The organism is Streptacidiphilus sp. PB12-B1b, assembly GCF_014084125.1.
Lineage (GTDB): Bacteria > Actinomycetota > Actinomycetes > Streptomycetales > Streptomycetaceae > Streptacidiphilus.
This window is the reverse complement of record NZ_CP048405.1, coordinates 510,693-626,035: the sequence shown is the minus strand read 5'-3', so window position 1 is coordinate 626,035 and position 115,343 is coordinate 510,693. Positions and strand designations below refer to the sequence as shown.

99 protein-coding genes and 8 pseudogenes (2 of these 107 cut by a window edge) are annotated in these 115,343 nt (G+C 69.5%); 68 read left to right on the top strand and 39 right to left on the bottom strand.

Going from position 1 to position 115,343, the window contains the following annotated elements; translation table 11 throughout:
- Window positions 1-281 carry the 3' portion of a hypothetical protein gene (locus tag GXW83_RS02945; RefSeq protein ID WP_225446715.1) on the top strand. It extends 193 nt beyond the left edge of the window, so 281 of the gene's 474 nt are visible here — the last part of the coding sequence; its start codon lies off the left edge, out of view; the stop codon is at window positions 279-281.
- Entirely contained in the window at window positions 278-631 is a 354-nt protein-coding gene (locus GXW83_RS02940; RefSeq protein ID WP_182441342.1) for a hypothetical protein, read from the top strand. The genes GXW83_RS02945 and GXW83_RS02940 overlap by 4 nt, the downstream gene beginning before the upstream one ends.
- Before the next feature lie 302 nt (window positions 632-933).
- On the opposite strand, the gene GXW83_RS02935 is transcribed toward GXW83_RS02940, so the two are convergent.
- Window positions 934-1,176 carry a hypothetical protein gene (locus tag GXW83_RS02935; RefSeq protein WP_182441340.1) on the bottom strand — a complete coding sequence of 81 codons (243 nt, stop codon included), beginning with the start codon at window positions 1,174-1,176 and terminating at the stop codon, window positions 934-936.
- Window positions 1,177-1,562: 386 nt separating this feature from the next.
- Here GXW83_RS02935 and GXW83_RS02930 point away from each other — a divergent pair, with 386 nt between their 5' ends.
- The 5 genes from GXW83_RS02930 (at window position 1,563) to GXW83_RS34765 (ending at window position 2,491) form a co-directional block, all read left to right on the top strand.
- The gene (locus tag GXW83_RS02930; protein WP_182441338.1) at window positions 1,563-1,700 is read left to right on the top strand and encodes a hypothetical protein; all 138 of its coding nucleotides are present in this window, start codon (window positions 1,563-1,565) and stop codon (window positions 1,698-1,700) included.
- 2 nt (window positions 1,701-1,702) lie between these two features.
- Window positions 1,703-1,831: a hypothetical protein gene (locus GXW83_RS34770; protein WP_255431283.1), complete on the top strand. Its 129-nt coding sequence runs from the start codon at window positions 1,703-1,705 to the stop codon at window positions 1,829-1,831.
- Between the two features lie 68 nt (window positions 1,832-1,899).
- A complete protein-coding gene (locus GXW83_RS02925) occupies window positions 1,900-2,226 on the top strand; it encodes a hypothetical protein (protein WP_182441337.1) in 327 nt (108 codons plus the stop codon).
- A complete protein-coding gene (locus GXW83_RS02920) occupies window positions 2,223-2,381 on the top strand; it encodes a hypothetical protein (protein WP_182441335.1) in 159 nt (52 codons plus the stop codon). The genes GXW83_RS02925 and GXW83_RS02920 overlap by 4 nt, the downstream gene beginning before the upstream one ends.
- Complete coding sequence (locus GXW83_RS34765; RefSeq protein ID WP_255431282.1) at window positions 2,369-2,491, top strand: hypothetical protein; 123 nt, start codon at window positions 2,369-2,371, stop codon at window positions 2,489-2,491. Before GXW83_RS02920 ends, GXW83_RS34765 begins: the two co-directional genes overlap by 13 nt.
- Before the next feature lie 25 nt (window positions 2,492-2,516).
- Here GXW83_RS34765 and GXW83_RS33750 read toward each other — a convergent pair whose 3' ends face one another.
- Window positions 2,517-3,278 carry an IS110 family transposase gene (locus GXW83_RS33750; RefSeq protein WP_255431281.1) on the bottom strand — a complete coding sequence of 254 codons (762 nt, stop codon included), beginning with the start codon at window positions 3,276-3,278 and terminating at the stop codon, window positions 2,517-2,519.
- A 112-nt stretch (window positions 3,279-3,390) separates the two neighbouring features.
- A pseudogene (locus GXW83_RS35250) lies at window positions 3,391-3,705 on the bottom strand (transposase); the annotation flags it as partial.
- A gap of 440 nt (window positions 3,706-4,145) precedes the next feature.
- On the opposite strand from GXW83_RS35250, the pseudogene GXW83_RS02910 reads away from it, so the two are divergent.
- Together GXW83_RS02910 and GXW83_RS02905 are read left to right on the top strand one after the other, a co-directional pair.
- A pseudogene (locus tag GXW83_RS02910) lies at window positions 4,146-5,653 on the top strand (ISL3 family transposase).
- Between the two features lie 35 nt (window positions 5,654-5,688).
- Entirely contained in the window at window positions 5,689-6,132 is a 444-nt protein-coding gene (locus GXW83_RS02905; RefSeq protein ID WP_370466543.1) for a tyrosine-type recombinase/integrase, read from the top strand.
- 106 nt (window positions 6,133-6,238) lie between these two features.
- Here GXW83_RS02905 and GXW83_RS02900 read toward each other — a convergent pair whose 3' ends face one another.
- The 5 genes from GXW83_RS02900 to GXW83_RS02880 all read right to left on the bottom strand — a co-directional run bounded on the left by GXW83_RS02900 (window position 6,239) and on the right by GXW83_RS02880 (window position 10,252).
- On the bottom strand, window positions 6,239-6,568 hold the full coding sequence (locus GXW83_RS02900) for a hypothetical protein (protein ID WP_182441334.1): 330 nt from the start codon (window positions 6,566-6,568) through the stop codon (window positions 6,239-6,241).
- Between the two features lie 677 nt (window positions 6,569-7,245).
- On the bottom strand, window positions 7,246-7,497 hold the full coding sequence (locus GXW83_RS02895; RefSeq protein WP_182441333.1) for a hypothetical protein: 252 nt from the start codon (window positions 7,495-7,497) through the stop codon (window positions 7,246-7,248).
- A complete protein-coding gene (locus tag GXW83_RS02890) occupies window positions 7,497-7,799 on the bottom strand; it encodes a hypothetical protein (RefSeq protein WP_370466542.1) in 303 nt (100 codons plus the stop codon). Before GXW83_RS02890 ends, GXW83_RS02895 begins: the two co-directional genes overlap by 1 nt.
- A 216-nt stretch (window positions 7,800-8,015) precedes the next feature.
- Window positions 8,016-9,269 (bottom strand): helix-turn-helix domain-containing protein, encoded by a 1,254-nt coding sequence (locus GXW83_RS02885; RefSeq protein WP_182441332.1) that lies wholly within the window; start codon window positions 9,267-9,269, stop codon window positions 8,016-8,018.
- A 596-nt stretch (window positions 9,270-9,865) separates the two neighbouring features.
- Entirely contained in the window at window positions 9,866-10,252 is a 387-nt protein-coding gene (locus tag GXW83_RS02880) for a winged helix-turn-helix domain-containing protein (protein ID WP_225446714.1), read from the bottom strand.
- A gap of 558 nt (window positions 10,253-10,810) precedes the next feature.
- Here GXW83_RS02880 and GXW83_RS35245 point away from each other — a divergent pair.
- The 4 genes and pseudogenes from GXW83_RS35245 to GXW83_RS02865 form a co-directional block, all read left to right on the top strand.
- Window positions 10,811-11,418: pseudogene (locus GXW83_RS35245) on the top strand (replication initiator); the annotation flags it as partial.
- Between the two features lie 83 nt (window positions 11,419-11,501).
- Complete coding sequence (locus GXW83_RS35240; RefSeq protein ID WP_370466541.1) at window positions 11,502-12,257, top strand: replication initiator; 756 nt, start codon at window positions 11,502-11,504, stop codon at window positions 12,255-12,257.
- Window positions 12,254-12,439, top strand: a complete 186-nt coding sequence (locus GXW83_RS02870; protein ID WP_182441330.1) for a helix-turn-helix domain-containing protein — start codon at window positions 12,254-12,256, stop codon at window positions 12,437-12,439. Before GXW83_RS35240 ends, GXW83_RS02870 begins: the two co-directional genes overlap by 4 nt.
- Window positions 12,439-13,758: a site-specific integrase gene (locus GXW83_RS02865; RefSeq protein ID WP_182441329.1), complete on the top strand. Its 1,320-nt coding sequence runs from the start codon at window positions 12,439-12,441 to the stop codon at window positions 13,756-13,758. Before GXW83_RS02870 ends, GXW83_RS02865 begins: the two co-directional genes overlap by 1 nt.
- A gap of 161 nt (window positions 13,759-13,919) precedes the next feature.
- On the opposite strand, the gene GXW83_RS02860 is transcribed toward GXW83_RS02865, so the two are convergent.
- Window positions 13,920-14,312, bottom strand: a complete 393-nt coding sequence (locus GXW83_RS02860) for a hypothetical protein (protein WP_182441327.1) — start codon at window positions 14,310-14,312, stop codon at window positions 13,920-13,922.
- A 13-nt stretch (window positions 14,313-14,325) separates the two neighbouring features.
- A complete protein-coding gene (locus GXW83_RS34760) occupies window positions 14,326-21,432 on the bottom strand; it encodes a polymorphic toxin-type HINT domain-containing protein (RefSeq protein WP_182441325.1) in 7,107 nt (2,368 codons plus the stop codon).
- 397 nt (window positions 21,433-21,829) lie between these two features.
- On the opposite strand from GXW83_RS34760, the gene GXW83_RS02850 reads away from it, so the two are divergent.
- The gene (locus GXW83_RS02850) at window positions 21,830-26,746 is read left to right on the top strand and encodes a hypothetical protein (protein ID WP_182441324.1); all 4,917 of its coding nucleotides are present in this window, start codon (window positions 21,830-21,832) and stop codon (window positions 26,744-26,746) included.
- A 434-nt stretch (window positions 26,747-27,180) separates the two neighbouring features.
- Here GXW83_RS02850 and GXW83_RS02845 read toward each other — a convergent pair whose 3' ends face one another.
- From GXW83_RS02845 to GXW83_RS02810, 8 genes are all read right to left on the bottom strand, one after another.
- Window positions 27,181-28,413, bottom strand: coding sequence for an IS256 family transposase (locus tag GXW83_RS02845; protein WP_182441323.1), 1,233 nt, complete (start codon window positions 28,411-28,413; stop codon window positions 27,181-27,183).
- A gap of 647 nt (window positions 28,414-29,060) precedes the next feature.
- A complete protein-coding gene (locus GXW83_RS02840; RefSeq protein WP_182441322.1) occupies window positions 29,061-31,469 on the bottom strand; it encodes a DEAD/DEAH box helicase in 2,409 nt (802 codons plus the stop codon).
- Window positions 31,470-31,495: 26 nt separating this feature from the next.
- Window positions 31,496-32,983, bottom strand: coding sequence for a site-specific DNA-methyltransferase (locus tag GXW83_RS02835; RefSeq protein ID WP_182441320.1), 1,488 nt, complete (start codon window positions 32,981-32,983; stop codon window positions 31,496-31,498).
- Window positions 32,984-33,361: 378 nt separating this feature from the next.
- Entirely contained in the window at window positions 33,362-34,567 is a 1,206-nt protein-coding gene (locus GXW83_RS02830; RefSeq protein ID WP_182441318.1) for a hypothetical protein, read from the bottom strand.
- Between the two features lie 9 nt (window positions 34,568-34,576).
- The gene (locus GXW83_RS02825) at window positions 34,577-35,251 is read right to left on the bottom strand and encodes a histidine phosphatase family protein (RefSeq protein WP_182441317.1); all 675 of its coding nucleotides are present in this window, start codon (window positions 35,249-35,251) and stop codon (window positions 34,577-34,579) included.
- 10 nt (window positions 35,252-35,261) lie between these two features.
- On the bottom strand, window positions 35,262-36,257 hold the full coding sequence (locus tag GXW83_RS02820) for a hypothetical protein (protein WP_182441316.1): 996 nt from the start codon (window positions 36,255-36,257) through the stop codon (window positions 35,262-35,264).
- A 34-nt stretch (window positions 36,258-36,291) separates the two neighbouring features.
- A complete protein-coding gene (locus tag GXW83_RS02815) occupies window positions 36,292-37,194 on the bottom strand; it encodes a phosphotransferase (RefSeq protein WP_182441314.1) in 903 nt (300 codons plus the stop codon).
- On the bottom strand, window positions 37,191-37,901 hold the full coding sequence (locus GXW83_RS02810) for an ATP-binding protein (RefSeq protein WP_182441313.1): 711 nt from the start codon (window positions 37,899-37,901) through the stop codon (window positions 37,191-37,193). The genes GXW83_RS02815 and GXW83_RS02810 overlap by 4 nt, the downstream gene beginning before the upstream one ends.
- Before the next feature lie 17 nt (window positions 37,902-37,918).
- Between GXW83_RS02810 and GXW83_RS02805 the strand changes: the two genes are divergently transcribed.
- The 4 genes from GXW83_RS02805 (at window position 37,919) to GXW83_RS02790 (ending at window position 40,666) form a co-directional block, all read left to right on the top strand.
- Window positions 37,919-38,065, top strand: coding sequence for a hypothetical protein (locus GXW83_RS02805; protein ID WP_182441312.1), 147 nt, complete (start codon window positions 37,919-37,921; stop codon window positions 38,063-38,065).
- Between the two features lie 364 nt (window positions 38,066-38,429).
- A complete protein-coding gene (locus GXW83_RS02800; RefSeq protein ID WP_182447030.1) occupies window positions 38,430-39,704 on the top strand; it encodes a helix-turn-helix transcriptional regulator in 1,275 nt (424 codons plus the stop codon).
- Window positions 39,701-40,252, top strand: a complete 552-nt coding sequence (locus GXW83_RS02795) for a flavoprotein (RefSeq protein WP_182441310.1) — start codon at window positions 39,701-39,703, stop codon at window positions 40,250-40,252. Before GXW83_RS02800 ends, GXW83_RS02795 begins: the two co-directional genes overlap by 4 nt.
- A gap of 3 nt (window positions 40,253-40,255) precedes the next feature.
- Entirely contained in the window at window positions 40,256-40,666 is a 411-nt protein-coding gene (locus GXW83_RS02790) for an NUDIX hydrolase (protein WP_182441309.1), read from the top strand.
- 69 nt (window positions 40,667-40,735) lie between these two features.
- On the opposite strand, the gene GXW83_RS02785 is transcribed toward GXW83_RS02790, so the two are convergent.
- From GXW83_RS02785 to GXW83_RS02765, 5 genes are all read right to left on the bottom strand, one after another.
- Window positions 40,736-42,460: a relaxase/mobilization nuclease domain-containing protein gene (locus GXW83_RS02785; RefSeq protein ID WP_182441307.1), complete on the bottom strand. Its 1,725-nt coding sequence runs from the start codon at window positions 42,458-42,460 to the stop codon at window positions 40,736-40,738.
- An 8-nt stretch (window positions 42,461-42,468) separates the two neighbouring features.
- Complete coding sequence (locus GXW83_RS02780; RefSeq protein WP_225446713.1) at window positions 42,469-43,203, bottom strand: MobC family plasmid mobilization relaxosome protein; 735 nt, start codon at window positions 43,201-43,203, stop codon at window positions 42,469-42,471.
- A 232-nt stretch (window positions 43,204-43,435) separates the two neighbouring features.
- Window positions 43,436-44,245 (bottom strand): DUF2637 domain-containing protein, encoded by an 810-nt coding sequence (locus GXW83_RS33730; protein ID WP_225446712.1) that lies wholly within the window; start codon window positions 44,243-44,245, stop codon window positions 43,436-43,438.
- A gap of 467 nt (window positions 44,246-44,712) precedes the next feature.
- Window positions 44,713-46,032 (bottom strand): DUF3631 domain-containing protein, encoded by a 1,320-nt coding sequence (locus GXW83_RS02770; RefSeq protein WP_182441305.1) that lies wholly within the window; start codon window positions 46,030-46,032, stop codon window positions 44,713-44,715.
- A gap of 303 nt (window positions 46,033-46,335) precedes the next feature.
- Window positions 46,336-46,563, bottom strand: coding sequence for a hypothetical protein (locus GXW83_RS02765; protein ID WP_182447026.1), 228 nt, complete (start codon window positions 46,561-46,563; stop codon window positions 46,336-46,338).
- Between the two features lie 125 nt (window positions 46,564-46,688).
- On the opposite strand from GXW83_RS02765, the gene GXW83_RS02760 reads away from it, so the two are divergent.
- The 5 genes from GXW83_RS02760 (at window position 46,689) to GXW83_RS02740 (ending at window position 52,610) form a co-directional block, all read left to right on the top strand.
- Window positions 46,689-47,357 (top strand): helix-turn-helix domain-containing protein, encoded by a 669-nt coding sequence (locus GXW83_RS02760; protein ID WP_182441303.1) that lies wholly within the window; start codon window positions 46,689-46,691, stop codon window positions 47,355-47,357.
- Window positions 47,354-48,952 carry a site-specific integrase gene (locus GXW83_RS02755; protein ID WP_182441301.1) on the top strand — a complete coding sequence of 533 codons (1,599 nt, stop codon included), beginning with the start codon at window positions 47,354-47,356 and terminating at the stop codon, window positions 48,950-48,952. Before GXW83_RS02760 ends, GXW83_RS02755 begins: the two co-directional genes overlap by 4 nt.
- A 953-nt stretch (window positions 48,953-49,905) precedes the next feature.
- Complete coding sequence (locus GXW83_RS02750; protein ID WP_225446711.1) at window positions 49,906-50,310, top strand: MarR family winged helix-turn-helix transcriptional regulator; 405 nt, start codon at window positions 49,906-49,908, stop codon at window positions 50,308-50,310.
- A complete protein-coding gene (locus GXW83_RS02745) occupies window positions 50,307-52,145 on the top strand; it encodes a chloride channel protein (RefSeq protein WP_370466540.1) in 1,839 nt (612 codons plus the stop codon). The genes GXW83_RS02750 and GXW83_RS02745 overlap by 4 nt, the downstream gene beginning before the upstream one ends.
- Window positions 52,146-52,220: 75 nt before the next feature.
- The gene (locus GXW83_RS02740; protein WP_182441298.1) at window positions 52,221-52,610 is read left to right on the top strand and encodes a nuclear transport factor 2 family protein; all 390 of its coding nucleotides are present in this window, start codon (window positions 52,221-52,223) and stop codon (window positions 52,608-52,610) included.
- A 24-nt stretch (window positions 52,611-52,634) separates the two neighbouring features.
- Here GXW83_RS02740 and GXW83_RS02735 read toward each other — a convergent pair whose 3' ends face one another.
- Window positions 52,635-53,009, bottom strand: a complete 375-nt coding sequence (locus GXW83_RS02735; protein WP_182441296.1) for a DUF488 domain-containing protein — start codon at window positions 53,007-53,009, stop codon at window positions 52,635-52,637.
- 207 nt (window positions 53,010-53,216) lie between these two features.
- Between GXW83_RS02735 and GXW83_RS02730 the strand changes: the two genes are divergently transcribed.
- Window positions 53,217-53,717 carry a cupin domain-containing protein gene (locus GXW83_RS02730; RefSeq protein WP_182441294.1) on the top strand — a complete coding sequence of 167 codons (501 nt, stop codon included), beginning with the start codon at window positions 53,217-53,219 and terminating at the stop codon, window positions 53,715-53,717.
- 51 nt (window positions 53,718-53,768) lie between these two features.
- Here the strand turns inward: GXW83_RS02730 and GXW83_RS02725 are convergent, their stop codons facing one another.
- Both GXW83_RS02725 and GXW83_RS02720 read right to left on the bottom strand, forming a co-directional pair.
- A complete protein-coding gene (locus tag GXW83_RS02725; RefSeq protein WP_182441292.1) occupies window positions 53,769-58,013 on the bottom strand; it encodes a bifunctional nitrate reductase/sulfite reductase flavoprotein subunit alpha in 4,245 nt (1,414 codons plus the stop codon).
- 154 nt (window positions 58,014-58,167) lie between these two features.
- Window positions 58,168-59,370: a uroporphyrinogen-III synthase gene (locus GXW83_RS02720; protein ID WP_182447022.1), complete on the bottom strand. Its 1,203-nt coding sequence runs from the start codon at window positions 59,368-59,370 to the stop codon at window positions 58,168-58,170.
- 323 nt (window positions 59,371-59,693) lie between these two features.
- Here GXW83_RS02720 and nirB point away from each other — a divergent pair, with 323 nt between their 5' ends.
- The 8 genes and pseudogenes from nirB (at window position 59,694) to GXW83_RS02680 (ending at window position 70,387) form a co-directional block, all read left to right on the top strand.
- On the top strand, window positions 59,694-62,249 hold the full coding sequence (gene nirB, locus GXW83_RS02715) for a nitrite reductase large subunit NirB (protein ID WP_370466854.1): 2,556 nt from the start codon (window positions 59,694-59,696) through the stop codon (window positions 62,247-62,249).
- A complete protein-coding gene (locus GXW83_RS02710; protein WP_182441289.1) occupies window positions 62,246-62,662 on the top strand; it encodes a nitrite reductase (NAD(P)H) small subunit in 417 nt (138 codons plus the stop codon). Before nirB ends, GXW83_RS02710 begins: the two co-directional genes overlap by 4 nt.
- Before the next feature lie 184 nt (window positions 62,663-62,846).
- On the top strand, window positions 62,847-64,226 hold the full coding sequence (locus tag GXW83_RS02705; protein WP_182441288.1) for a NarK/NasA family nitrate transporter: 1,380 nt from the start codon (window positions 62,847-62,849) through the stop codon (window positions 64,224-64,226).
- Window positions 64,227-64,269: 43 nt separating this feature from the next.
- Complete coding sequence (locus GXW83_RS02700) at window positions 64,270-64,974, top strand: sirohydrochlorin chelatase (RefSeq protein WP_182441286.1); 705 nt, start codon at window positions 64,270-64,272, stop codon at window positions 64,972-64,974.
- Between the two features lie 684 nt (window positions 64,975-65,658).
- Window positions 65,659-65,886, top strand: a pseudogene (locus tag GXW83_RS02695) (hypothetical protein); the annotation flags it as partial.
- Window positions 65,887-66,006: 120 nt separating this feature from the next.
- The gene (locus tag GXW83_RS02690; protein ID WP_182441282.1) at window positions 66,007-67,191 is read left to right on the top strand and encodes an integrase; all 1,185 of its coding nucleotides are present in this window, start codon (window positions 66,007-66,009) and stop codon (window positions 67,189-67,191) included.
- Window positions 67,188-69,803, top strand: coding sequence for a site-specific integrase (locus GXW83_RS02685; RefSeq protein WP_182441280.1), 2,616 nt, complete (start codon window positions 67,188-67,190; stop codon window positions 69,801-69,803). Before GXW83_RS02690 ends, GXW83_RS02685 begins: the two co-directional genes overlap by 4 nt.
- A complete protein-coding gene (locus GXW83_RS02680; RefSeq protein WP_225446710.1) occupies window positions 69,800-70,387 on the top strand; it encodes a DUF6262 family protein in 588 nt (195 codons plus the stop codon). The genes GXW83_RS02685 and GXW83_RS02680 overlap by 4 nt, the downstream gene beginning before the upstream one ends.
- Here the strand turns inward: GXW83_RS02680 and GXW83_RS35235 are convergent.
- Window positions 70,377-70,697 carry a DUF6188 family protein gene (locus GXW83_RS35235; RefSeq protein WP_225446709.1) on the bottom strand — a complete coding sequence of 107 codons (321 nt, stop codon included), beginning with the start codon at window positions 70,695-70,697 and terminating at the stop codon, window positions 70,377-70,379. The two genes, GXW83_RS02680 and GXW83_RS35235, sit on opposite strands and share 11 nt — an antisense overlap.
- A 10-nt stretch (window positions 70,698-70,707) precedes the next feature.
- On the opposite strand from GXW83_RS35235, the gene GXW83_RS02675 reads away from it, so the two are divergent.
- Window positions 70,708-71,688, top strand: a complete 981-nt coding sequence (locus GXW83_RS02675; RefSeq protein ID WP_225446708.1) for a DUF4839 domain-containing protein — start codon at window positions 70,708-70,710, stop codon at window positions 71,686-71,688.
- Here the strand turns inward: GXW83_RS02675 and GXW83_RS02670 are convergent, their stop codons facing one another.
- Both GXW83_RS02670 and GXW83_RS33720 read right to left on the bottom strand, forming a co-directional pair.
- Window positions 71,689-72,012 carry an ankyrin repeat domain-containing protein gene (locus GXW83_RS02670; RefSeq protein ID WP_182441275.1) on the bottom strand — a complete coding sequence of 108 codons (324 nt, stop codon included), beginning with the start codon at window positions 72,010-72,012 and terminating at the stop codon, window positions 71,689-71,691.
- Window positions 72,013-72,193: 181 nt separating this feature from the next.
- Window positions 72,194-72,343, bottom strand: a complete 150-nt coding sequence (locus GXW83_RS33720) for a hypothetical protein (RefSeq protein ID WP_225446707.1) — start codon at window positions 72,341-72,343, stop codon at window positions 72,194-72,196.
- Window positions 72,344-72,749: 406 nt separating this feature from the next.
- Here GXW83_RS33720 and GXW83_RS02660 point away from each other — a divergent pair.
- A pseudogene (locus GXW83_RS02660) lies at window positions 72,750-73,469 on the top strand (DUF5655 domain-containing protein); the annotation flags it as partial.
- Between the two features lie 96 nt (window positions 73,470-73,565).
- On the opposite strand, the gene GXW83_RS02655 reads toward GXW83_RS02660, so the two are convergent.
- Window positions 73,566-74,312: a site-specific DNA-methyltransferase gene (locus GXW83_RS02655; protein WP_182441269.1), complete on the bottom strand. Its 747-nt coding sequence runs from the start codon at window positions 74,310-74,312 to the stop codon at window positions 73,566-73,568.
- A 579-nt stretch (window positions 74,313-74,891) separates the two neighbouring features.
- Between GXW83_RS02655 and GXW83_RS02650 the strand changes: the two genes are divergently transcribed.
- The 29 genes and pseudogenes from GXW83_RS02650 (at window position 74,892) to GXW83_RS02510 (ending at window position 101,378) form a co-directional block, all read left to right on the top strand.
- Entirely contained in the window at window positions 74,892-76,052 is a 1,161-nt protein-coding gene (locus tag GXW83_RS02650) for a C40 family peptidase (protein WP_182441267.1), read from the top strand.
- 86 nt (window positions 76,053-76,138) lie between these two features.
- The gene (locus GXW83_RS02645) at window positions 76,139-76,447 is read left to right on the top strand and encodes a DUF6112 family protein (RefSeq protein ID WP_182441265.1); all 309 of its coding nucleotides are present in this window, start codon (window positions 76,139-76,141) and stop codon (window positions 76,445-76,447) included.
- Window positions 76,448-76,449: 2 nt separating this feature from the next.
- A complete protein-coding gene (locus tag GXW83_RS02640; RefSeq protein WP_182441263.1) occupies window positions 76,450-77,166 on the top strand; it encodes a hypothetical protein in 717 nt (238 codons plus the stop codon).
- A 31-nt stretch (window positions 77,167-77,197) separates the two neighbouring features.
- Complete coding sequence (locus tag GXW83_RS02635; RefSeq protein WP_182441261.1) at window positions 77,198-78,613, top strand: ATP-binding protein; 1,416 nt, start codon at window positions 77,198-77,200, stop codon at window positions 78,611-78,613.
- 152 nt (window positions 78,614-78,765) lie between these two features.
- Window positions 78,766-80,238: an SCO6880 family protein gene (locus GXW83_RS02630; protein ID WP_182441259.1), complete on the top strand. Its 1,473-nt coding sequence runs from the start codon at window positions 78,766-78,768 to the stop codon at window positions 80,236-80,238.
- A gap of 34 nt (window positions 80,239-80,272) precedes the next feature.
- On the top strand, window positions 80,273-80,725 hold the full coding sequence (locus GXW83_RS02625) for a DUF6238 family protein (protein ID WP_182441257.1): 453 nt from the start codon (window positions 80,273-80,275) through the stop codon (window positions 80,723-80,725).
- A gap of 56 nt (window positions 80,726-80,781) precedes the next feature.
- The gene (locus GXW83_RS02620; RefSeq protein WP_225447419.1) at window positions 80,782-82,323 is read left to right on the top strand and encodes an ATP-binding protein; all 1,542 of its coding nucleotides are present in this window, start codon (window positions 80,782-80,784) and stop codon (window positions 82,321-82,323) included.
- The gene (locus tag GXW83_RS02615) at window positions 82,320-82,961 is read left to right on the top strand and encodes a hypothetical protein (protein WP_182441256.1); all 642 of its coding nucleotides are present in this window, start codon (window positions 82,320-82,322) and stop codon (window positions 82,959-82,961) included. Before GXW83_RS02620 ends, GXW83_RS02615 begins: the two co-directional genes overlap by 4 nt.
- A 51-nt stretch (window positions 82,962-83,012) precedes the next feature.
- On the top strand, window positions 83,013-84,083 hold the full coding sequence (locus GXW83_RS02610; RefSeq protein WP_182441255.1) for a hypothetical protein: 1,071 nt from the start codon (window positions 83,013-83,015) through the stop codon (window positions 84,081-84,083).
- A gap of 86 nt (window positions 84,084-84,169) precedes the next feature.
- The gene (locus GXW83_RS02605) at window positions 84,170-85,279 is read left to right on the top strand and encodes a hypothetical protein (RefSeq protein WP_182441254.1); all 1,110 of its coding nucleotides are present in this window, start codon (window positions 84,170-84,172) and stop codon (window positions 85,277-85,279) included.
- A gap of 92 nt (window positions 85,280-85,371) precedes the next feature.
- Window positions 85,372-86,151, top strand: coding sequence for a hypothetical protein (locus GXW83_RS02600; RefSeq protein WP_182441253.1), 780 nt, complete (start codon window positions 85,372-85,374; stop codon window positions 86,149-86,151).
- A gap of 26 nt (window positions 86,152-86,177) precedes the next feature.
- On the top strand, window positions 86,178-86,675 hold the full coding sequence (locus tag GXW83_RS02595) for a hypothetical protein (RefSeq protein WP_182441252.1): 498 nt from the start codon (window positions 86,178-86,180) through the stop codon (window positions 86,673-86,675).
- A gap of 69 nt (window positions 86,676-86,744) precedes the next feature.
- The gene (locus tag GXW83_RS02590; RefSeq protein ID WP_182441251.1) at window positions 86,745-87,254 is read left to right on the top strand and encodes a hypothetical protein; all 510 of its coding nucleotides are present in this window, start codon (window positions 86,745-86,747) and stop codon (window positions 87,252-87,254) included.
- 117 nt (window positions 87,255-87,371) lie between these two features.
- On the top strand, window positions 87,372-89,564 hold the full coding sequence (locus GXW83_RS33715) for a hypothetical protein (RefSeq protein WP_225446706.1): 2,193 nt from the start codon (window positions 87,372-87,374) through the stop codon (window positions 89,562-89,564).
- A gap of 222 nt (window positions 89,565-89,786) precedes the next feature.
- Window positions 89,787-91,575 (top strand): annotated as a pseudogene (locus GXW83_RS02570) (type IV secretory system conjugative DNA transfer family protein).
- Entirely contained in the window at window positions 91,572-91,802 is a 231-nt protein-coding gene (locus GXW83_RS02565) for a hypothetical protein (protein WP_182441247.1), read from the top strand. The pseudogene GXW83_RS02570 and the gene GXW83_RS02565 overlap by 4 nt, the downstream one beginning before the upstream one ends.
- Complete coding sequence (locus GXW83_RS02560; protein WP_182441246.1) at window positions 91,799-93,076, top strand: DnaB-like helicase N-terminal domain-containing protein; 1,278 nt, start codon at window positions 91,799-91,801, stop codon at window positions 93,074-93,076. The genes GXW83_RS02565 and GXW83_RS02560 overlap by 4 nt, the downstream gene beginning before the upstream one ends.
- A pseudogene (locus GXW83_RS34755) lies at window positions 93,021-93,260 on the top strand (hypothetical protein); the annotation flags it as partial. The gene GXW83_RS02560 and the pseudogene GXW83_RS34755, both read left to right, overlap by 56 nt.
- A 115-nt stretch (window positions 93,261-93,375) precedes the next feature.
- Window positions 93,376-93,630: pseudogene (locus GXW83_RS34750) on the top strand (DNA cytosine methyltransferase); the annotation flags it as partial.
- 336 nt (window positions 93,631-93,966) lie between these two features.
- A complete protein-coding gene (locus tag GXW83_RS33705; protein WP_225447418.1) occupies window positions 93,967-94,263 on the top strand; it encodes a hypothetical protein in 297 nt (98 codons plus the stop codon).
- A 92-nt stretch (window positions 94,264-94,355) separates the two neighbouring features.
- Complete coding sequence (locus tag GXW83_RS02550; protein ID WP_182441245.1) at window positions 94,356-94,964, top strand: DUF4913 domain-containing protein; 609 nt, start codon at window positions 94,356-94,358, stop codon at window positions 94,962-94,964.
- Entirely contained in the window at window positions 94,961-95,722 is a 762-nt protein-coding gene (locus GXW83_RS02545) for a glycosyl hydrolase (RefSeq protein WP_182441244.1), read from the top strand. Before GXW83_RS02550 ends, GXW83_RS02545 begins: the two co-directional genes overlap by 4 nt.
- Entirely contained in the window at window positions 95,719-96,195 is a 477-nt protein-coding gene (locus GXW83_RS02540) for a hypothetical protein (RefSeq protein ID WP_182441241.1), read from the top strand. Before GXW83_RS02545 ends, GXW83_RS02540 begins: the two co-directional genes overlap by 4 nt.
- Complete coding sequence (locus GXW83_RS02535) at window positions 96,192-96,860, top strand: hypothetical protein (RefSeq protein ID WP_182441240.1); 669 nt, start codon at window positions 96,192-96,194, stop codon at window positions 96,858-96,860. Before GXW83_RS02540 ends, GXW83_RS02535 begins: the two co-directional genes overlap by 4 nt.
- The gene (locus GXW83_RS02530) at window positions 96,857-97,471 is read left to right on the top strand and encodes a large ATP-binding protein (RefSeq protein ID WP_182441239.1); all 615 of its coding nucleotides are present in this window, start codon (window positions 96,857-96,859) and stop codon (window positions 97,469-97,471) included. The genes GXW83_RS02535 and GXW83_RS02530 overlap by 4 nt, the downstream gene beginning before the upstream one ends.
- A 232-nt stretch (window positions 97,472-97,703) precedes the next feature.
- Window positions 97,704-98,246: a hypothetical protein gene (locus GXW83_RS02525; protein ID WP_182441238.1), complete on the top strand. Its 543-nt coding sequence runs from the start codon at window positions 97,704-97,706 to the stop codon at window positions 98,244-98,246.
- Between the two features lie 55 nt (window positions 98,247-98,301).
- On the top strand, window positions 98,302-99,141 hold the full coding sequence (locus tag GXW83_RS02520) for a helix-turn-helix domain-containing protein (protein ID WP_182441237.1): 840 nt from the start codon (window positions 98,302-98,304) through the stop codon (window positions 99,139-99,141).
- Between the two features lie 144 nt (window positions 99,142-99,285).
- The gene (locus GXW83_RS02515) at window positions 99,286-100,173 is read left to right on the top strand and encodes a DUF317 domain-containing protein (protein WP_182441236.1); all 888 of its coding nucleotides are present in this window, start codon (window positions 99,286-99,288) and stop codon (window positions 100,171-100,173) included.
- Window positions 100,174-100,628: 455 nt separating this feature from the next.
- Window positions 100,629-101,378 carry a DUF4118 domain-containing protein gene (locus tag GXW83_RS02510; RefSeq protein WP_182441234.1) on the top strand — a complete coding sequence of 250 codons (750 nt, stop codon included), beginning with the start codon at window positions 100,629-100,631 and terminating at the stop codon, window positions 101,376-101,378.
- Window positions 101,379-101,528: 150 nt separating this feature from the next.
- Here the strand turns inward: GXW83_RS02510 and GXW83_RS34745 are convergent, their stop codons facing one another.
- Entirely contained in the window at window positions 101,529-102,962 is a 1,434-nt protein-coding gene (locus GXW83_RS34745) for an amino acid permease (protein ID WP_182441231.1), read from the bottom strand.
- A 326-nt stretch (window positions 102,963-103,288) separates the two neighbouring features.
- Here GXW83_RS34745 and GXW83_RS02500 point away from each other — a divergent pair, with 326 nt between their 5' ends.
- Together GXW83_RS02500 and GXW83_RS02495 are read left to right on the top strand one after the other, a co-directional pair.
- On the top strand, window positions 103,289-103,759 hold the full coding sequence (locus tag GXW83_RS02500; protein WP_182441229.1) for an STAS domain-containing protein: 471 nt from the start codon (window positions 103,289-103,291) through the stop codon (window positions 103,757-103,759).
- Between the two features lie 86 nt (window positions 103,760-103,845).
- Complete coding sequence (locus GXW83_RS02495; RefSeq protein WP_182441228.1) at window positions 103,846-104,082, top strand: hypothetical protein; 237 nt, start codon at window positions 103,846-103,848, stop codon at window positions 104,080-104,082.
- A gap of 186 nt (window positions 104,083-104,268) precedes the next feature.
- On the opposite strand, the gene GXW83_RS02490 is transcribed toward GXW83_RS02495, so the two are convergent.
- From GXW83_RS02490 to GXW83_RS02480, 3 genes are all read right to left on the bottom strand, one after another.
- Window positions 104,269-104,436 (bottom strand): hypothetical protein, encoded by a 168-nt coding sequence (locus GXW83_RS02490; RefSeq protein ID WP_182441227.1) that lies wholly within the window; start codon window positions 104,434-104,436, stop codon window positions 104,269-104,271.
- A gap of 114 nt (window positions 104,437-104,550) precedes the next feature.
- A complete protein-coding gene (locus GXW83_RS02485) occupies window positions 104,551-106,107 on the bottom strand; it encodes a Na+/H+ antiporter (RefSeq protein ID WP_182441226.1) in 1,557 nt (518 codons plus the stop codon).
- 145 nt (window positions 106,108-106,252) lie between these two features.
- Window positions 106,253-106,522 (bottom strand): hypothetical protein, encoded by a 270-nt coding sequence (locus tag GXW83_RS02480; protein ID WP_182441225.1) that lies wholly within the window; start codon window positions 106,520-106,522, stop codon window positions 106,253-106,255.
- A 288-nt stretch (window positions 106,523-106,810) separates the two neighbouring features.
- Here GXW83_RS02480 and GXW83_RS02475 point away from each other — a divergent pair, with 288 nt between their 5' ends.
- Window positions 106,811-107,815 (top strand): hypothetical protein, encoded by a 1,005-nt coding sequence (locus GXW83_RS02475; protein ID WP_182441224.1) that lies wholly within the window; start codon window positions 106,811-106,813, stop codon window positions 107,813-107,815.
- Here the strand turns inward: GXW83_RS02475 and pucL are convergent.
- Together pucL and GXW83_RS02465 are read right to left on the bottom strand one after the other, a co-directional pair.
- Complete coding sequence (gene pucL / locus GXW83_RS02470) at window positions 107,749-108,657, bottom strand: factor-independent urate hydroxylase (RefSeq protein WP_182441223.1); 909 nt, start codon at window positions 108,655-108,657, stop codon at window positions 107,749-107,751. The two genes, GXW83_RS02475 and pucL, sit on opposite strands and share 67 nt — an antisense overlap.
- Window positions 108,658-109,025: 368 nt before the next feature.
- Window positions 109,026-109,343, bottom strand: coding sequence for a DUF3040 domain-containing protein (locus GXW83_RS02465; RefSeq protein WP_182441222.1), 318 nt, complete (start codon window positions 109,341-109,343; stop codon window positions 109,026-109,028).
- A 512-nt stretch (window positions 109,344-109,855) separates the two neighbouring features.
- Between GXW83_RS02465 and GXW83_RS02460 the strand changes: the two genes are divergently transcribed.
- Both GXW83_RS02460 and GXW83_RS02455 read left to right on the top strand, forming a co-directional pair.
- A complete protein-coding gene (locus GXW83_RS02460) occupies window positions 109,856-111,907 on the top strand; it encodes a chloride channel protein (protein ID WP_225446705.1) in 2,052 nt (683 codons plus the stop codon).
- Window positions 111,908-112,088: 181 nt separating this feature from the next.
- Window positions 112,089-112,829 (top strand): pyridoxal-dependent decarboxylase, encoded by a 741-nt coding sequence (locus GXW83_RS02455; protein ID WP_182441220.1) that lies wholly within the window; start codon window positions 112,089-112,091, stop codon window positions 112,827-112,829.
- 62 nt (window positions 112,830-112,891) lie between these two features.
- Here GXW83_RS02455 and GXW83_RS02450 read toward each other — a convergent pair whose 3' ends face one another.
- The 3 genes from GXW83_RS02450 to GXW83_RS02440 form a co-directional block, all read right to left on the bottom strand.
- Window positions 112,892-113,851 (bottom strand): cytochrome c oxidase assembly protein, encoded by a 960-nt coding sequence (locus GXW83_RS02450; protein WP_225446704.1) that lies wholly within the window; start codon window positions 113,849-113,851, stop codon window positions 112,892-112,894.
- Between the two features lie 119 nt (window positions 113,852-113,970).
- Window positions 113,971-115,200 carry an iron uptake transporter deferrochelatase/peroxidase subunit gene (efeB, locus tag GXW83_RS02445; protein WP_182441219.1) on the bottom strand — a complete coding sequence of 410 codons (1,230 nt, stop codon included), beginning with the start codon at window positions 115,198-115,200 and terminating at the stop codon, window positions 113,971-113,973.
- Between the two features lie 100 nt (window positions 115,201-115,300).
- Window positions 115,301-115,343, bottom strand: partial view of a copper chaperone PCu(A)C gene (locus GXW83_RS02440; RefSeq protein ID WP_225446703.1) — the final stretch only. 431 nt of this gene lie beyond the right edge of the window; the window shows 43 of its 474 coding nt (coding positions 432-474); its start codon lies beyond the right edge, outside the window — the gene reads right to left on this strand; the stop codon is at window positions 115,301-115,303.

Sequence of the window (115,343 nt, the reverse complement as noted above, 5' to 3'; positions counted from 1 at the left end):
TGGTCCGGACCGAGAACATCGGCGCCCTGCGCCAGGCGCTGCCCGAAGCCCTCCCCTGGAGCACCTTCCTGCCCGCAGAGGACATCGACACCCTGCTCGCCGAGCTGGTCGACACGGCGCGCGGCGCGGTGGCTCTGGACAACCTCTCACCGATCGCACTGCTGCTCGCCCAGTGGAGGCACAGCGCCGAGATCTATGCGGACCCCGCCTTGCACGCACTGCTCACCCGTGAACCCGAGGGCGACCTCGGTCCCGTCCCCGCGCCCGGGGCAGCGGAGTGAGCCCGAAGCGCGGAGACCGGGCCGCGCCACCCCCGACCGGCGACGAGTACGACCTCCGGTTCGCCAACACCGAGGCCGCCGACGGCTGGGAACACCTGAGCCGCCAGGCACCGGGCAACCTGCGCCGCGCCTTCGAGCGGATCCGCGCCACTCCCCGCGCCGCCGACATCCCCGACCGCCAGCACCGACTCAAGGGAAAACTCGGTACCACCACCTACAAGGGGCAAACCCTGGAACGCTGGCAGTACGAAGTCACTGGTGGAGGACGTATCTGGTACCTGCTCGATGATGCCAACCGCACCGCCTGGATCACCTACGCCGGCACCGGCCACCTCAAGGCCACGGACTGACGTGCTCACGGGCGACTGCCCGACAGTCCGGCAGTCCGGCCCAACCCGGCACGCACGGCCCGCCCCCGGGTCAGCCCCTCTTCCGTTGGATTGCCCGTTGGGATATCCAACGGGACAACTTGCTCTGCCAGGAGCCCGGTTCCGGTCAGCCCGTCGTGCTGGGCGGTTGTCGCTTCCGCTGCCCGACCGTCCCGTCGGCTCGGCTTCTGGCAGCGCCTGGTCCTGAGGAGTGAACGGCGGGCTTGTCGGCGACGGGAGCCAGTCCTGTCTGGCGGGGCCTGCGTTGGCCCTCGGGTGTCGGGTCAGTGGAAGTCGCCGGGTTCTGCGGTGGCGTAGTCGGTGGCGGTGCGGCGGTAGCAGTGGTGGCCGGTCTCTGCGGCGTGCTTGGCGATCAGGGCGGTGACGTCGTCGGCGCGGGTGCGCTCGCCGCTGGTCCACCAGCAGTGCTCCTCGACGGTGACGCAGACGGCTTCGCGGACCGGGGTCGCGGTCTGGTCGGTGCGGACGTGGTGGTCGCGGAACCGCATCCGCCTGCGCACGCTCATGCCGCCTGTCCGTGCTCGGCCCGGCGGTGACGGTCCTGCATGACGCGTACGTCGCTGAGGCGTGAGCGGTCTCCGCACAGCGAGGCGGCTCGGGCCTGCTCGCGGAGTCGGCCGCACTCCTGGCACACCGGGCCGGGGCGTTCCCGCCACTTTGCCGTCTGCTCGTCCAGCTCCCGCTCCTTCGCTCCCGCTCGACTCTCTTCACCCAGGGTCTCGTTGGCTGGAACCTTGCGGAGGAGCCAGCGTGTCTGCCCTGGTGTCTGCCAAGCTGGCCAGGTGCGGGAGACGGTCGGGGAGCTGGTGCGGCGGTTGCGTCTGGCGCGGGGGCGGCTGGCCGACGCGTTGGCCAGGCAGCTCCGGGGCGTATCCCGCCGACGCGCAACGACGTGTCCAGGTGGGAGATCGGCACGCGGTCCCCGCGCGAGTGGCTGCCCTTCCTCGCGCAGGTGTTGGAGGTCCCGCGCGAGCTGCTGGAGGCGGCCAAGGCCGTCCCACCGGCCGATCCCGCCCCGCGTGTGTGCTGACCGTGGACGACCCGCTGGCCCCGTTGGGTGCCAGGACCGGTCGGCGGATCGGATCGGGGCAGGTCGCCGACCTGGCCCGGCGGGTGCACGGCCTGCGACTGGCCGACGACGTGGTCTACGGAAAGACCTGATCGCCCCGGCCCTGCGGGAACTGCGGGCGGCGGTCACGCTCTACCGCGAGGGAACTCACACCGAGCGGGTGGGCCGTGAACTGCTAGGGCTGATTGGCGAGTTGGCGCAGATCGCCGGTTGGGTCGCCTCCAACGCGGGCGAGCATGCCGAGGCGGAGCGGATCTACCGGCTCGGTATCAGCGCCGCCCGCGCCGCCGGAGACGGCGTCCTGTCGGGCAACGTGGCGGGCTCGCTGGCCTACCACTGGAGCAACACCGGACGCCCCGCGACGCCGTCGACCTGGCTGCCACCGCCGTGGAGGAGGCCGGTCTCGGTGCTCCGGCGAAAGCCCGCGCGCTGTACCTGGACGTGGCCTGGGCGCACACCCGCGCCAGGCAGGACCGACCAGCAATGACCGCACTCGGGAAAGCCGACGAGGCCCTGGCCCAGGACTCGGTCGACACCGAGTCACCGTCGTACCTGTACTGGATGGACGCCGGGGAACTGCAGGTCATGGAGGCCCGCGTCTACACGAGCTGCACCGGCCGCTGCGCGCCGTGCCGCTCCTGACGGACGTCCTGGGGCGGTACGACGCCAGCCACGCGAGAGAGTTGGCGCTGTACCTGTCCTGGCTGGCCGTGGCCTACGCCGACGCGAACGAGCCCGAGGCGGGGGTCTGACACGAAATAGAAGTTCGGTTGCAGGTCAGCCCGCTGTGATTGGGTCGAAGCGAACGGTCAGCCCGAGGCTGTTGGCTTCCTTGATCATCCGACGTATGGCTCGTTTGGGGTCGCGTCTGGCGAAGTAGTCGGCGCCGAGGTCCCGGTATGCGGTGTGGTCGTGCAGGACGTGCCAGATCGCGATGGCGAGCTTGTGCATGACGGCGACCATGGCCCGTCGGCCGCCACGGCGCGCGGAGATGCGGCGGAAGAAGATAGCGAGGTAGGAGTCCTTGTTCCGCACCGCTGCCATGGCTGCGGTGCCGAGCAGGCGTTTGAGGTTGCTGTTGCCCGGGCGTGTGCGTCCGGACTTGTTGACCCCGGCGGACTCGTTCTGTCCCGGGCAGACGCCGATCCAGGATGCCAGGTGCTGGGCGGAGGCGAACCGGGTCATGTCGCCGCCGGTCTCGGCGATGATCTCGGCTGCGAGTCGACCGATTCCTGGGATGGTGTCGAGGTTGTCCAGGTCGGCCTGGTGCTCACCCAGCAGCGCTGCGATCCGACTGTCGAAGGCGGTGGCCACGCTGTTGAGTTGGTCGATCTCGTCGAGGTAATGGCGGACCATGAAGGCGTGGTGCGGTGTGAAGTCGCCGTCCAAGGCTTCGATCAGGGCCGGGATCTTGCTGCGGGCCTTGCCCCGGGCCAGGTCGGCCAGGCGCTCGCGGTCCCGTTCCCCGGCCACAAGGGCCTCGAGAATGGCGCGACCGGTGACGCTGACGGTGTTGCTGAGTACTGAGGAGAGCTTCATCCCGGTGTCCTCCAACTCCTTCTCCAGTCGCTGGGCTTCCCCAGCCGGCGGCTCTGACGACCTCGGTGCGGCGTCGGGTCAGGTCCCTGAGCTCGCGGATCTCCCGCTCGGGCACCAGGGAGCCCATGACCATCCCGGAGGCGCCGGCACGCGCTAGGAACGCGGCGTCGCTGGGATCGCTCTTACGCCCCTTGATCCCTTTGAGGTGCGCCGGGTTGACGAGCATCAGGTTCAGTTCCGGCTGCAGCATGTAGTACACCGAGCGCCAATAGTCCGAGGTCGCCTCCAGCACCACCACCTCGACCCGCGCCTCGGCCAGCCAGGCAAGGAGCCGCCGGATCTCGCCGCGGGTGGTGCCGAAGCGCTCAGTCTCCAGGCTCCAACTGCCCGGGCGGCTCGGGCTGGGAGTGCGGGTGCAAGCGAGCATGAAGCGCTTACCCAGGTCCAGCCCCGCTGAGCGCAGGTGGATGACCTCGTCCTTCACGTCCTGCCTGGCCATGACGCTCCCTCCCGTACTGCCGCAGACGCTGTGACGGGCGCCCCGGAGGGGTCGGGGAGATGGCGGAATCTGACACGCGTGCTCCGGGCGGTTCGACGACCGCCGTGGCAACAAACCGTGGTCCCCTGGTCGACCCCCATTGCCATCCTGTACGACGAGCTCGCTGGCATCGCAGACCCATCGGCTGACCGGGACGCCCCGACCCATTTTCCTGTCTCCGAGGTGACCAGCGCAGCGCTTTCCGGCGTCCCTGTACGGTCTTCGGGTCTTCCAAGATTTTCGTAGGCGTTGATCGTGCTTCTGTGCGCCGGTGATGGTGCTGCTTCTGGGCTGTCAGGGTGGTGGCGTGTGATGTTGCGATCGAGGACCTGTTGCCGCAGCTGGCCGCCGTGCTGGTCGAGGGCGTGGAGGTCGGTCTGGAGCTCGTGAGGGTCCAGGCTCGGACCAGGGATGACACAGTGGCCGTGTGTCCGGGGTGCGGACAGCCGTCGGACTGGGTGCGCTCGCGGTACGTGCGGCACGTCGCGGACCAGGCGGTAGGTGGCCGGACTATGGTGGTGGACCTGTCGGTACGACGGCTGTACTGCGAGAACTCGGCCTGTCCGAAGGGTACGTTCGCCGAACAGGTGCCTGGCCTGACACGCCGCTACCAGCGCCGCACACCGGCCCTGCAGAAGGTCGTCGACGCCGTTGCGACAGCACTGGCCGGCAAGGCCGGCGCCCGCCTGCTGGCCGTGCTGCACTGCATGCTCTCCTGGGCCACCGTCCTGAACTGCCTGCTACGGATCCCCCTGCCCGACCGGCCGACACCAGCGGTCGTGGGGATCGACGAGTTCGCGCTGCGCAGGGGCCACCGCTACGCGACGATCCTGATCGACGCCACCACCGGTGCGCGGGTGGACGTGCTGCCCGACCGGAAGACCGACACGGTGACCGCGTGGCTGCGCGAACACCCCGGGGTGCGAGTCGTGTGCCGGGACGGGGCTGGCACGTTCGCGCAGGCCACAACCGTAGCCGACCCCACGATCGTGCAGGTCGCGGACCGCTGGCACCTGTGGCACGGCTTCGCCGAGACCGTCTGGCAGGAGGTCCAGGCCCATAGCGCCTGCTGGGCCAAGGCCGGCCCCCCGATCGTCGAGGGAAGACGTGCGGCGACCACCCGCGAGCGCTGGCAGCAGGTCCACGCCCACCTGGACCAGGGTGTCGGCCTGCTCGAATGCGCCCGCCGCCTCAACCTCGGCCTAAACTCCGTGAAGCGATACGCCCGGCACAGCGAGCCCGAACGGCTGGTCCGGGCCCCGGCCTACCGGCCAGGCCTGGTAGATCCCTTCCGCGACCACCTGCGAAAACGCCGCAGCGAAGAGCCGTCCGTCCCGGTCACCCCCCTGCTCACCGAGATCCGGGAACTGGGCTACACCGGCAGCGCGAACCTCCTGGTCCGCTACATCAACCAGGGCCGCGCCGAGTCCGACCACGCCCACCTGTCCCCGCGCCGGGCAGCAGGACTCCTCCTCACCCACCCCGACCGGCTGCACGAGCAGCACCAGCCGCTGCGCGACCAGATCACCGCCGCCTGCCCCCAGATGACCGACCTCGCAACCCTGATCCGCACCTTCGCCCGCCTGCTGACCCACATCCGGACAACGCCGGACTGCTGACGGACTGGATCACCGCTGCCCAGACGGCGGACCTGCCCTTCCTGCGCTCCTACACCGCCGGCCTGGAACGCGAACGCCCGGCCGTCGAGGCCGCGATCACCCTGCCCTGGCACAACGGCCGTACCGAAGGCGTCAACCACAAGATCAAAATCATCAAACGGCAGATGTACGGCAGAGCCGGCTTCGCCCTCCTCCGCCACCGAGTCCTACTCAGCTGACACGATCAACGCCTACGAAAATCTTGGAAGACCCGTTGACTGGACAGGCCCAGTGGCTGCGCACCCTCGAACAGCACCGCCACCGGCAGGCGCAGGAACGCGAGGCGGTGGGGGCAGACTGGAAGGCGAGCGGGTACGTCTTCACCCGGCCCGACGGCTCGCCGATCGAGGCGGCCACCCTCACACGGCACTTCAACGCCCTGCTCCACCGGGCCGCCCTGCGCCGCATCCGCTTCCATGACCTCCGACACTCGGCGGCCACCCTCCTCCTGGAGCAGGGCGTCGAGCTGGTCGTGATCAAGGAGCTGTTGGGCCATGCCCACATCGGCGTGACCGCGACGGTGTACGCCCACGTCCGACTCCACCTACAACGCGACGCCATCGACCTCCTTGGCAACGCCCTACGCAACCCCACCCAGCCCACAGCCCGATCCGACGACGGCGACGAACCACCCGTTTGTGCAGCATCCGTCCGCTGACGTTGCCGTCAACTACTGCCGTCAAGAAGCCAGAAGCCCCGCCAGGCCAATAGCCGGCGGGGCTTTTGGCGTGAAGCCGAACGAATCAAGGTGCCTCTATAGGCAGCTATTCGGGAAGAGCTTCAATCAGGATTCTCAGCGACTCGGGAGCACCGTCCAAATAGGGAATGACTGAACGCCTCACCAATCTGCAGGCCACGACTAGCTCTACCGGATCAGCGTCCATATCGTGAATCTGCCCAAGGATTCCCAAGGGTGAAATCAGTGCAGATTCAAGGCTTTCCGAAAGAGAATCCAAGAAGATGGTATCTTCGGTAAAAACCAAGTCGATTAGCTCGCCGACCCGCATTCGCAGAATATCCGAATTAGTCTCGGCGGAAATCTCCTCCGCACCCACCCAATCTGGAAGCCATGATGGAAGCAGCGACGACGTCACTTGAGGCACTCCTCGACAAGGTTCAAGGTGGTGGACCAGCCGATGGCACGGTCCACCACCTTGAAGTCAGTTCATTGATTTATTCCAAGAATACCAAGCAGCGGCGAGCAGGCATTCGGACAAGGGTCGATGGGCGTCCCATGTGCGGTTCCCTGGGATTGTAGCCCGCGAACCCGCACCGCCCTCATGGTTCCGCCGCTGATGGCCTCCGGGCCTTCGGCTGCTTCCGCCTGAATTAGGCACATAACCTCCGCACAGCCGCCATGATGACCCGCTTGTTGCATTGTCTGCTCCAGGTCCCCACCAGGCTCAGGCGACAATCCATGACCGTTATAGCCGTAGTAAGTCTCCCCCGAAGGAGAGGCGTATTCAGCTGCTACATGCGGGCCTCGCTTCGTCGCGCCCGGACGCAGCGAATCTGCATAGTCCTGCAGTGGGTCGTTGCAGTTATGCACGAGCACTGGCGTGGTACCGGCAAGTACATAGTACGTGTGCCACGGCGCCCTGCTCTACCTGCTTCTTCGCAGGTCAGCGGCGTTTTGACGGTCCGTCTGGGTCTGTGGTTGTGCGCTGTTGTGCGTGGTTGTTGCCGTCACTACTGCCGTCAGAGGTATAGACCACTTGATCTCAACGACGTCCACTCGCTGCCCTCGGTGAGATGCTGGCGCTCGGGGACCTCACTTCCACTCTCCGGGCTCGGCGCGGAGGGTGGCGCGGGTGGTGCGCTCGTAGGTCGCGTGGCCGGTCTGCGCGCAGTGCGCGGCGATCCAGCGGGTCAGTTCCTCGGGGGTGTGCATCTGGCCGGAGGCGGCTCCGCAGTCCTGGTCTTCTCCGGTGACGCAGACGGCCTCGGAGGTCGGCAGTGCCATGGGGTCCGGGACGGTGGTGACGGTGTACTCGCGGAACCGGTAGCGGTTGGTCGTGCCCATCAGCGCTCTCCCTCGCTTTCAGGGCCGTCGGCCTCGGCCATGTCCGGCGGGTCGGGGATGCGCTGCCCGCGTGAGTCCGCGACCCTGAGCGCGTCCGTCAGGGCCTCGGTCAACCGGCAGGCCAGCCAGCGGTACTCGACATCCGTCAGCGCCCGCGCTCCAGGTACCAGGACGCTGCGGGCGTGGTCCAGTAGTTCCTGGCCCATGGTGAGCTGGACCTCCTCGATGCCGTCGGCGAGCGTCGCCAGGTACCCCCGGCCGTCGGTGCTCAGGTAGCAGGGGTGGCCGTCGGGGTGGTCCATGGCAGCAGTCGGGGGCCGTCGGTGCCGGATGCCGCGTCGTACAGTTCCCTGCGGCGCACACGCTCCGCGTCACTTCTGAGGTTGGCCACCGTGTGCCCCCGGCTTCATCGCTGGTTGTGGACACGGCGACCGTAGTCGTCCAAGTGATCGTCACCCCAGCGGGCAGGCACGGCAGTTAGCAACTGGTGGCTGGGGATCTGCCACGCTGCGTGGTAGCTATCCGACGACGCCCAGGTGGGCGGCCATCTCGCGCATCTCGGTCGTCAGGGTGCGCTTGCGCTTCTTCAGGATCTCCTGCATGGTCTCGGCGGCCATGCGCTGGTGCCGCAGCCACTGCGGTGCCGCTGCCCGGGCCCGGGTGAGCTCCTCCATCGCCGCCGACAGGTCCCCGCAGCGCGTCTGGGCGTGGGCCACTTCGAGGATGAACCGGTTCCCGTCGTCCGCGCTGGGTGCGCCCAGGCGCTTCCATGCTTTCGAAGACAGTTCCTCCTGCTCGGCCGCCCTGCGGACCACCGCGCGGGCGTCCCCGACCACGGTGGAGTCCTCCAGTGCCCTCATCGCCACGGTCACCGGCCCGAAGACGGACCAGAAGCGGGAGGCGTTGCGGTGCGCCGTGCCGACCACCGCCGCCGCCACCCGGGCCGCACGGCGGTACTCCGCCGCCTCACCGGGGCGGTTGTTGCGCACCGCCGCCGCTGCGGCCTCCATGGCCAGCCCTCCCCACACAGCGTACTGGTCCGGCGCGGCCCCGCTGATCCTCGGCTCGACCACGTCCATGCTCTGCACCGCGATCCGCTCCGCCTCCTCCAACCGGCCCTGCCGCAGCAGCAGCCAGCACATCCCGCCGACCCCGGACCCCGCCGCGAGCACGTCCCCGGCCTGCCGGGCGTCGGTGATCGCGCCCCGCAGCGCCGTATAGGCGATGTCGTACTGCCGGACCTGCGTGAGATAGTTGCCGGCCAGCCGCAGTGCCTCGGCCCGGGCCAGCAGGGCCTGCTGCTGCTCTTCCCCGCTGGTGTAGTAGGCGACGGCCCGGTCGGCTTCGATCAGCAGGTCCGGCAGCTGGCCGGCGACGCTCTTGTAGCGGTCGCAGAAGTACAGCGACCACGTGTCGCGGACCGACCGTCCGATGGCGGGCACGTTCGGCTCGTCGCCGACGGCTGCGGTGTCAGGGTCGGGGTCGACGAGGCCGACGGCCGGGGTGAGCGCGGCCCGGAGCCGCAGCAGGTTGACCCGGTTCGGCTCCTCCGCCAGCCCTACCGGTTCCGGGGCGTCCGGCACCATCAGCGCGCTCGTCGTGACGCCCAACGCGCGAGCCAGGGCATGGAGCGTCTCCATCCGGACCGTCCCGCCCTGCTCGACCTTGCGCACCGTCCCCGGCGACACGCCTGCGGCGTAGGCCAGCTCCTCCTGGCTCAGCCCGGCCCTGCGCCGGTACTTGCGAACGTTGTCCGCCAGCTCCGTCGTCATCTGTGCCCCACCTCCAGCGCCACGGTACGCCGCACAGACGAACCCACGGGGCGCTCTTGACAGTTACCCATCCCAGGCGGCGAACCACCACGACGCGCCCTGGCACGGGACTACGAGACAGCGCGGGTCCAGCGCTCTCGGCAGGCATCGGGCCAGAGCAGGGCGGGGACCTTCGGCGATCGGGCAGCTCTGTCGGCAGGGCGGGAAACGCCCCCGACGATAGAAGTGAAGGCTCGGACCCCTGGCCGATCCCTCTGCCTGCGACCGGACCCCTGGCCGGTCGCAGGCGGGGACTCCCTGCGCAACGCGAAGGGAGTCCCTACTACACAACTTGCTCCGGCCCTGGTCGGCGCTGGGGTAAGCACCGCTTACCCCACAACTTGCTCACGACGTGCAGCAGTCGAACCGCTCCCAAACCTGACGGACTTCTGACCACCGACGCCGGTGGGAGCTTCGGGTGCTGCCGACTCCTCTCGGTCGGTCGGCGACGTCGGGCCACCTCCAGCGGACTGGGCCCGCCTTGAACCTCGTAGAGAAAATCTGGACGCACGACTCCAGCCCCTGGCCCTCCAGGGGCCGACCGGTCAGCAGCCTCGCTAGGTGCCGCCCGCTTCAAGGGCTTCGACGCGGGCACGCAGGGCGGTGAACTGATCAAGCGCCTCGGCCAGCGCCAGCTCCAGCGCCTCGACACGAGCAGTCGTCCCGACGACGGGCACGTTCTCCGCGTCCGGGCTGCCGGGGTCTTCGGCGGTGTCGACGTCGGACTGGGCGACGAAGGCGCCCTTGCCGGGATGGGAGATCGCGTAGCCGTCCCGCTTCAGCAGGGTCATGGCCTTCTGGACGGACAGGCTGGAGGCCCCGAACTCCGCCATCAGCACGGCCTGCGTCGGCAACGCGTCCCCCGGCCTCAGCCCGCCAGAGCGGATCCGCTCCCGCAGGGCCTCGGCGATGACCTCGAACGTCAGCAGCACCGTGCCGCCCACCGGCCTGCCTCCCCGCCGCCCGACTGTCACCGCAGGCCACCTGCCCTCTCCGCGCCACTATCACCGAAATCCGGCCCGTCCAAAACGGGAAACGCAGGGCACAGTACCCGCACCCCACCAGGGCACCGAAACGGATGAGGAGGGATGCACTTGAATGCGCCGTTGAAGCGATGCTACCTTCACGCACCGCTGGTGAACACCACCGCTGACCAGGCCAGACGCCCCGGCCCACTACCCGCGTCCGCCGTTCCCTCGCGCGCCGACCGCTCGGGTCGCCCCTCAGTCGCCTCTCCCCTTCCCTTGACTACTGCCGGAGGTCTGTCCCCATGCCCGCACAGCTCCAATTCCCTTCCCCCGCAACCACCTCCGCTCCCACAAACGCAACATTCGCCACACGTGAGCACGGCGGGAGGGCCGAAGTGTCCGCAAACAGGGACTCCTCACTGGAACGCCGTGCGCGGCTGACGGCCCGGCTGGCCAAGCTCGCCGCCGCCGGACACCTCGCCGCCCCTGGCCCGCCAGATCGGCTCACTCGGCGGCTGCGCCCGCCCGATCCGGATGACCGGACACCGCAACCGCCTCAATGCCGCCACCGGCCAGATCCTCGACCACCTCGACACCCGCCACCTGCCCGTCGGCGAACTCCTGCTGCGCTGCGGCAATCGTCGCGCCACCCGCTGCCGCTCCTGCTCGAACGTCTACCGGTACGACACCTACCAGCTCATCGCCGCCGGACTGCGCGGCGGCAAGACGGTTCCGACCAGCGTCGCCAGCCACCCCCGCGTCTTCGCCACCCTCACCGCCCCCGGCTTCGGCCCCGTCCACAACCAACCGGCGCGTCCCCGTGCGCGTGCGGAGCCCCGCACAGCGACGGCGACCCGCTGCTCGGGACACCGCTGAACCCAGCAAGGTACGACTACACCGGGGCAGTGCTGTGGAACGCCCACGCCCCCGCCCTGTGGACCCGCTTCACCACCCACCTGCGCCGAGAAATCGCCAACGCCGCCGGACTCACCCAACGCACCCTGCGCCACCACGCGACCCTGTCGTACGCCAAGGTCGCCGAATACCAAAAGCGCGGACAGATCCACTTCCACACCGTCATCCGCCTCGACGGACCCACCGGCCCCACCAGCACCCCACCCACCTGGGCCACCACCGAACTCCTCGACCACGCCGTCCGCACCGCCGCCAAGCGCACCCGAGTCCGGCACCAGCACCCTCCAGGGCCGAGGATGCCGAGCAGGCAGTGCTGTCGGAGTCCACGGTGTTCCGGTTCGGGCGGCAGATCGACGTCCGCGCCATCCGCAGCACCCACTTCACCGACGGTGCTCCCGTCACCGACCGGCACTTCGCCGCCTACATCGCCAAGTACGCCACCAAGGGAGCCGAGACCACCACCGGCACCCTCGACCGCCGACTGCGCTTCCTGGCCGAACTCGCCCAGCACGACCTCACCGACCACGCCCGCCAAATGATCCACACCGCCTGGCACCTCGGAGCCCAGCTGCAGCACGCCCACCTGCGCCTGCGGCAGTGGGCCCACATGCTCGGCTTCCGAGGCCACTTCTCCACCCGCACCCGCCACTACTCCACCACCCTCACCCACCTCCGAGCCGAACGCACCGCCTGGCGCACCCGCCAAGACGACGCCCAAGAGCGGCCTGACCAGAGCCAGTCGGTCACTGACCGGCACAGTGACCGCACTGACCGCGCTGACCTGCCCGCCGTTCACATCGACCCCAACGCCGGTCACCGCAGCGGTCGGCGCACAGAGAGCGGGCGACGCATCGGCACGGACACGACCCTGGTGATCTCGCACTGGCAGTACATCGGAAGCGGCCTCCTGCCAGAACTCGCCCACCTTGCCGATCTCCTGACCGCCGCACGGAACTCCCGGCCCGAACAACCGACCCACTCCCGGAAGGCACGGCGCTCCGGTGACCGGGCCGCTCACTCCACCGACCCGCTGACCGCCTTTGTCCACAGTGAGGTGACCGCGTGACCGCCGACACCGAACTCCTCACCGTCCCCGAGGTCATGGCCCGCCTCAAGATCAGCCGCTCCACCGTCTACGACCTCATCCGCACCCGCCAGCTCGCCTCCATCACCATCGGCCGCGCCCGCCGCATCCCCGCCAACGCCCTGTACGCCCTTGTCCACCACCAACTCGAAGAGGCAGCCTGATGACCACCCCCGACACCAACCCCACCACCGGCACCGGCTCGCGTAGGGTCCGCGCCAACGGCGACGGCACCGTCTACCAGCGCAAGGACGGCCGCTGGGAAGCCGCCGGATACGTCCTCGCCGCAGGCCACACCCGCAGGCGCATCCACGTCTACGCCACCACCCGCAAGGAGGCCCTGGCCCAGCTGACCGAGAAGGTCGCCACCAGCAACCGCGGCATAGCCGCCCCCTCAGCGCAGGGCAGCGTGGCCGCGTTCCTCACTTACTGGCTGGAGACCGTCGCCGTCCACCGCCTCCGGGAGAACACCCACACCCGCTACACCGCCTGCGTGCGCCTGTACGTCATCCCCGGACTCGGCAAGAAGAAGCTCGCCAAGCTCACCACGAAGGAGGTCCGCACCTGGCTCGACCGGCTCCGCACCACCTGCCAGTGCTGCGCACGCAGTCTCGATGCCGCCCGCGACCAGCCGCAGTGCTGCGCGGCCGGGATCTGCTGCCGAAAGCGACTCTCGCCGCTCACGCTCGCCTACGTGCACTCCGTCCTCAAGTCCGCCCTGGAGCATGCCGTCCGCGAAGAGGAGATCCCGCGCAACGTCGCCCGCAACGTCCGCATGGGCATACCTCGACCCCGCCGCTTCGAACCCTTCACCGCCGAAGAGGCTGGCGCGCTCCTGACCGCCACGAGCAGGCACCGGCTGAGTGCACTGTTCGAACTCGCCCTGCGAACAGGGCTCCGCAAGGGCGAACTTCTCGGCCTGCGCTGGGAAGACCTCGACCTGACCGGCGGAAGCGCCAGCATCCGCCGTACTCTCCAACGCACCAACTCCGCCGGCCTGACGGCCCTCCCGACCAAGACCCGCAGCTCGGAACGGCGCATTGCTCTGCCCACCGAGTGCCTGCACTCCCTCGAACAGCACCGCGAACGGCAGGCCCAGGAATGCGAGGCGGCGGGAGCAGGCTGGAAGGCGAGCGGATACGTCTTCACCCGGCCCGACGGCTCCCCGATCGAGGGAGCCACCCTCACCCGGCACTTCAACGCCCTGCTCCGCCGGGCCGCCCTGCGGCGCATCCGGTTTCACGATCTCCGGCACTCGGCGGCCACCCTGCTCCCGGAGCAAGGTGTCGAGCTCGTCGTGATCAAGGAGCTGTTGGGCCATGCCCTCATCGGGGTGACCGCCACGGTGTACGCCCACGTCCGACTCCGCCTCCAACGCGACGCCATCGACCTCCTCGGCAACGCCCTCCGCAACCCCGTCCAGCCCGACGCCCGGCCCGACGACGGCGACGAACCACCGGTTCGTGCAGCACCCGTCCACTGACGTTGCCGTCAACTACTGCCGTCAGACCCTCTCAGGCACCGCAGGGCCCCGCCGAAATTCATTTCGCCGGGGCCCCTAAACGAACCATTCCTAGATCTAAAGGCTCATCCCAAGACCGTCCGAAAAACTCCCATGACACTGACCTGACTTCCATTCATCAATTATTCAGACAATCTGAAAAACTCCATAACTTTGGCTTTCTGCTCTGCCACAGTACCGATATCTGAAACATCAGCAGGGGAGAAGATATCCACCACGTCATCTTCGGAAAGCACAGAGCCAGGCGTCAAGACATAGGCGAACCGTCCATCGTTCATTTGCTGAAGCATCCCCGAGGGAAAGACATCCGGACGCGACCCTTGACAGCAGAGTAGGAGATCTTCAGATTCCAGCCAAAGTCGAGCATCCATCAGACACTTGAACAAGCTTTTTCCGGGAAATTCCAGCTCTGCAGCTCCAGCCACCGACATCTTCAGGGCGATCAACGGACGACCCACTACCTCAACTCTCACCTGTGCCGATGCGCCGCTTCGATCGACAGCAACGAGATTCACGAACTCACTCAATTCAACCACCAAAATTGGGATTAGGCAGCCACTCGCCACCCGGAAGTCGGCAGCCGACGATACAGCTCGTGTCAATTGGCCCGGGGAAAGCAACTTCATACTCATGAGCTAGAACATTGTCAGGAATTACCGAGTTGACATCAATTCCACCAGTCGCTCCGCGAATAGTGAATACGTTTCCGCCTCGACTGATGGCATGGGTCTCATTTGTCGTCGTGGAGACGAATCCTGAATCGGGAGTATAGACGCCAGAAACACCTGCAACATGCTCGTCAAGGTTCATGTTGCTGCCCAGCGGCTTGAAACCCTCGGTGAAAATAGTATTGGGATCCCGGGTATCACTGCGAAATAGATCCCCGCTACTAGTCCCAATTGGGCAGCCGACACTGGTGTTATGCACCAAGATCGGCGTGGTCCCTGCCAGTACATAGTACGTGTGAAGTTGCTGGACGGTGAGGTTGTACCGGTCGGCGCTGCCGGGTGTGGCATGGACGGAGACGACGTGGGGGTGGGCGGTGCTGGCCACACTTTGGAGTGCGTCTCCGGGGATGAGCTTGCCGGCGGGGACCCAGGTGTGGAGGGTGGCGTCCCAGAACGGGTGGTTGACTGTGGTGTGCAGGACGCTGGCGTGGCCCGGGGCGGTTTCGATCGTCAGGTCGACGAGGTCGTTGTCGTCGTTGACATGGGTTGCCTGGACGGTGCGTGGGCCTTGGTGCTTGCCGGTGGTGGGGTCGGCTGATTCGACCTTGTCTCCGGGCTTGATAGCAGCAATCGGCTTGGTCTTGCCATGGGCCATGAGTACCGGGGTCTGTGGGGCGAAACTGCAGCCCAGCGCATCCTCTGCGATGGCTGCCCCGTCTTCTTCCCCGAATCCTGGGACGAAGAGGAGTGCGTAGGGTCCCACCGCGTAGGCGGTTCCCTTGGTATCGAATCCGAGGGATCCCATCGTGCTGTCGACGAGACTGCTGTAGGGGCCTTCCAAGGCCGTTCCGCCCGGGAGGGTCATGACCTGCATTTTGACTATGCTGGCGACGGCTCCGCCAGCAAGGTTGACTGCGGAGTGCCAGATGGTGTCGGAGTGGCCAGTTGCGTACTGCTGGTAGGCGCCTGAGGCGTAGTACTCGGTCTCCGCCCGGTTGTTGTCGATGACAATGGCTTCGACCTGTTGCTGGTGCGAGCTGTAGTACTGGCTCATGCTGCTCTGCGACCCGAAGTTCATATTGGTCGCTGGGTCCCAGATGCGCAGGCCGGTGGGGTCGCTGTTGGTGGTGGGGTTGTCGGCAGCGTAGGTGTAGCCGCCGAGCTGTTGGGGGCTGCCGGTTTCCAGTTCGGGGTCGTCGCTGATGAATCGGCCGAGGGTGGGGTCGTACTTGCGGGCTCCCAGGTCGGTGTAGCCGGTGGAGGTGTCCTGGGGTTTGCCGAGGTAGCCGCGGGTGGGGTCGACCCATGGGGTGCCGTTGGCGTTGGCGCGGGGGCTGCCGTAGGGGGTGAGTTCCTGGCGGGCGACCTGCTGGGTGGTGGTGTCCATCTCCAGGGTGGCGGTGCCGTGGAGGTCTGCGAAGGTGTAGTCGAGGACCTGGGTGCTGCCCAGGGAGGAGCGGATTGCGACGGGGGTGCCGGCGCCGCCGCTGGTGTAGGTGCGGACGGCGCCGGTGACGGTGACGGGGGTGGTGCTGGTGTTGATGACGATCTCGGTGTCGCCGGCGAAGAGGGTGGTCTGGCCGGGGTCGCGGCGGATCAGTTCGTTGCCGCTGGCGTCGTATACGTAGTCGGTTTTGGCGGTAGTGGTGCCGCCGCTGTTGACGGTGTCGACCTCGGCGAGTTCGCCCTCGTCGTTGAAGGTGAGTTTCTGGCCGTTGCCGGTGGTGGGGGTCCGGGTGGCCAGGTTGCCGTCGGGGTCGTAGGTGAAGGTGGTGGGGGTGGCGCCACCGGTGGTGGAGGTCAGGGTGTGCGGCTGGGCACCTGTGGCGTTGCAGGCGGTGGTGCAGCCGTTGTTGAAGTTGGTGGTGGTGCCGGTGCCGGTGGTGGTGCTGTAGTCGGTCTCGGTGAGGCGGTCGCCGATGGTGTCGTAGCTGTAGGCCTGCCAGTAGCTGCCCGCGCCGGTGGCCAGGTCGCCGCCGGGGCCGGCGGTGGGTGCGGCGGCGCAGCTGCCGTTCGCGGTCCAGGCGCTGGTGAGCCGGTCCAGGGCGTCGTAGTTGTAGCACTGCTGGTCGGTGACGGTGTTGCCGGTCTCGGACTGGGCGTCGGTGTCCGAGGTCAGGTTCCCGGCCGTGTCGTAGGTGTAGTTGGTGCTGTCGACGGTGGGGCCGGGAGCCTGGGTGCGGGTGATGAGGGTGTTGGTCAGGCGGCGGGTCTGGTCGTCGTAGGTGTAGTCGGCGTAGGCCTGGTTGTCGGACGGCCCGTAGGTAACCAGTTGGGGCTCGCCGTAGGGGGTGTAGGTGACGGCGCCGACGTAGATCTGGGTGCTGGTGCTGGTCTTGGTGGGGTTGCCCAGCGCGTCGCGCTGGTATGCGATCTTCTCGCTGCTGAGGAATCCCGCCGCCGGGTCGGTCTGCGTGGAGAGCAGTTGGTCGTTGGCGGTGTAGGTGTAGGTGGTGGTGTAGGTGGTGGGCAACGGTGCTTCGGACGCCGGCAAGGTGATCTTCGTGCCGAGCGGCTTGCCGAGGCTGGTGTAGCCGGTGTACGCCTCGGTGTAGCCGCCGGAAACGCCCGGGGCATAGCTGGTGGAGGAGGTGGGCTGGCCGATCTGCAGGGTGTCGTACGCCCAGGACGCGAACTCGAAGCCGGTCGACTTGTCGGTGCCGGAGAGTTTGCGGCCCAGCAGATCGTAGGTGTAGTCGAGTTCGATGCCGCGGGCGTCGGTGGTGGAAACCTGGTTGCCGGCGTCGTCGTAGGCGTAGCTCGTCTTGCCTGCGTCGGGGTCGGTCTGGGAGGTCTTACGTCCGAGCAGGTCGTAACCGAATGCCCACTGGGAGTTGTCAGGGCCGGTGACGGTGGTCTGGTGTCCTGCGGCGTTGTAGGTGTAGGTGGTGGCCTTGGAGGTGCCGACGGTGGCCGTGAACCCGGTGGTGGCGGTGCCGGACAGGGTGGGCCAGAGGGTGTACTGGTCCAGTTCGGTGGTCTGTCCGCGCGCGTCGGTCCTGGTGGTGGTGGCGACCGCGCCCGGCGGCTGGGTGGTGCTCAGGGCTCCGCCCACATAGGGCACGGTGGGCAGGACGGTGGTGGTGTCGCCGGTGTAGACGGTGCGGGTGGTCCAAGTTGCGGCGGCGTCGTGCTCCTCGGTGACCTGTGTGGCGCGCCCCAGGCCGTCGTGGTCGGTGACAGTGGTGTCCGGGATCGACAGGCCCGAGACGGAGACCAAGCTGGTGCTGGGGTTTCCGCTGACGTCGTAGGAGTTGTCGGTGGACACCGCCCAGCCGTGCGAGTCGTACTCGGTGTCCGAGACCACCGTGGTGCCGTTCTCCGAGGTGGCCTGCGTCTGGATCGGGCTCATGAGCGCGTCGTACAGCGACTCGCTGGTCGAGTAGCTCCCGCTGTCCAGCAGCGTATTGGTCGCGGTCACGTTCGGTCCGGTCTGCGACACCGTGTAGTTGTAGGTCAGGTTGGGCGAAGCTCCCGCGGACTGACTCTCGTTGGGCTCCCAAACCGAGGTCAGCCGTCCGAGCTCGTCATAGGCGAGAGTGGTCTTCAAGCCGGCGGCAGAGACCTCGGCCACGGGTTTTGCCCGTGCCGGGTCCATCGTGTCGCTGGTGACCTCGCATGCGGCAGTGGAGGTACTGGTCGTGGTCAGCGTGGCGCAGGCGGTTCCGGGGGTGACCTGGGTCTCGGTCATCACCGTAGTCGGCGGCGCTCCGCTTGCCGGGCTGTAGAGCGTCTGGGTGGTCTGCGCGAGGCTGGTCTTGTTGGGCGCGGTGGAGGCGGGAGTGCGGGTCACCGACACCGTTCGGCCGTAGGAGTCGTAAGCCGTCGTCGACTCGGTGACGAACGCGGTGGCGCTCGCGCCGCTGGAGGCGGCAGCCTTCTGCACCTCGGTGGGGTCGCCGATGGTCGGTGCCACGCAGGTCGAACCGCAGGAGGCGTCGGTGGTGAAGTTCTTGCTGTCGTAGGAGGTGCGAGTGTCGGAGATCAGGTTGCCGCTGGGCGTGGCCCCTGCGGCGTTGCAGTCCTGGTCGGTGGTGACGACCTCGGCGGGCAAGGCCAGCCCGAGGGCAGAATTGGTCAGGTAGCTGGTAAAGGTGCAGTTGGTTGCGTTGCCTGTGGCGGCGACCTCGCCCCGGTCGTCGACCTGGAGCGTCATACCGGTCGTGTTCTGTCCGAGCGTGGTGTTGAAGAAGGCGTCCGTCTCGGTGGTGCGCCAGCCGTAGGACACAGCCTGGCGGGTCACGGTCTTGGCGGTGCGGACCATGGTGGCGGTCAGGTCCGGCAGGCCGGTCAGGGACTGCGAGGCGGTCGGGCCGATGATCGTCGGCACGGTGACCACGGTCTTGTTCACCACCCTGCTGGTGGCGTTGGTGTAGGTATCGGTCTCGAACAGCTGGCCCGCCAGCGGATCGGCGTCGGCGACGCTGATGCTGCCGTCCTGGCTGGTCAGGGCCGGGACGCTACGGAGCTTGCCGCCAGGCAGCGTGTCGCCGTTCATGCCCTGGAAGTAGTAAGCCTTGGTCAGGGTCTGCTGGTCGTAGACCTCCTGCCCGTTGGTCTTGTGGAACACCGTCGGGTCACCAGTGGTGGTGTCGACCTCCGCATAGCCCCGGAACTGCCCCCACGTGCGGTACTTGGCCTTCACGACCGGGTTGTCGTCGTAGTGCCAGGCCGGTGTCAGGTAGTTGTAGGAGGTCGTCTCCTCCGGGTACGAGCCGTCGGCGTAGGTGTTGTGCGTGTCGTTCGTGGTGACGGACTTGACGGTGTGCAGGTAGAACCAGTCCATCATCGGTGCCGGCTGGCCCGTCGGAGTCCAGTAAACCGGGAAGCACGACAACGTGTTCGTCGACGCGAACCCTTGCGCGGCAGCGTCGGTGGGGTCCTTCGGGTTCGATGCCGGAGCGCTGGAGCAGTTGGGTGTGTTGTAGGTGACGGTGGTCTGTGCCCCGGTCTCGTTATCGATCGTGCCGATGCGGTTGTGGTACATCGACGGCATGTCCGGGATGGTCCCGACCCGGTTGGCCAGTTGGTCCGGGGTGAAGCTCACCGAGGGGGTGGACAAGTTGGTCGTCGCGCCGCCCAAGGTGTCCTGGCCGGTGTGCGTAATGCTACCCAGCCACGGGGTGGGGGCGTTGTCGCCGTTGTTGAGGAACGACTGGGACAGGCTGTACTTGTCGACCTGGTGGGTGCTGCCGCCGAACTGGATCTGGGTGGTGATCGTCGTGAGCATCTCCCGTGACCAGAAGGAGGGCCCGTGGTTGGTGCACGAGGAGTCGGAGGCGCAGGACAGGTCGATCGGCACGTCCGGCCAGTACGAAGCGTTCGCCGGAGTGAACTGCGCGTCCGAGCAGGTGTTGGCCGGCGCCGGAGAGCCCGGGGTGCAGCGCTGCGCGGTGGTGAACAGCACCTGCTCCGGCGCGGTCGCCGAGTAGATCGTGGAGGACGTCATGCCGTAGTCGATCCGCGACAGCGTCCCTCCCCGGGTGTAGGCCACGGCGGTGTTCGCCAGGTCGGCGCCGTAGTAGTTGGTCTCCGGCACGTAGTAGTACGCCATCGCGTTGCCATGGGTGTCGACCACGTAGTCCAGGTTCAGTCGCCAGGGAAGCACGCACGACGTGGACGCGAACGTCGACGAGCTCGGGCAGGCGGAGACGCCCGCGTGGGCCTGGTACACCGGCAGATTCCACGCCGACTGCGTCGCCGTGTCCTTGGACGCCCAGCCGGGCAGATGGTTCATGCCGAAGTAGTACTGCACACCGTTCTCGGTGACCTCGAAGTACTCCCCGTCCGCGGTCCCGTTGCTCGCCCCCGTCAGCATCTGCACTTTGGTGGTCGCCGAGTCCTGCGCCAGCCGGAACGTCCCGTTGTCGTCCACGATCGGAGTCGAGGTTCCGTTCAGCGACAGCGTCAACTGCTGTCCCGCCCAGCACTCGTCGCCGTCGCCCGTCGGCGCGTTGGTCGACGAGTCGTCCGAACACGCCTCATATGTGCGCTCGATGTAGTTGTTCATCGAGTCCCAGCCGTCGCCCACCCACGAGGACTGGTCGTTCGTTCCCTCGGTACGCGCGTCCTGCGACGACGAGTCGTATGACAGGCCCACCTGCGGTGCCAGCCCACCGACCGCGGGCGGTGTCTGGATCGGATAGGAGTAGGTGAAACCGCCCGTGTTGCCCGACTCTGACCATGTACCGCCCGGCGACAGGCTGGTGGCGCTGTACGTGCCCGACGATCCGCTGACGCCGGAGTCCGCTGCGATCACCAGCATGCTGGACGCAGACGGGGAGGGTACGGCTGCGGAGCGCGTCCCGTCTGCGGACCTACCGCTCGGGGCGATCGCAGCCGGGAGGGTGACCTGCGCGGACAACTGTCCAGGCGCCGTGGTCATCAGCGGAGTCTGCTTCTGGCAGGCCGGCAAGGAGGGCGTGGTCAACGCACACGTCGGCAACTCCACCAGCCGCAGACGCGAGGCATAGTCGCCGCCGTAGGCGAACTCGAACGAGGACGGGTCGACCCGGACCTGCGTCTTTCCACCCGCGCCCTGCGCCTGCAGGGACATCAGCAGGCCATGTACGCCGAGAGCAGTGGTCGTAGCCTGGCTCGCGACGGTGACCTTCACCTGCTCGACCGCGCTGGGTTTCAGTGGTGTCAGCCAAACCGGAAGCTTCCCCGCCTGACGCGCGGCCCCAGCCACCACTGCCGCAGACCCAGCGGCGGCTGTCGACTTAGACGTCACGGCCGAGCCGAGCACGACGCTGGCGCTGCCGGCGGCGGGAAAGGCCGTGTGACCTGACGGGTTGAACTGCGCGGGATCCTTCGGCGCGGGTGCGCTCCTGGGCCTCTCCAGGGTGAATGGGATCGTCTTGTCCTTGTGGACGGCCGGAGCACCGTAGTGAACCGCCGATTGCGCAGCGGCGGTTCCCGTGGGGGCCAGACAGGCGAAGCCCAGAACCCCGACTGTGGCCAGCACGGTCCCGCGAGTCAGCTTGCGCGGTCCGGCAGCCTTCGTACGTCCCCAAACCGCTATTCGCACCATGGTGCGCGATCCCCTCCCAATTCACCGCCAGGAGGACGCACGACCGCCTCCAAGGCACACACCAGCCACACCACGGTCGTCCACAGCGCAACAGCCACTCACGCTAAGGCTTCGCGGCCGACCGTAGGTAAAGGCCACATAAAACTTCCACATGGAGAGCCTTGCGGAAAAGGCCCATCTCCTACCAACTCATCTGAAATAAACCGCAGCTATGGGTCCTCCCATCCCATTCCGATGGACCCCCTCAGGCGGAGCTGCACAGAATGCAGGAACGGTGCGGGACCCCAAGGGGGGTGCCGCAAACCCATTGGAAAGGGCGCACTTCAACGCCATGACCATGCATCACCGAAAGCTGCGACCGGGAGCGGCGGCTGTCGCCGTGTTCCTGGCGGCAACGGCCCTCGTCCAAGCGGCGCCGGCCGGGGCTGCAACGCCGATGTCCGCACCACCTACCCCACGCATCGCGCATGCAGCGACGGACGCCCCGATGGGGTACATGTCCAACAGCGTGTCCGACCAGACCACGTCCGACAGCGACGCTGACGACCCGACAGCGCAGGCGCTCCAGCAGGCCGCAGCTACCGGCGAGCCCGTCACCGTCGACGCTCTTACCGACACTGGCACGTTGGTCCAGGCGAACCCCGACGGGACGCTGACCCGCACTGTGAACTCCATGCCGCAACGTGTGGAGCAGAACGGCACCTGGGTGCCGATCAACACCACGCTGAGCCTGAAGAACGGGATGCTCGCTCCCTCCGCGACGGTTACTGGGGTGACCTTCTCGCCTGGTGATACCACCAGCATGGCCACCCTGGAGACGGGCCCGGACTCCCTCGGCTTCACCTGGCCCACGGCCCTGCCCGCCCCGGTGGTCACCGGCAGCACAGCCACCTATCCCAACGTCTTCCCCGACGTGGACCTGCAGTTGACGGCGGATGCTTCCGGCTACAGCTCCATGCTGGTCCTGAAGACTGCGTCTGCGGCCTCCGACCCCCAGCTGCAGAGTCTGTCGCTGGGCACCGTCACCAAGCACGTCACGCTCAGCACCACTCAGGACGGCGGTGCCCAGGCCGTCGATACCAGTACCAAGCAAGTGGTCTTCCACAGCGACACCGCGCTGATGTGGGACAGCAGCGGCACCGGCGACACGGCGTCCACGACGCCAGCCGCGTCGTCGAGCGCCTCCACAACACGCGCTCACAGCACCGCGTCCCGAGCGGCCGCAGCGCCCGCCGCCGTATCACGGGTCGCAGCCGCCGAGGCGGAGATCCAGTCCGCCCAGCATGTTGGATCCCACCAGGCGCGGATCGGCGTGAGCCTCCAAAACGGTCGTCAGGTCCTGAGCCTGAACAAGGATCTGCTGAAGGCGAAGACCACCCGCTATCCGGTGTTCGTCGACCCGGAGTGGGGCGGCCCCACAACAAAGCTCGACTGGGCGCGGATCTCCGACAACGGGGACAACGTCTACAACTCGACTGCCACCAGCGGCGACGCCAACGCCCGCGAGGGCTGGGACAACGACAACCCCGGCAACGGTGAGCGGGCCCGCACCTACTACCAGATGGACACCGCCGGCGTGATCGGGGCCCATGTATTCACCGCGACGCTCAGCGTGACCCAGCTGTCCGCAGCGTCCTGCTCCGCGACGCCTGCAACCGTGTACGGCACCACCTACCCGGGCGGGTGGAACTCCTCGTCGCTGTACTGGGGCCATGAGCCCACCATCCAGACCGGTGAACTCGGTACGCCCCCCACCAGCGAGGAGGCGGGTGTCTGTCCCGTCACCAACGGCACCGGCTCCTATGTCAGCCCGCCCGATCTCAGCTTCAACGTCCTGTCCCGGGTGCAGAGCGCCGCGCAGGGAGGCTGGAACAGCATGACGCTGATGGTGCAGTCGGTGAACATGAACGATGCCACGCAATGGAAGGAACTCGGGTACGGCGGCGGCGCCAGTCTTTCGATCACCTACAGCTTCCCACCGCAGCTCACCAACGGGACCGGCGCCCCCAAGATCACACCGGTCGCGACCGACTTCGGCCAGAACGTCACCTGGAACAACACCCCGAAGCTGTCCGCGACCGCCTACGAGCACTCCGGGGACACCGACCTGGTCGTCATGGACTACCACGTCTACAACTCCGCGGGCACTCAGGTCGCCTACGCCGTGAATAGCACTTACACCGCGCATGGCCTGCCCTACACGGTGCCCTCGCTACCGGACGGCACCTACACCTGGAAGGCAACCGCCGAGAACAAGTCAGGCCTGTGGGTGGGAACGGGTGCGGGCGTCTGGACTCCGACCCAGACGTTCACTATCAACACCTCGGCACCCGCGCCGCCCACGGTCTCCTCGCCACAGTTCCCTGTCGGCCAAATCGGGGCCGCCTACGACACCCGCGGGACGTTCACGTTCGGCAACAACCACTCCAACACGGTTGCTGGCTACATGTTCTCGCTCGACAACGACCTGTCGAACTCGTCCTACACGACGAGCGTGCCCAAACTCACGAGCTCCACAAATATCACATCCGGCACGACCTACTTCGCCAGTGCGGACAACGCCAACGGAACCGGAGCAGGCGTCACCAACGGCACTGCCACGCTCGGCATCACCATCCCCGATATCGGCTCCCACACCGTGTATGTCAAGGCTGTGAACAACGCGGGCACCTCATCCGCCGAGACGTCGTATCTCTTCTACGCCGGCGCGACCGCGCCGACATACGCGTACGGCGACAAAATGGTCACCGGCTACACCGCGACCAACACTGACAGCACCACCACCGCCGTCCCCGCCGCAACCACCACCAGCATCGGCGGACACTTGATCACCCAGCCCCAGTCCACCGGCCTCACCTTGGCCGACGGCGCGCAGGGCATGCTGGCCAACAACACCTCCGCAGGCACCAAGGTAGCCTCCGGGGACAGCGCCACCTTCTCCTTCGACGTCCCCTCAACCGGTTCCTGGGACATAGGCGCAAGCCTGACCAAGTCATCCGACTTCGGCAGCTACAACCTCGTCCTGGACGCGGGCGGCACCCAGCCGGCGCAGATGACCACCACTCCCTTCGACGCCTACAGCCCGTTCGCCACCACGACGTACGTGGACTTCGGCTTCCCCGAGGACAACAGCGGGACCCCGATCACCCTCTCCGAGGGCGTGCACACCATCACACTGACGCTGACCGGTCAGGACCCGGCCTCGACCGGCATCCAGGCCGGCATCGACGTGCTGCGGCTCTCACCGGTGCTGACCTGCACAATCAACGACACCTCCGGCTGCCGCAACAACACCGCGTTCAGCACCTACACTGCCAGCCCAGCCAAGGTGACCACCGCGAACGCCGACGGCTGGGGCTACAGCTTCAACCAGTCCGACCTCTCCGCTCTTGGCTGGCCGATCAACAATGGCGTGGCCGGCCCGGACGGAAGCGGCACCAGCGGCAACGTCACCGTCGACGGCGCGTCCATAGCCCTGCCCAACCTCGGTACCGGGCAGCACGACAACATGCTGGCCTCCGGGCAGACGGTCACCGTACCCGCAAACACCCCCGGCGTGGTCAACAGCGGCAACGCACTGGTGTTCCTCGCCTTCTCCACCACCGGCAACGTCACAGGTGTCACCGGCAAGCTCACCTACCAGGCCAGCAAGAGCTGCACGGCAGGCCAGAACTACACGCTGGACACGGTTCCCGACTGGGCTGAAGGACTGGCGGGCACTGCCGCCGTCACCCTGCCCAACCGCAACGCCAGCAACAACACCCAGAGCACTACTCCGCTGCACATCTACGCAATCAGCGTCCCGCTCCAGTGCTCCGGCACTCCGGTAGCCAGTATCAGCCTGCCGGTGCAAACCAACGGCGTCCAAGGCGGATTCAAATCCCTCCACATCCTGGGCCTGGGCATCCGTCCCAGCTCCAACAGCTGGGACAGCAACTCCAACCTCACCAGTCACTACACAGGGACCTGGGAGGCCGCGAACGACACCAGCGCCATCAGCAACAACACCGGGACCACCGCAGCAGTCGCCGACCAAACCCTACGCATTCCTGCCAAGGTCAGCATCGGCACCGACAGCAACAGCCTGGTCAGGGTCCACCTCTCCAACGCCACGGGCACCTCGCCGGTGACCGTCAACGCAGCCAGTATCGCCCTGCAGGACCCGACCGCGCTCGGCGCCAACACCACCGGCACCATCACTCCGATCACCTTCAACGGCAACGCCAGCATCACACTCCCGGCAGGAACCGACGCCGTCAGCGACCCACTCACACTGGCCCTGCAGTCCCAGGCCACCGTCCTGGTCAGTCTCGACATCAACGCCAGCATGAGTCAGATGTCCGGCCACGGCAAAGCACAAACACCCATCTACACCAGCGCTGGAGGCAACGGCAACGCCACTCAGGACACAGGCGGCGGCTACAAGCTCTCAGCCATCAGCGGCATTCCGTACCTGAACGGCCTGGACGTCTCCACGTTGGCGGACAACGTGATACCGGGAGCCCTCGTCCTCTACGGCGACCAGAGCGTCAACTCCGACACCGCCAGTAGCAATGGCACAAGCCTCCTGAGCGACGACATCGCCAACGCCTTGGTCACCAACCAGAACGGGGACCAGCAGGTCGACTACGGAATCCTCAACGCCGGTACCAACAGTTCGTCGCCGAGCAACAACCTGATCCCCGCCGCAGCCGCCCCAGCTCCGGGGAACGCAGCCAACCCGGTCGACCGCTCCGTTCTGGAGCAGGCCAACGTCCACACCGTCCTGATCTCCACCGGCACCAGCGACCTCCTGGCCTGCCCGAGCAGTGACACCGTGGCGATCTGCGCCAGCGGCGTGGAGACCAAGCTCGGCCAACTCGCCTCAGAGATCACCTCCTACTACGAAGACGACGACAACCAGTCGTCCACCGCCGTCTACATCGCCACAATCCCCCCAGGTGCCACACCGATGACCGGCATGCTGGAACAGGCACGCGAAACAGTCAACGCAGACCTGCTCAGCAACACCGCTCCCAGCACCCAGTGTGGGACGACCAGCCCCGGCAGCAACATCGGTGCCCAAGGCATCATCGACTTTGCCTCCGCTGTCTCCACCGACGGCAGCGCAACCGACGCCGGCAGCAACACCGTCAAAACAGCCGACCTCGCCAACGGGTACCCCGACAACCAGTACTACCAAGACCTTGCCACCGCCTACATGACCGACTCGAACACTAGCTGCATGGTCGAAACCAGTCCCAACTGAAGGCCCGTTAACCCCAGCAGGACAGAGCACCCCAGGGGGCCGGGCAAGTCCGCGAACGCGGACCAGCCCGGCCCCATTTTCGCGTGCGGGCGAGGCCCGCTCGTGGCGGTGCTGACGCAGGTGTGCGCGTCGTCATGCTCAGCGACGACCTTGAAGGGCCAGTCGGCCAAGCAATCAGCGGCTAGCGGTGACTCATCGCGGACGTAGGTCGAGGTCCTCGCCATCCGGCGCTAAACACGACTCGGGGCAACAACCAGGCTCGTATCGCGAGCATTCGCGACGCTTCCTGCGATTATCGGAACAGTACAGTTCCAACGCCGATGTAGACGGACCTCCGGTCCCCCGAGTGACCACAGAGCCAAGGAGCAGCGAGAAGCTCCTGACAAAACATCACGCACAGCTGTCGATCGCGTCCCTTGGTGTGGTGTAGCCGATCAATCATCGGTGGTGTTGGGTAGCGCGGGGGCGCCTTCCGGGAGCTCGGCAGGATAGAGCACTTCCATGCTGCCTTCGGGCAGGTAGCGGCGGGGGAAGGCGATCCATTCGTCGTGCAGTTCGAACAGCACGGCGGTGACGAGCCTGAGCAGGGCGTCGTCGTTGGGGAAGACCTGGACGACGTCGGTTCGTCGTTTGATCTCGCGGTTGATGCGCTCCAGCGGATTGGTCGACTGGATCTTCTTCCAGTGCCGCTCGGGGAAGGCCGCGAACGCGGTCAGGTCGTCCTTTGCCTCCAGCAGCATCTCCTTGACCTTGGGGAACTGCTTGCCGAGCATGTCGGCGACGGTGTCGAGCTGGCTGCGGACCCCGCCGGCATTGGGCTGGGCGAAGACCGTACGGATCGTCGCGGCGACCATCTCGGCGGCGTCCTTGTGGATCACGTTGAAGACGTTGCGCAGGAAGTGAACCCTGCACCTTTGGTAGCCGGCGCCGAGCATGACCTTGCGGATCGCTGCGACCAGCCCGAGGTGGTGGTCGCCTATGACCAGCCGCACTCCGTCCAGGCCGCGTTCGCGCAGGGAGCGCAGGAAGGCGGTCCACGAGGCCTCGCTCTCGCTGTCGCCGACCATCACGCCGAGCACTTCGCGGCCGCCGTCCTCGGTGATGCCGGTGGCGATCACCACTGCCCGCGAGACGATCTGGTGCTCGACGCGGGCCTTGCAGTAGGTCGCGTCGAGGTAGACGTAGGGGAAGCGGACATGGTCCAGCCGCCGCCGGCGGAACGCGGACAGCTGGCCGTCCAGGTCCTTGCAGATCCGCGAGACCTCGCTCTTGGAGATCCCGGTGTCCGAGCCCAGGGCCTTGACCAGGTCGTCGACCGACCGCGTGGACACGCCGTGGACGTAGGCCTCCATCACGACCGCGAACAGGGCCTGGTCGATCCGGCGGCGCCGCTCCAGCAGCACGGGGAAGAAGCTGCCCGACCGCAGCTTGGGGATGCCCAGCCCCAGGTCGCCGGCCTGCGTGGTGAGCGTCTTGTCGCGGTGGCCGTTGCGAAGAGCGGTGCGCGCGTCGGTGTGCTCGTTCCACTCGGCGCCGATCCTGGCCGTGGCCTCGGCCTCGATCAGCTCCTGCAGCATCCGCTCGGCCACCGAGCGGACGAGTTCCAGGCCGTCTGCCGAACGTAGTGACTCCAGCAGCCGGAGTAGGTCATGCTGAGACAGGGCCACCCTGCACCTCCCACGTTGAACTGCCCGTTCACAACGGAGAGTTGCACGGTGGCCCACCCTGTCGACAGGGAGCGGAAGCTACCCGGGCACACGCCCCCGGCGCACCACCCCACCCTGATCGGCTACACCACGACAAGGGACGCCATCCAGCTGTCCACCGGAGGCGTCACGCTCCTGGCATGGTTCTCAGCTTAGCCCGTGAAACCTCAGGTCAGCGGCTTGCCAAGACTCGCTGGCGACAGCGGGCGAATCTGCGACCCACGCATTTCGATGCATAGAACGCGCATGTCCGAATAGCCGGAATCCCAAGGTCGCTCCATAGTGAACCCCAGGTCAGAGGCCTGACCTGGGGTTCACTATGGAGCCGCCTTCGGGATTCGAACCCGAGACCTACGCATTACGAGCCCGGGAGTGATCATGATGGCTGCTGCCGCCATCGACCACTTGGTGATGAACCCGCAGGTCAGAACGTTGCTCCGTGATCCACGATCCCGCCCGAGCCGGCACGTGCCACCCCGTCCGCTCACGCATCGCTCACGCATCGCTCACGCATCGCTCACGCAGGGCGGCCCTATCGGCCGACAGTCGATGTGGCCTCTCCGCGCCTGGTTCGCCGTCCTAATCGCGTCGGCCATGCCACAGGCTAGCTACTCAGGCTTTGCGAGAGCGAGGAGGGATTCCCAAGAGTTGCTGGCATCCCTGATCGTCCTCTCAGTAGCGAAAATGTATCGCCAGGTCCCGAACCTGCCATCGTCACGCACGAAGCGAGCCCAGTCCTCGGCTGCCCGCTTCTTCTCGAGCACTTCCACATCGTTCGCCCGGTCGTTGGCCTTGCCCTCCACAACCCAGTACGTGCCATGGACATCTAGGACGATGAAGTCCGGATAGTACTTCTTCCCGTTGTCCCGCTCGATCCAGACTGGGCTGTGGTCGTAGTTCCGCAGCCACCACTGGACACTCGGGCTTCCGTCGAAGAGATGCGCGAGCTTGTATTCGGTGCTGCCAGCATCGAATTGCGCGACGGGTTCGATGGAATGCTCCCAACCGTCATACCACAGGTCCTTACGGAAGTTTTCCCACTTACTCACCACGTTCGAGGGCATCGAAGGCGGAGGGATGGTTGGCACATCGACGGGTCGGAACGCATAGGTCGGTTGGAGCTTTCGGTTGTCATACGCAGCCTTGACAAGTTTGCCGAGCGCGGTGACGGCTTGCTGGGCCCGCAGCTGCCCCCACTCGTGTTCGACACCCTCCGCCATGACACCGGCGCCTTCCAGAAACTCACGGACGACGCGCTCGGCCGCGTTCGATTCGGCGAACGTCTCGTCGACGTGACCGATGTTCCAGATACGGTCGAAGAGATCCTTACGAAGCGCCGTGATGGGGATGCGCTTCTGGGTGGCGTCTACGGACTCCGCTGCTGTCACGCGCACACCGACGCTGCCATCCACCCCTCGCTGGGCTTCGACCGCTTGGCGGGCAAGAGTGACCTTGAACTCATGCGCGTAAGCGGCGCCCTCGGCCCTCGCTGCGGCGTTGGTGATGTAGCTAAAGGAGAATCGGACTGGGAGAATCTCCTGCTCTCGCCGTGGAAAGCGGATTGTGGGCGCTCCTGCGACCTTGGCGCGCAGAGTAGCGACAGCCTTCTTGTCTCGCTCACCCTGATGGACCACCGCGTCCATCGATTCGACCTGAAGCAGCAGGGAGCCGTCCACCATGTCGTCGCCCAGGACGCGAGGGCGAGAGGTGAAACTCAGCATGTCCTGGTGCGCTCGCTCGCTCGCGGTACCTGAGTTCGGTGCACCTGGGGCGGCGGTTGGCTGGGGTCGATCCTGATCCACGTCGCCGCCACCGGCCGGCAGGACTTTCTGCAGGAGGGCTTCCTTATTGGCTAGCAGCTGCCGGTAGGACTCGTGGGCCACCAGGTCCACCGAGTCGACCATCGGTGTGCCGACTCGACGCCCATAGGGGAGGCGCAATCCCCGCCCAAGGACCTGCTCGGTGAGAGTCTCGGAAGCGAGGGCGCGGAGGCCGACAATGACGCCAATGTTCTTGACGTCCCAGCCTTCCTTCAGCTTGTTCACCGACACTACGACACGCACAGGGGAATCCGGTTCTTCGACCGCTTCCAAAGCACGCAACGCGACGTCGCTGGACTGTGAGGTGATGGAGAGGACCTGTCCCTCGCCAGGGAACATGTCATCGGCGGTCAGACGGTTTGCGACCCGATCGGCGTCCGAGATGTCCTTGCACACCACAAACAGCACGGGCCGGACTGGCGGCTTGCCCTGGCTCTCCGCCCAGGCAGTCCACGCCGCATCCTTTATCCGCAGGAGGTGGCAGGCATCCGCCAGTACCGTCTCCTCGTCCTTACGGCCGTCCGGCCGGTAGACGATCACCGGGACTTTGACGTAGCCATCAGCGATGGCCTCGGCCAGTGAGTACTGGAAGATCGGCTCAACTCCCGGCGCTGGCGTCGCAGTCAGGCCTACAACCGCTTTGGCGCCCAACTCCGCAATCGCCTGATTGAACGCCTTGGCCTTCGCGTTGTAAACGTGGTGCTCGTCCGCAATCACCACCAGGTCATCGACCTGCTGGAGATGTTGGTACAGACCGGCGCCAATGAACTCGTCTTGCGCGCGGACCCGGCGGGAGATCTTATCGCTGGGCCGGATCAGCTGTTGCACGTTGAAGACGAATAGCTTCGTAGCAGCGCTGTCATGCAGGGCGTCGCCTACCTGCCCTCGCGCAAAGTTCTCGGAGGTGATCACCAGGGGTTCGACGTCGCCGCCCGCGACGTACTTCGGGTGCCCAGGGGTGAAGTTAGAGACCGTCTTGTCCTGGATCGTCGTACCAGGAGTGACCACCAAAATGTTGCGAACCCCCTGGGCGGACAGGTAGTCCACCAGGCCCACAAGGATGTAAGTCTTGCCTACGCCCGTCGCCAAGTCGCAGACGATCTCTCTGCCATCCCCATCGGCAATAGCCTCGGCAACCGCATGGATTGCTGCAGCGTTAGGGGTCCGAAGGTCAAGGCTGGCGGAGATCTCGTCCACGAGGCCAGCGTCGTAAGGGATCCAGGTCATCGCACAACCTTCCCACGGCGCACCAGATCACGCGGGGCCTTCAAGACCTTCGACCCAGGGCTCAGTTCACGGACGAGAGTCTCAGCTTCGGGCACGAGACCTCGCCCCACAAGAACGGCGCACTCTCCGTCATCCAGTTGCCCAATGACGCCTCGGGCCACGACTTCGTCGACGACGCCGTCCACGACGGCCAAACGGGCTCGACCGCGCCGCCCGCAGAATGTGTCGCCCTTAGAGGGCGATGCATAACTGAACCCCAGTTGGGCAGCCACCACGGCAGCGAAATCCTCACCCTGAACCCACTCGGCTAGAAATACCCGGCCGTCGACAATCTCAAACGCGGACGGTGCCACCTGGAGGCGCCGGAAGCCGCCTCCACCTTCCCAACCAACAGCCTTGGTGATGCCACCGGTATCGTCTCCGGCAACCACCTTTGCCAGCCGTGGGGCTGTGAAGGTATCTACCGTCTGAGCCAGGATCTCTGTTGTAACCCAGCGGCGTCCCATCTTGTGTGCGACCGCCGCAGTCGTGCCAGAGCCAGCGAAACAGTCGAGCACAACGTCACCAGGATTGCTGGCGATCTGAAGAACCCTTTCGATCAGACGCTCAGGCTTAGGGGTAGAGAACGGCGCAGTTTCCGGAAATAGGCTCTTAATTTCCCGCTTACTGCCCCTATTGCTACCCACCTCGGCATTCTTCCACCAAGTATCGGGCGGGCTCCCGATGCCGGCATCTGCATAAATGCGGTAGTAAGGGTTCCAGCCAGCCCTCCCCTTAACCCAATCGATGCGCTGAATGTCCGCTTCCATTTTTTCGCGCTTCCAGACCCATCGGCCATCCCTTCCGCCACTAAGCTTGGGAAACACCTCGGACCCATCAGGCGCTATCATCGGATAATACATCGTAGGCCGGGCCTCCCTGGTTGAATCCGGCCCAGTCGCCTTGAACGGAATCGTGCAGTAGTGGCGGCCATCTTCGTCCACCTTATTGTAATGCGACGGAATCTCACTGCGGCCAACCCTATTGACACTAAACTTGGGCGTCTTCCGGTAGACCAGAATCGTGTCGTGGCGCGACGAAAACAGCTGAGCATCCATCTTTAGGGTGTCTGACTTCTCCCAGACGATGCTTGTGACAAAATTCGAGCGGCCGAAAATCTCGTCCATCATGACCCGGCAGTAGGCCATTTCCGAATCATCCAAGTGCACCCAAATGGAGCCATCTTGCGAAAGGAGGTCCCGCATAACTAGGAGCCGGTCTCGCATCATCGTCAACCAGACCGAATGCTCGAGCGCATCGTCATAGTTCGCGAACGCCTGACCGGTATTAAAGGGCGGGTCAATATAAACCAGCTTAACCTTACCCCGGTACTGTTGCGCATATTCGGGGTTGCGGGCGAGGGCATGCAAGCCTTCGTAACTGTCGCCCTGGATTAGCAAGTTATCTGCCGGAGTTCCGGCGACCTCGCCAGTCTTGTCGGTCACACGAAGGAGGCGGACCTCAGTGATCCGGGGATCTTCTCGGGAAACCCACTCGTATCCGCCATCCGCTGTGTTCAGCAAAGCCTCGTCCCTGCCGACCCACGACAAGGTCAAGCGCCCACTCGCCACCTGCGATCACTTGCCCTTCATTTGCCTAGCCACCCGCGGTCCCGGGTCACACGCCAGGACAACCGTACCGGCTGCCTCCCACAGAGCGGGAAAGGGAAGCAGAGCTTCCGAGTCGACAAGCGCCAGGGCCGCCTCCGTCAGGACGGGAACGCAGCTTGATCACCCTGCCCTGCTCGTCAACGACGAGGCAGTTGACGGAGGCGCGCTCGGGTCGCTGTAGTACATGGTCAACCCTGGGTGGCGCTCCCCTGATCAGGCGTTCAGGAGGGGGCGCCCCGGACGGCGTTCAAGCCGAGACAGCCGGCAGGTCGGAGCCGATCGCCAGATCTCCGCGGCAGCGGCCGGTGCTATACCGCAGGCAGCCATCACGTTGGCCAGCGCCTGCTTGTTCGTGATCCATTCCGTGTCACCGGCGGAGACCGAGCGCTGAACGGCTTCGAAGGCGGCCTCGTCGAGTGCAACAGGCTTGGCCAGGTGTGCCCGCATGTAGTGCTTGAAGAGCGCGGGCAGCTGATCCGGTCGGGTTACGGCCTTACTCCTCAGCGACAAGAGCGGCAGGAACCATGCTTCGAAGCCGTCCTTGACCTCCTGGGTGGGTCGGTACGCCTCATGCAGTGGCTGCAAGCTGGCCGTGTGGTCGTAAGGGAGGTGGCCATGGAGGGCGTACTGGAGGCGGATGCCGTCGTACGCACGGAAGTGCTGGCCATGGGCGGCTACGTGGTTGGCCGCGTTCTCGGTGATGGTCATGACGGCCGTGTCTGCTTCGTGTCGGCGCGCTGCGGCGAGGACGGTGGCGTGGATACCGACGCGTGGGTCGAGGACGAGGCCGTTGAGGCCGAGGGGCGAGAGGTCGATGCCGTGGTCACGGGTTCGGGAGAGGATCAGGCGCTGGGCGACGTTGGCGGCGGTGTGCTGGAGGTGCTTGGGCTGCTGGCGGTGGCTGGCGTGGATGTCCGAGCGGTCCAGGACGGGGCGGTCCTTCGCGAGTTCGGCGACGAGGTGGCGGCCCGTGCGGTCCTCGGTGTCGGTGCTGCCGCAGGCGTTGCAGGGGTGGCTTCCGGTGCCGGTCATGTGACCGCAGGCCCGGCAGGTGGGGACGGTCTCGCGGCTGATGGTGAGGGTGCCGGCGCGGAGGTTGTTCTCGATCATCGCCAGCGCGAGGTTGGTGACCTCCGCGTCGGTGTCGGTCAGGATTCCGCCCACCGGGGACTGGCCGGACGTGTACTTGGCGGCAATCAGGTCGGCCTCGAAGCGCTGGCGGGGGATCTTCGGGCCGTCGGCCTGGCGATGGCGGAGGTCTCCTGCGAGGGTGACGGTGTTCCACAGGTGGGGTGCGGGCGGTAAGCCCAGGATGGCGTTGAGAGCGGCGGCGAGGCGAATGCCCACGGCCTTGCCGGGACGGGCGTCGAAGGTGAAGGGTCCGTTCTGGACGGGCCCGTTGAGGAACAGGTGTCGCACGGGCTCCTCCTAGATCGGCGGGGTAGTGGTTCCCGTCCGGGTGAACCGGCCGTCTCGCAGTTCGTAGTGGAGGATCGCGGCGTTGGGCATCTTGCCCTTCCGCTCCTCGGCGAGGATCTCGGGCAGGCTGCGAAATTCGAGCAGGGATTGCAGCGCCACCGCGGCGGTCTGGTGGGTGAAGGCGACGACGGTGCGCGATTCCTGGAGTTCGGCCTGGGCGAGAGCGGCGAACTCGGTGGCCCGTTTGAGGACGCCCTCGGCGAGTGACTCGCCGCCGCCTGGCGCGGTCCAGATGTGCTTGCGCAGGCGGCGGTCCTCGGCGAGTGCGGGGTAGCTGTCGTAGAGCTCGCGCTTGGTCATGTAGGTGGCGTCGCCGTAGTGCTGCTCGTCCAGGAGCGCGGTCTGCCGGGGCCAGCCATCGGGGAGGGCCGGCAGGGCGATCGCGGCGGTGTCGATCGCCCTGCGGTAGGTCGAGGTGTAGACGTGCGGGTCGGGGCCGGCGAGCCCCGGCAGGACACCGGCGAGCCACTGGGCCTGCAGGAAGCCGCGCGGGGTCAGGCCGACGATGGTGCGGGAGATAGCGTGCGCGGCAGGGCCGCTGTAGGGGCGGGGGTCCTGGTAGAAGCCGTTGTACTTGTCGGCGTTCTCGACGGACTCGGCGTGTCGGATGACGAGCAGGGGCAAGACGAGGCTCCTATCCCGCGAGGTTGGCGACGTAGGAGCCGCTGACGGTCCAGGGGGTGAGTTCGATGCCGAACCCGCTGTGTTCGCCGTCCTGGGTGTGGACGAGCTTGCCGGACAAGTGCACCGTGTCGCCGGACCTGAAGGCGCCGGTGTAGGCGCCGAGGTACGAGCGCATGTGGGTGATCCGGCGGGCGAAGGAGTCGGCCTCGTCGATGGTCGAGCTGAGGATGGTCTTGACCTTGATCCCGTAGACGGCCGGGGTGGTGAGGCCCTCGGCGTGGTCGGTGATCTTCGCGAGAAGGGAGATCTCGCCGATCTCCTTGGAGGAGATCCGGGCGAAGGTCTTGTCGCGGTCGGAGCGGATGGGTTCGCAGTTGATGTGCGCGCCGGCGTTGGCGGTGAGTCCCTGGAGCTTGCGGCGTTCCTGCTTGATGAGGGCGTCGAACGAGCTGCCCTCCATGTACTTGGCCCGGCGGATGTACAGCCGGGTGAGGTCGTCTCCGTCGTACGGCCGGATCAGGTCGGTCTGCTGGAAGAGCTCCTGTGCGGCCTGGTAGCCCTCGGGTCCGTAGCAGACGAGGTCGATGTCGGAGCGCTCGTTGAAGCAGCCGACGAGGAAGGAGCCGGTGACGCCGGTCAGGCCCTGGGCGTCGTTCGCGGTGAGCCACTCGGTGATCGCCAGGAGGTCCTTGCCTGCCGGGTTGTCGGCGACCGCGCCGGGGTCCTCGTGGATGGCGGCGAGGGCCTGGCGGCAGGAGTAGTGGACGGCCACGTCCTCGCGCGGGATGCCGGTGATGACGCAGCCGAGGGTGTCGGAGTAGACGTAGCACTCCGGCCTGCCGGCGAGGATGCCGAAGGACTTCGACACGACGCTGTTCTGCCGGTAGGTCCGGTCGAAGAGCCGGCGGTCGCCCTTCTCGTCGGGGTGGTACTTGACGTAGCCGAGGTAGTGGCTGCCGGGGTGGCTGTCGCCGATGACCTTGAAGACGACTCCGTGGTGGTCCATCAGGTAGTCGCGGTCGCGAACGGTGGGAACCGGCCTACCGGTGTTCAGCGGTGAACCGTTCCAGAGTGGGGAAGGTGCCGGTGTCGATCGTGTTGGACGACTCATACTGATCAAGTCCCATCGTGAAGAGGGTGCGGCGGTACTGCCACTTGATGTGCTTGTCGTGCCGTGTGGGGTCGGCGGGCCGCATGAGGGCGAGAAAGAAGAAGCACTTGACGAGCAGGAAGTCGCCCAGGTGCTCGCTCACCCGCTGCCCGATCAGGGATGCGGTGGTCTCGTCGAGTGCGCCGGTGTAGGCGGCGCGCTGTTCCGGGGTGATGCTGTAGCCCTTGCCTCCGCCCTTGAAGGCCACGATGTCGAGCGCGGGGTAGACGTCGTAGCCGAGCGGGACCGGTCCGTGGTGCTGCCAGTCGATGACGCCGGCCTGGAGGACGTTGGGTAGGCCGTAGTCGAGATGTCCGTGCACCATCGGGAGCTGGGCCAGCCGGTCGAGGGCGTGCTTGACCGCTTCGTGGACGCGCGGGGTGTCGAGGTCCGGGTTCTCCTCGAAGACCTCTGCCGCGAAGGCCGCCTTCTCGAACCACGGCGTAACCGGGAGGGGGTGCCTCGCCTGGGCCTGCATGAGCTTCGATGCGACGGCCGCTGCCGTGCTGATCACCTGGTAGCTAACCTGACCGTCCTGCCTGGCGTCGGCCAGCGCCTCCTCGTGCAGCGAGCTGTCGCCGATGGCGCGCTCGATGACGAAGTAGCTCTCGTTCTCAGAGCCGCTGTCGACGATCTCCGGCACCGGGTAACCAAGGCCGGCGGCCAGCTGCTGGAACTCGGTCTCAACCCGCAGATCCTCACCGCCAGTCCGCTTGTAGAGCAGGCCGTCGGCGGACCTCCACACCGCGCCCTGCGTGGCCGTTCTGTCCTTCACGAACTCCCAGTCACTCATCCATCCATCCTTCCGTAGAGCAGAGTTCGGGTGGAGCACGGCTGCTCCGCGCGAGTCGGACGGGGTGGGGCCGGCCGCTCCCGGGGGAAAGAGCGACCGGCCCCCGTCACCGCCCGGCCGGTGCGCCTGGACCAGCACGGGCGGAGTCGGTAGGCGCGCGGCGAGCGGTGCTGCGAGAACCATTTGTACGCGCGGGCGCTTGGCCAGGTGGGCGTGTGGGGACGGGGCCTGGGACGGTCGGTGCGGACGAGGCTGGCGATGAGTGCCGCCCGGCGGGCCGAGCGAGGGTGCTCGGGTACCGCGACAGCGGGCACCGCCAGTTCGGCCCAGACCTTCTTGCCATGGGTCGTCGGTTCCGCGCCCCAGGTCTCCGACAGGCCCTCGATCAGCAGCATGCCTCGACCGGTGGTCAGTTCGTCGTTGCCGAAGTTCGCGGCGCCGGTGGGCATCCGGCGCGAAGGGTCGTACACCTCGATCACCACCCGGTCCCCGTCCGGTGACAGATAAATGCCGGCGAGCAGTCTCCCCGGCGCGTGGATGACCGCGTTGGCGAGCAGCTCGTCGGCGACCAGAGCGATGTCGCCAAGCGAAGTCGGGTCGATCCCCCACGAGCGGGCGACTCGGACGACGGCTTCTCGGGCTGGTGGGACGTGGTCACGCCTGGTGCCGATGAACGAAATACGCCGAGCGTGGGTGAAGGCGGTCACCGGTGACCGTCGCAGGCTTGGACAGCATTGACGACGCTGTTGCACGGCCAGGGGCCGCAGCCGTCGCTGCACCGGCCGTCCTCGAACTGGTGGCGGTCGAGGACCTCTCGGGCGTGGGTGCCGGCGGTGGCGAGGCGCTCGCGACGGGCGGCAGCACGGTCTGAGTGGCTCGCGCTTGCGTTCGACGCCCGGCCGTCTTCCGAAGCGAAAGGAACGGCCACTGCGTCCCGCTGGTGCGCAGTGTCGCCCCTCTGTGCGTCCGAGCGGAGGGTCATCGGCGCTTCTCCTTAGTCACTGGGTGAAGCCGCGCATGCGAGAGACCGCAGATGGGCCTCGGTCATGCGGGAGCGGGGAACCGCAAGCTGCGAGGGTGGTCGAGCTGCTGACGACCAGACAACTCCATCTCGATGCACCACGGTTAGGGCATGGGCTCCGCGTGCATGATCCATGCAGATCGTGCATGACGGGTTGTCCTGGTGCGGCTACGCTCGGCTCGCCAGGGCAGGATCAGCATTGGCAGGAGAAGCCATGTCGCGGACGGCCAAAGGACACTCCGCTGCGGGTGGGATCGGAGAGGTGATCCGCCGCGCACGAGTGTTGAGCGGCCGGTCTCAGGCGGACGTGGCCACCGAACTGGGCTACCACCAGTCGAAGATCAGCCGGTTGGAGAGCGGCAAGGGAACGCAGGACATCGACGTCCTGCGCGCTGTCGCAGCTGTGCTCGACATCCCGCTGGGAAGCCTCGGCCTGTCCTCCCATACCAGTGCGGACAGCAGGACGGACGACATGCACCGTCGCAACTTCTTGGCCGCGAGCGTCGTCGCGCTCGCGGCCCCGACACCTACTCCTCGCGTGGGGATAGAGCTGGTCCAGGCACTGCTGCCCGGACCCGTTCCAACTGAGCACGCACCACAACCCGTGGCGGCACTCGCATCCCGGCTCTCCCAGGCGCGGAGGCTCTTCTACACCTGCCGGTACGCCGAGCTCGAAGGCGCATTGCCGTCGCTGATCGCCGACCTTCGCCAGGCCCAGGACGCCGCCCGCGGCGGCGATCAAGCTCTGTCCGGGCTCCTCGCGACGGCGTACCAGACCGCGGTGAGCCTGTTACTCAAGCTCGGCGACCACGGCAACGCCTGGCTCGCGGTCGGCCGTGCCATGGCCGAGGCCGAGCGGAGCGCCGACCCCGTGGTGATGGCCTCCAGCGTCCGCGTCCAGGCGCACGTCCTCGCGCGCGACCGGCACACCGCGCCAGCCGTCACCCTCATCCGGCACACCGCCGACCAGCTCTCCGGTAGCTACGACCGGCGCGCGCCCGAGTACCTCGCCGCGCTGGGGCTCATGCTCCTTCGCGGCGTCACGGCGGCAAGCGCAGGCGGCGACCGTGCCACCACCGCCGAGTTCCTCGCCGAGGCTCAGGAGGTCGCCCGCTACGTCGACCTCGACGGCCCCGAAGCATGGGCGAACTTCAGTCCGACCAACGTCGCGCTCCACTCGGTGAGCGCCTCGGTCGTCCTCGGCGACGCGGGAACGGCGCTGGAAGCCGCCCAGCCCCTGATGCGCAGGCGCATCCCGGTCCCCGAGCGCCGGGCAGCACTGTGGGTGGAGGCTGCACGGGCCTACAGCCAGCAGGGCAGACTGGCGGAGGGATACAAAGCGCTCAGGATCGCGGAGAGCTGTGCCTCGGAGGACATCCGCCGGCGGCCCAGCGTGCTCGAGCTGGCCGGTGACATGGCCGCTCGCGACCGGCGCGGCGCCGTCCCGGAGCTTCGCCGTTTCTGCCAGGAGTTGGGAGTCCAGGTTTGACCGAGCACCGCGAGCCGTTCCTCTACGTCGTCGTCTGCGCGTCGGGCATCGCCGACGGAGTGGGCGAGTTGATCACCGCTGCCCAGGCCGAGGGCTGGGGAGTCGGCGTGATCGCGACCCCGAACGGACTCGGCTTCATAGACCAGGAGGCCGTCGAAGCCCAGACCGGCTACCCGATCCGCTCCGCCTGGCGCACGCCGAGTATCCCCCAGCCGCTGCCCCCGGCCGACGCGATCGCCGTCGCGCCGGCCACCTTCAACACCATCAACAAGTGGGCTGCCGGCATCTCCGACACCCTCGCGCTCGGCATCCTCTGCGAGGCGTACGGCCTCGGCATCCCGGTGGCCGTCCAGCCCTACGTCAACTCCGCCCAAGCTGCCCACCCCGCGTACGGGGAGAGCCTGGCCCGGCTCCGGTCGATGGGCGTCCTGATCGGTGACTACGTCCCGCACAGGCCCAAGGCCGGCGGGGGCCGCGACAAGTACAACTGGACCCACGTCCTCGACCTGCTCCGCCCCGTGGCGGCCTCAGCGTCGGAGAGGGATTAGCCGATGCTCCCGCCCTCAGACGGGCCGCCAGGTGTCGCTGCCGCGATCGTGATCCGAGAGGGTCGGGTGCTGATGGTCCGGCGCCGGGTCAGCGAGGGCCAGCTTGTGTGGCAGTTCCCGGCGGGCAAGATCGAGCCCGGCGAGTCTCCCGAGCAAGCAGCTGTCCGCGAGACCGCCGAGGAGACGGGGCTGAACGTGGCCGCCATCAAGGTCCTCGGCGAGCGCGTCCACCCAGAGACTGGCCGATGGATGTCGTACATGGCCTGCGAGATCGTCAGCGGCACCGCTGCCGTCGGTGACCCACGAGAACTGGACGCACTGGCGTGGGTGGCGCTTGCAGAGATCCCCGCATACGTCCCGTACGGGATCTTCGAGCCCCTACAGGCATACCTGGATATCGCGCTCAATGACTGAGTGAACAGCTGTGGGCGACCACCAACTGGTGGCCGCCCACAGCGGCAGCAGAATTCCGGTCACTGGTGGTCAGCGGTGTCGGGGCTGGGTGCCGGGACGCTGCGGGGCAGTCCTGATGGGTTGCGGGTTGGTGATGTGGGGGCGGACGGTCGGGGCGCCGGACGAGCGCAGGAGTGCCGCCTCGACGGTGCGGTTGGGTGCGGGGTTGTAGCTGGTGTGCTGGATGCGGGCGATGAGGACCTTCGCGGGCAGGCGAGCGCTGCCGAGTTCGCGGTGGGCAGCGGCCTCGGTGAGGAGTTGGTGGGGCACGTAGCCGCCGGCCTCGGCGTCGGCGAGCACGGTGGCGAGGGCGGGCCAGTTGGGGTCGGCGAGGATCCGCGTCGCGTGGTCGGGAATGGCGGCGCGGACGTCGCTGGCGAGGGTGTTGCGGGTCTGCTCCTTGGGCTGGCGCTGGGTGAGGAAGCCGAGCTGGTCGGCGGCGGCCCGGTCGTAGGCGGCCTGGAGGTGCTGAACGGTTCGGCGCGCGGCTTCGGCCTGCTGGGCATGGCCCTTGGCGGTGTGCCAGCGCTGGGAGAGGATCGCGGCCCAGACGAGGGCCGCGACGAAGACGGAGAGGGTGCTGCCGTCCTTGCCGCTGCTGGCATGCACGAGGTCACGGGCGGCTTGCCGCAGACCGGCTGCCGCTGTGTGGTCGGCGCGGACCTGGGAGCGCTGGGCGCGGGCGAAGGTCTTTGCTGCTGCTCGGAGTTCGACGCGCAGGTCCTGGGGCGCGGTCTGGGCGGTGGCCTCGATCAGTTCACCGAGGGCGGTGATGTGCGCCTGCGCACGCGCGTCGCCGCTGTCGCCGGTGCTGTCGTGGTCGGTGGTGAAGGTGTCGAGGGCGTTGGTGGCGTGCTGCCAGCGGGTGGCGGGCTTGTTGCGGCGGGCGGTGGGGTGCTCCTCCGGCTTGCTGGCTGCAAGGAGCGCCTGGAGCTTGGGCAGGGACAGGTCGGGGGCGATCTTCCCGCCGGGGATGTAGTTCGGCTGCCCGTTGGCCTTCAGGTCGCCGGGGCGGGCGACGGAGTAGCCCCGAAGGTCGCCGGACGGGAAGCGGAGGATCTTGACCTCGACGCCATCGGTCTGGAGGTAGGCGAGAAGTTCCTCCGCGTTGCTCGCGTGGGGGATGGCGGCGCGGATGCGGTCCTGGAGCCACTCGCGGCTGGTCTGTTCCCAGCCGAGGCGCTTGGCTTTGTGCATCTCGGCCTGGGTGGGGCGACGTTCGGCGGTCCGATCGCCAGTGCCCAGCTGGCGCAGGCCGTAGTCCTTCTCGATCTCGCGGCACTCGGCTCCGACGCGCTGGCCGCTGTTGTGGAGCTTGGGGCGGCGGCCGTCCTCGCGGACGGTGGTGGCGAGGATGTGGATGTGGTCGTCCGCGTGGCGCACCGCGATCCACCGGCACGCCAGGTCGTCGTCCTTGGGAGCGATGCCGGCGGCCCGGACGATGCGCTCGGCGATCTCGGACCACTCAGCGTCGGAGAGGTAGCGGTCCTCGGGTGCGGCGCGTACGGGGCAGTGCCAGACGTGGTCGGTGCGCTTCTTGCCGGGCTCGCTGTCGCGCAGGCGGACGGGCTCGTCGAGGTAGCGGGCGAGTTGAGTGAGGGTGGCGTTCTCGTCGCGGCCGGGGTCGGGCATGGCGAGCATGGCGAAGCCAGCGACGATGTGCGGGTCGTGGTGCTCGTCGTGGCGGCCGGGTCCGTAGAGGTAGGCGAGCAGGCCGCGGGTGTTGGAGCCGGGGTTCTTGATGGGGGCGATCACGGCGGTGTTCAGCCTTCCTGGTTGGCGGGCTGGCGAAGGGCCTCGGCGATCTCGGTGAGCAGGCCGTGCAGTTCGTCGAGGGTGCGGCGGATGTCGACCGGGGGCTCGTATCCGCCGTTGAGGGCTCGGGCGATCTGATTGACGTTGCTGGCGATACCGCTGATCTGGCGCAGGACACGGGCGCGGAACTCGTGGATGAGTCGGCGTTCTTCCGCCAGGGGCAGGTCGATGAAGAACCGGCCGGTTATGAAGGCCAGGACGACGTCGGCGGCGAACCCGGACAGGCCGCGGTAGCCGTTGGCGGTGGCAGCCGCACGCAGCCGAGGCTCTTCCTCGGGTTCGAACCGCAGAGGGCCGACGCGCTCTTCGCGCTTGGTGCCGGTGTAGCGGCGATTCTTCGGCGCGGCATCATCAGCGGTGCTGTGGTCGGAGGACTCGTCGTCGGTCTTGGTCGGGCGGACGTCGGCGAGGATCTGCTGCTGGACGGCAAGGAGCTTGTCCGGGTCGGGGCCGCCCTCGGCCCCGACCTCCTGGCCCGGCGCGCCCTCGCGCTGGGCCGTCTCCGCCACCCCTGGGGCGGAGATCCCGCGAGTCCGGCCACGAGTCGGACACGCGGTACTACTGGCTCCGCCAGGGGCACGGCTGCCGAACGCCCGCTGCCAAAGACCCTTCACGGTATGGGACTTCTTCCTCTCCTTCGCGCTCTCACTGGCGGCGCCGCGGGGGTACTGGGTGTCGGTCACGGGCTGATCTCCTGTCGCGGGGTCGTCGAGGTGCTGTGGTGCGAGCGGGATGCGAACGCGGCGCACGGACCGGATCGGGCGGCGAGCGGTTCGGCGGAAGAGTGATCCGGTCCTTTGGCGGATCTTGCTGACCACGAGGTGGACATCCGCCAGACCACTTGGCGGTGAAGGGGCCGCCCACCGGACGCCGTGCAGGTCATTGGCGGGCGGCCACCCATGGAGCGGTGGCGTGTCAGGCGGGCACCGGGTGCTCACGCGCCTGCTCAGGCTCGCGGTCGGCGTTCTCGGGCTGAGGGTCGGCCTGCTCATCCCGCAGGAGCGTCATCAGCTCCGTCCGCCGCTTGCTGCTGATCGGAATCCCGGCGTCGCTGAGGGCCTTCTCGACCACTGCGACGCTGACACCGTGCTCGGCGACGACCGGCCGCATCATCTCCACGAGCTGGTCCATGGTCTTCGCCGGTGGGCGTCCGGTGCGCTTGCGAGGCGCGGCCGGTTCTTCGTCGGAGGCCGGGACGTCGTCCCTGCGCTCAGCCACCGGCGCGGGGCTGGACAGGCCGTCCTGCTCCGCGTTTGGTACGGGCTGGGGTGCCGGGGAGGGCTCGGGGTTTTCGTGGAGCGGGAGTTCATCCTTGGCGGGTTCGGCGGGGGCCTTGGTCGTGGTGGTGTTGTGGGCGAGGAGGGTGCCGCCGAAGAAGGCGAGGGCGGGCCAGCCGGCGACCAGGATCCGCAGCCAGGCGGGGACGTGGTCGAGGTCGAGGAGGCCGGCGGTGGCGACGTTCGCGCCGAGGGAGGCGGTCAGGGCGATGGCGAACCAGGTCCAGGCGGTGCCGGCCGGGTGTCCGGTGGCGCGCAGGTTGCGCATGCGGTGCCAGGCGGCGACGAGCAGTAGGTCGACCGAGACGGGGTAGGCCCAGGCTTTCCAGCCGTGTTGTCCGGCGGATTCGGCGATGTCGTGGAGGTGGGCGAAGGACAGGGCGCCAGCAATGGCGGCCTGCACGAGGACGGCGTCCAGGCGGGGGCGTATGGGGTTGGTGGCGGTCATGCGGAAGGTGGTCCTCGCGGATCGGGTGGTGGTTTGCGGGATTGCCGTCCTTGCCGTCTTGCCGTCTTGGCGCTGTCGGACGGGCTCTGGGCTGGGGCGGGCGCGGCTGGCCGGCAGCACCGTGGGCGCGGCGCTGTTCAGGTTCGGGACACGGCGCGTATCCGTCTTGGGTCCCGTATCCGTCCCAGCGGAAGGGCCTTTGAACTGCGGTTTTACGGCAGGGACGGCTGGGACGGCACAAGACGGTTGTGGTTCCCGTCCCGGGGCGGGCCCGCCGCTCGCGCCGTGGTTCGGGCGGCGGCGGGCCGATGGCGGCGTGGGGCGGTTGCCGTCCCGCGCGCCGTCTTGCAGGCGGGGTGCTGCCGTCCCGGGGTGGGCGCGTTTCCGTCTTGGGCGCCCGTTCCGTCCCGGCGGCAGGTGCTGTGACCTGAGCTGTTACGGCAGGGACGGCAGTTCGGGGAGGCTGGTCAGCCTCTGCTGCCCGTGCCCGTACTCTCGGCCGTGGCCGTGGTGACGGGGTGGACGGTGGGGCAGTAACGGCGCCAGGCGTCGAGGAACTTGTGGCGCGTGTAGCCCTTGCGCTGGGTTCCGTCGCCGAGGCGCACGTTGCCGGAGGTGATGCCGAACTCGCGGAGCATCGCGCCGAGTGCGCGCGGGGTCAGGCCGCCTCGGGCCGCCTCGGCCCACGGGGCCTCGGCGTTGTCGTTGAGCTCGCGCAGCAGCTGGTCGGTGGTCAGGCTGTCCGCCTCGCGGTTGGCGTGGAAGATCCGGCGGATGTCGGCGAGGATCCGTGCGCCGCCGGGGTTGTCCTCCTCCGTCTGGACCTCGGCGTCGACCATGCGCTTGCACGCCTGGCGGGCACGGCGGGGCCAGGGGCCTCCGGCGAGGTCGGCGATGATCACCAGGGGCTCCCAGGTGTCAGCCGCGCGGTCCTCGACCGGCATGGCGGGCTCCAGGCGCAGGGCTTGGTCGGCGAGCGGTGCCGTCCAGCGGGCGATCTTGTCGCGGATCGCGTGCAGGGCGGGGCGGTCGCGCTTGGTGCGGTACGGGGAGACGCGCTCGCCCTCGGCGCGGCGGCGCATGCGGATCACGATGGAGCGGTCCATGATCGTGTCGGGGAGGTCGCCGATGCCGGCGATGGCCGCCATGGCGAAGGTGTGGAACCTGCCCGGGGCGTGCTCCTTGCCGACCACCCGCAGCACGTAGCGGTCGCGCTGGTGCCCGGCGTTGAGCAGGCCGCGCATCTCCTCGTTCCTCTCGGCCATCTTCGGGCTTCCGAAGATCGTGTCCGCCTCGTCCACCAGCAGGGTGGGCGGCTCCTCGCTGATCGAGCGGAAGATGGCGGCCGGAGACGAGTTCACCGTCGCCACGGGATTGTGCACCGTCTCGGTGAGGACGTCGAGCAGGCGGGACTTGCCGCAGCGCTTGGCCGGGCCGACCACGGCCAGGCGCGGGGCATGCTGCCACGAGCCCTGCAGGTGGGTCGCGGCGACCCACAACGTGGTGGCGTCCAGGGCCTGGTCGGAGGGAAGGATCACGAACTTCGCGATCTGGGCCCTCAGCTGCGCGAGCAGGTCGGCGCCCTCGGTCGCCTCGGTGTCGGGCATCAGGTCGGTCCCGTCCGGGACGGCGGGGTCGGCAGGCGCCGCCTCGGCGTCGCGTCCACAGGCTGTGGACGCGAGGGCCTGCTGGGCGGGCAGGTAGGTGCCGGGCTCGCCGGCCTTGGCGACCGGCGGCCAAGTCACGGTGGGAGCTGCCGGATCGAGCTGGTGGGACGTAGACTCCATGCTGAAGCTCCAGACTGGGGCGCGGGACCTGTTCCGTCGCGCGCCGCCGATGAAGGTCGTGGGTAAGGACTTCGCCTGGCCCTCGGTGTTCGCAGCACCGGGGGCCTTCGTGCGCCCTGGGGTGGTCGGGCCAGGGGTCCTGGCCCTCTCAACTCGCAGGGACTGCTTGCACCTTGGCGGCGGTCCCTCGGCGGCCTCGGCCGCCGAGGGACCACGAACGTACGGTCATGCCGCTGGAAGATCCACTCCAATCGGGCAAGTACGCCCACGGCAGACAGGCTTGTGGATCGGGCTCTCACCACGTCAAGCTGCATCAGCCGCCGCACCTTCGCCGAGCGCCGCGTCGATGCCGAGCAGGCGCAGAAGGTCCGCTGTGATCACGCGGTACTTCTTGCCCAGCCGCAGGACCCGGCAGGGGTAGGCGCCAAGGCGGGCCAGCTCGTAACCCTTGCTCCGCCCGAGACCGATGGCCCGGTTTGCAGTGTCGAGGTCGATGGCCACTGGCAGCCTGAGAAGTTCGGCCCGGCCCATCCCCTGCGCCGTCGCCGATATGTCACCAGTTCGCACATGAACTCCAAACCCGAGCTTCCCCCGGGCGGGGGGCTGCGGCGGAGTGCCGCAACGGAGAAGAGCTTTCCAGTGGCTACTGTGTCGATATGACACAACGCCGCGAGGAACACTGGTCCACCGACGACGAAGACGCGCCCGACTGGCCCGAACGGATCACCAAGGACGTGATCCGAGCAATCACCCGAAGGAGGCAAGACCTTGGACTGTCCGCGCAGGATGTGGCCGACGAAACAGGGGACTTGGGCTACGAAGTCCCCCGGAACGTCATCGCCAACTGGGAGTCCGGCAGGCGCAAGACGATCACGATTCCCGAGCTGATCGTCGTGGCCGAGGCCCTGGACATCGCGCCGGTCGAGCTGCTCTTCTCCCCAGCCCTCGGCGGCCGGGTCGACTACCTGCCAGAGATGCCCAGCGACCGCTGGTCGGCGCTCACCCACTTCACAGGAGAGGCCCGCCACTCGCTCGGGATGTACCGGCTCCGCCTCTACCGGAAGCACGAACGGATCTGGCAAGAGCTCCAGGAGGAACATCACGACGCGTTCCAGCTGGAATTCAAGTTGTTCCGGGAGAAATGGCCTCCCGGCTCACAGGACAAACTCGACGCTTTCGTCGCCGCCGTCCGCGAGCGGCTTCAACCCGTCAGAGCACACCTGCGCGAGATCGGCCTGGAAGTCCCGTACCTCACGCCAAGTCTCGGATTTCTCGACGCCGAACTCCCCCCACTGAAGACCGATACCGATCTGGAGGACGAATGAAGGGTTCCACCTACCACCGCTGCTACTGCCGCGACGCCGAGACCGGTAAGCCGCTCGGCAAGGCGTGTCCGAAGCTCGGCAGCCGGAAGCACGGCGCCTACTCCATACGCCAGGAGCTGCCCAACACCGAAGACGGCACACGCCGTTCGTTCAACCGCGCCGGCTACGAGACGCTCAAGGAGGCGCAGGCCGACCTCGACCACGTTCGCGGCCTGCTCGCCCTCGGCAAGGAGGATCCCGACGACCTGGCCCTGGTCGCCGAGCTGCTGGTGAAGGTCGCCGACGAGAAGGCCCAGCTGCCCGACATCGAGGAGACCCGCAACCGGCTGAAGACTGGTCAGGACCTGTCCAGCCGCGTCACCGTGGGCGAGTGGCTCGACACCTGGCTGGCCGGCAAGAAGATCCGCAAGTCCGGGATCACCCGCTACGAGTGTGACGTGCGGGTCCACCTCAAGCCCCGAATCGGGCAGATCCGCGTCGATCGGCTGCGGGTGAGCACGCTCGCCGAGATGTTCACGGCCATCGCCGACGCCAACGAGGAGATCCTGGAGAACAACGCCCTGCGGCACGCGCTGAAGGCCGAACTCGCCACGGTGCCGATCAAGGGCCTGGAGAACCGCGCCCGCCGCAAGGCTCTGCGCGCCGAACTCGCCGAGATGCCACCCTTCCGGCGGACGACCGGCGCGGCCACCCGCCAGCGCATCCGGGCCACGCTCCGGACCGCCCTGAACGCCGCGATCCCCGAGGGTCTGATCACCCTCAACCCGGCCGCCCACGTCAAGCTCGACCCGGCCACCAAGCCGAAGGGTCTGGTGTGGACACCCGAGCGGGTCGCGCAGTGGCGGGAGACCGGTGTGAAGCCCTCCCCCGTGATGGTCTGGACGCCTCAACAGACTGGCGCGTTCCTCGATTTCGTCGCTGACGACCGCCTGTACGCGATGTGGCACGTGATCGCCTTCCGCGGTCTTCGCCGAGGCGAGGCGTGCGGGCAGCTGTGGTCCGAGACCAACCTCGACGCCAACTCGCTGACCGTGACGACTCAGCTCGTGCAGGACGGCTGGGAGATCGAGGAGTCCGACCCCAAGACCGACGGGAGCTTCCGGGCCGTGGCCCTCGACGACGACACGGTGGCCGTCCTGCGGCGCCACCGCGAGCAGCAGCGCAAGGAACGGGCCGACTGGGGACCGGCCTGGAAGGACACCGGCCGGGTCTTCACCAACGAGGACGGCTCCTGGCTCCACCCCGGCAAGGTCACCGAGATGTTCGCGCGGCTGATCGCCGCGTCCGGGCTGCCACCGATCCGCCTGCACGACCTCCGCCACGGCGCGGCCACGCTCGCCCTCGCCGGCGGCGTCGACATGAAGGTGGTGTCCGAGATGCTCGGCCACTCCTCCATCAAGATCACGTCGGACACCTACACCAGCGTCCTGCCGGAGATCGCCAAGGGCGCGGCCGAGGCCGCCGCGCGGCTCGTCCCCCTCCAGCGGAAGACCGAGGCCGAGGCCCGCACCAAGGCTGCGGCCGAAGCCGAGAAGGCCAAGCGGAAGGCCGCGAAGAAGAAGGCGAAGATCAAGGCCAAGAAGACCAAGGTCTGACCCAAGATCGACACCGGCGCTCACGCATCGCTCACGCAGATGATCCCGTAGCGCCCCGCCGACGCCTGCCCGCACGCCAAGAAACAGCAAAAGGCCCAGGTCAGCGACTATCTGACCTGGGCCTCCCCTGAGCCGCCTTCGGGATTCGAACCCGAGACCTACGCATTACGAGACCGCGAGCGTTCATGTTGCGTGGTGCCGTGTCGTGCCACATAGTGACGTTTTTTCTGATCAGAGCACGTCCACCGGGTTGCCCCGTGCCGCCTCGTGCTGCACCGTCCAAAGGCGTCTGTCCACCGGCTGTCCACCGGACCGGCGCTCGCCCCCTTCGCTCCGAGTGGAGCCGACGCCCGAGGGGGATTCCGGCTCAGGCCGCGGCTCAGGGCCGGAGCACTTGTCGACTACCGACAACGCGCCCACCGGGACTGGATCGCTGGTCATCGCTCGGCGAATCCACTCCACATGACTACTACGCTTCCCCGGCCAGCGCAGTCCCCAATCGAGTGACCATGCGGTCGAAGTTTCTCGTCAAGGCCTGCTGTCGATGCCGGGACCTTCATCCTGCAGCCTGCGTGTCGGCGGAGATCTTCGAGGGAATGGATGCCGTGCTGATGGCACACCCGGGTGTCCACGACTGGTAATGGCCGCCGAGCTCAAAGACGTGGCACGGACACGCGACCATGCCTGCCCCGTGCTTGGGCGGTCGAAGGCTGGGCCGTTTGCTGGCTGGCCCTGGCTCGACCGGACGCACCCCTGCGGGCCGCAGAGCCCGCCATCGCCAGGGTCTGCCCCCTGCGTGTGCTCGTCTGCGCCCCATGTGCTACCTCAAAGCAAGCATTGTCTTATGCAATACTTTTCCTATGCATGGAGCAGCAGGCCGATCCGCGGCATCCGACGGGCCCACACACGACGAGATACAGGCGTTCCAGACTGCGACGCGCGACCTGATCGGGGTGGCGTTGCACAGCCTGGAGGTCCTGGACGGCGAGGTGTCGCTGCCGCAGTTCCGGCTGCTGCTGACGCTGAACGACCTGGGCTGCTCTCCCTCCTCGAAGGTCGCGCACGCACTTGGTCTGGGGGCCTCCTCGATCACTCGGCTCGCGGACCGGCTGGCTGGCTCCGGCCACTTGGCGCGGGGACGGGACGCGCGCCACCGCGGTGTGGTCACCCTGGAGCTGACGGAGCGTGGGCACCTGCTGGTGGACCAGGTCCTGGCCTGGCGCGAACGGGAACTGGCCCGGGTCCTGGCCATGCTGGAACCCGAGCAGCGTGCGGCCACCGCCGCCGGCCTGCGGACCTTCCACACCGCGGTCGGGGAGAACTACGCCGCCGAGCTGCACGGCCCGGTGCTGCTGTGAGCGCGAAGAGGGGCCATGCCGCCGCGCACCTGGGTGACTTCACCGTCCGCCCCAGGATGCTGATGATCACCGGGCTGGCGCTGGCGGTCGGCGGTGCGGGCGCGCTGGCGGCGCTGGCGCTGCTGCGGCTGATCGGGCTGGTCACCAACCTGGTCTTCTACCAGCGCTGGAACGTCTCCCTGGTCGCCCCGGGACTGGTGCACCACCCCTGGTGGCTGGTCCTGTGCGCGCCGATGCTGGGCGGGCTGGTGGTGGGGCTGATGGCCCGGTACGGGTCGGAGAAGATACGCGGCCACGGAATGCCCGAGGCCATCGAGTCCATCCTGACCGGCGGCAGCCGGATCGCGCCCAAGGTTGCCCTGCTCAAGCCCGTCTCGGCCGCCATCAGCATAGGAACCGGCGGCCCGTTCGGCGCCGAGGGTCCGATCATCATGACCGGCGGCGCGATCGGCTCCATGCTCGCGCAGCTGCTGCGGCTGTCCGCCGACGAGCGCAAGACCCTGCTGGTCTCCGGTGCGGCCGCGGGCATGGCCGCCACCTTCAACTCACCGCTGGCAGCAGTCCTGCTCGCGGTCGAACTGCTGCTGTTCGAGTGGCGTCCGCGCAGCTTCGTGCCCGTGGCCGCGTCGGTGGCTGTGGCCACCGTGTGCCGGGGCTTCCTGCTGGGCACCGCCCCGGTCTTCCCGGTCGACGCGACCGGTCTGCACCTGACCGCGCCGGACGAGGCCCTGGCCGTGGTGTGCGGGCTGACCGGCGGGGCGCTGGCGGTGGGCGCGACCTGGCTGGTCTACCGGGCCGAGGACGCCTTCGCCAAGCTGCCCTTCCACTGGATGTGGTGGCCCGCGATCGGCGGCGCGATCATCGGCCTCGGCGGGCTGATCGAACCGCGCGCCCTGGGGGTCGGCTACGACGTCATCGACCAGCTCCTGACCGGCCGCGCCACTCTGTCCCTGATCATCGGCATTCTCGTGGTCAAGACCCTGATCTGGTCGCTGTCCCTGGGATCGGGCACCTCCGGCGGCGTGCTGGCCCCGGTCTTCATGATCGGCGGTGCGCTCGGTGCGTGGGAGGGGATGCTCTTCCCGCACGTCATCCCCGGCTTCTGGGCCATGTGCGGACTGGCCGCCGTGGTCGGCGGCGTCATGCGCTCGCCGCTCACCGGTGTGGTCTTCACCCTGGAGCTCACCCACGCCTGGGGCGCACTGCTGCCGCTGCTGGTGGCCTCCACCGCCGCCTACGCGCTGTCCGCGCTGATCCTCAAGCGCTCGGTGCTGACCGAGAAGATCGCCCGCCGCGGGCTGCACCTAACCCGCGAGTACTCCACCGACCCCTTGGAGACCTTCTTCGCCCACGAGGTCATGCACCCCTGCCCGCACGCTTTGGACAGCCGCACCCGGCTCGACCAGCAGCTGACCGACACCCTCGCCGACCTGGTGGACATTCCCCGTCTGATACCGGTGACCGCCGCCGACGGCACCGTGTCCGGCATCAGCACCCGTCGCCGCCTGCGCGACCACACCTCCCGAGCCACTGCGAACGGCACCGTGGCCGACGCCGCCGTGCCCTGCCGCCTGGTCGTGCACACCGACCACACCCTGCGCCAGATCGCCTACCTGTTCGCCGAGACCTCGCTGACCAGCGCACCGGTCATCGACCCCGGAACCCAGCGGCTCGCCGGTGTGATCACCCTGCCCGACCTGCTGCACGCCCGCCTGCACGACCTCACCGAGGAGCACCACCGCCAACGCATCCTGTTCCAGCGGACCCCCACCCCGGCTCCGGCACCCAGCCCCGCCGTCACAGCCGTCGCCGCCGGAGTAGCGAGCGCGGAATAGCCAACCGCTCTGCCGCCACGCGCCCGGGCGCCGTCCCAAGCACACACCCACGCCTGCCCGCCAAGGAGAAGGCCAATGCCCGACCGCCCGACCGCCGCCGCACTGCTGCGCACCGCATTGAACAGCGGCGACACTCGACAACTCGCTGCCCTGTTCCATCCCGACGTCCGGTTCCACCCCGCCGGCCCAGCCGAGCCCGCGACCCAGGGCCGCGACCAGGCGCTGTCCTGGTACGACGACCGCCGCGCTCGCGGCATCCGCACCCAGGTCGAGGAGACCTTCACCTACCCCGACGCCGTCGTCCTGGCCCTGCGGATCACCGACCCGACCGATCCCGCTGCAGCGCCCACCCTGGTGTACCGCCTCTTCCGCCTTGCCGGTGACCATGTCACCCACATCCGCGACTTCACCGAGCGCCCCCACGCTCTGACCGCCGCCGACCGCCCCGTACCCCGCCCCCACTGAACCCCCGCACACCAGCCGCCGCGCTCACACAGGCTGCTGCCGCTTCAGGTGGTCGATGAGCACAGACACATGGCTGCGCTCCGGGTCCTTCACAGCGGTAACCAGGGTGACCGTGCGGGTGCGGGCCAGGTCGAGCAAGTGGCTGACCGCTGCCGCATGGTCGGGGTCGGCCAGTTCCGCCCGGTAGCGGACCCGGAAGGTGGCGAAGTCCACCTGGCCTGCGTGGTAGGCGGCACGCAGCCCGCCCGACGGCGTGACGTCCTTGAGCCATTCGTCCACTGCCGCCCGTTCCTTCGACAGCCCGCGCGGCCACAGCCGGTCGACCAGCACCCGCAGCCCGTCAGCAGGCTCGGGCGGGTCGTAGACACGGCGCACACGGAACCCGGGGGCGGACTGCATGATGTGCCTCCTCGATCGCCGCGCTGCTCCCAGTCCACACCCATGGACACCCTCCGGCGACCGGTCCGTCCTCACTCGCGGCCTACGTGAGCACATTGCCTACCCTGGTCGAGTGCGTCGCCGACGCGGGTGCGGACCCGGCATGCCGGGGCAGGACTTGCGAACGGCCGACGAAGACGGCCCAGAATGAAGTCAGAGGGAGAGACGATGGAGTCCAGGAACACGGTGCGTCTGCTGGCGGAACTGGCCGAGTGCGTCGCTGAGGCTTCCCCTGAGCAGCGCGGCGCGCTTTGGCGGCTCTCCGAGCCCGCACGGCAACTGGACGCGAACCTGATCCGGCTCCCGGCCGGTGCCGATGTGGGTGAGCACCAGGAGAACGACCTGGACGTGATGCTGCTCGTCGTCGCGGGCAGTGGGGCCTTGCTGGACGTGGAGCGGGAGCTGCCGCTGGGTGTCGGTTCGCTCGTATGGCTGCCGAGTGGGACCCGGCGCGGTCTGCGTGCCGGGCCCGACGGGCTGGTCTACCTCACTGTCCACCGAAGGCGTCCCGGCCTGGCCGTCCAGGGCATCCGGGAGGCCGAGCCGATGGAGGAGGCCGGTGAGGCCGCCTGCTGGCTGCATCTGATCTGCCCCGGATGCGGTGCGGTCCCCGATGGAGCCTCTCCGGCTTACTGCAGCCGCTGCGGTGAGCGGCTGCCGACGGACTGACAGGCCCGGGTGCCACCGCCGCCCGGTGAATCGGGCGGGGCGTACCGGTTGTCAGTAGACGTCGCGGACGTAGCGCCGGTCGGTGGCCAGCTGTCGGAGATACGCCTCGGCCTGCTCCTCGTCGAGGCCGCCGTGGGTGACCGCGATGTCGCGCAGGGTCCGGTCGACGTCTTTGGCCATGCGGGTGGCGTCGCCGCAGACGTACAGGTGCGCGCCGCTGTTGAGCCAGTCCCACAGTCGGTGGCCGTGTTCGCGCATCCGGTCCTGGACGTAGATCTTGGTTCGCTGGTCGCGGGAGAAGGCCAGGTCGAGCCGGTCGAGGTGGCCCGAACGGTGGAAGGCGGTGAGCTCCTCGCGGTAGTAGAAGTCGGTCGCCTGCCGTTGCTCGCCGAAGAACAGCCAGTTGCGGCCGGTGTCCCCACGGGCCTGGCGTTCCTCCAGGAAGCCGAGGAAGGGCGCTACACCGGTGCCGGGGCCGATCATCACCATCGGCGTCCCGGGGTCGGCGGGCGGCCGGAAGTGTGGGGAGCGCTGGACGAAGACGGGGACGGGGCCGTTGTCGGCGTCGTCCGCGAGGTAGGCGGAGCACACTCCGGCGCGTGGGAGGCCGCGGTCGTTGCTGTAGCGGACGACTGAGACGGTGAGCCGAACCTGGCCGGGGTGGGCCAGCGGGCTGGAGGAGATGGAGTACAGCCGTGGTTGCAGGAGTCTGAGCACGGCCGCCCATTCGGCGGCGGTGGCCCGGACCGGGTGGGCGGCGATGACGTCGACCGCCTGGCGTCGCCAGCTCCACTTGGCCAGTTCGCCCTTGTTGTCCGGACGCAGCAGTTGCTTGAGGTCGCGGTCCCCGGTGCGTTCGGCCACGAAGCGGAGCAGGTCGGGGGTGATCCGGGCGATCTCCAGGCGGGTGCGCAGCGCCTCAGCGAGGGGGACCTCGCCCAGGTCGGCGACCGGGACGGTTTCGGTGGGGTCGAGTCGGGTGGCAGCCAGCCACTGCGCCACCAGCTCGGCGGAGTTGGCGGGCCAGACGCCCAGGGCGTCGCCGGCCTGGTAGGTGAGCCGGCCGCGGTCGCCGCCGTGGGTGTCGAAGGTGAACTGGCGTACCTCCTTGGCTGATCCGGGGAGGTTGAGCAGCCGGTTGCCGACCAGCAGCGCGGCGAAGGGGGATGCCTTCGAGTATCCGGTCTCGTGCTTGGGCGTGGCCGCTGCCGTGCGCGGTGCCGGTGTGGCGGGTTCGGTTGTCGGCGGCTGGGTGACGTTACCGGTGGCAGCCAGTGCGGCCAGGACCTGGTCCAGCCACTGGTCGGTGGCCTGCTGGTAGTCGGGTTCGCAGTCGATGCGCGGGATCAGCCGGGTGGCGCCCAGTTCGTGCAGGCGTTGGTCGATGCGGCGGCCGTGGGCGCAGAAGTCGTCGTAGCTGGAGTCGCCGAGGGCCAGCACGGCGTACCGCAGGCCGCTCAGCTGGGCCCGGTTGTCGTCGCTGCGCTCAAGGGCCTGCCAGAAGGCGGTTCCGTTGTCGGGGGCCTCGCCATCGCCGAAGGTACTGGTGATCACCAGAACGACGGCGCCGGGCGACAGCGCGTCCGGGGTGCAGTCGTCCATGCTGAGCTGGCGGGGGAGCCAGCCGGCCTCGGACAGCCGACGGACGCTGGCGGCGGCTGCGTCCTCGGCGTTGCCCGTCTGCGACGCCCACAGCACCACCACCTCCCGGTGCTGGGACCGGGGCTGGGGCTGCGGGTCGGTAGCAGACGCCGGGAATGAGCCGGCAGACGGCGTGGCCGGATTCACCTCGGTGCGCGAGAACATGCCGGCCAGCAGGCCGTTGACCCACCGGACCCGGTCCGGCGCGAGCGGAGCCATCGCCGGGAGCACGGGCACGGCGGCGGTCGCCGTGCCGCCGGGACGTTGCCCGCGGCCGAGGCCGGTGAGGAACCCGGACAGGTAGAGCCGTTCCTCGGTGGGGAAGACCGGTGCTGCGACCGGGTCCACCCCCAGCAGTCTGCCCAGCGCGGTGACCAGGTCGCTGCTCCGTTCGCCCTCGGCCGGGGCCGGAGCGCCGGTGGCGGGCTCGGTCGATGTCACCTTGCTCGGCACCTTGGTCAACGTCACTGCGCAGAACTTGAATTCGGGTTGGTGGGAGATCGGGTCGACGGCGTCGTTGGTGACCGCGTTCAGGCTGAGGTACTCGCCGAAGAGGTCGTTCCAGTGGAACGGCGCGAAGCAGTTGCCCGGCCGGACCCGGTCGGTGACCACGGCGGGCAGCACGGCTCTGCCGCGCCGGGAGCAGACCTCGACCTGATCGCCCTCGGCGATGCCCGCCCGCTGCGCGTCGTCCGGGTGGATCTCCACGAAGGGGCCGGGGTTGAGCTTGTTGAGCTTGGCGACCTTCCCGGTCTTGGTGAGCGTGTGCCACTGGTGCTGCAGCCGCCCGGTGTTGAGCACATAGGGGAATGCGTCGTCGGGGAGTTCGGCGGCGGGCAGGTGCGGGCGGGCGAAGAACACCGCCCGCCCGCTCGCGGTGGGGAAGGCCAGCCGGGGGCGGCTGCCGTCGGCGCGCTCGACCAGCGTCTGGTGGGTGCCGTCGTTGAGGTAGCGGATCGGGTTGCGGTCGCTGCCGTCGGCCGTGGCGCTGGGCCACTGCACCGGGGCGTCGCGCAGCCGCTGGTAGGTCACGCCGCGCAGGTCGTAGCCGGTCTTCGGGTTCCACGCCCGTTTGATCTCCTCGAAGACCTCCTCGGCGCAGCTGTAGCCGAACGCGTCCGCGAAGCCCATCTCACTGGCGATCCGGGCGATGAGCTGCCAGTCCGGCAGCGCCTGGCCGGGCGGGTCCACAGCTTGTCGCAGCAGGGTGAGGTTGCGTTCGGAGTTGACCATCACGCCTTCGGCCTCGGCCCACAGCGTGGCCGGGAGCACCACGTCGGCGTAGGCGTTGGTCTCGGTCTGGGCGAAGACGTCCTGGGTGACCACGAACTCGGCGGCCTCAAGGGCGGCGATGACGGTCTTGCGGTTGGCGACCGAGGCCACCGGGTTGGTGCAGATGATCCAGCAGGCCTTGATCTCCCCCTCGGCCATCCGCGAGAACAGGTCGACGGTTCCCTGACCGGCCTCGGCCCGCAGGGTGCCGGGCGGCAGGCCCCACAACTGCTCGGTGAACTCGCGGTCCTGCGCGACCAGGGTTGAGCGCTGGCCCGGCAGGCCGGGTCCCATGTAGCCCATCTCGCGACCGCCCATCGCGTTGGGCTGGCCGGTCAGCGAGAACGGACCGCTGCCCGGGCGGCAGATCGCGCCGGTGGCCAGGTGCAGATTGCACAGGGCGTTGGTGTTCCAGGTCCCGTGCGTGCTCTGGTTCAGGCCCATCGTCCAGCAGCTCATCCACTCGGCAGCTTCGCCGATCCACTGCGCGGCGAGGCGGATGTCAGCCTCGGGGATGCCGGTGAGCTCGGCGACGCGCTGCGGCGGGTAGTCCGCCAGGAACTCGGGCATCGCCTCCCAGCCCTCGGTGAACTCGGCGATGAACGCCGCATCGATACGGCCGTCCTGCACCAGCAGGTGCAGCAGTCCGTTCAGCAGGGCGAGGTCGGTGCCCGGTCGGATCTGCAGGAACAGATCGGCCTTGGCGGCGGTGGCGCTGCGCCGGGGGTCGACCACGATCAGTTTGGCACCCGCCTTGACCCGCTCCATCATCCGCAGGAACAGGATCGGATGGCAGTCGGCCATGTTGGCGCCGATGACGAAGAAGACGTCCGCGTGTTCGAAGTCCTGGTACGAGCCCGGCGGGCCGTCCGCGCCCAGCGAGAGCTTGTAGCCGCTGCCCGCACTGGCCATGCACAGACGGGAGTTGGACTCGATCTGACTGGTCCCGACGAAGCCCTTGGCCAGTTTGTTGGCGAGGTACTGCGCCTCCAGTGTCATCTGGCCGGAGACGTAGAACGCCAGTGCGTCGGGCCCGTGGGCGTCGAGGATCTCCCGCAGCCGGCGCGCGGCCGCGGTGATCGCCGCGTCGAGGTCGGCGGCCTCGGGCTCCGCTCCCCGTTCGCCGCGCACCAGCGCGGTGGTCAGCCGGTCGTCGACGGTGAGCAGGTCGGCGCTGGTCGCGCCCTTGGTGCAGAGCCGTCCGAAGTTCGCCGGGTGGGACTTGTCGCCGGAGGCCCTGATCGCTGTGCGCCGACCGGTGGACGGGTCGGTACTGATGTCGAGGACCATCCCGCAGCCCACTCCGCAGTAGGAGCAGACGGTCTTCACCGCGGTGGTGGCGGCCTGGGGAGCCGATGCCGTCACAAAATGCCCCTTCCACATCACGTGGGTCAGTCCTTCGCACCGCACCCTAGGAACCGTCCGTTGCGCCCGGGTCACGCGAGCCCGACGCCGGTCGTTACGTCCGGCTCACCAGTCCGCCGTCGGCGCGTGATCCACCCAACGGCCGTCCCCGAAGCGCGTCGGCCGAGCCAGGTCAGGGGGCGTCGCCCAGCCGGTAGCCGCGTTTGAGGACGGTGCGGACCAGACCGGCGTGCGGACCCAGCACTGCCCGCAGCCGGGCGACCGCGGCTTCCACCGCGTGTTCGTCGGCGCTGCTGCCGACCCAGACGCGGTGCAGCAATTCGGCCCGGCTGAGCACATGTCCGGGCCGATCCGACAGGGCCCGCAGCAGCGCGCTCTGGGTCGGGGACAGCCACAGGCACTCCCCGGCGACCAGGAGAGCGTTGCCCTGGAGCACCAACCGGCTCTCGCCCAGCCGCAGTTCGCGATTTCCGGTCGGCAGCGTCTCGACGATGGTGCGCACCAGTGAGCCGAGCCTGCCACGGTCGGGGCAGGTGGGCGCGATGCCGTGCTCTTCCAGTGGCCTGGCGCAGACTGGGCCGACACAGACCGGCAGCACGCCGCCGCCCGTCGCGCCGTCCCGCAGCGCGGTCACCACCTCGGCGTGCAGGTCCAGCGTCCTGGCGGCGTCGAGGAATCCGGTGATGGCTGGGGCGCTGGTGAAGGCGATGGCCTGGACCTCCCGGCGCACGGTCTGCTCGACCAGACGCCGCACCGCGGCCGGGTCCTCGGGCGGTCCCCAGCGGTAGACCGGCACCACGATCACCTCCGCGCCGCGCTCGCGCAGCGCGGCGGCGAACCCGTCCAGCGGTGCGCCGTGCTCCTGCACCGCGATCCGCCGTCCGTGCAGATTGCGGGCGAGCAGCCAGGTGAGCAGTTCTTCGTTGGCCTCGCTGAGCGGTGAGAAGGTCTCGCCCAGGCCGCTGGCCCGCACCGCACCGGTCGCCTTGGGTCCACGGCTGAGCACCACGGCGTCCCGGCATGCCTCGGCCAGGCGTCGTCCCAGGCCCCAGCCGTCGGCAGCACTCATCCAGCCGCGCCAGCCCACCCCGGTGGTGGCCACGACGTAGTCCAGCGGGGCCACCAGGCAGCGCTCGGTGGCCCGGCGCAGCGCGCTGTCGTCGTCGAGCGGCACGATCCGCACCGTCGGCGCCTCCACCACCCGCGCACCTCGCCGTTTGAGCAGGGCGGAGAGCTCGTCGCGGCGGCGCGCGGCGGTCACCCCGACCGTGAACCCTGTCAGCGGACCCGTGAGCGACCCCGCCGGCGCAGCCGCCGACGGATCGGCGGCCGGAGCCGCAGGGCCGGGGCGCGCGGGCGGGCCGGTGTCGGACATGCGACCAGTTGCCATGAGCTGAAGGCTCCGGCAGCGGCGTTTCACCCCGGTTGCGTGGTAGTCACGGCGTCGTTAGCGCACGGCCGCCAGGAGTACGGGAGATGTCGTCCAGGTCACCCGTGGTGGGACATCGAGTGAGACACCCGTACCCCGGTGGCAACACGGGCGACCCGGACCGGAAACCCGCCCCCCGACGCTCAGGGCATGGCTCGTACTCCCGCCCCGCCCAGGACCCGCCCGGCCGCGCCCGAACCCCGGTCCCTGCCGACCCTCGAAGGAGCCCGTCCGTGACACCTCAGCAGCTGGTCCTGGTCGGACACGGCATGGTCGGCCAACGCTTCCTGGAATCGCTGGCCGAGCACAGCCCCGATACACCGTGGCGGATCACCGTCCTGGCCGAGGAACCACGCCCCGCCTACGACCGGGTGCACCTGACCTCCTGGTTCTCCGGCACCACCGCCGAACAGCTCACGCTGTGCCCGCCCGAGTTCCTGGACCAGCTCCGCCGCGCTGGGCACAGCATCGAGCTGTGCCTGGGAGACCCGGCGGTCACCGTCGACCGCGCCGCCCGCACCGTCACCACCCGCTCCGGCCGCACCCTCCCCTACGACGCCCTGGTCCTGGCCACCGGCTCCTACCCGTTCGTCCCGCCCATCCCCGGGCACGACGCACCAGGCTGCCACGTGTACCGCACCATCGAGGACCTGGAGGCCATCCGCGACCACGCCACCGACGCCGGTGTCGGCGTCGTGGTCGGCGGCGGGTTGCTCGGGCTGGAGGCGGCGGGCGCGCTGCGGACGCTGGGCCTGCGGACCCACGTGGTGGAGTTCGCCCCCCGGCTGATGGCCCTGCAGATCGACCACGGCGGCGGCGAGATACTGCGCCGCAAAATCGAGCAACTGGACGTCACGGTTCACACTGGAGCCGCGACTCAGCGCGTCGACACCGACGCGGACGGCCATGTCCGCACCATGACGCTCTCCGACGGCACCGTCCTGGACGTCGACCTGGTGGTCTTCTCCGCCGGGGTCCGCCCCCGCGACCAGCTCGCCCGGGACTGCGGCCTGCCGGTCGGCGAACGCGGCGGCATCGTCGTCGACGAGCAGTGCCGCACCGCCGACCCGCGGATCTGGGCGATCGGCGAGTGCGCGCTGGCCGCCGACGGCCGGGTCTACGGCCTGGTCGCCCCCGGCTACGCGATGGCGGAGGCGGCCGCCCGTCACCTGGCGGGCGGTTCCGGCAGTTTCACCGGTGCCGACACCTCCACCAAGCTCAAGCTGCTGGGCGTGGACGTGGCCAGCTTCGGCGACGCCCACGGCGTAGCCGAGGGCGCGGTGGACGTGGTCTACAGCAGCAGCCGCACGGGGGTCTACCGCAAGCTGGTGATCGACCCGCAGGGCCGACTGCTCGGCGGGGTCCTGGTCGGTGACACCGAGTCCTACGCCACCCTGCGGCCACTGGCCGTCAGCGGGGCACCGCTGCCTGCCTCGCCCGAGCAACTCGTCCTGCCCGCGGGACTCGGCGCGCCCGTCGGGCCGCTCACCCTGCCCGACGACGCCGTGGTCTGCTCGTGCCACAACGTGGACAGGGGCGCCATTGCCGCCGCCGTCCGCGACGGCGGTTGCGACACCCTGCCTCAGGTCAAGAAGTGCACCAAGGCCGGTACCGGCTGCGGCAGCTGCGTCAAGCTGGTCGAAGGCATCCTCAAGGAGGAACTGGAGGCATCCGGCGCCGAGGTCGCCCGCGGCCTGTGCGAGCACTTCGCCCACACCCGCGCCGAGCTCTACGAGATCGTCCGGGTCAAGGGCATCAACAGCTTCTCGCGGCTGTTGGAGGAGCACGGCACTGGCGAGGGCTGCGAGATCTGCAAGCCCGCGGCCGCCTCCATCCTGGCCAGCCTGGACCACGGCCACATCCTGGACGGCGAGCAGGCCGCGCTGCAGGACACCAACGACCACCACCTCGCCAACCTCCAGCGCAACGGCTCCTACTCGGTCGTGCCCCGCATTCCCGGCGGCGAGATCACCCCCGCCGGCCTGATCACCATTGGCGAGATCGCCCGCGACTTCGGCCTCTACACCAAGATCACCGGTGGTCAGCGGATCGACCTCTTCGGGGCCCGGGTCGACCAGCTCCCGCTGATCTGGCGGCGCCTGGTCGACGCGGGCTTCGAATCGGGCCACGCCTACGGAAAGGCCCTACGCACCGTCAAATCCTGCGTCGGCCAGACCTGGTGCCGCTACGGCGTGCAGGACTCGGTCGCACTCGCCATCGAACTCGAACTGCGCTACCGGGGCCTGCGCGCCCCACACAAGATCAAGTCCGCGGTCTCCGGCTGCGCCCGAGAATGCGCGGAAGCACAGAGCAAGGACTTCGGGGTCATCGCCACCGCCGAGGGCTGGAACCTCTACCTCGGCGGCAACGGCGGCATGACCCCGCGCCACGCCGACCTGTTCGCCAAGGACCTCGACCACGACACCCTGATCCGCACCATCGACCGCTACCTGATGTTCTACATCCGCACCGCCGACCGACTGGAGCGCACCGCCCCCTGGCTGGACCGCCTCGAAGGCGGCCTGGACCACCTACGCGCCGTCCTGCTCGACGACTCACTCGGCATCTGCGCCGATCTCGACGACCTGATGGCCCGCCACGTCGCCACCTACCAGGACGAATGGGCCGCCACCCTGGCCGACCCGGAGCGAATGCGCCGCTTCGTCTCCTTCACCAACGCCCCCGGCACCCCCGACCCCACCGTGCGCTTCGTCCCCGAGCGCGACCAGATCCGCCCCGCCCGCCCCGACGAGGACGGCCACACCCCGCCGGTGGCGCCCGCGCCCCTGATCGCCGGCCCTTCCCTGGAGGTACGCACCCGATGACGCTGACACTCACCAAACAGCCCACCGTTCAGCAGTCCGACGACCAGTCCACCCACCAGCAGTCGCTGACATCCCAGGTCGAGATCCACGACGGCACGAAGTGGACCCGGGTGTGCGCTCTGGCCGACCTGACGCCCGGACGCGGCACAGCCCTGCTGGTCGACGGACAACAGGTCGCCGCCTTCCGCGACCGCACAGGACAGCTCTACGCCCTGGACAACCGCGACCCCTTCAGCGGCGCCTACGTCCTGGCCCGCAGCCTGCTCGGCACCCGCGGCCCGGTCCCCGTCCTGATCTCCCCGATGTACAAGCAGGCGTTCGCCCTGCGCGACGGCACCTGCCTGGACGAGGAAACCGCACCGGACGGCAACAGCAGCCACCTGCGGACCTGGCCGATCCGACTGCAACCCTGAACCCTGACGCCACCTCAGCCCAGCTCCCGACACCATCCGGCCGCCACTCTCACACGGGCCGACGGCCGGTGTGCGTGAGCTGTAGCGCTGCGGTGCCCGCGCGAAGCAGACCACGAAACCTCTGCCCCCTAGCGTCGGGGACCAATCAGCAGCAGCCGCAACCCTCCGCCGAAGGCAGGCAACCATGAGCGCGACAGTCCATGACCCGCACGCCGCCACCACAACGGCCCCGTCCCGGATCCGGTCCCGCAGGATCACCGAATGGCAGCCCGAGGACCCGCAGTTCTGGGAGCACACCGGCGCTGCGGTGGCCCGGCGCAATCTGGTCTTCTCCGTACTGTCCGAACACATCGGATTCTCCGTCTGGAGCCTGTGGTCGGTCCTGGTGCTCTTCCTCGGACCCCAGTACCACATCGACACAGCCGGGAAGTTCGTCCTCACCGCCGTCCCCACAGCCGCCGGATCACTGCTGCGCCTGCCCTACACCACCGCTGTGGCCCGCTTCGGCGGACGCAACTGGACCATCGCCAGCGCACTGCTGCTGCTGATCCCCACCGTGCTGGCCGGCACCCTGCTCAGGCCCGGCGCCTCCTACACCGCCCTGCTGGCGCTGGCCGCCGTGGCCGGAGTCGGCGGCGGCAACTTCGCCTCCTCCATGGCGAACATCAACGCCTTCTACCCACAACGCCTCAAGGGCTGGGCACTGGGGATCAACGCGGGAGGCGGCAACATAGGCGTCGCAGCCGTACAACTCGTCGGCCTGCTGATCCTGGCCACCGCGGGCGCCACCCACCCGCGACTGCTGCCCCTGGTCTACGTGCCACTGATCGTCCTGGTGGCGCTCGGCGCCGCCCTTCGGATGGACAACCTCGACACCCCCGCAGGCCCGCGGCACGCCCTGCGCGACATCTGCCGTGAACCGCACACCTGGGTGATGTCCGCGCTGTACATCGGTACCTTCGGCTCCTTCATCGGCTTCGGCTTCGCCTTCGGGCAGGTCCTCCAAGTCCAGTTCCACACCCAGTTCGACACCCCCCTCAAGGCGGCCTATCTGACCTTCCTCGGCCCGCTGCTCGGCTCACTGGTACGCCCGATCGGCGGCCGGATGGCCGACCGCTGGGGCGGACCCCAAGTGACCTGCTGGAACTTCGCCGCAATGGCCCTGGGCGCGAGCACGGTCCTGATCGCCTCCGGGCAACACTCGCTGCCGCTGTTCCTGACCGGATTCATCGCCCTGTTCGTGTTCAGCGGCATCGGCAACGGCTCCACCTACAAGATGATCCCAGCCATCTTCCAAGCCAAAGCCCGCGCCGAGGTACTGACCGGCGTACGCCAGACCGAGGCCGAGCAGGCATCCCAGCGCCAGGCCACCTCACTGATCGGCATCGCCGGCGCGATCGGCGCCTTCGGCGGCGTCCTGGTCAACCTCGCCATCCGCCAGTCCTTCCTCAACGCCCACAACGGCAACGCCGCCTACCTGGCCTTCCTCGGCTACTACGGCCTGTGCCTCGCCCTGACCTGGGGCGTCTACCTGCGCAGGCGCGGCCCGGCCGCACAGAAGTAGCCCGCCACGCCCACCACGCACCGCCCATGGGAGGACCTGCCGCATGCCGTCGCCGATCTCCGTGGTCCTCGCTGTTCACGGCACCCGCAACCCAGCAGGGACCGTGGTGACGCAGGACCTGGCCTTCGCTCTCGCCGACCGACTCGGACTGCCAGTGCACCCCGCCTACGCGGATGTTCACGGCCCCACCATCGCGGACGTGCTCAGGAGCACACCGGCCGACCGTACCCCGGTCCTGGTACCGGCCTTCCTGTCCAGCGGCCATCACGTCCACACCGACATCCCAGCCCAGATCCTGGGCTCCGGCCGCACCGACACGGTGGTCACCCCGCCACCGGGCCCGGCTTCGACTCTCCTCACCGCATTGACGGACCGGCTCGCCGAGGCCGGTGCGGGGCCCGACGACTCAGTCGTCCTGGGCGCGGCCGGCTCCCGCGACCCAGCCGCCCGAGCAGAGGTCACCGCACTGGCCCAGACCTTGGGCCGCCGCCTCGGCACGGCAGTGTCCGTAGGCTGGGCGGCGTCCGCGCGGCCCACCGTCGCCGAGGCGGTCGCGGACGCCCGCTCCCGGGGAGCCCAGCGGGTATCGGTCGCCACCTGGCTGTTGGCTCCCGGCCTTTTCGCCGACCGGATCAACGACTGCGGCGCAGACGCCGCCGCACGTCCGCTCGGAACCCACCCCGCCATGATCGAAGCGCTCGCCCAGCGGGTAGAGGCGGCCACCAGAACCTGCCTGACGGGTGCGTGACGAGCATGCCTGTCAGCGGCGTCAGGTTGGCTTCCGGCACGATGGGCGTTGACCCCCAGGATCCGTCCGAGGCTCGCCAGCGATATGACCAGCGCGCGCCCACCCCAGAGCGAAGGCCGGTACCTCTCCCTCCGATTCCGGCATGCCATCGCCCGCCCCACGGTGTCGCTGAACCGCCGCAAGTCAGGCGGACCCCCCGGCACCCTCAGCGGCATCCCCGCCGCGCCCACCACCCTCGCCGAAGCCCTCACTCCCTTCGCTGCCGCACCCCTCGGCGCTACACCAACTGTTCGCTACCCTTGCAGCGGTCGCGAATCCGAGAATCAGCAGCGAAAGCCTCCCAATCCCTTGGAGCTCGTAACAAGAATTCGTGGAGGCTGACCTTGATCTTTCCTGCGATCGGCCGGGCCGCGATGTAGACGTCGGAAACGGTGCCGTTCGCGAACACGGTCCACGAGGCAGAGCTTCGACCGTCAGATCCGACTGCCTGAAACCGCAGCTGCCCACCGGCCTTCGGCGACTGGGACACACGCCTTCCTTTCAAACGACCGCAGATTGAGGCGGCCCGTCGACGTCTTGGTCGCCCGATCGTAGTCGCCGCGGGGAATCGGGCACCGAGAAGCGGAATACCTTCCGTTCGTTCGCGATTGGGTCTCGTGTAGTGATCGCGGGAGGGGGACGCTGGTGACCGACCTGATGCTGTTCCGGCAGGATGTCGATGGCCGGGACGTCGAGCTTCGGGGCTCAACGGTGGCGCTGGAGGTTGAGCTGCAGCGTCGGGTCGAGGCGGGGCTGGAGTCGATGCTCGGCATCCGCTTCTTGGCCTCGGAGTATCCGACGGGACCGTGGCACCGGGGTCGGATCGACACGCTCGGGCTCGACGAGAACAGCAGCCCGGTGGTGATCGAGTTTACCGACCGCAGGTAGTGCTGCTCGTGATGTCCGTCTGGGCCTGTGACTTGGGCGTCGCGGGCTCGTTTACCGACCGTGTCCGGAGCGCCCGTCATGTTCCGGAGTCGGTACGGAGGACAAGTGGCACGGCGAGTGGTGGTCGGGGACCTGAGGGTCCAGCAGATCGAACGAGAGGACGGGCGGCGGTCGTGGACGATCGTCTGGCCCGAAGGCAGTCTTCACGCGGAGGCGGACCGGTTCCTGCGCGTGCACGACGGCTCGGGGACGCAGAGGACCTACGCGTACTACCTGGTGGACCATCTGCGGTGGCTGGAGCGCGAGTGCCTGGCCTTCGAGAAGGTCGTGCTGCGGGACCTTGAGCGCTACATGGGCATCGTCGGCGCGGAGGTCCGCATGCCGCTCGGCGAACCGTGGCGGATCGGCAAGCGCCCCTACGGCCGCTCCGCGCTGTCGACCGCGGCTGCCTGCCTGAAGGGCTTCTACCTGCACCAGTCGTCCCTGGGCGTGAACGGCGAGCTCGGCAAGAAGCTCGACACCTCGCGGCTGCCCACACGGGCGGACCGACGCCGCGCGTTCCTGGGACACGTGAAGACCTCCCTGCCCACCAACCCGCTCGCCCCGACCCGGCCGCGCCGCCGGCACCCGAAGATGCTCCCCGACGGCGCGCGGGACAAGCTCCTGGCGGCGGTGAACGCCGCCCGCGACCGGCTGCTGGTGACCTGGCTGGCCGACGGCGGCCTGCGGATCGGCGAGCTCTGCGGGCTGCACCTGGTGGACCTGCACCTACGCGAGAACGCAGCCTGCGGGGAGTGCCGCGCCCCGCACGTCCACGTCTGCCACCGCCCCGGCAACCCGAACCGGGCCGAGGCGAAGACCAAGCTCCCCTGGCGGATCGAGGGCGGCACGGTGACCGGCGGGCTGATCAAGCGAGTCAGCCCGGCGATGGTGCACACCTACTTCGAGTACCTCACGGGCGGTGAGTATCCGCGCGGCACCGCCGGGCACGGCATGCTCCTGGTCCAGCTCCATGGCAAGAACTCGGGACAGCCATGGGCGCCGGTCGGAGCCCGCCGGATGCTCGGCCGGGCCGGGAAACGCGCCGGGCTCGGCGTCGTGAAACCCCATGCCTTCCGCCACAACTTCACTTCTGCGGTGCTCGACGCGGCCGGTGGCAACCTGCTGATCGCCCGGGACGCCGGTGGCTGGGCCTCGGCCACGATGGTCGACGAGGTCTACGGGCATGTCGATATCCACGCCCCGGCCTTCGACGCCGCCCTGCGCACGGTCTGGGGTGGGGCCCAGTGACCGCGCCCTCCCTGCTGCCACGGCCGGATGCCCGCGCACAACGGGACCGGCTGGAGGTGCTCACCGTGCTGATCAACGGACCCGAGTTCGACCCGGCGCTGCGCGGCGGGGTCCTGAAGATCCCGCCGACCCACCCGGTCTATCCGTGGAGCTGCACGGTCCCTGACTGCGCGCGGTCGCGCTGGCGGCGCTACGCGATGTGCTCGGTGCACGCCGATCAGTGGCAGGAGGCAGAGGCAGGCGGGATGACCCGGGTCCAGTTCCTGCGCGGAGCGGAGCCGCTGGCGGCGTGGGAGGCCCCGGAGGAGATGATGTGCCGGATCTGCCCGCAGCGACCGGCCTTCAGCCTGCGCCTGGCGGTGTGCTTCCGGCACCGCAACCGGTGGCTGAGCCACCTCAAGCGCAACACCGGCGCCCGTGAGGAGGACGGGGAGTTCGAGAGGTGGCTGGCCGACCAGCAGCCCTGCCCGGGCTACGGCGAGTGCCGCGCGGAGGTGTGCGACGAACTGGCCGCATCGCCGCTGGGGTTGTGCGGCGCCCACGAGCGCGGCTACATCCGGGCCGGGCGTCCGGGCGGGGCCCGGCTGCCGAAGAACTTCTTCGCCACCTTCGAGCGGCACGACCGCCCTGTCCCTGTCACCTGCGAGGACCAGATCGTCTTCCGCGCCTGGGGCCGCGCGCAGTTGCCGGTGCACCGCACGGGACAGGTCAACCTGCGCGGACTGCGGCCCCTGCTGCGGGCCGAGTTCCAGTGGGGCATGTATGCCCACGGCCTGCAGCCCACCTCTGTATGGAACTTGACGTGGGTGCAGTCGCTCGCGGACGAGTGCCAGCGTGGAGACGTGGCGTCCCTGGCCGGCCTGGACCCGACCGTCTTCCACCGCGACTACCACCAGCGCATGGTCGGTGGGATGCAAGAAGCCCTGCGGAAGGTCTACTTCAGCCCCGGCGACACCCGCGATGGCGGCTACATCGAGACCGAGCACTTCGGCGTGCGCTTCCCCCACCGCTCCAGCTACGTCGACCTGACCTGTGTCTCCCAGCGGTGGCTGCGCGACCTGCTGTGGGACCACATCGCCGACGTGCTGCGCTCGCCCTCCTGCCCGCGCAGCGCCCAGCCGGTGGACTACCTGCGCCGCGCGGGCGCAGAGCTGAGCGCGTTCCTGGAGGCCGAAGCCCCCGACGGCGGCCACGATCCCAGGGCGCTGCGCGAAGAGCACGCCCACCGCTTCGTCGCGGACCTGCGCAACCGCGAACGTCTCGGCCTTGACTTCCGCGGCCAGGCCCGCCTGGACGGCAAGAAGTCGACGGTCACCGAGAACAAGCGCCGGATGATGCTCAACTACGGCCGGGCCGTGCTGCGCGGCGCGCTGGACAACGGCAGCGCCGAGCGGATCGGATTGAACCGCGCCTTCATCACCGCCGTGCCGGTCGGCGGCCCGGGCACGCCCCGCAGCCGCAACCCCTTCCCCGACGAGGTCGCCCGCGCTCTCGCGGACGAGAGCAACCTGCGGCGACTCGCCGAAGACCACGACCCGCACGACCGCGGCCTGCGGGATATGTGGGAGGCCATCATCATCACCGGCCGTCGCGCCAACGAGGTCATCCAGCTCCACCTGGACTGCATCGGCCGATACGGCGGGCTGCCCGTGCTCTGGCACGACCAGACCAAGGTCGGCAACCTGAACGCGGCCATCCGCATCCCCGACCGGTTCATGGACCGGCTTGAGGAACGCCGCCGCAAGACCCTGGCTCGCTTCGCCGACCGCCACGCCGGACGCGCGCCCACCCCCGCCGAGCGCGTCCACCTGGCCCTGTTCCCCACCGACATGCTCAACCCGGACGGCCGTCGCGCCCTGTCCTACACCTGGTTCCATACCGGCCTGCGTAACTGGATCACCGACCTCGACCTGGGAGGCCACTACGTCGCCCACCAAGCCCGGCATACCCTGGCGACCCGGCTGCTGCGGGCCGGGGCGAGCCTGACGCACATCCGCCGATACATGGGGCAGGTTAGTGATCGAATGGCGGAGCATTATGTCCACCTGACCCAGTCCGACCTCGACGATGTCCTCCAGCGCGTCTGGGTCACCGGCCCCGGCACCGCCAACCCCGGAGAACTCCTCACCGAGGGCACCACTCCACTCACCCGCGAGCAGGCCCAGGCCCTGGCGATCGACCTGTCGCGCCGCAGTACCCCGGCCGAGGGCGGCTTCTGCACCTTCCAGCCCGTCGTCGAGGGCGGCGCCTGTCCATGGAACCTGGACTGCCACAACTGCGACAAGTTCGTCCTGTCCGGCGCCGACCTCCTCTACTGGCGGCGCAAGCGCGAGCAGTGGCGACTCTTGGCTGAGGGCTCTCCCGACGACGCCACCGCCCACTACCTCCACCGCTACTTCGAACCCACCGCCCGCGCCATCGACGGCCTGGAGAGCGCCCTGGCCGGCCTCGGCCTCCTCGACGACGCCCTCGCCCTGGACCTGCGCAAACCCCAGGACTACTTCCACCGCGTCTGGTCCACCGCCTTCCGCGCCGCCGACCTCGCCCAGACCGCCGGCGACGAGCAGGACCGGGCCGACGACACCACCGACGAACAGGAGCGATGCGCGTGACCACCACCGCCCCCGACCGGCGCACGGCCGCCGCCTTGGCCGCCCGCCACCGCACCACCGACGCCGCGCTCGGACGAGTCCGCGACGCCATCACCCGGCTCCGCCGCGAGAAGACCCAGGTCAGCGTCTCCGCCGTCGCCCGCCGCGCGAACGTCTCCCGCACCTTCCTCTACGACCACCCCGACGCCAGAGCCGCAGTCGCCTCAGCGATGGCCGAGGCCGGTGAACGACGGACCCAGATGGTCACTGACCAGGACGAGGCACGCGAGGCGACCTGGCGCGAGCGGGCCCTGAACGCCGAGGACGCCCTCAAGGCCGCCCACGCCGAGATCCTCACCCAGCGCACCCGCATCGGCGAACTCCTCGGACAGGTAAGTGACTTGGAAGCCAAGTGGACCCAGGAGGCCATCCAGCGGGTCACCACCGAGAACACCACCCTCAAGCAGCGCGTCCGCCAGCTCACGGCCGACAACCGGTCCCTCGACGAGCGGCTGAAGGCCGCCCGCTCCAACCTCCGCTTCCAGGACCGCCGCGTCGCCGACCTCGAAGCCCAGATCGCTCAACCAGCGCGAACTACGTCCTGATCTCGCGGGGACCGCTCACCCGTACTTCGCCGCCGGGCCGGACGTGGAGAAACTCATGGAATCGGACTGACACGCCCCATGCGGAACGCTCGTCGTCGGGCGGGGCCGTCAGACACCAGCCACTCGCGAACAGGATCCGAAGGAGGCCCTGATCGGAAGCCCTGACCTCGGCAATGACCTGGCCCAACAGCTCGGTCGCCTTGCCGAGGTTAGCCTGCGGCCATGCGGCCAGTCTGAATGCCTGTACTTCCGCCGCGAGTTCCGACCATGGGTGCAGCTCGATCTGGTGCGATCCGAAGCGGAGCCTCATCTCCCGGGAGATGGCCAGCTCGCTTCAGGGCCAGGATCTTGCCCAGGTCGGCGTCCCCGTGGACGCACATCATCGCCCGGGCGGCAATGGTGTCGGTCAGGTTCTCCCGGGCGTCGAGCAGCGCCCCGACCGAGTGCTCGCTGGGCCGAACGGCGAGTTCGGGGCCGAGGGCGACATCGGTGGTGCCGAGTTCCTCGCCGAGTCCCCTATGCTCGCGAGGCAGTTGGTAAGAACAGCTTATTTAGGGGGCGCGGACCGCATGGCCGACGACATCAGGTACGAGTACAAGACCGTGCAGACCGTTCGCGGCGTCGACGGTCGGGTGATCTCGAAGATGCAGAACGACGGCTGGGAACTCGTAGACCAAGCCCAGGGCGTACTGCGCTCCACTCTCAACTTCCGTCGACCGAAGAAGCCGCTGCCCTGGCTCCTGATCGGGGCGGTGGCTGCCGTCCTCGTGATCCTCGCCGTTGTCATCGGGGTCGCCTCTGCGCTCAGCGGCGGAAGCACGAAGAAGGACGAGTCAGACAAGTCGCCAGCCGTTGCGAGCGAGAAGCCTTCCGCTACGCCGACTCCGGCTCCGACCACGGCCGAGCCGGCTGCCCCTGATGTGATCACGCCGCAGAACAACCCGGAGTTCGCGGCGCTGCTGAAGATGGACTATTGCGATAGCGCGAACTTGGACTTCGCGACCAAGTACGCGGGCAAGACGGTCGCGTTCGACGGCTCGATCGTGAACATGGTGCACCACGGTAGTTACGCGACCCGCTACGACATCCTCCTGGGCCCAGGCGACAAGGGACCGAACACGACGGTCGGCCCGGCCTTCAAGTACGAGAACGTCAACGTCTTTGACCTAAAACTGACCGGCAAGAAGATCCCCGCCACCCTCCGCGCGGGCGATAAGTTCCACTTCGTCGCCAAGGTGGGCGAATTCAACGCGACTCAGTGCCTCTTCTTCCTCGACCCCGTCTCGACGGAAACCCGGTAGTCAAGGTGGGCAGCCGCTTCTCACGCCCAGTCCGCGAAGTGTCGCGCTCTCGCCCCGGAAGGTGAACACCGCCCGCCAGAGCGCGGTGCTGCCATGCCGATCAGCCACGTCCGCCGACGCGCCGGCCGATAGGAGCACCTCAGCGGCCTGCGCTTCCTGGGCCTGCGCGGCGAAGTGCAACGGCGTCCAACCTGCCTTGTCCACAGCGTCCGGATCCGCCCCGCGCTCCAACGTCGCCCTCGACTCAGCGACATCGCCATTCACGACGGCATTGTGCGCCGCCGTGCGGCCGAACAGGTCCCGCCCCTGATCCTCGTGCATCATGGCCCCCATCCTCTCCGGGCCTGACGGGAAAGACTGCGGCACCCCCATAGCCAGAGCCACCTCAGGCGAAGCAGTCGAGACCTCCGCTTCCAAGGCCGTCGTGTCGCGGACCTCGAAGCCCGGATCGCCGAGTCACTGGGCGTGGTTCAGCAGACATCGCGTGCCGGAGCGTCGTCTCCGGTCACAGGTCGGGCGTGAGCCGGATTCTCTCGACGGCGGATAGCGCGGCGGGCATCTCGTCGGTGATCCAGGCGTATTCGAGCGCAGCCAGCACCCCGTCCTCGATCCATACGAGCAGCTCGCCGAACTCGTCGAGCACCTGCGCGCCCACCGGGACAAGACCAGCGTCCAGCGGAGCCCGCGACGCGGGTCCGAGCACTCTCAGCTCGACACTCACCGATCCGGGCGACCAGGCGGCCACGACCTCCGCCTAACCGATCTGGCTCCGAAGCTCGGAGGAACCAGTGAAGTCGCTGGCCAGGATGTGTTCCAGCACGGCCCTCTCGGCTGCATTCAACGATCGCGGATCAACGGGAGCGGGCGGCATACCCCCATGATGCCCCGGCGACGTCCAGAACTGCCGACAGTGTCCCGCCGCCCCCAAGGCGAGGTTGGGACACGAAGTCGAGAACCACTCCATCGGGCGATGCCAGAAGATGGTGAGGCACCGTCACGTACATGTAGTCTATGAATAGTCGCAGTTCAGAGCCGGTATCCGAGTTCCTGCGGTCGGTAAAATCGAGTACAAGAAGGGCTCCGACAGCGGGGTCGTGTCGCAGGCCGTCTCCTACCTGTCGTGGCTGGACTCGGCTCATCACGAGTTCGAAGCCCTGGTGAAGGAGAAGCTGGGTGCCGACGCGGCCGAAGCGGTCGACTGGCGGAACCCGCGGATGGTCTGCATCGCGGCGAGCTTCTCGCACCACGACCGAGTGGCGGTGAACCGCCTGCACGAACGGATCGACCTGGTGCGCTATCGCATCTTCGACGGCGGGCTGCTGGGCCTGATGCTGATCGAGTCCGTACCCGGCGCTGCCCGCTCCGCTCCCTCTCGACGTCAGCGACGGGACCTGGAGGAGACGGTAGGTGCCGGCGCAGCAGACGAGAAACCGTCGGTCCGGACTACCTCGGTCCAGGTCCCGGCCTGCCTGCACGACCTGTACGCCGAGTTGGACGAGGCCCTGACCGCGTGGGGCGAGGTAGAGGTGGCCCCGCTCAGGCACTACATCGCCTATCGGCGGATGGTGAACCTCGCCTCGGTGATCTTCCGTCCCAAGCACGAGGTGATCCTGGTCTATCTCAGGCTCGACCCGGACACGGTGGAGCTGGAGGAGGGCTTCTCCCGTGACATGCGCGGCATCGGCCACCTCGGGACGGGCGACCTGGAGGTGCGTATCTGTTCGGCTGCCACGTTGGAGAAGGCGGGACCGCTGATCCGGCGGGCGTTCGAGGCGGCCTGACGCAAGAGGAAGGGCGGCTGGTGCATCGGTTTCTCGATGCTCCAGCCGCCCTTGTGCGTCTGCGGTTCGTCGGCCCCGGCGTGGTGGGTCTCATGATCACGCCTCCGGTCCGGCCAGGACGAAGTCGTCCTGAGTCAGCTCTGCCTGGAGCCGTTGCTCGGCGACGGCCGCGTAGTGCGAGGACAACTCGACTCCCACGAACTTCCGGCCCTCGCGCAGGGCGGCGACGCCCGTGGAGCCGCTGCCGGTGAAGGGGTCGAGCACGGTGCCGCCCTCGGGGCAGATCTGCACGAGCTGCTGCATGATCTCGACCGGCTTCTGGGTGATGTGCACACGGCCCTTGCGGGGCTGGGAGGCGATGAAATGGCCGGGCAGGTACAGCTCCCGGTCCTTGGCCAGGCTGCCCTTGACGCCCCAGGTGATGAACTCCGCCGACTGCTTGAAGCCGCCCTTGCGGGGCCGACTGGCGGGCTTGATCCACGGGATCGTGCCGCTCCAGGTCCAGCCCGCCATCTGCAGGGCGTCGGAGGTGGTCGGTTCCTGGCGCCAGTCGGAGAAGACGAGGGCGACCGCGTGCTCGGTCGATGCCCGGTACGCCTCGGTGAGCAGGGCGGTGAGCCAGCTGCGGTAGGAGCGCTGGTCGCGGTTCTCGCCGGGGAAGTTCTGCAGGTCGTGCGCGGATCCGCTGGTGACGTACTTGGCGCGGGCGGTGCGGCTGGTGCGGTCCGAGCTGGTGCGTCCGCCGGAGTTGTACGGGGGGTCGGTGATGACGGCGTTGACGCTCTCGTCGGGGAGGGTCTTCAGCACGGTCAGGGCGTCGCCTCGGTGCAGTGTGTAGCTCATGTGCGGGGTCTCTTTCAGGGCGCGGCGGGACTGGGTCCGCTCCGGACGGCACTCAACAGCGGCTACTCGGAGCGGGGTTGTGCCGGACGTTAGCCGTGATTTCCGGCCGGACCTAACCGGCCGTGTCGCGCTTCGGGCTCCGGTTCGGCAGCCGTTTGGTGCGGCCGGAATCCCGGTCTACTGTCTGGCCATGTCACCGGGACGGAGCCCAACTCCACCTCTGCTGACCTGTGCTGATCCGTGCTGCCTCGTCCATGAGGGCGGTAAGGAGGGCACCTTGCCCCCTCGTTCCCGAAGCCGTTTGGAGACCCGGTGTACCGCCTGAGATTACGAGCGCGGCTGGCTGCCGCGCTTGACCCGAGACCGGTGTCCGGGAGCTACCAACTCCCCTGACGCGGGCCCGCCCTGAGAGGCGGATTCACATCGGCGCGGTGCCGACGGCTTTGCACGAGAGGTCGGCACCGCGCCTCCTACGAACCCCCGAGGAGACGCTGCGATGCAGCACGTCCTGATACACCTACGCCCTGCCCCGACGCCATCGCCTGCCCAGGCCGTCTGCCGCTGCGAACGGCGACAGCGATGAAGAAGACCGTCGGTGCCGTGGTCGGTCTGGCTGCCACCGGCCCGCTGCTGCTGGCCGCCCCGATTCTGTTCGCCTCGTCCGGGATCGCTGCTGCTGCCTGCACGTCGGATAGTCCACAGGCTGTGGATACCGCAGCCGTGGCCACCCAGGTGCAGTCGATCCTGGCGGGCCGTGGCAAGGGAACCGTATCGGTGCCCGGCCTGGACGACCCGACGGAGCAGGTCCCGAACGCCGAGACCATCACCGCCACCGGCATCGCCATGCACATCCCCGCCCGGGGTCAGGTGGTGGCACTGGCAACCGCCCTCCAGGAGAGCGGACTTCGCAACCTGGCCTCCGGGGACCGCGACAGCCTGGGGCTGTTCCAGCAGCGGCCCTCGCAGGGATGGGGGACGGCCGAGCAGATCATGCAACCGGTCTACGCCAGTACCCGTTTCTACCAGGCACTTTTGCAGGTCTCGGGGTGGCAGTCCATGACCGTCACCCAGGCGGCCCAGGCAGTCCAGAAGTCGGGTTACCCAGGTGCCTACGCCAAGTGGGAACCGCTGGCGACCGCTCTACAGCAGGCCATCGCCCCGCTGCTGTCACCCGGTGCCGGCGCGACGCCGAGCCCCAGTACGTCCGGTTCACCCGCCCCGTCAACCGGCCCATCGCCGACGGATGGCACAGGAGGGTGCTCGGCAGACGGTGACGGCTCCGGGTTCGGGCCGATCCCTCCCGGCAGCGTCCCGGACGGCTACACCATCCCCACCAGCGCGCCGCCGCAGGTCCAGACAGCGATCCGGTGGGCAATGGGCCAGCTCGGCACGCAGTACCAGTGGGGCGGGTCCTGCACAGACCCGCACGGGTCGGACCCGATGGGCCGGTGCGACTGCTCGTCCCTGGTGCAACAGGCTTACCGGGCCGCCGGGGTGAGCCTGACCCGCACCACCTTCACCCAGGTCGACCAGGGGACGGCGGTTCCCCTGAACGCCCTGCAGCCCGGCGACCTGGTCTTCACCACCGGCTCGGACGGGACCGCCGCCAATCCCGGCCACGTCGGTATCTACATGGGCTCCGGCTTGATCATCAACGCGCCGCACACGGGTGCCGTGGTCTCGATCGACACCCTGGCCTCCTGGCAGTCGCAGCTTGTCGCGGCCCGCCGAGTCGTCTGACCGGCGCCTCCCCCACCCCCCTCTCACAATCCCCGCTCTGCCCCCGGGCTCGCTTTTGCGACCCCATAATCGAACTGGAGTTCTCAATGTCTCTCGCCAAGCAGGCGGTTCAGCTTGCCTACAACCCCGGTATCACCCCTGCCGACGGCGGGCTTCCCGGCCTGGCGGTCCTCAAGGAGGTGATGGGCAGCATCAACCTCTTCGCGATCATCCTCGTGGTCGGGGCGCTCGCGGTCAGTGCGGGCGTGTGGGCCTGGGGTCACCACTCCGGCGGCCACCAGGCCGAGGCCAACGGCAAGAAGGGCGTCCTGGTCGCCGCCGGCGCGGCCCTGCTGCTGGGTGCGGCCAACGGCGTGGTCGAGTTCTTCTCGGCACTGGGGACGCAGGTCCACTGATCATGCAGAATCGTTCCCTCGTCTCTGCGTCCCGCAGCGGCAACCCCGGTGGCGCATCCCGCGTGCGCCACCGGGCGCTGCTCGGCACCGCTGTCCTGGCCGTCCTGCTGGCTCTCGCCGGCCTGGCCGCCTACCTCACCCGTGCCCCCCGCGCTGCAACCAAGGCTGCCAGCCCGCAGTCGAGTTCATCCGCACCGTCCCACTCCGCCACAGTGTCCTCTCCTCCTTCGGCTTCGCCCTCGTCCCGGGGCGAGGGCTCGTTGCCCGTACCGCCTTCGACCGGTGACCCGGTGGCCTACGCGAAGGCGGCGGCAGCGGCGCTGTGGTCCTACGACACCCGGGCCTACACCCAGCCGCAGTTGCTGACCGCGCTCGGGCGCTGGCTCACCCCTCAGTCCCAGTACGCCGACGCCTCGTCGGTGGACACCCTGGTTCCCTCGGTCCAGGTCTGGCGCGAGATGGCCCAGCAGGGCCAGTTCGCCACCGCCACGGTCTCCGGGGCGTACTTCCCGCAGTCCTTCACTCAGGCCCTGCAGGCGGATCCCGGCGCGATCACCACCGCGTACGTCTACGCCGTGACCGTGACCGGCAACCAGACCATCGCCTGGAACGGCGCACCCAAGGGCGGCGAGCAGGGCATGTCGATGACCCTGGCCGTCCAGTGCTGGCCCTCCCGTTCCTGCGCGCTGGCCGGAGTCCTTCCGGCCGTCGCGCCCTGACCACCGCTCCAGAAAGAAAGGAGGTACCCTCATGGGAGTCTGCGACCTCCCCCTGATGAACAGCGTCTGCGACGCTGTCGATTTCGCCAACAATCCGGCCGGAGCGGTCACCAACGGGATCGGCGCGTGGATCGCCGAGTCGATGGGTGACCTGGCGTCCAGCGGCGCCGACCTGGCCGCGAAGGCGGTCAACGCCACCACCACCATCGACCTGAACGCGAGCTGGTTCCGGAGCAACTACGAGTTGATCCTGCCCATCGGCCTGGTCCTGACCGTGGGCACGTTCTGCCTCCAGCTCATCCTCGCTGCCTGGCGGCGCGATGAACGCGCCCTGGCACAGGCGGCGGTGGGCACGATGACCGGCGTGCTGTTCTCCTTCTGCGCGGTCAGCTTCACGGCCGTAGCGGTGACCGTGGTGGACGCGCTGTCCAACGGCCTGTTCCAAGCCGCGAACACCTCGGTCGGCGATGCCGTGCGCCGGATCATCAAGGTCAGCGAGCTGGGGCCGATGTTCCAACTCGGCTGGGCCATACCCGCGCTGGTGGCCCTGGGCTGCGCGATCGGCGCGTTCATGTACTGGGGCGTGATGGTCGCCCGCAAGGTCGGCGTGCTCGTCCTGGTCACCCTGGCGATCTTCGCCGGGGCCGGGGGCGGCTGGGAGGTCGCCAAGCGCTGGCGCCGGGGCTGGATCGAGGCCACCGCCACCCTGGTCGTCTCCAAGCTGCTGATGACGATCGTGTTCCTGCTCGGCGTCTCGGCCATGGGGCAGAGCGACTCCAAGGACGGACTGTCCGCGCTCTCCGACGCCCTGGCGGGCCTGACCATCATGGTGTTGATCCTTTTGTGCCCCTACGCGACCTATAAGTTCGTCCACTGGGCGACCGAGGGTGGCGGCCGGGACGACCTGCACCGTACCGGCGTGGCCGGGGTGGCGGTCGCCGCCGGGGCTGCGAAGACCGCGGGGAGCCTGGCGATGCAGGCGGGGTCGGGCTCGCCCGCGCCCCAGGGCCCGAGCAAGGTCCCGGGCATGGGTGCCGACGGGGTCGCCTCCGGCATCGACCCCTCCGGAGGCCGGCTCAGCAAGGAGGGCATCGACCCCGGTCCCGAGCGCCCGCAGACCAGCTTCCGCTTCGGGGAGGACCCGAACGCCTCCGGTGACAAGGGCCGGGCCCTGATCCAGCGACCGGGCATCCCGGCGCTCATCACCCGGCGCGGCAGCAACTCCGAAGGGAGTGCTCCTGGGAGCGACGGCGGTTCCGCCCAGCCCGCCAGCGTGTCAGCTCCCGGCACCAACATGGCCGACGCCGGTTCCACGCCGCCTGCCACACCCACCCCGGCAGGCAGCGGTCCTGCCGCACCTCCGCCGCCCACCACCGGCCCGTCGGCGACCGGTTCTGCGACTGCGACGAGGTGGGTGTTCCCCACCCAGCCGCCATCGGGGTCCTGACCCACCACCACTGGGGCGGGCTGCCTCCTTCAGCCGAGCAGCCCGCCCCCTTCCACCGCACCGCTGACCAGCCGAAACGGAGTCCTGCCATGACCTCCAGAAGAGCGCTGCGCGCCCCGCCCCCTCGCCCGCTCCCACCCTCTGGAACCACCATGTCCGACCAGTCCCAGGCCGATGCCACTCCGGCCACCGTCAAGTTCCCCCACCGCAGCAAGCGCGGCATCCTGCTCGGCCTGACCGCCCCGCAGCTGATCGCCGCAAGCCTCACCGGCCTGCTCCTGCTCGCCGTGATCCTCACCCGCGGCGTGGCCGGCGCGCTCGAACTCATCCCGCTGTGGGCCGCCATCGCCCTGTTCGTCTTCGTGCGCTACCGGGGCCGGGCCCTGGCCGACTGGGCCCCGATCGTCACCCGGTACGTCCTGCGCCGGATGCGGGGCCAGCTGGTCTGGCTGGTGCGGCCCTCCCGCCGTCCGGTCCGCGAGGGACTGCTGCACCTGCCCGGCACCGCAGCCAGCCTGCGCGTGGTCACCGCCCCCGACCGCCGGTACGGCGCCGTCCACAACCCCCACACGGGCACGCTGACCGCCGTCGTCAAGGTCTCCTCCCGCGCCTACGCGCTGCTGGACCCGGGCACCCAGAACGCCAACGTCCACGGCTGGGGCCGCGCGCTGGCCGCTCTTGCCCGTACCGGACACGTCGCCCGCGTGCAGGTGATCGAGCGCACCGTCCCCGACTCCGGCGACGCCCTGCGCCGGTACTGGGAGGAGCACGGGCAGCCCGACGCCCCGGTGGCGGGCGCGATCTACAGCGAGCTGATCGCCAGCGCCGGCCCGGCGGCTGCCCCCCACGAGGCATACGTCGCGGTGTCCCTGGACGCGAAGGCCGCGCGACGCCTGATCAACCAGGCCGGCGGCGGGCTGACCGGGGCCTTCAGCGTCCTGGCGCAGCTGACCTCGACGTTCGACCAGGCTGCGCGGACGGCCGGGCTCAGCCCCACCGGCTGGCTCACCGCGCACGAGATCGCGGCCGTCGTGCGCACGGCGTACGACCCCAAGGCCCTGGCCGGCCTCGACCGCTGGTCCTCCTCGGGGCGTCCCGAGGCGGAGCCTGCCGCTGCCGGCCCGGTCGTGGTCGTCGAGAAGTCGGACCACATCGCGACCGACTCCGCCGTCCACTGCACGTACTGGGTCGAGAACTGGCCCCGGACCGAGACCTCGGCAGGCTTCCTGCATCAGCTCCTGTTCACCGCCGGGGTCCGCCGCACGCTGTCGCTCTCCTACGAGCCGAAGGGGCTGGACGCGGCCCTGCGCGATGTCCAGCGCAAGAAGGCCAGCGTGATCGCCGATGCCGCCGAGCGGGCCCGGCGCGGCCAGGTCGACTCCGAAGCGGACTCGATCGAGTACCAGGACATCAAGTCCCGCGAGCGCCAGCTCATCGCCGGGCACGCGGACGTCGCGCTGACCGGCCTGCTGACCGTCTCGGCCGACAGCGAGGAGGAACTGCGGTCCGCCTGTGCGGTCGTGGAGACCGCGGCCGTCGGCGCCCAGCTCGACCTTCGGCCGCTCACCTGGCAGCAGGCCGAGGCGTTCACCGCCGCCTCCATGCCGCTCGCCCTCGCCGCCTGATCCCGGCCCGCCCCCCTTCCGAAAGAGCACCCCCATGTCCCGCACCCCCAGCCCGACCGCGCAGGACTTCGTGCCCTTCGCCACCGCCGCGCTCGACTTCCACCGCGCGCTCAACATCCCCGGCGGCCCGCTGGTCACCACCCGTGCCGAGCTGGACGCCCTGCACGCCCACCTCGTCTCGCTGCACGGCCTGCTCGACGCCCATACCGCCCGCACCGGACAGCTCGTCCCGATCGAGGGCGACCAGCTCCGCGCCGCCCGCACCCGGATCTGGCAGGCCGCCGACCACCTCCACGCCGCCTACCACGCGGCACCCCGGCCCGACTCCGGCGAAGTCCCCGAACGCGAGGCGTGCCAGGCCGGCCTGCCCGAGGGCGCTCCCGAGCTGACCATCTGCCAGCGCCACCAGCGCACCGCCCACCTGGTCCGCCGCCGCACCACCCCGGCCGACCTGCACACCCCGTTCACCGGCCTCGTCCGCCGCTGACCTCGCCTTCCACCAGGAGAAACGTTCATGCCCCGCACCCGCGCCAGCGCCTCCCCCTGTTCGTCCCCCGAAAGGCATCACGCGCCCAGCAGCGTGCCGCCCGCGCCGGTTTCGCCCAGGCCCGCCGCCAGGCACGCCTCGCTGGGGCCCCGCCCAAGCGCCGCGACCAGGACATCCTCGACCCGGAGCTACGGCCGACCTACCCGCTGTCGGGGCGCCCCGGCCCCTCCTCGGCGCGCGGCGGCAAGCTCAGCCTGCCCGCCCACCGCATGACCACCGCCACCGTGTCCGGGGCCTATCCCTTCCTCGCCGAGGGTGGCCTGGGCGCGGAGGGGATCTTCGTCGGCCGCGACGTGCACGCCGAGGCGGCGTTCTGCTTCGACCCGTTCACGCTGTACAGCAGCGGCCGGATCGAGGGCTTCACCAATCCGAACGCCGTCCTGGCCGGGATCATCGGCGCGGGCAAGTCCGCGCTGGCCAAGTCCATCGCCACCAGGTCGATCGCCCACGGCTACCGGGTCTATGTTCCCTGCGATCCCAAGGGAGAGTGGACAGCCGTCGCGCAGGCCCTCGGCGGCTACAGCATCGCGCTGGGACCGGGGCTCCCGGGGAGGCTGAACCCCCTGGATGCCCCGGCCCGACCCGCCTCGGTCAGCGAGGACGACTGGTCGACCGAAGTCCGCAAGCGCCGCCTCCTGCTCCTGGCGGCCCTGGCCCGCACCGTGCTCAAGCGCGACCTGTTGCCGATGGAGCACACCGCGCTGGACCTCGCGCTCGACCAGGTCGTGGCCGAGGCTCAGGCCGGCGGTACGGTGCCGCTGCTCGGCGACATCGCCCACACCCTCGGCTCGCCCGAGCGCCTCGACCGCGCCCTCGGCGACCAGGGCGGGCACATGGGCCCCGCCGCCCAGGACCTCGCGCACGCCCTGCGCCGCCTGGTGCACGGCGACTTGAGCGGCATGTTCGACGCCCCCAGCACCGTCACGTTCGACCCGACCACACCGATGCTGTCCATCGACCTGTCCCGCCTCGGCGGGTCGGGCGACGACACCGCGCTGGTCCTGGCGATGACGTGTGCCAGTGCCTGGATGGAGTCCGCCCTCGCCGACCCGGACGGCGGCCGACGCTGGGTGATCTACGACGAGGCATGGCGCCTGATGCGGCACGTCGGGTTGTTGGAGCGCATGCAGAGCCAGTGGAAGCTCAGCCGAGGTCTCGGCATCGCCAACCTCATGGTCATCCACCGCCTGTCCGACCTACTCAGCGCGGGTGATGCCGGCTCGCGCGGCCGGGTGCTGGCCGAGGGACTGCTCGCGGACTGCTCCACCCGCATCATCTACCGCCAGGAACCCGACCAACTCTCCGCCGCCGCCTCCCTGCTCGGCCTGACCGGAGTCGAGACCCAGGCCGTTTCGGCGCTCACCAAGGGGCGCGGGCTGTGGAAGGTCGCGGGGCGGTCCTTCATCACGCAGCACATCCTCCACCCCGCCGAGCGCGAGCTGTTCGACACCGATGCCCGCATGGCCGAGAACCTGCCGAAGTTCACTGTGGCTGAGGAACCCCCGCTGCCCCAGCAGAGGCCGGGGACGCGGCAATGAGCCTGCACTGGAACGAGCAGGTGACCGCCCTGGCCAACGCCGCTGCCGGACTCCAGGAAACGGCCGACGCCTGGTACGACGACCTGCCCCGCTTCCTCGTCCCAACAGGCCAGCTGACGGGCAGGCAGTACGCGGACACGGTGATGGCACGCAACGCCGCCGCCTGGCAGCACCTGCTGGTCGTCATGGAGTGCGTACCCGCGATGCTGCCGCAGGTACTTGCAGCGGCCCGCCGCCAGGACTACCGCTCCGGCCCGATCAGTGAGGACCTAGGGCAGTTGACGGGCCTCAACAACCGCGTCGGGGCGATCGTCCGTGTACGCGAGGAGTGGCTGAACGTCCAGGCGCTGATGAACGCCGCCCATCCCGGCGGCGGTCAGCGGTTGGCCGGGCAGGTCGACGCGCTGCGCAACGAGGAGGCGTGGCGCCACACCGCCCCCCTCGCCCATCAGACCGCGGCACTGGCCCGCGCCGCCGACCACCTCAGCCACCGCGTCAACACCCTCCGCCAAGCGGCGGACCTGCGGCGTGACGCCGCCCTGACGCGGTCCGCTGCTCCCGGTTCCACCCGTGCACGGCAGCCGAGCGCTCCAGCCGCGCGCTCCGCACAACAGCCGGTCAACCGCCACACCCGTTGACCGCCACACCTCACAGACACCCACTGACCGCACCCACGAAGGAACCTCGTGATGAACCGCACCACCTCCGGCGAGGAGCCCTCCGCCCGGCCAGGCCGGATGCCGCTGGACCCCTTCGCCACTGCCCTGGCCAGCCGCATGCCCGGCTGGTCGAAGCGACTCCTCGCGTTCCACGACAGCCAGCGGCAGCGGCAGCTGACCGAGCAGCTGTGGGACTGGGGCACGCTCCACTACGCCTTCACGGACTTCGTGATCCCCGAGGCCGCAGTCCTCACCGGCCCCGGCGGTGCACGGCTGGTCGTCGTCCACCGGCCCCTGCACCCGGGCCAGTTGCTGGTCGGGGCACTGCGCGACCCCTCGCTCGCCGATGCGGCCTGCGACTGGGGTGACGTGCGCTCCCCGGACGGCATCAGCGTGGGCACGGACCCGGTGCGCGCTGCCGAGGACATCCGCTCGCGGCTGCTGCCGCGCTACGACCACGCCGTCTGGCGGCTACGCCTGGCCGTCGCCACCCGCGCCTGTGAGGAGATCTCAGAGGTGCTGAACGACTGGGACGGGATCAGCGACGACCTCACCGACGAGCAGGGCTTCCCGCTGGACGACACCGCCTACGGCGACCGCGCCGCCCGGCGCGACACCGACGCCTGGGCGCAGGTCGAGACCCTCCTGACCAGCGCCCCCGCCATCGTCTCCCACCTGGGCGCGAACCTGGAGCACGCCGGCCTGGCATCCGGACCGAACACGGGCGACCTGTACCGCGTGCACCTGGCCGAGGGGGCGCTCGCGAGGGCCGCGCGGTTGCAGGAGGACTTCCTCACCACCTCGACCGCCGGCCTGCCGCCGCAGGCCGCCGAGCAGGTGCTGTACGCGGCGCGCGAGATCCGCCACGAGGAGGGCTGGGACACGGCCGTGACCCTCGGCGCGCACCTGCCGACGGTCCTGCGCTACGCCGAGCGCCTGCCCGCTCCGGCCGTTGTCCGCTCCCACACCTCACCCGGGGCCGACTCCACACGCAGCCGAGCGGCGCTCTCCCGCACCACTCGGCCCGGGACCGGACCCTCGGCCGCTCCACCGCCCCCGCCCGGCGGGCCTTCGGCACCGCCCTGCGGGCGTTCGCGCTGACCCCTTCTACCAGCAGGTACCGGCCGATCCGCGCAGGCTCGTACCCGCTGAAGGCCGTCCCACCCCACGCACCAGGAGACACAGCCGTGTTGGAACGCACCACCGTCAGCTTCGCCCGAGAGGGCAAGCTGGTCACCGCCCGCATCGACGGCCCCCGCCTGCCGCTGTCACCCTCACCACGCTCACAGGTGGTGGGTTGGGTCCCGCAGATCACCGCGGCCCTGCGGTCACGCGGCCTTCCCAGCGAGCTTGAAGACGGCATCAGCGCCACCTACATCCACGCGCCGCTGCCCGAAGGCAGGAAGCTGGTGATCACCCCGCCGCAGGAGCCCGCCGAGGAGCAGCCGCCAGGTGCCTGGGTCGCGCTGGCCGAGCGGGAGGGCGAGCCCGGCTGTGAGATGTGGTGGGACTCGCAGACCACCGGCCCCGATCACGCCCACCTGGGAATCGCGCCGCTGCTGGCCGCCGTCGACCGGCGCCTGGACGACCTCGGTGTCGCACAGCGCCCCGATCCGCGTCCCGTCCTGAACGAGGTCGGCACCCATCCGAGCCTGTACCGGGCCGGGTTCGTCCCCGTCGAGGCCCCGACCGGGCGCTTCTTCCGGCTGCCGCTGGCCATGGCCGATCCCGACGGGCAGCACCGCGCCGTCACCCGCGCCGTCGAGTCGCTGCGGTTCGAGGGCTTCGGAGTCCGCTGCCCGCCCCAGCTGCTGTCCGACGACCCCCGCGCCCTCCATTTGAACCGGGCGGAGTTGTTCGGCCTGGGCCAGCTCCCGCAGTTCGTCCGCGACCACGCCCTGCACACTCGGGACGTCGTCGGGGCGCTGGACGAGTTCGCCTCGCCTCTGGACGGCATGCTCGCCCAGGCAGTGGAGACCCTGCACGCCGCTGCCGACTGGTGGCAGGACCTGGACGGCCCGGACACCGAACGCCACGTCTACCGGTTGCACCTGATGGCCACCCAGATCGAGCGGAGCACCGAGGAGGTCCGGGCGCTGCGCGGTGAATTGGCTGACCGCCACACCGACAGGCCGCTCCTCCCCCGCGCTGGAGCACGGGCCGTGCGAGATGACAACTCCTCGCGTGCCCAGGCCGCCCGGTCCGTCTCGCCCTCGGCCCGGCACACGCCACCGACCGGCACCCCACCCTCCGCTCAGCCACCAGCCTCCCAGCCTCCGCCCCGTCACCGCCGCTGACCACCGAGGAGTCGCATCGATGACCTGCTCCCGCAGACCCCGCTGCCCCGTTCCCCGTTCCCGTCTTCGCCTCCGCACCGGAAGGACCTGCCGTGCCCGCGCCCGATCACGACTCGCTGCCCGACGTGGCAGTCGGCCGCCACCCCGACTACGGCATCGTCGCCAGCAATCCCCGACAACTGGCCGCCAGCAACTGGATGTTGAAGGGCCTCAGCTTCCAGCCTGTCCCGGGCCACCCGGCCCTGTACGCGCTGGCCGACCAGCAGCGCAACGGGCAGGACCGCGCCACCCGGGCCGTCGCGCTGCTGCGCAAGGCCGGCTACCGGGTCGACGTGGACGCCGCGTTCGACCCCTCACTGGCCTCCGAACCGGCCCGCGCCCGCGCCCGGCCCCCACAGGTCGAGCCGGACGTCGCATTCGCCGAGCATCCGCAGCTCGGCATCGTCGCAGCCACCGCAGACACGATCGGCGCCGTTGAACACGGCGGATCAATCCTCGAATCACACGGATGGCGCTTCAACCGCGACCTGGACATCTACACGCTGCCCATCCCCATCGATCGCAACAAGGCGCTCGGGAAGGTCGCCGCAGCCACGCTGTCGATGCACCGGTCCGACCTCCAGGTCGCTGTGCAGCCCCGCCTCGCCCAGGACGTAGCAGCCCGTCGCCGTCCTGCACCGGCGACAGCTGCGGACCTTGAGCGCAGCGAGGGCTTCACCAACCCCAGGCACCCCTTCCGCGCCGCTGCCGCTCTCGCCGCCAGCCCCGCCCGTGCCGGCCTGCCCGGCAGGGCGCCGGTCGCGGCTCCCGCGACCCCCGCTGCGGCTGCCAGCCCGGCGGACCCGCGCATCGCGTTCTCCCGCAACCGCTGACCCAACTCCCTTAAGGAGAAGTTCCCATGGCCGTGAAGACCATCTGGCAGATTACCCATTCCTGTGGACACCAGGCCGAGCGCGACCTGTCCGACCGGGCCGCCGACCGTCGCGCGGGCTTCGCCGAGTGGCTGGCCAAGCAGGAGTGCACCGACTGCTGGCGGGCCGCCAAGGAAGGCGACGAGCAGGACAAGGCCGCCTGGCTGGAGGCCAAGCGCGCCCAGGAGCAGGCCGAGTCCGACGCCTGGTCGCAGCAGTACCGGATGCCGCCCCTGGAGGGGACCGAGCGCGCCGTCGCCTGGGGTGTGCGCTGCCGCCATCAGATTCTGGCCGCCGCCTACACCTCTCTTGTCCTCGAAGACGAGACCGGCGAGGCGGGGTGGGAGGAGATCGAGGAAGCCGGGCGCACCATCACCCGCGCCGGGTGGTGGATCGACCAGCGCTCCTCCGAACCCGGCGACCTCGCCGAGCTGCTCCAGGCCGCCACCGAGGCCGACCGGCCCACGGAGAACCCCCACTTCTGACCGCCCGCTCCCGGTGCCCCCGCCGCGGGGCACCGGTTCTCCTTCCCCGCCCAGTGATGTGGATACCCCATGCCCACCTATCCCCTGCTCTGCGATGTGCGCCGCACCGAGAGCACTGTTGACCTGCTCAGCAGCCTCCACCGCAGCGAGCCCGGCTTCGCCCCCTACCTACTTACCGCCTGGTCCCCGGAACTGACCGCTCAGGACACCGTCGCGCTGCCGTACCTGGCACTGCTGCTCGACGAGCCGATCGCCTTGCGGAAGCCGCGGACCGGGCACGCCGCAGCGCGGCGACTCACCTGGCACTGCGCCATCCGCAACACCACCGGTGTGGAAGTCGATGACGACGCCTGGTTCGAGTTGACGCGCGAGGTCCTCGACGTCACCGGGATCGAGCCGGACGGCGACCCCTCGGCGTGCCGCTGGGTCGCCATGCGCAACCAGGCCGACGGCCTCGACATCGTGGCCACCGTCATCCGCCAGGACGGCCGCTGGGCCCGGCTGCACCACGACGCCTACGACGCCCGCGCCACCTGCATGCACTTCGTCTACGACCACGGCCTCACCCAGACGCGATGAGCCGGGCGTCTACCAGCGTTTTCCGGCAGGGCCAAACCGCGGAATCCGCGGATCCTTCTGTTCCTGACGGCCCGGCCGCCGGGCTCCTGTCCGCCAATCTCCTTCGAGGTCAACGTCGTGATCGCGTACTTGCAGCGCAAACAGCACACCCTCGGGCTGCTCAGCCAGCAGCTCGGCACCGGCCCGCGCGGCGCGTACACCAACCCCCGTCTCATCGACGGCGACTGCCACGGTTCCCCGATCGAGATGCTCGCCCGCCACGACGTGCCGTATCTGGCCCAGTCGCTCGACGCCCCCGTCGAGCGACTGGGGCCCGGGGCACCGCAACGGCCGGTGTGGTTCTGCGAGGTCCGCTCGGATCCCCGCCACCCGGACCTGACCGACGCCCAGTGGGCCGACGTTGCCCGCCGCATGGTGGCAGCAACCGGGATCGCGCCTGCGGGTGATCCGGACGCCTGCCGATGGATCGCCCTGCGCAACCAGGACCGCCAGGTGGTCGTTGTCGCGACCCGGGTCCGTGAGGACGGCCGCGTCCACGACCCGTACCGCGACGCCTTCCGCCTGCAGATCGAGTGCCAGCGCATCGCCGCCGACCTCGGCCACCTCCCCCCATCCCTTCCCCCGACGCCACTCGTCCAGGAGCCTTCCGTGCCCATCACCGTCACCATCACCGCCGAGCCCAGCGGAAGCGTCGTCGCCCGTGGAGGAGACTCCTTCGCCTACTCCCTGCTCAACCACGCCGGATTCGCCTTCACCAACGACTGGCACGGCCCCCGGCACCGCCTGCCGACCAGCATGGACCGGGGCGAGCAGACCGCCATCGCCACCCACGCAGCCGAAATGCTCCGCACCGCCCGCTACAGCGTCGACCTCGACCCCGCCCTCGACCAGGCGCGCACATCCACTCCGACGAACCCGCTTGGGCCCTACACCGCCGGGGCGGAACTACTGCGCCTCACCGACCAGATCAGGTCCGCCGAGAACAGCGTCGAGCTTCGGCAGGCGGTCGACCACCTACTCCATCCCGAGCACGGTGCGCTGGAACGGGTCCGGGAAGCGTTGGAGGCGGCAGGCGAGCAGATCACCGACCTCGACGACGCGGCATATCAGCTCTCCGACCGGTTCGGGTTCGCCGCTGAGTTCGTCAGCGCCGCGCAGTCGGAACTTGTCGACTCGGAGGCCGAGTTGCTCGGTGTCGGCGGCACAGCGCAGTCCCGCACCGTGACACGGACCCAGCCCCCTCGGCGTTCCCCGCTCCGCACAGCGCGGCGCTGGCCACATCGCCCGCAGCGGCCAGGGCCAGGACGTCGTCAGCGCTCGGTGCTGGGGCAGCCGATGCCGGCGCGTCCGTACGGCCGACACAGTTCCCCAGCCCTCGGACACGGTGACCGGCGATGCTCTCCCCCTTCCTCCTTGGAGCCCGAACATGCCCCACTTCCCCTCTTCCCTGCGGTTCCAGCGCTCGGGCCACTGGCTGCGGTTGGGCCGCCACCGGGTCTGGCTGGAGACTTCGCCGCTCACCGATCAGTTGCTGGCCCGCGACGAGTCCGAACGGCAGCAGGAGCGCGCCCGGCACTTCCACACACTCCCGAGCTCACGGCCGTGACCGCCCTCCCACGCCAAAGGGCAGCCATCGCGCCGCCTGCCTGCGTCAGCAGACCGGCGGACCAGGAGTCCACCCACGCGGTGGGGAGCCCGCGCTGCTCTGCTCCTCACCGGCCCCGCCAGCCAGCACACGACCAAGGAGAGACCGTGCCTGAGTACTACACGAGTATCGGCGAGGCCGTCGGCGCAGCCATGGCCCACAACATCCGCCTGGCCCACGGCGGCGGAACGCCCGCAGAGCCGCCCTTGCAGGCCCGCTTCCTCCCCCATCCGTCGGCCGACCCGTACTCCGTACCTGGAATGATCGCCCGCCTCACCCAGGACGCGTCACCGAACGAGGTCGCCGCAATCATCGAAGAGGTCAACGGTGCTCTCACCGGAGCCGTACCGCAGCTGACCGAACTCGTCGCTGCCGCCGCTGACTGGACCCGAGCCCGTCTCCAGTTCGATGACCCGCACCACAATCCGACCTTCGAGACGTGGACCTACCTGGCCGCCGCGCACGACATGCTCCGCGACGTCCAGGAGACATTGGAGATCGCCGAGGACAGGCTCGCCTCCTGTCCCGCCGAGCGCACCGACCCCCGCCACCACGACAGGGTCAGGGTCCTGCGCACCAGGGAGTTGCTCAGCGACGTCCTCAGCGCCGGCCCAGAAACCGAGACCGCTTCGCCAGCTGACCAGGCCCCCGAGGTAAATCGGTAGCGAGCCGCCCGCACCTCCTCACCGCAGGCCGCTGCCCGACGCACAACACCCTCGGCCAGGACCGCGGAAATGCCCGCCAACTCGTCGCCGTCTCGCGCGCCCCGCACTCGATAGTCCCGTCCGCCAACCCTCCACCCGAACAGGAGCTACCCCGATGACCAGCACAAGAGCGCCGCGTGCCCCGCCTCCACCGTCCGCCCGCGCCAGTCCCCTGGAACTACCATGCCCGCACCGCGTACCAGCGCGCCCTCGACCACCACCGGGTCCGACGCGCTCCTGTCCTGCCTCTTCGGCGTCCTCGGCATCGCCCTCGCCTTCGGTTCCCTGGCTTGGCTGACCGGGAACATCAGCAACTCCCTCGTCGGCACAGGTCCTTGGGCGTCCTTCAAGGTCACTGATGCCCTGCTGCACCCTGGCGTGCTGTGGCCGCACCTGGGCCCCACCGCCCTGCTCGTCGGCGCGCGGATCATCCCCGGCCTGCTGTCCGTCGGCCTCACCGTCTGCGGCCTCGTCCTGTGGATGCGACTGCGCGGCGGTGCGAACAACGGCCTCGCCCGCAAGGCCGACCTCGCCCCGCTGCTGGACAAGGAGATCACCGCCAAGGCCCGGAGCCTGCGGCCGTCCCTGAGCGGCCGGGAGTGTAAAAGAGGTCGCTCCCGACGACCGAGGCATCCTGCTCGGCACCCTCTCCCCGGGCCGCGCCGAAGTCCGCGCCTCCTGGGAGGACGTGATCGTCGCGATCATGGCCCCGCGAAGCGGCAAGACCAGCGGGCTGGCGATCCCGGCGATCCTCGCCGCCCCCGGCCCGGTGCTGCTGACCTCGAACAAGGCCGCCAACGATGCCTTCACCGCGACGGTCGACGCCCGTGCGCAGGTCGGCGCGATCTGGACGCTGGACCCGCAGCAGATCGCGCACCACCCGCGCGAGATGTGGTGGGACATCCTGGCCGACGCCCGCGACCTGGCCGGGGCGAAGCGTCTCGCCGGGCACTTCGTCGCCGCCAGCGTTGACGAGTCGAACGGCTCCGACTTCTGGTCCACCGCCGCGAGCAACACCCTCGGCGGTCTCTTCCTGGCAGCCGCCAGCCACCGGCGCCCGATCACCGACGTCCTGGCCTGGCTCGCCTCCCCCGCCGACCGCACTCCGGTGGACCTGCTCACCGATGCTGGCCACGAAGCGGTGGCCGCCCAGCTCCAGGGCACCGTCTCGGGCGCGACCGAGACCAGGGACGGCATCTACGAGACCGCGCGGCAGTACGCAAGCTGCCTGCTGGACCCCGAGGTCGCCGCCTGGGTCACCCCCGACCCGGCCCTACCGCAGTTCCGGCCGTTCGACTTCGCCACCTCCCGCGACACCTTGTACCTGCTCAGCAAGGACGGCGGCGGAAGCGCGAGCGCGATCATCGCGGCTGCCGCAGACGCCGTGATGCGCGCCGCCGTCGTCGTCGCCGAACGCTCCGGCGGTCGCCTGGACCCGCCCGCACTGTGCGTCCTGGACGAGGCGGCCAACGTCTGCCGCATCAGCGACCTGCCCGACCTCTACTCGCACTTGGGCTCGCGCGGTGTCATCCCGATCACCATCCTGCAGTCCTACCGGCAGGGCCAGCGCTGCTGGGGCGAGGCCGGCATGGACGCCCTGTGGAGCGCCGCGACCGTCAAGGTCATCGGAAGCGGCATCGACGACGCCGACTTCGCCGACCGCCTCAGCAGGCAGGTGGGCGACCACGACGTCCAGACCACCTCGGTGTCCACCAGCGACGGCGGCAAGTCCACCTCGGTGAGCATGCGCACCGAGCGGATCCTGCCCCCGGACGCCATCCGCGCCCTGCCCAAGGGCCGGGCACTGCTCCTGGCCACCGGCATCCGGGTGGCCATGCTCGACCTGCGGCCCTGGTACAAGGAGCCGTCCGCCAAGGTGGTGGGCCCGGCCTCGGCCCGCGCGACGAAGGCGATCACTGAAAGGGCCCTCGCCAAGACCGTCAGCCGCGACGACTTCGGGCTGTCGGCATGAGCGCGCCCACCCGGCCCCCGGGGTCTGTCGTCCACTCGCCCGTCGTTCTGCGCGACGGCCAGTGGTGGCTGGTCAGCGGTGCCGGCGCGATCCTCGCCACCGATCCCGTGTTCACCAGCGTGCTGGACAAGTTCGCCACGGCGCTGGCCGCTGCCGACCAGGCGGTCGCCGACCTGCGGACCCGGCAGAACGAGCCCCCCGCCGCCGAGGCCGGAGGTCAGCGATGAACCCGCTGCTGGGCGCCGAGCGGGCACTGCTCGGCGCTGTGCTGCTCGACCCGGTCCAGCTCTCGCGCCTGGACTGGCTCGCGCCGGATCACTTCTACCGCCCGGTCCACCAGGCCCTGTTCGCCGCTCTGCGCAAGCTCCAGGCAGACGGGCACCCCGCGCTGACGACCGAGGAGGTCGTACCGCTGTCCTGGGTGACCGACGCGGTCGCCGAGGCCGGCCTCCACGTGCGCGGGCTGGCCCCGGAGTACGCCCACGCGCTGATCGCGGCCTGCCCGCGCCCCGCACACGCTCCGTTGTACGGCCGCATGGTGCTAGAGGGCGCGATCCACCGCAGCGTCACCGAGCACGCGATCCGCCTGCACCAGGCCGCTCGCGCCGACGCCCTGCAAGGCGAGGTCGAGGGGGCGCTGCACCATGCCGACGTGCTGACCGGCGTACTCGGCGACCTCGCCCGGCGTTGGGGCTCCGAACCGCGCCCGGTCGCGCCGGCCACTGCCCCGGTCGTCGCGCCGCCGGTTCGGGCCGAGCAGGTCGCCCAGGACGAGCGGTTCCTGCTGGCCGCTCTGACCGACCGGCCGGGGGCCATGGACGAGGTGGTGGGCTGGCTGCGGCCGGACGACTTCGCCGACCCGGCCCACGGCCAGCTCTACCGCTGCCTCGGCGCGCTGCACCACCGGGGCGAGCCCCTCGATCGGATCACCGTACTCTGGGAGGCCCAGCGGCGGGGGCTGCTGGCCGACGGCACGCTGTCAGGCGACCAGGTCATGGCCATCTGCGGCGGTCTTGATCCCGGCAGTGCCGAATGGCTCGGCGAGCAGGTCATGCGCTCCTCGATCACACGCACGGCGGCCACCTCCGCACGCGTCATCCGGGCCCTGGCGGAGAACGAGGCCCTGGCCCCCGGACCGCTCATCAACCACGCCCTGCACGCCCTCGGCCTACTGGACGAGGTCCGTGCCCGCTGGCAGATCGCGAACGGCCGCCCAACTCCCACACCCTCCGCGTCTTCGCCGAGCGGCCCACCCGGTGCGCGGGTGCACGCCGCTCTCGCCCGCAGCACACCGCGCGCTTCCGCCCCGCCCTCGGAGCGGCTCGGTTCCGCGTCCGCTCCGGCCTCCGCGCGACCCCTTCGCGCAGCCACAGCTGAACCCCACCCCCCAGCCCATCGCCCGTCCTCCCCCTTGGAATCCGCCGTGAACAACGACCCCATCTCCGATGCCCTGGGCCTGCGTGCCCTGGCTTCTGCGGCCCGCACGACGCGGAGCCGGTGACATGCAGACCACCATCGCCCTCCCACCGTTGATCGGCTCGCTCTGCTCGGGATACGGCGGACTCGACCTCGGGGTGCAGGCCGCCCTCGGCGGCACGCTGGCCTGGCACGCCGAGGTCAATCCCGACGCCTCCCGCATCCTGGCCCGGCACTGGCCCGGAGTGCCCAACCTGGGCGACATCACCACCACGGACTGGTCCCTCGTCCCGCGGGTGTGCGTCCTGACGGCGGGCTTCCCCTGTCAAAGACGTCTCGGTCGCCGGCCGCCGCGCCGGACTCAACTCCCATACCCGCTCGGGGCTGTGGCTGCACGTCGCCCGTGCAGTCGAGGCCCTCCGACCCTGCTTGGTTGTGATCAAGAATGTGCGCGGCCTCCTCACCTCACCCGCCGGTTCCCCTGGCGACGTGGAACCCTGCCCGTGGTGTCTGGGAGACACCCCAGGTCAGCCTCCTCTGCGGGCACTCGGTGCCGTACTCGGATCCCTGGCCGACCTCGGGTACGACGCACGCTGGCTCGTGCTTCGCGCCTCCGACATCGGAGCCCCGCACCGCCGCGAGCGCACCTTCCTCACCGCCTGGCCCGCCGGGCACCCTGCTCAAGACACCGACTTCCAACATCGGCAGGAACGGCGGATCCCAGCACCCGGCGAAGCGGAAGAGCGGGGGCCACGGCCCGAACCTGGCCGACGAGGTGGAATGGCTGCTGCCGACTCCGAAGGCGTCGGACGGGATCAAGGGCTCCCCCAACCAGCGGCACGGCAACGGGGACATGACCCTGCCCAGCGCGGCGGCCTCCCTGCTGCCCACCCCGAGGGCCTCCGACACCGGCACCCCGGGCCGCCGCCCCGGCAAGGGCTGGCGACCGCCCCTGTCGGCAGTGGTCCTGCCGCTGTGGACGCAGACCGAGGAACGGACGGGCGATGGGGGCCCTACGCCGCCGCCATCACCCGCTGGGAGACGCTCACCCGCCCCGCGCCGCCGCCTACCGACGCGGCCGGACGGCTGCGCGCCGACTTCGTGGAGTGGATGCAGGGCCTCGAACCCGGCTGGGTGACCGCCACCCCCGGGCTCGGCCGACCCGCCCAGCTCACCGCGCTCGGCAACGGCGTCGTCCCCCAACAGGCCACCCGAGCAGTGCAGTTGCTGACGCCACCCTTCCCCCGCTGCCCTCGCTGCACGGCGCCGTAGCGCCCCACTACCGGAATTTCCCGGCACGGCCAAATCGCGGATTCTCCGGATCCTCTCCCTATGTCGCCGTCCCACAGATGGAGCAAGCCCCCATGTCCGACCCCAGCAAGACCACCCCCGCCATCGAGCCCTTCCGCGTTCCGGACGGGGATCTCGACGACCTCGCCAGCACCCTCGCCAAGACCATGGCCGAGGTCAGGCAGCACGGCGTCATCCTCGACCGCCTCGGCTCCGAGCCCACTCCCGTGGCCGCGGACCCCCAGCCGACCGGCTCTACCACCTCGCCCGACGGGGAAGCAGAGCCCGAGCAGGACTCCGGCCCCACCTCGGTGTTCATCCTCGCCCTGGGCGGCGAGGCGTACGCCGTCGAACTGGCCGCGCTCAGCGACTGGGTGAACTACCTCTTCCTGCCCGTGTACGGCCGGGAGATCAGCACCATCCGCCCGTGGTGCACCCAGTGGCACGAGCACCCCGAGGCCGTGGCCCGGCTGCACGCCCTGTGGCTCGCCTGGCAGCAGCTCACCGACGCCGAGGCCGGCCTGTCCGGTCCCTCGACGTGGCACCGCGACCACCTGGACCAGGCCCTGGTCCACCTCCGCGCCCCCGACGGCCCCTTCGCCGCGTGCACCACCAGCCCGACCCGGCCCAACCACCGCGTGCTGGCCACCCCCGCACCCGAGCAGTTCGGAGTGACGGCATGAACAACGAACCCGACTTCCGGCTCGACGGTCTCATGCCTGGCGACGAGGAATCCGAATTCGCGGAGAGCATGATGTGGCCCGGCGATCTGACCCTGGTGGCCGAGCACCACACCACCCCGAACGGCTCGCACAGCTTCTTCGTAGTCCACGACCGTTCGATGACCTGGGGCGTGCCCGGTAGTCCCCAGCTCGTCGCCGTCAAGATCGCCCGGGACCTCGATGCCCGGACCTTCACCGTCGAGTCCGAGAACCACGCCGCGCTGGGCTTCGCCCAGAACTGGCTCATAGAACGCGGCTGCCCGCCCGGTCCGATCACACGGCTCAGCAGCGACTTCGTGCAACCGGCGGACGACCAGACCATCCGCGTCGAGCAGCAGATCCGCAACTCGGGGGACCGATACAAGGTCCTGGACACCCTGACCAGCGACGGCTACCCCTACGAGACGTGGACGATGGTCCGCGACTCCCTCGCCTCCCAAGACCCGATCCGCGTCTTCCTGGAAGAAGCGGACCTGGCCGCCGACTCCTACACCGTGCGTGAAGGGGCCTTTCCCGACGAGGACGCAGCACTTCAGTGGCTGGACGACCGCGACACTCCCCTGCCGGAGCCGCCGGAATACCGCGGTGATCCCGCTGTCCTGCGGACCCGCGCAGCTCTCGCCCGCTCTGCCGGCTCCACCACAAGCCCCGGCACCGGACCCAGCGTAGAAGCCCCCGCCAGCGTCCCTGCCCGGCCGACCCCCGGCAGGTCGATGTGAGCCGCGCCCGTTTCGCCTTCGCCGCCCACCCGGACGCCATCGCGGACCTGCGGGAACTCCCCGACAAGATCCGTGACTTGGCACTGTTGGAGCTGCAGAACCTGGTCCACGGAAGCGACGACTGCCTACCGCTGAAAGGCCGACTCGCAGGGTTCCACAAGGTCTACGTCGACCCGTCCGTCTCCTACCGCATGGTCATCCAGTTCCGCCCGGCCCCGCCCACCTCGACCCACAAGCGCGAGATCTACCTCGTCGCCGCCGGCAGCCGGAAGGACTACGCGGTCTACAACTCGGCCCACCTGCGCACCGGCCCCCACCCGGACACCGAACCGGAGTCCGCCACCGAGGCGCGCGTGCAGGCCGCCCGGTCCCGGTCCCCCCGCACTGCCGCCCAGACGGCAGCCGCCCCCGCCACTGCGCCAGCAGCACCCCAGCCCTCCGCTTCCGCTTCCCGAAAGGCTCCCCAACGATGAACGCCAACCGCGCCCCCCTGCCCCGCACCGAACTGGCCGACCTCCTGGCCAACGCCGCGCAGAGCGTCTCCGGGATCCTCACCGCCGAATACCCGACGCCCCCCAGCCGCTCCTACCTGCACCCCGTGCTGGGAGCACTGTCCGCAGGCCCCCGGGTGGTCGGCGAGTTGAACGAGCGGCTCGAAGGGTTCGTGGCCGACGAGCCGCTCCCCGCCACGCCAGCAGGACTGTTCACCCTGGCCTCCTACGCCTCCGCGCTGGGATGGCTCACCGAGTCGCTCGCCGAGCTGACCACCTCGGTCGACCAGATCTGCACCCGCGTGGGCATCCCCACGAACCCGCCGGACACAGCCCTTGCCGCACCCGCCGTCGCACACGAGGGCGACGAGCTCGACTTCGACTTCAGCGCGCCGGAGCTGGCGGCCATCCGCATCGCCGCCGAGGCCGCCAGTCTCCCGCCCGGCGACTACGTCGCGGTGCTCTCCCAGTCCCTGCTCGCCGCCTCCCGGATCACCGACGCCTGCATGGAGATCTCCAGCGGCCTCCTCGAAGACGCCACATACGTCCTCGCTGAAGCGACCGACCACGTCTGGATCAGCGACGGCCCCAACAGCCTGCCCACCCTGGTCCGTTCGCTGCTCGCGCGGATGGAGGCAGCCGAATGAACCCCCACGACGCGGCGCAGCGGCCCGGCGCCCACCTGGTCGCCGAGGAGTTCGGCGTCGAGGACCCCTGGGCGCTCAGCGACAACCACCCGCTGCGCGACCCGCTCGACCTCGTCGGCCGGATGGTCGCCGAAGCCGCCCGCGATGTCGACGAACTGCACGGCGAACTCACCCGCGCCGCCCAATCCGCCATCAAGCTGCTCGCGCCCGTTGCCGAAGGCGCCCACGCCGGCATGCGCGGCTGGGACGGCATCCTGCGGACCACCGGGCCCCAGATCGAGCTGCTCGTCGCACGCCGGGGAGCGGCCTACGAGCAGCTCGACCGCGCCATCGCCGCCTACCGCCGCCTCCTGCCCGAAGCAGACGCCGCCCAGCCCTCGAAGGCATCGACCCAAAACCTGGGAGAGGAGCAGGCCCCGGGCCGGGACGACGACTGGGCCATCGCGGGGGATCGCCAACTCCGAGCCCTCGAAGCCGTCGAGGCCGGCGGGCTGCGATTCCACCAGAGCACGGTCTACGGCTACATCTACGTCTCCGACGGACGGGGCCAGCAGACGGCGGTCTGGCCCGAAACCGTCCGACGCCTGGTCGCCGACGGGCTACTGGACTAGGACCCGAGCGAGAGCCTGTACCGGCCCGGCCAGCTCCTCTCGCTCACCGAGAAGGGTGAGGCCGCGCTGCGCGAGGCACGACCGGCCTCGCCGCGTGTGTCCGCCGCCCTCAACCGCAGCAGCAACGCTGCCCCGGTCTCCAGTGCCGCCGCCGCTCCCGCTGTCGCACCTTCCGCCGGCGCGACCACCGCACCTGCCCGATCCCGCTGATTCCTCAGAAAGGACTTCCCTCATGTCAACCGCGACCTACACCCGCCGCCTCGTCGAGCACCGGTACGGACGCCCGCTGGAGGAACTCCAGCGCGGCAACCCCTGCGGCGGCCCCCAGGACCCTGTCCTGCCCATCGTGCTGCGACGGCTCGGCGGCCTCGCGCAGACCGACGCTGCGACCCGGGCTGCCCGCCGCAGCCTCGACGCGGCCTGGCAGCGGTGCCGCTCCGGCGACCACGCCCTCGACGACCTCGTGCTGCTGCACGCGAGCGAAGTGGTCGACCTCGAACGCCAGGAGCAGGCCGAGGCCGAGGCGGTCTGGGACCTGCTCGATGTCCGGCTCCTACTGGACCGGCCCTCCGCTCAGCGGCCCCCAGCCCGGCGAGCGACCCCGGACTCCGGCGATCGGGACCTGCTGGCCGTCGCCCGCGAGGTCACCGCCGACCTGTGCCGACTCAACCGCGACGCCCTGCGCCGGGGCCTGCGCGACCGGGGCATTCACGTCAGCAACCGCCGCCTGGGCGCCGTGCTCCGGAGCCTCCGCGCCGAGAGCACAACTTACTGACCCTCGGTCCCGCCACCCGCCTCGAAACCACCATCCCCCCAACGGAGTTCACCCCATGTCCACCCCCATACAGCCCGCTGCCTCCCCGATCAGCTCGGTCGACGCCCAGCGTGTCGAGGACGCACTGTCCCTGATAGCACCGAAGTGGACCGCCTGGTCGGCGCAGACCCTGGCCCAGCAGGGCGGCCCCATGCGTGTGCGTGATGTCGCCGCCCGGCTCCCCTTCGTCAGCGAGCAGCTCGTCAGCAAGCGGCTGGCCCAGATGCACGCTGACGAGCTCGTCGCCCGAACCGACGACAGCCACGGCGCTCCCTACCAGCTCAGCGCCTTCGGTGAATCGCTGGGCCCGGTCCACCGTGCCCTGTCCGACTGGTCGCAGAGCAGCTTGGCGCTGGGCCAGGTGGCCGGGGCCGAGCGCGTCGAGGATGCCGTGCGTCGTCTGCACCTTCGTCATTCGACCGCCGTGGTCCAGGTCCTCAATGCGGGACCGATGCGGTTCAGCCACATCGCGGCGCAGGCCGGGCTGGACAACGGCTTCACCCGCCTGCGGCTCAACCGCCTTCAGCTCGACGGCCTGGTCACCCGGACCGGATCGCGCCACGGCGCCCCCTACGTCCTGACCGACGCCGGGCGGGCGCTCGGCCCGGTCTACGCGGCGGTCGAGCACTGGAGCAACCCCGTCGCCGTGCAGCGGCGCCCCTCGCCCCCGGCTCCCACCGCTGCGGCCACCCGCACCCGTACCGGTGTCCCGCTGGGTTCGGACGGCATCCGCACCGCGGCGGCCCTGCGCCGCAGCGCCGCCGCGCCGAGCGCCCTGTTCAGCCACTCGCCGCAGCCGCAGCCGCGGGTGCCGGCGGCTGTCACCGCCCGGTCCGCGCCCGCCCGGGTCCGGTGACCGACGTGTCGTCGAGCACCAGATTCGCTTGCCCGCCGTCCGTTCGGCTGCCTGCCGACGCCGTGTTCGGCCTCTGGCCCCGTACCCGGCCACACCGCCACCGGCCGTCCCTCATCGCCCCGTCACCCCTGTTTGGATCCCGAAATGTCAACCGACTGGACCGACCCGAAGTGGGACGAGTACCACGTCAGCCCCCGCTACCTGGCAGGCAGCAGCTACGCCGGCGACGCGGGCTTCGCCCCGGTCCAACGCCTGGGCTGGCCGCACCAGGTGGACGACCTGGGCAGCTACATCGTCAGCTCGCCGGACTCCCGCATCCAGATCGGGTTCTTCGGCGACGACTACGACCTGTGGCGCATCGCCGCCTACGAGCGCCCCCTGGCAGCACCGGCGTGGACCGCTGTCTTCAACCAGAACTTCCCGCCCGAGATCGTGGCCGGTCTGACCAACGCCCTCGCGCAGGAATGGGCGTGGGACTCCGACCGCTTCCTGACCGCGCCGAGGACCGGCTACGCGGAGGTGGGCAGGACGCTGAAGGCGGCAGGCTGGCAGCGCGACGGCGGAGCAGAGCTGGGCACCGTGGAACTACTGGCGCCCGACAGGGAGGCCGGGCTGCTGCTCGATCCCCGCAGCAGCAACCGCGATCCGCTCTGGACCCTGTGGGCCGGGCCACCAGGGTGGGGCACCCGGGCGGAGGCGACCTTCACCAGCAGCACGCCGGTCCACCTGGTGGCCGCGACTGCGGCGGCGATGGCCGACCCCGCTCCCGTCGTGCGTGAACGCCACATGATCCACGCGGAGGTCGTCCACCTGATCCGCCTCACCCCGGTCGCGCCGCTCCAGCCCCCGGTCCCCAAAACGCCGACTCCCCGCGACGCCCGTCAGGCATCCGTCACCGCCGCCATCCAGCGAGCCACGGTCGCCCGCGCCCGCTCCACCGTGCGCCCCGCCAAGTCCGCCTCTGCGGCTTGGGAGGCACCGGCCAACCACCCTGCGCGCGCGGCGGCCGGCACGGCTCGTCCGCGCCGATGATCGGGAGTCTTCCCCGACCAAGACGCTGAACTGCAACGATGCGGCGACATGATCACTGGGCTGCAAAAATCACTCTCCCCGGATCTCCTCATTGCCCATCACTTCTCATCCTCATACGGGCGAAATCCGGGTGCTCCAGCCGATCTCCCGGGCGTCGCCTGTCGGCTGCCGGGCAGCCCCACCCAACCTATCTAACCGCCGCGCAGTTCCGTTCCCGCAGGGCGCTCAGATCGGAGAGGGCCAAGATCGACGCCCAGCGGCACGGGGCCTGACCGCGGCAACTGAGCCGACGAACACTCGGGGACCCAGGACTGGTGTATTCCTTTGCGTGATCGGCCGGTGCGGACGGCGTGGATGCCTGCGCGGCCTCTGCCGCAAGGGTTGCGTTAACGACGTGTCCTGCCGCTTGTGGGCGGTGACCGTCCTGTCTATACCTGGACGCTAGGAGGTGCGTGATGCGCCAGTACGTCTCTCGTGGTCCGGTCTCCTTGCTGGTGGCGGTGTTGGCGCCGCTGCTGCTCGCGGTGGTGCTGTTGCCGTGGCGCGGCCATCTGGCCAACACGAACGTGGCGCTGCTGTTGGTCGTGGTGGTGGTCGCAGTGGCTGCTTTGGGGCACCGGCTGGCCGGGGCGCTCGCTGCGCTGAGCGCGGCGGTGTGGTTCGACTTCTTCTTCACTCTCCCCTATGAGCGGCTGACGATCAGCGATTCCTCTGACGTCACCACGGCCGTGTTGTTGCTGCTTGTCGGGCTGGCGGTTTCCCAGTTGGCGGCTCGTGCGCGCCGGTTCCAGGTGATCGCGGTCACCGATGCCGGGTATCTGGGTCGGATCCACGACACCGCCGCGCTCGCGCACTCCGGTGCGTCGGCGCATGCCGTGGCCGAGCATGTGCGGGCTGAGCTGGTCGACCTGCTGGAGCTGCATGGTTGTCGCTTCGAGTACGGCACGCTCATGGGGAACCCGCCGCGTCTGGAGCACGACGGTTCGGTGATGGTGGGGCGCAAGCGCTGGGATGCGGACCGGCTCGGACTTCCCGACGAGATGGAGCTGCGCGTGTTCGGCAGCAGCGGATACGTCGGCCGGTTCATGCTCGACTCCACGCCGGGCACGATGCCCTCCGCCCAGGCCCGGCTGGTGGCGGTCACCCTGGCAGAGCAGGCGAGTTCGGCTCTGGACTCGGCAATGCGGCCGGTGCAGGCGGCCTGAGCGCCAGCGGGCTGGCGTGCTAGAGCAACCTCCGGGGGTGCCATTCAGCGGCATGGTGGTTGCTCTCGGGGGACCTCCGCGAAGAGCGGTGGTCGCGGCCGACCTAGTAGCGGTGCCCGGGGGTTCACTGTCGCGGGTGTGAGGACGCGGTCAGGTGGGCCGGTGGGCCGCGTCCGTGGACTGGGCTTGGCCGGGGGTGGCTTCGGCGTTGGCGGCGGCGTTGCGGATGCCGCGGGGGCGGCCTGCTCTGATCCAGAGCCGGTGCAGGATCGCGGCGATGAACAGGGCGGCGGCCAGGGAGGCGAGGGGTTCGCCGCGGGCGAGGTTGACGGCGAGGGTGAAGGCGACGGCGAGTGCACCGACGGCGTTCAGGGCCAGGTGCCCGTGGTGGTGTTCGCGGGCGGCGAAGCGGGCCATGGCGAGCAGGCCGGCCAGGAAGGCCATGAAGACGGAGACGGCGTAGAACAGGACCAGGCGTTGGTCCTGGCCGCCGGCGGCGGTGATGACCGCGGCGGAGGCGAGGAGGAAGGCCAGGACGCCCCAGTAGGGGGTGTGGTGGCGGTTGGTGGTGCCCCAGGGGGTGGGCAGGATGCCGGTGTCTCCGTCTTGGTCGTGGTGGCGGGCGAGGGCTTTGAGTAGGCCGGGTCCGGCTTGGAAGGAGGAGGACGCGGCGGACAGCAGCAGCAGTGCGGTGGCGAGTTGGAAGATTGCGTAGAGGGCTTTGGGGGCGGCGCGTTGGGCGAGGTCGGCGATCTGGGTGCTGTCGGGGGCGGGGATGCCGATGCGCAGATGGACGGCTTCGGCGGTCATTCCCAGAGTGATGGTGCCGACGATCACCAGGGTGAGCCACAGGGTGGTGCGGCCGAAGCGGCGGCGGCCCTTGTCGTCGAGCTGTCCCAGTTGGGCGATGGCGGAGGAGGGGGCTTCGACGCCGGTGGCCAGGGCCATGGCGACGGGGAAGGCCAGGGCGACGGCAAGCGGCGCCCAGTGTCCGGGGGTGTGGGTGGTGGTGCCGCTGGGGTGGACGGGGGCGTTTAGGCCGTCGATCAGGACCAGGGTGGTGACGGCGATGAAGGCCAGGGTCATGGCCGCGAACACCGCGCGTCCCAGGTGTCCGAACCAGGTCAGCCCGGCCACGGCGGCGGTCAGAGCCAGGGCCAGGGGGATGCGCCAGGGTGCGGCGGCGGGCAGGTAGGCGATGATCGCGGAGGCTCCGGCGGCCGAGCTGATGGCGATGGTCAGGACGAAGTCGACGATCAGTGCGCCGATCGGCACGAACGCCCAGGCTTCCCCGAACGCCTCGCCGGCGGCCGCCGCGGCCCCGCCGCCGCCCGGGTAGCGGGCGACCAGCTGGTGGTAGTTGACGATGACCAGCCCGATCAGGGCGACGACCAGGCCCATGGTGGGCAGCAGCAGGTCCAGGTCCCCATGCAGGGCCCGCAGGGCGGCCTCGATGGCGTAGGCGACCGAGGACACCGGGTCGGCCATCACGGCGAACGCGAACGCGACCAGCAGCACCGGCCGGGTGTGCAGCCAGCCACGGGTACCGCCAGGGACTGCGGGATGCTGGTGGTCGGGACTCATGGGCGTGGGCCTTCCTGGTCCGCTGCGGGCATGACTGCCTGTATCGCCGACCAGACTTCCCGGCACACCAGGCTGGGACCTTATCCGTTCCTTGACGCCGCGTCTGCACCATCCGCTCGACGCGCCGCCTGTACCCCGGTGACGGTGGAAGGCGGCGGGCGCTGGCACGCACCCCGATTCCATTGCATAATGCAAGGTGATTGGGTACGGCCGCATCCGCGCCACCCCCTTGCCGATCTCTCGGCCCGGCTGGCGTCGATGCGGTCGCGACTCCAGCGCGGGGCAGGTCGCCGATATGTCCGCGTTGGACGCTGGAAGGGAGCGGTGTGTCCCGAGCACAGGTCGGTTCCGGCGCGGTGCAGGGCTGGCAGTGGGTGCGCGTCAGCGGCGAACTGGATGTGGAGTCGACCGCAGAGGTCCGGCAGGCGCTGCACGCCCCGGTCGACGACGGCTGCCGCCGGATGGTGGTGGATCTGCGAGCGCTGACGTTCTGCGACTCCTCCGGAGCAAGTCTGCTGCTCGGACTGCGGCGCGCCATGCTCGGGCAACGCGGTGCGGTGCACCTGGTCCTGCCCGCTGTCGGTACCGGGGCAAGGCGGGTCTTCGGGATCTGGGGCCTGGACGGTGCCTTCCCCTCTTTCGAGACCCTTGCCGACGCCCTGCCCGCGGACGCCGTGCCGACCCCCGCCCCGGCAAGCCCCGGCGCGGCCTGGAGCACCGGCCGGGGCTCGCTCCTCCGGGAAGAAACGGCGGTGATGGCTGAGCCGCGCTGCCCGGACCAGGGAGCGGGTGCCTGATGTGGTGGGACCGGGTCCGCCACGGGCCGTCGGTGCGCACGGCGTCCCGCCACGGTGACACAGCCCGGATTGTGCTGCGCGGCGGTGTGGAGGAGCACGCATCGGCCCGGTTGCAGGAGACCATGGACGAGCTGCGGGCGCAGGGTTACCGCACGATGGAGGTGGACCTCACTGCGGTCACGTATCTGAGCCGCGATGCGGTGTGGGTGCTCCTGGACCATGTGCGCGAGGCGGGGGCCCTGGACGCGCTGCGCCTGCTGGGGGCGTCCGGGCAGCCGGAGTACGCCCTGCGCCAGACCGGCATGAGCAGGACCCTGCACTGACCCGGCCGGCTCCGGCGCGTATCGCTCCAGGGCAGACCTGCGATCCCGGCCGACAGCAGCACAGGTCAGGGCGTCGGTCCGAGTTGAGGTCCGCGAGCCCTGCGACCGATGTCTTGCGAGTCCAGGCCACCCACAGGTCCGGCGTGATCACCCGCCACCTGGTGAACCGCATTGCGGAGGCAGGGCTCACGAGCGCTTGAGGAACCTCAAGTAGAACGCGGCGAACACCAGGACGATGCCGACGTTCACCATCAACCGCTCCCAGAACCGATGCCTGAAGAACAGAACATCCACGCCGACCACGACGGCTACCATCGCGAGCACGCAGAGCACGGCCACTGCCTGTCTTCCCATCCTCCCTTTCTACTACGTGCGGTCGCGGCGGGAGTGGCGCCGGAGCGACACAGCCTCGGTGCCAGGATCCAGCACACGGCCGATCCTGACGGCTGGCATGGTGGAAGCCCTGTTTCAGGTGCCGCCCATGGCGGCGTCCTCCAGGTCCAGGTCGTGCTGGAGGTTGCGGCGGGTGGTGTCGCTGACCTGGTGCTCCTCGTACAGGCGGCGCAGTTCGTCGACCTGGAGGGCGATGACCTCGCGACGCAGGCCGCGGTAGGCGGCCAGCTGCTCGGCGCTGTCGGGAACCGCGTCGGCGGGGGTGTCCTGATCATGGTCCAGGCGGGCGGTCAGGGCGGTGCGGACGCGGCTGACGGCGGCCTGGGGCACCGATTCCAGATCGGTGAGCTGGTCCAGGTACTCCAGGCCGGTGCGGGCCAGGCGGTCGCGGGTGCGGGCCTGCTCGCGCGCGGTGTGCTCGGGTTCGACCGCCAGGCCGGAGCGTTTGACCACCCCGGCCAGGCTCAGGCCCTGGACCACCAGGGTGAAGACCACCACGGCGGTGGTCAGGACCAGGACCAGTGGGCGGCCGGGCAGCGGGCGGCCGTCGTCGGCGACCAGCGGGATCGACAGGGCGGCGGCCAGGGGCATGACGCCACGGGTTCCGGCCCAGGTCAAGACCCCCGCCACGCGCAGGGAGGGTCCCTGGCCGGGTTTGACGGCCGCCGACAGCGGCAGCATCCAGGCGCTGCGCAGGGCGATCAGCACGGCGGCGATCGCTGCGGCCTGCAGCGGCCACAGGCCACTGGCACCGGGCAGTTCGCGGACCAGGGCGGGCAGTTCCAGGCCGACGATGCTGAACACCACGCTCTCCAGGCCGAAGACCACCACCGAGTACACGGCGCCCAGTTGCAGGCGGATGCGGGCGTCGGTGAGCCGGTGGCCGGAGCGGCCCAGCAGCACCCCGGCGACCACCACCGCGGTGACGCCGGAGGCGTGGACGCTCTCGGCTGCGACGTAGGCGCCGTAGGGGGTGATCAGGGCGATCACGGTCTCCAGGACCGGGTCGGTGGTGCGGCGGCGCACCAGCACCACCACCCCGGCAATCGCGGCGCCGATGGCGCATCCGCCGCCGGCCAGCAGCAGGAACTCGCCGCCCGCGCCCTGCCACCCCACAGTGCCCGACGCCACGGCGAAGCTGAGGGCGACCTTGAACAGCACCAGCGAGGTGGCGTCGTTGAACAGGCTCTCGGCCTGCACCAGCACCTGCACCCGGCCCGGCAGGGAGAGCCTACGCCCCAGGGCGGTCACCGCGACCGGGTCGGTGCTGGCCAGGACCGCACCCAGGACGAACGCCATCGAGGCGCTGAGCGGGGTCAGCACCTTCGCCAGCACGCCGACAGCGGCGGCCGAGGCCAGGACCAGGCCGACCGCCAGCACGGTGACCGGCCGCCACACCGTGCGCAGGTCGCGCAGGGACAGTTCCTCGGCCGAGGCGTAGAGCAGCGGCGGGAGTACGACCAGGCCGATGGTCTGCGGGGCGATGTGCAGGGCCGGGGTGCCGGGTATCAGGGCCACCGCCACTCCGGCCAGGACCAGCAGCGAGGGAGCGGGGACGCGCCAGCGCTGGGCCCCGGTGGCCACGGTCGTGCCCAGCACCACCAGGAACAGGACGAGAGCTACCGCGTGCATGTGTCGACACCTATGTCCGCTACCGGGGGCGCCCGCGCACAACGCGTCAGGCCGTCCCCCGCGCCGACCAGACTTCCCGGCACACCAGCAACCACTTTATCAATCTTTTAACACCATTCAGGAGCGCTCGCGGGGCACGGAGTGGTCACGCCCAGCCGGGCAGGGCGAGTCCGGCGTAGGCGGTGGGGTTGATCTGGGCCTCGCCAGCGGCGTCGGCGAACGCCTGCATTGCCTGGACCATCGCACCCCGGTGCTCGGGCGGCATGGCGGCGACGACCTTGGTGATCTCGGTCTGGCGGCGCTCGGTCACCTTGTGCACTACCCGGCGCCCGGCCTCGGTGGCCACCAGCCGGACCGCCCCGGTCCTCGGGGTCGGCGGTGCGCTCGACCGTACCGCGCTGAGGCGGTCGACCATTCCCGACCCGGCCGGGGTAGGCGGGAGTGAGTCGCCATTGCCGGATCCGCCCAGAAGTGGCTCCGCACTGGCCGGGCTGACCGTCGAGTCGAGTTGCCGGGAGGGGTGCTTGAACGCAGGATTGGAAACCATGAGTAGTCGAGAAGTGACGCACGGTCCGTGCTGCTGAGATTCGGCGGCCGCAGTGGCCCCGTACGAGGGACTGCGGTGGAGCAGCGGCTCCCAGGGGCAGCGGAAAGGGGGCGGGGCGGGCTGCGGATGCCCGCGCCGATCGTAGCCTGCTATCTCGTGGCCCTGGTGTTGCCTCGTCCGGGCCTGGTCCTGCGACATGCCCGTCTCAACTGCGACGGATTCTGCGTTCGGCTGTCGGCGGTGCTGTTGGCGGTGACGCTGTTCAGTGCCGCGCTGGACGGCCGGCCCTGGAGTGGTGGATCTGCCGCAGGCAGGCGCCGCATGCCGGCAGCTGGCTTTGCGCTGACGTCTGCTCTGCCCATGCTGCTGATGCCTGCCCTGGCCGCCATGGTGACGGGATGGGACGGGACGCAGCAGACCACCAGCGTCTGGATCGGCTGCGCTCTGGTCCTGTCCGTCCAGCTCTCCAGTGGCACCGCCACGGGCGGCAAGACGGTCAGAGCCGATCCAGCCAAGGCCGTCGTGCTCGCGTCGATGCTGCTCAGCCCGGTGACCATCCCCTTGGGTCTGCGCTGCGCCGCCGTGCTGACCCATGCTCACCTGGGTACGCGGCTGCACCACACCGCAGACAGTGCGGGCTGTCTGTTCCTGCTGGGCGTAGTGATCCTGCCCTGCACATCGGCCCTGGCCTTGCGGCGCTTCGCCCACGAGGGCCACGTCGTCAAAGTCCTTGTCCCAGTCAAACGCGCACGCGGCATCTCGGTCCACCTGCTGTGCTACGGCAACGCCTCGGTTGCCTTCGGCCAGGCGCTCTCGCGAACCGATCTGCAGGCCCTGGCCCTGGCGGGGCTTGCGGCGGTGACGACATGCGGATGCGGCCTCCTGATCGGGCACCTGCGGACCCCCTGCACCACCGCCTCGGCCGCGCCGCTGGCGCAACGGATCGCGGCGGGCATGGACAGCAGCATGGGGGCCTCGGTGCTCGCCAGTGCCTGGTTCGCCGACCGGCCGGCCGTGCTGCTGCCCCTGCTCGCCTACAACCTGATCCAGCACACCGCTGCGGCCCGCGTGGCGAGCCGTGCCGTCCGGTGGTCTCAGTCGTCGGTGGGGATGACCGGGGTGACGCCGGGTCGGTGGACGGTGCCCTCGATCAGGCCGTAGGGCCGGTCCGCCGCGTAGTAGACCTGGTTGTCGTTGGTCAGCCTGAACGGCTCCAGGTCGACCAGGAAGTGGTGGCTGTTGGGCAGGCTGAGCCGGACCTCGTCGATTTCGCGGCGGTTGTCCAGGACCCGGTTGGCCATGGCGTACAGGCTCTGCTGGAGCGAGTAGCTGTAGGTCTCGGCGAAGGCTTCGAGGAGATGGCGGCGGGCCTCGCGGTAGGAGCGGTCCCAGTCGAACGCGTCGTCGCCGTACGTCCCGGTGCGGGCGTGGGCCCAGCGGGCGGTGACCCTGGTCGCCAGGACTCGGTCGTATGCCTCTTTGAGGGTGGTGTAGCGGTCCTTGATGTAGCCGTGGAACTCCGACCCGGTGGAGTTGAGGACGGCGAGGTCCTTCAGGCCGGAGACCACCTGGAAGGTGTCGGTTGCGCCGGTGTAGAGGACTTCGGCGGTGCGGACCTCCTGCCCCTTGCGGGCGAAGGAGTGGCGCTGCTTGGCGGGGGTGACGATGCGCTCCCAGGCGAACTCCTCGATCCGGATCCGGGCCTGGTGGATCACCGGCTGGGACTGGACGAAGTGGCGGGCCAGGTGCAGGCCGAATGCCTCGGGCGAGGCGATGCCGTGCTCCTTCGCCAGGGCGTACACGGTGTTCTTGGTGGTGTCGGTGGGCAGGCAGTTGCCGTTGTCGCCGCTGAAGTGGACCTCGTCGAACTCGCCGCGCAGGGCGACGGAGACGTTCAGGTCCCTGACCTGGTGCCAGGCGCCCTCGTTGCCGGAGCGGGTGACGGTGACGATGCGGTTCTCGGCCTTGCCGTACTGGTTCTGCGCGAGCACGTTGTCGGACATGGGTGGGTCCAGCTCCTCGGTGTGGCGGATGCATGACCCGGGCGCGGGCCCGGGATGGTGATCCCGCACGCCCGGCGTCCGACGCCCGCTGGGGGCGTCCCCCGCCGTCCGGCCCGGCCAGGGCCGCCCCGGGGCTGAGAAGCCACCCCGGTCCGTTGGAAGCCCTGTCATCCAAGCACGCTTCCCCGTGGCACGGGCTACTGGTGGAACCCACCGGCGCTGGCGGCGTCGCCGCACGTTGCCTTGTGCACTTACCCGAGCAGGCCGCCGGGCGGGCAGGTTCTGCTGGTCAGTCAGACTCGGCTGTGGGACATGCGAAGGGCGACCGGCCGATGCGAGCGGCTGGGGGCATGCCTGTCCGCCAGCGGTCACCGGCTCCGGCGGTTGCCGGTCCAGCGCCTTGGCAGTCGGACCTCCGGGAGTATTCCGAGCGCAGCCGCGGCAGCGCCGGCGATGGCCAGGTACCAGTTCCGCGTGCTCGTGGACGCTGCCAGCAGCGTGATGCTGAGGAGCGTTGTGGCTGCCAACCACCAGACGCGTGGGCTGGGCAGCAGGACACGGATCAGGGTACACAGGGGCCGTTCCCGGCCGAGCGAGGAGAGCAGGAACGCCAGGTGCGGATCCTGCGTGTCCAGTCCCTGCTCGATGTCCCGCAGAGCACGGCGGTCATCCTCCGACAGGCCCATGCACCCTCCCGTGCCCGCGGCCGGCACCGCGTGGGCGTCGGTCGCGCTCCGACACTGTCCAGGCCCCCGGAGACCGCGGGCAGCCCTCGGCCGCAGCGGCGGCATTCCACGGAGACTGGGGCGCAGCCCGGCCGACCGCCATCATCATTGCACTAGGCAAAGGAAATCGCCAGCGGGCGCCCGCCACGCCGCAGGGCACTGGCGGGGCCGCCCTTGCGCACCCGACACCGCCCACCGGGGGGCTGCCGATCGGGCCTTAACAGAGGATAGCTGAGGAGTCCAGTAGTGGGCGGCCTGTATTATTTTGCATAATGCAATAGTATGTTGATGCAATGGGCCTGGCGCTTCTGGGCCCCACCGACCACAGCCGACGATGTCGGGCACCCAGTGCATCAGGACCGCCAACAGGCCGGGCACGTGCCCGTCGGGGCGTCGTATCCGCTGCTCCCCCACCCTGGTCGGTGCCGCACTCCCCTCGAAGAGCAAGTCTGCGTGCTGGAGGTGAATGGCGAGTGGCAACCCAAGAGCAGTCCGGTACCTCCTCGACGACGACACAGGACCTCGAAGCCGGCTCGGCGCTGTCCATAGTGACCAGGCGTGCGGCGGGCTGGCTGCGGGGAACCCGGCTCGGTCTGCTCTTCGTCGCGGTCGTCATCGGCGCCGGGGCGGGTCTGGGCGCGGTGGTGTTCCGCTATCTGATCTACGGGTTCACCTGGCTGGCCACCGGACACACGCAGTTCGGCCAGCAGGGGCGGGTCGACAGCACCCACCTGGAGTTCTTGGGGCTGGGGTTCTTCGTGGTCGTCCCGGTGGTCGGCGGGCTGCTGTACGGGCCGCTGATCAACCGGTTCGCGCCCGAGGCGCGCGGACACGGCGTGCCCGAGGTGATGATCGCGGTCGCGGAGAACGGCGGCCGGATCCGGCCGCAGGTCAGCCTGGTCAAAGCACTCGCCTCCGCGCTGTGCATCGGCGTCGGAGGGTCGGTGGGCCGCGAGGGGCCGATCGTGCAGATCGGCTCGGCCATGGCCTCCAGCCTCGGCCAGTGGGTGCGCATGCCGGAGCAGCGGCTGCGGATCCTGGTCGCGTGCGGAGCCGGCGGGGCGATCTCGGCGACCTTCAACGCGCCCATCACCGGGGTGTTCTTCGGGGCGGAACTGATCCTGGGGTCGATCTCCGCCGAGGCGGTCTTCACGGTCATGCTGTCCTCGATGGTCGCCGACGTCATCGGCCGTGCCGTCTTCGGCAGCGCCCCCTTCTTCTCCGGGCTGCCGAGCGGGATCGCCCTGCACCACACCTACAACTACCTGCTGGTGGCCCTGCTCGCGGTGCTGGCCGCGCTCATCGGGCTGGCGTTCAAGACCGTCCTGTACAAGACCGAGGACATCTGCGACCGGCTGTGGGGAGGCCGCCCCGAATGGGCCCGCCCGGCCGTCGGCGGCATTGCCCTGGGCCTGTTGCTGCTGGCCCTGCCGCAGATGTACGGGGTGGGCTACCAGGTCATGTACAAGGCCGTGGACCACGACTACGCGATCTGGTTCCTGGTCCTGCTGGCCGCGGGGAAGATCGTCGCGACCAGCCTGACCATCGGCATCGGCGGTTCCGGCGGGGTGTTCGCCCCGTCGCTGTTCATCGGTGCCACCTCCGGCATGGCCTTCGGCGAGACGGCCGACCACCTGCTGGGCCCGGCTGCGGGACAGCCCGCCCTGTACGCGGTGGTCGGCATGGGCGCGGTCTTCGCCGCCGCCACCCGCGCACCGCTGACCTCGCTGGCCAGCGTGGTGGAGATGACCGGCGACTTCACCCTCGCCCTTCCCGTCATGCTGGCGGTGTCCATCGCCTCGACGATCTCCCGGACCCTGAGCTACGGCACCATCTACACCACCAAGCTGCTGCGCCGCGGCACCGACATCGAACGCCAGACACCCGGACAGGTCTTCCTGGGCCTGACCGCAGCCGACGCGATGCACCCCTTCCTGAAACCGCTGAACACCGCAGCCCGTGCCGACGGCAACGGTAGCGGCGGTCCGGCCCTGACCGCCCTTCTCGGTCCGGTCACCCGCACGCGCACGCCCCAGGTCGTGTTCGCCAACGAGAGCCTGGAGCAGTCGCTGAGACAGCTCGTGCTCTACGGGCACGACGGACTGCCCGTCATATCCACCGACGGACAGCACCTGCAGGGCTGGCTCACCGACCAGCACCTGCTGCGCGCGATCGCAGCCCAGATCGCCACCGCCACCGCCGGCATCGAAGCCGGACACCTCTCAGCCGAATGGGCCACCCCGCACCCTGACCAGGCCGACCACGACCCGCGCACCCAACTGGCGGGCTACCAGGTCGTCGAGTTCACCGTCGCCCACGACTCGGCCGCAGCCGGACGCAAAGTCGCCGATGTGCACTGGCCGCCCGGGCACCTGCCCGTCGCCCTCATCCGTGACCACCAACTGGGCGACATCAAACCCGGTACCACCCTCATCCCCGGGGACCGCGTCGACGTCCTCGTGCCCCACCCAACCGGCGACGCGCCCGTCGCGGAAGGAGAACAAGAGCTCCAGCGGCGCGCATGACAGGACGTCGGGCACCGCAGGACTCCCCCGAGGGGCGTACGCCAGGGAAAGCCGCGCCCTTTACTCGGCAATAAGCCTGTAAACCAGATCAAATCTGTCTGAGTGCGTACGAACCGCGGCGTAGCGTCCTTGCCTGTCCCCCTGCACCGCAGGGTTCCGCTCTTTCAGGAAGGACCCGCACATGGCGCTGCGACATGCCGTCTGCCCTCCCAGCTGCACCTGCGACGACCATCAGCCGACCGTCCCGGGACGCCAGGAGGTGCTGCGTCCGGGGCGTACCGAGTTGGCGGCCGAGGAGATGGAGCCCGAGGCCGCGTACCGGCTGGTGCACGACGAGCTGATGCTGGACGGCAACGCGCGGCTGAACCTGGCTACCTTCGCGACCAGTTGGATGGAGCCCCAGGCCCAGGCGCTGATGAACGGGTCGCTGGCGAAGAACGCTGTGGACCGCGAGGAGTACCCGCAGACCGCGGCCATGGAGGAGCGCTGCGTGCGGATGATCGCGCGGTTGTGGCGCGCGCCGGACCCGGGCTGCACTGTCGGCTGCTCCACCACCGGTTCCAGCGAGGCCACCATGCTGGCCGGGCTGGCTCTCAAGACCCGGTGGCAGCAGCGGCGTCGGGCAGCTGGTGAGCCGTGTGGGCGGCCGAACCTCCTGGGCGACGGAGCACAACTGCCGGTCCTGGCCTTCCATCTGGACGCTGACACCGAGGGGTTCACCGTCTTCGAGGTCTCGCGCGCGCTGCGGGAACGAGGCTGGCAGGTCCCCGCCTACACCTTCCCGAAGAACCGGGAGGAACTGGCCGTGCTGCGGGTCGTCGTGCGGCACGGATTCAGCGGCGAACTGGCCCAGCTGTTCCTGGACGATCTGCGGCGCGGCACTGAGCAGCTGGCCGAGCAGCCGTTGCCGGTGTCGGTCTGATCCGGCCGAGAACGGCTCAGACAAGGAGCGGGACCCGGGTCCCCGGCCAGCCGGGGCGCCGGTCAGGCTGCGGGCGGTTGTCCCTGGTGGGCGAGGCGGTCCAGGTAGGCGTTGTAGGCGCTCAGTTCGGCGTCCTGGTCGCGTTCGGCACGCCGGTCCGAGCGCCGGGCGGTGCGGGCCTCGCTGGCGGACCACTGGGCGAGCAGCGCGAGCAGCACCAGCAGGGTGGGGATCTCGCTGAAGGCCCAGGCGATGCCGCCGCCGGTCTTCTGGTCGGCCAGGACGTCGTAGTGCCAGGCGGCCGGCGGGTGGGCGTAGTAGGTGGTGATCAGGCCGCTTGACATCATCACGTCGATGCCGAAGAAGGCGTGGAAGGGCATGCCGAGGAACAGCTCCAGCATCCGGATCAGGTGGCCTGGCCGGTGCGGTGCCGGGTCGATGCCCATGACCGGCCAGAAGAACAGCATCCCCACCGCCAGGAAGTGCACCAGCATGAACTCGTGCCCCCACCAGCTGCGCATCAGCCAGTCGAACAGCGGGGTGAAGTACAGCCCGTACAGGCTGGCGATGAACAGCGGCAGGCTGAACAGCGGCGAGGAGACCACCCGGGCCACCCGGCTGCCCAGGAACCGCACCAGCAGCTCGCGCGGGCCCCTGCGCCCGCGCCGCGCCGACGGCAGGGTCCGCAGCGCGAGGGTGACCGGCGCGCCCAGCAGGAGCAGGATCGGCGAGAGCATGGACAGGACCATGTGCTGGACCATGTGGACGCTGAACAGTTCCATGCCGTAGCCGCCGACCCCGGTGCAGGTCACAGCCGAGATGCTGGCCACTCCCAGCAGCCAGGCCACGCACCTGCCGATCGGCCAGCGGTCGCCGCGGCGGCGCAGCCGGACCACCGCCAGCGCGTACGCCGCCAGCAGCAGTGCGCAGGCCACGGGTTCGACCGGGACCGGCTGCGGGTGCCAGGCCAGCAGCCGGGCGAGTGTGGGGGGCGCATCGGGCATCCACATCGGTCCGCTCATGGTCGAGGGCATCCGCATGCCGGGCATGGGCGGCATCGCGAGGCTGAGGGCGGATCCGGCCGGGAGGGCCATGGGTGTCTTCTTTCCTGCTGATGGAGGGGGCGGGTGGGGGTGCGGTGTCAGCCCTCGAACAGGTCCTGGCCGACGTAGCCTCCCGGGGGCGCCCCGCCGGGGACGGCGAAGACGGCGCTGGACTCGTGGCGGATGAAGCGGGTGAGTTGGTCGGCGCCGTCGAGTTTGCGCTGGACCTGGATGAAGCCGGTGGAGGGGTCGGCCTGCCAGGCGATGAAGAGCAGTCCGGCGTCGGGGGTGCCGTCGGAGTCGTAGCCGTCGTGGTAAGAGAAGCCGCGGCGCAGCATGGCGGCGCCGCCGTTGGACTGGGCGGCGGCGACCCGGATGTGGGCGTCGGGGGCGATGGCGAGGGAGCCGTCGGCGTTGACCTTGTCGAGGTCGATCGGGGTGGTCTGGGTGCCTCCGGACAGGGGTGCGCCGTTGTCCTTGCGTCGGCCGATGACCTGATCCTGCTGTGCGGTGTCGAGGTTCTGCCAGGGGTCCAGGAGCATGCGGATGCGGCGGACGACGGCGTAGGAGCCGCCGTTCATCCAGGCGCCGGGGCCGGTGGCGGCCGGGGCGAAGACCAGGGAGTCGTAGTCCTTGTCGGTGGACTGGGGGTTGTCGGTGCCGTCGATCTGGCCCATGAGGTTGCGGACCGTCATCGGGCGGGCGGTGGCGCCGGGGGTGCGGTTGAAGCCGTTCATCTGCCAGCGCAGGGAGGCCGTGCCCTGGGCCTGGGTCTGCAGGGTGCGCAGGGCGTGGAAGGCGACCAGGGGGTCGTTGGCGCCGATCTGGATCCACAGGTCGCCGTTGCTCTGGGCGGGTTCCAGCGCGTCGGAGGGGAAGGGCGGCATCGGGACCAGGGCGGCCGGAGCCCGGTCGGACAGGCCGGTCTTGGGGAAGAAGGAGGCGCCGAAGCCGAAGGTGACCGTCAGCGAGCAGGGTCCGGCGTCCAGCGCGATCTGGTCGTCGTCGGCGGGCGGGCGTCCGGCGGTCATCGCCTCGGCCGCTGTGCTCCAGCGGCACAGGAGCGCGGCGGCTTCGGTGCGCCCCGAGGCGGGGTCCAGGTCGAAGGCGGCCAGGTGGCCGATCGTCTGCAGCGTGGTGGTGATTCCGGCCTGGTGGGTGCCGTGGAACGGGACGGCGTCGGTGCCGACCGCGGTCAGCGGCGTGGGGTGGTCGCCGACGGCCCGGGCGACCGCGGTACCCGTGCCGCCGCCGACGGCCAGGCCCGCAGCGCCCGCCAGCCCGGCGGTACCCAGCAGCTTCCGCCGGGAGATCTCATGGCTGCTCATCGTGATGTCCCCTGTCTGGATGGAGGGTGATGGGGTGCCCGGTCGGCCCGGCCAGGACAGGGTCCGGGCCGGGCCGACCGGGTCGCGGCTGCGCCGTGGGTCAGTTGGCGGGCTGGTAGGTGAGCGGTTCGACCGGCACCTGG

Bases quoted from the DNA above. Each gene is read 5' to 3' on its own strand.
- GXW83_RS02800 (WP_182447030.1), top strand. From the start codon at position 38,430: ATGTCGCGGACGGCCAAAGGACACTCCGCTGCGGGTGGGATCGGAGAG.
- GXW83_RS02865 (WP_182441329.1), top strand. From the start codon at position 12,439: ATGACCACCCCCGACACCAACCCCACCACCGGCACCGGCTCGCGTAGG.
- pucL (WP_182441223.1), bottom strand. From the start codon at position 108,657: ATGTCCGACAACGTGCTCGCGCAGAACCAGTACGGCAAGGCCGAGAAC.
- GXW83_RS02755 (WP_182441301.1), top strand. From the start codon at position 47,354: ATGAAGGGTTCCACCTACCACCGCTGCTACTGCCGCGACGCCGAGACC.
- GXW83_RS02740 (WP_182441298.1), top strand. From the start codon at position 52,221: ATGCCCGACCGCCCGACCGCCGCCGCACTGCTGCGCACCGCATTGAAC.
- GXW83_RS02760 (WP_182441303.1), top strand. From the start codon at position 46,689: ATGACACAACGCCGCGAGGAACACTGGTCCACCGACGACGAAGACGCG.
- GXW83_RS02895 (WP_182441333.1), bottom strand. From the start codon at position 7,497: ATGGGCACGACCAACCGCTACCGGTTCCGCGAGTACACCGTCACCACC.
- GXW83_RS02515 (WP_182441236.1), top strand. From the start codon at position 99,286: ATGTCAACCGACTGGACCGACCCGAAGTGGGACGAGTACCACGTCAGC.
- GXW83_RS02790 (WP_182441309.1), top strand. From the start codon at position 40,256: ATGCTCCCGCCCTCAGACGGGCCGCCAGGTGTCGCTGCCGCGATCGTG.
- GXW83_RS02510 (WP_182441234.1), top strand. From the start codon at position 100,629: ATGCGCCAGTACGTCTCTCGTGGTCCGGTCTCCTTGCTGGTGGCGGTG.
- efeB (WP_182441219.1), bottom strand. From the start codon at position 115,200: ATGAGCAGCCATGAGATCTCCCGGCGGAAGCTGCTGGGTACCGCCGGG.
- GXW83_RS02720 (WP_182447022.1), bottom strand. From the start codon at position 59,370: ATGTCCGACACCGGCCCGCCCGCGCGCCCCGGCCCTGCGGCTCCGGCC.
- GXW83_RS02890 (WP_370466542.1), bottom strand. From the start codon at position 7,799: ATGGACCACCCCGACGGCCACCCCTGCTACCTGAGCACCGACGGCCGG.
- GXW83_RS02770 (WP_182441305.1), bottom strand. From the start codon at position 46,032: ATGGAGTCTACGTCCCACCAGCTCGATCCGGCAGCTCCCACCGTGACT.
- GXW83_RS02700 (WP_182441286.1), top strand. From the start codon at position 64,270: ATGCCGTCGCCGATCTCCGTGGTCCTCGCTGTTCACGGCACCCGCAAC.
- GXW83_RS35235 (WP_225446709.1), bottom strand. From the start codon at position 70,697: ATGAGGCTCCGCTTCGGATCGCACCAGATCGAGCTGCACCCATGGTCG.
- GXW83_RS02820 (WP_182441316.1), bottom strand. From the start codon at position 36,257: ATGGACCACCACGGAGTCGTCTTCAAGGTCATCGGCGACAGCCACCCC.
- GXW83_RS02730 (WP_182441294.1), top strand. From the start codon at position 53,217: ATGGAGTCCAGGAACACGGTGCGTCTGCTGGCGGAACTGGCCGAGTGC.
- GXW83_RS02530 (WP_182441239.1), top strand. From the start codon at position 96,857: ATGAACCCCCACGACGCGGCGCAGCGGCCCGGCGCCCACCTGGTCGCC.
- GXW83_RS02705 (WP_182441288.1), top strand. From the start codon at position 62,847: ATGAGCGCGACAGTCCATGACCCGCACGCCGCCACCACAACGGCCCCG.
- GXW83_RS02545 (WP_182441244.1), top strand. From the start codon at position 94,961: ATGAACAACGAACCCGACTTCCGGCTCGACGGTCTCATGCCTGGCGAC.
- GXW83_RS02815 (WP_182441314.1), bottom strand. From the start codon at position 37,194: ATGAGTGACTGGGAGTTCGTGAAGGACAGAACGGCCACGCAGGGCGCG.
- GXW83_RS02490 (WP_182441227.1), bottom strand. From the start codon at position 104,436: ATGGGAAGACAGGCAGTGGCCGTGCTCTGCGTGCTCGCGATGGTAGCC.
- nirB (WP_370466854.1), top strand. From the start codon at position 59,694: ATGGTCGGCCAACGCTTCCTGGAATCGCTGGCCGAGCACAGCCCCGAT.
- GXW83_RS02710 (WP_182441289.1), top strand. From the start codon at position 62,246: ATGACGCTGACACTCACCAAACAGCCCACCGTTCAGCAGTCCGACGAC.
- GXW83_RS02550 (WP_182441245.1), top strand. From the start codon at position 94,356: ATGTCCGACCCCAGCAAGACCACCCCCGCCATCGAGCCCTTCCGCGTT.
- GXW83_RS34745 (WP_182441231.1), bottom strand. From the start codon at position 102,962: ATGAGTCCCGACCACCAGCATCCCGCAGTCCCTGGCGGTACCCGTGGC.
- GXW83_RS02565 (WP_182441247.1), top strand. From the start codon at position 91,572: ATGAGCGCGCCCACCCGGCCCCCGGGGTCTGTCGTCCACTCGCCCGTC.
- GXW83_RS02935 (WP_182441340.1), bottom strand. From the start codon at position 1,176: ATGAGCGTGCGCAGGCGGATGCGGTTCCGCGACCACCACGTCCGCACC.
- GXW83_RS02625 (WP_182441257.1), top strand. From the start codon at position 80,273: ATGTCCCGCACCCCCAGCCCGACCGCGCAGGACTTCGTGCCCTTCGCC.
- GXW83_RS02650 (WP_182441267.1), top strand. From the start codon at position 74,892: ATGAAGAAGACCGTCGGTGCCGTGGTCGGTCTGGCTGCCACCGGCCCG.
- GXW83_RS02670 (WP_182441275.1), bottom strand. From the start codon at position 72,012: ATGATGCACGAGGATCAGGGGCGGGACCTGTTCGGCCGCACGGCGGCG.
- GXW83_RS02520 (WP_182441237.1), top strand. From the start codon at position 98,302: ATGTCCACCCCCATACAGCCCGCTGCCTCCCCGATCAGCTCGGTCGAC.
- GXW83_RS02450 (WP_225446704.1), bottom strand. From the start codon at position 113,851: ATGAGCGGACCGATGTGGATGCCCGATGCGCCCCCCACACTCGCCCGG.
- GXW83_RS02615 (WP_182441256.1), top strand. From the start codon at position 82,320: ATGAGCCTGCACTGGAACGAGCAGGTGACCGCCCTGGCCAACGCCGCT.
- GXW83_RS02645 (WP_182441265.1), top strand. From the start codon at position 76,139: ATGTCTCTCGCCAAGCAGGCGGTTCAGCTTGCCTACAACCCCGGTATC.
- GXW83_RS02525 (WP_182441238.1), top strand. From the start codon at position 97,704: ATGTCAACCGCGACCTACACCCGCCGCCTCGTCGAGCACCGGTACGGA.
- GXW83_RS33750 (WP_255431281.1), bottom strand. From the start codon at position 3,278: ATGAAGCTCTCCTCAGTACTCAGCAACACCGTCAGCGTCACCGGTCGC.
- GXW83_RS02765 (WP_182447026.1), bottom strand. From the start codon at position 46,563: ATGGGCCGGGCCGAACTTCTCAGGCTGCCAGTGGCCATCGACCTCGAC.
- GXW83_RS02535 (WP_182441240.1), top strand. From the start codon at position 96,192: ATGAACGCCAACCGCGCCCCCCTGCCCCGCACCGAACTGGCCGACCTC.
- GXW83_RS02480 (WP_182441225.1), bottom strand. From the start codon at position 106,522: ATGGTCGACCGCCTCAGCGCGGTACGGTCGAGCGCACCGCCGACCCCG.
- GXW83_RS33730 (WP_225446712.1), bottom strand. From the start codon at position 44,245: ATGACCGCCACCAACCCCATACGCCCCCGCCTGGACGCCGTCCTCGTG.
- GXW83_RS02595 (WP_182441252.1), top strand. From the start codon at position 86,178: ATGGCCGTGAAGACCATCTGGCAGATTACCCATTCCTGTGGACACCAG.
- GXW83_RS02630 (WP_182441259.1), top strand. From the start codon at position 78,766: ATGTCCGACCAGTCCCAGGCCGATGCCACTCCGGCCACCGTCAAGTTC.
- GXW83_RS02610 (WP_182441255.1), top strand. From the start codon at position 83,013: ATGAACCGCACCACCTCCGGCGAGGAGCCCTCCGCCCGGCCAGGCCGG.
- GXW83_RS02735 (WP_182441296.1), bottom strand. From the start codon at position 53,009: ATGCAGTCCGCCCCCGGGTTCCGTGTGCGCCGTGTCTACGACCCGCCC.
- GXW83_RS02675 (WP_225446708.1), top strand. From the start codon at position 70,708: ATGGCCAGCTCGCTTCAGGGCCAGGATCTTGCCCAGGTCGGCGTCCCC.
- GXW83_RS02590 (WP_182441251.1), top strand. From the start codon at position 86,745: ATGCCCACCTATCCCCTGCTCTGCGATGTGCGCCGCACCGAGAGCACT.
- GXW83_RS02655 (WP_182441269.1), bottom strand. From the start codon at position 74,312: ATGAGCTACACACTGCACCGAGGCGACGCCCTGACCGTGCTGAAGACC.
- GXW83_RS02485 (WP_182441226.1), bottom strand. From the start codon at position 106,107: ATGCACGCGGTAGCTCTCGTCCTGTTCCTGGTGGTGCTGGGCACGACC.
- GXW83_RS02920 (WP_182441335.1), top strand. From the start codon at position 2,223: ATGACCGCACTCGGGAAAGCCGACGAGGCCCTGGCCCAGGACTCGGTC.
- GXW83_RS02725 (WP_182441292.1), bottom strand. From the start codon at position 58,013: ATGTGGAAGGGGCATTTTGTGACGGCATCGGCTCCCCAGGCCGCCACC.
- GXW83_RS02465 (WP_182441222.1), bottom strand. From the start codon at position 109,343: ATGGGCCTGTCGGAGGATGACCGCCGTGCTCTGCGGGACATCGAGCAG.
- GXW83_RS02885 (WP_182441332.1), bottom strand. From the start codon at position 9,269: ATGACGACGGAGCTGGCGGACAACGTTCGCAAGTACCGGCGCAGGGCC.
- GXW83_RS02850 (WP_182441324.1), top strand. From the start codon at position 21,830: ATGACCATGCATCACCGAAAGCTGCGACCGGGAGCGGCGGCTGTCGCC.
- GXW83_RS02455 (WP_182441220.1), top strand. From the start codon at position 112,089: ATGGCGCTGCGACATGCCGTCTGCCCTCCCAGCTGCACCTGCGACGAC.
- GXW83_RS02560 (WP_182441246.1), top strand. From the start codon at position 91,799: ATGAACCCGCTGCTGGGCGCCGAGCGGGCACTGCTCGGCGCTGTGCTG.
- GXW83_RS02635 (WP_182441261.1), top strand. From the start codon at position 77,198: ATGGGAGTCTGCGACCTCCCCCTGATGAACAGCGTCTGCGACGCTGTC.
- GXW83_RS02640 (WP_182441263.1), top strand. From the start codon at position 76,450: ATGCAGAATCGTTCCCTCGTCTCTGCGTCCCGCAGCGGCAACCCCGGT.